A 115,343-nucleotide genomic window follows, 5' to 3' on the forward strand; every position below is an offset into this window, starting at 1 on the left:
GGTTGGGACAGCAAGGCCGTGGCCCCCAATCGCCGCAAGGCGTCCGGCTCCGAGGCCAGCAGCGCGTCTTGCGATACGTCCTCCACCACCCGGGGCAGGCGCGGCTCACCAGGCGCGGGCGCCTGGGCCAGCAGCTGCTGCGCGCAGATGGCGGCCGCCTCCGCGTCCACGCCGTGCGTGGTGAGCGTGCTCAAGTCGCCCGTCCCGCCCCACCAGCACAGGAAGGCACCCGAGGCCCCCAGCGTGGCGGACGCCTGGCAAAGCAATTCCTCCAGCACCGCCACCACCGGCGGTGCTGCGGACAGCCGCTCCAGGGCCCGCGACATGCGGTCCACCGCGGCTCCCACGGTTTTTCCGGGCACATTCATGCCCCACTCCCCCCGGCACGGACGCCTGGCTCCCTGCCTCGAAGCCTCATTCTCCCATGCCGGACGAAGCGTGGATACCGCACAGCGCGTTGCCCTGAAGTACGGGGTTCCCCGTGGGTGCCTTAGTGCTCGTAGACGCGGAAGAAGGCGAAGAAGATTTCCAGCACGATGAGCAGGACGATGACGGCCTCCAACGTGTGGGAGCGGTCGATGTCCACGTCACCCTTGAGCAGGCCATACGTCTGGGCCAGCAACTGCTGCTTGCGGGTGACGGCGGCCTGCCACGGCGGGATGCGCATGCGGCGCACGGCGCTCTCGTAGACCTTGGCCAGGTAGAAGTCGCCGATGATTTTGAGACTGTTGTCCACGCGCTCGATGAACTCGTTGAGGTCCACCAGCGTGGAGAGCGTCTGCCGAGCCAGGGTGCGGTAGGGACTGCGGAACAACGTGGCCCAGCCATGCCGCGCGGCCTGCACCTTCTCGTGGATGCGGGTGATGTGCGCGTCCAACCGCTCATCGTAGTAGCGGAACTCCAACAACTGCGCGTTGGCGATTTCCAGCAGGTCGGGGATGTCTCGCGAGCCGGACGGCTCGTAGACGAAGGCGCTGTTCCAGTCGATGACGACCAGGTCGTGGATGGTGTAGCTGAAGCGCGACTGGAGCACGGATTCGCTCTCACGCGGAGACAGCGGCACCGTGCCGCTTTCGCCCAGGAGCAGCCGGGCCAGGTCCGCGCGCGTCACCAGCTCCTCCGCGGTGGGATTGCCACGGATGTGCTCGGCGAAGATGACGGTGTAGCTCTCGTTCTGCTCCCACAAATGGGGCGCCTGCGCGGCGGGAGCGATGGTGCGGCGCACACCTTCCACCAACTCCAACGCCAGGGCCTCCAGCGACTGACTGTCATAGAGCTCGTCCGCCATGCGCGTGAGCGCTTCCAACGAGGTGCCCGGAACGACAGGCACCTGCAGGATGATGGACACGGCGCCATGGTCGAACAGGCGCGCGGTGACATCCACCGTGACGGGACCGTCCCGCAGTGCCAGGGGCCGGCGGCCCAGCTCATAGGCCAGCGGCGGGTTGGGCAGCTGGATGTACTGACTGTTCTCCCGTGACAGCTTGAGCCGGCGCGAGTCCTCCGTGAGCACCCGGCGCGCGCGCTCCAGGTCCAGCTCCTCCGCGATGTCGAAGGTGCGGTAGCAGAGGACGTACGCCTTGTCGAAGAGCAGCGGTTCGGCAGCGTCCATGGTGCGTGAAGCCTAACCCGCGCCCATGACAATCCGTGGCCGGCCACCCTGGCATGCCAGACAGTCGTCATTCCCTCCGCGGAGCCGTACCGGAATGGACGGCCCCGGGAGGTGCTGGACTGTCTTCAGTCGAGCGAACGTTCAGGGCCGGTGGCGCGGCGGAGGCGGCGTCAGCTCCGTGCGCACGTCCCACAGCTCCGGGAAGAAGCGCAGGTCCAACGCCTTGCGCAGGAAGCCCACGCCCGACGAGCCGCCCGTGCCCTGCTTGAAGCCGATGATGCGCATCACCGTCATCATGTGGCGGTAGCGCCAGAGCTGGAAACGCTCCTCGGTGTCCACCAGCTTCTCGCACATCTCATACGCATCCCAGTGCGCCTCGGCGTCCTGGTAGATGCGCCGGAACACCTCCACCACCTCCGGGCTCTTCTCGTAGGGCTTGCGCCAGTCACGCTGCACGTGGCTCTGCGGCACCGGATGTCCCATGCGCGACAGGTGGCGCAGGAACTCGTCATACAAACTGGGGGATTCGAACAGCCGCTCCAACTCGCCGTGGATGGCGGGGACGTGGCGGAAGGGCATCAACGCCTGCGGGTCCTTGTTGCCCAGCAGGAACTCCAGCGCACGGTACTGGAAGCTCTGGAAGCCAGAGGAGCTGCCCAGCGTGTCGCGGAACTCCAGGTACTCGTTCGGCGTGAGCGTCTCCAACACGCTCCACTGCTCGAAGAGCATCCGTTGGATGTGCGCCACGCGCGCGAAAATCTTGAACGACGGCTCCAGCCGGTCCGCCTGCACGTAACGGATGCAGGCGCCCAGCTCGTGGATGAGCAGCTTCATCCACAGCTCGCTCGTCTGATGCTGGATGATGAACAACAGCTCGTCGTGGTGAGGCGGCTGCGAGCGCGTCACCTGGGCCGACAAGAGCCGGTCGAGCTGCAGATAATCACCGTACGTGGTCCTTCCGGCCAGGTCGGTGATGATTCCAGGCTCCAAATCGCGTTTGTTCATGGGCCCGGGCATTCATGCTCGTGCAAGCCCCCACGGGCAAGTCTCTCCCGCATGGGCGGACCCCGATTCCTCTCCCGGCAACAGAGCGGAACGACGGGGGCGCGGTCACTCTCTGCCCGGGCCGGGGCAGCGTGCCGCTGGCTAGCCTGCGTGCCCAGCCTGAGCGGCAGCCGCCAACGCCTTGGACGCGGCGCGTCCACGCGGCAGCTTGATGTCGTCCACGCTGTCCGGGTCGGCGTAGTCCTTCCAGTCGCTCGGGCGGCGGTTGGTCTTCTCCAGCATGCGGAGCTTCTGGTAGTGGGCCGCGCAGTAGCCCTTGGTGCGGCTGGGCTTGCCGCAGCCGATGATGGCGCACGCGCGCGAGCCGTCAGGACCCGCCGCCGCCGGCTTGCGGCCACGACGCTTGCCACCCACGGCCGCGGGAGCCGCCGTCACGGAGCTGCGAGCCGCGGGAGGACGACCCGGGCCACGACGGCCGGCCTTGGCGGCCGCGGGAATCTGGGCGCCGAACAGGGGCCCGACGACCTCGGCCAGCGGGGCCAGGCGCTCGGCCACGTTGCGGAGCGCGTCCAAGTCCGCCGTGCCCTCCTCCAGCCGCGCGACCACGTCACGCAGCGGCTTGAGCTGGACCTCGATTTCATTGCGGATCATGTCGCGAAACGCTTTATCCACGGACATTCGTTGAATCCTCACCTGGGGAACGACAAGGGTAATGCAGTACTAGGGGGGGCTGATGCTCGATGCTTGTGATGCTGCCCATACCCTTACCTTCCAAAAATGGTTTTGTCTAAAGGAAGAGATAAAAGTTGTGACTGAGCAACGGACCATTCGCCCCGTTGTCGCAGGTCTCACCTGTTTCCCGGCGGCGACAGAGGCCTAACCGTCCCAGTGCAGGGACTCCAGCAGGGGGGCCTCCCCCGCCACCTGGAACACCTGGGAGCGTGACAGCAGCTCGTCCCAAGTGGCCGATAAATCACGACGCAGGCCGTCTAACGACAGGGAATCCAGGGCAATCATGAGCTGGGGCAGTCGTGCATTCTCCTCTTCTTGGAAATGCGCCACCGCCAGGTCTTCCAGCGTCAACAGACGCGCCTGCCACTCGGGATGGCCCGAGGGCAGCTCTTCCAGCTCAGCCATCAGCTCACGCATGGTGAGATGGTCTTCCGTCTGCTCACGACAAGACTCGCGGCCCTCCACCCGTGCCATCACCGGGTAGAGGCAACGCTCCTCCAGTCGTGAGTGAAGCCTCAGCAATGCCAGCAGCTCCGCCGTCAGCCCCCTCAGCTCATCGGGTTCCTCACCCGATGCCAGACGCTCGAGACGCTCTTCCAGTTCCCGATGCTGGTCGATGAGGATGTCGAACGGGCTGCCCATGCCGGAACGTTCGACATGCACCTGGAAGCAGACAACCTGAGTATGCCTGCAAGCTGGCATTACTCAAACTCCTACGAACCCCCACTGTCGGGACGGCCACCGTCTCAGGGGTGCCTGGCCGCCTGGCGGCCAGGAGGAAGGCGCCGCCTGCTGGGGGCGCCACGCATCCCCATGTTTTTCCACCATGGATGCCCCGCTCGCCAGCCTGCGCCGGGCCGTATTCCGCCTCGCCGAGCAGGGCGCGGCGCTGTCGGCCCTGTACCATCGGGCGCGACTGCTGGGCTGTGAGCACCTGCCATTGAAAGGCCCGGTGCTGCTGGTGGGAAACCACGGCGTCTGGGGTTACGAGACACCTGCCTTCTTTCATCTGATCCACCAGCGCACCGGCCGCTATCCATTGGGCCTGGCGGAACGAGGGCTCTTCCGCATCCCGTTGATCCGCACGGTGTTGCCATGGCTGGGCGGCGTGGAGGGGACGCGGGAGAACGCCATGACGGCGCTGCGGGCGGGCTCACTGGTCGTCTGCTATCCCGGGGGCGCGTGGGAGACCTTCAAGCGCAGCCACGGGCGCTACCGGCTGCGCTGGGAGCAGGCGCTGGGCTTCGCGCGGCTGGCGGCCCGCGCCGGCGTGCCGGTGGTGCCCTTCGCCGGTCAGGGGGTGGATGACACCTTCCGCTGGCCCCCGGGCGAGGACCGCCTGTGTGTGCGCCTGACGAACGATGACAAATACCGGATGCCGTTGGTGATGGGCCTGGGGCCCCTGCCCTGGCCCGTGCGGCTCACCTTCCACCTGGGGACGCCTCACGCCCCACCGCCTCCGGATGCCAGTGAATCCCGCCTCCGGGCCTTCCGGGACACCGTGGCCGCCAGCGTAGGGCGGCTCCTGACGAGGCATTCCCATGCTTGAAGCCCTGTCTTCCCGTCCAGGGGGACACCCCCACGGCCCGCCGCTCGTCCCGGATGTGGACGACATCCAGCAGGGCTATGCCCACCTGCCCTGTGAACAACATCCCGTGCGAGGCACACCGGTACGCCTGTTCACCTTTCCAGACGGCAACACGGACGAATCACGCACCGTGGTGTGTCTTCCGGGGCTGGGAGCCAGTGGCCGTTCCTTCGCGCCCATGGAGCCGCTGGCGGACGCGCTGAGGCTGCTGCTCTGGACGCCGCCCCTGCGCACCCCCGCCACCCACACCCCGCTCTTGTGGAACCTGGCGGTGCTGGACCACGCGGAGTCCCTGCTGCCGGGGCGCTTCGCCCTGCTGGGGTCGTCCTACGGCAGCCTGCTGTCCATGGCCTATGCCCTGGCCCACCCGGAGCGGGTGAAGGCCCTGCTGCTGGTGTCACCGGTGGCCAGCGTGCACCGCATCCACCGGCTGGCCCTGACGCTGTCCACCCTGGTGCGCGCACCCCGGCCCCTGGCGTACCTGCTGGCCCCCACCGTGGCCCGGGTCCTGGGAGGCCGCCGGTTGCCGCCGGAGGGCCGGGCCGAAATCGTGCGCGAGGCCCGGCGGCTGTCCCCGGTGGAGCTGCTGCGCCGGCTGCGGGACATCCTGGCCACGGACCTGATGCCCCGGCTCCATGAGCTCCAGGTGCCCACACTCATCATCCAGGGCGGCCGGGACCTGCTGGTGCCGCCCCGCGCCGCCCGTGACGTGGCCCGGCACATCCCCGGAGCCCGGCTGGCGCTCATCCGGGGCGCCAGCCACCTGCCCTACATGAGCCACCCCGAGGCCTTCAACACGCTGGCCGGAGACTTCCTCCGGCAGCACCTGGACTGAGCCGCCACCCACACCATGACCACCGACGCCACCCACCTGTCCCGTTCCGCCCTGCTGTTCCTGGCCCGCCGCCCAGGCCTGGAGGACGCAGCCATGCGCCTGCGCCCCTTCCGGCGGCTGGCCTCGCGCTTCATCGCCGGAGAGACGCTGGAGGAGGCCGTGGACGCCGTGAAGACGCTGTCCGCGCGCGGGCTCATGGCGTCGTTCGACCACCTCAACGAGGCCGTCCAGACGCCCGAGGAGACTCGGGAGGAGGTGCGCCAGTACCAGCGGCTGCTGGCCCGCATCGACACGGTGGGCGTGCGGGCCAACGTGTCGATGAAGCTCACCCAGTGCGGGCTGCTGTTCGATGAAGCCCTGGCCCTGGAGAACGCGCGCACGGTGGTGGCCGAGGCCGCGGCCCGCGACTCCTTCGTGCGCATCGACATGGAGGACAGCTCGGTGACACAGGTGACGCTGGACATCGTGCGTCAGCTCCGCGCGGAGTTCGGCGAACCCCATGTCGGCGCCGTGTTGCAAAGCGCCTTGCGGCGCACGGAGCAGGACGCGAAGGCGCTGTGCGCACAGCGCATCCGCACCCGCCTATGCAAGGGTGCCTATCTGGAGAAGCCCGACGTGGCCTTCCCAGACAAGCGGGACGTGGATGCCAGCTTCGTTCGCACCATGCGGGTGCTGCTGGACAGCGGCGTGTATCACGGCATCGCCACGCACGATGAACGGATGATTGAAGCGACACTGGACCACGCGGCGAAGCGCGGACTGCCGCGCGGCGCCTTCGAGTTCCAGATGCTCTACGGCATCCGCGGGGACTTGCAGGAACGACTCGTGAGGGAGGGTCACCCGGTGCGCATCTACGTGCCGTACGGACGGCACTGGTACCCGTACTTCATGCGCCGGCTGGCCGAGCGCCCCGCCAATCTGGCCTTCCTGCTGCGCAACCTGGTACGTGGGTAGGAAGCAGTACGCGCCTCCCCGCATGGCATGCGGGGCCAGCGCGGGGCCCGCATGCGGGTGAAACATGCGGATGAAACACCAGACCGCGCGCGCCTTCGGAGGCCGCGCGCGTCAGGACCAACGCCAATCGAGAATGGACCGGCCCGTATGCACAGTCATGTCCGGGCAACCCCATACCGGTGCCGGTTCGGCGCCGCGGCATTTCCTGCTCATGCCCCATGTCTTGTCGCATGGCGTCGCTGCGTCACGAGCGGGCGACTGCCCTCTCCTCCGCCATCCGCGGGGCCCGTGGACGGCCCGCCGCTTCGGGTGCCCTGGAGGGACACGCCGCGGGAGGCGTCCCTAGCTTTCCCGCATGGCGCTGCCCATCGAAGCCCATGCCCTCATTGGAGACACGCACAGCGCCGCGCTGGTGGCGAATGACGGCACCATCGACTGGCTGTGCTGGCCACGCTTCGACTCGGACGCGTGCTTCGCGGCGCTGCTGGGTGAGCGGCGGCATGGCTTCTGGCGCATCGCCCCCACCCTGCCCGTGCGGCGCGTACACCGCCGCTACGTGCGCGACACGCTGGTGCTGGAGACGGAGTTCCACACCGACGCCGGCACCGTGCGCCTGTGCGACTTCATGCCGCTGCGCGAGGACACGCCGCAGTTGATTCGCATCGTGGAAGCCCGCACCGGACAGGTGCCTCTCCACCTGGAGTTCGCCCCTTGCTTCGGCTACGGAGACCGCACGCCCTGGGCTCGCGTGATTCCGGGAGGCGTCAGCACCAAGGCCGGCCCGGACGCGCTCTACCTGGCGACTGAGCTGTCGCTGCGTTTGGAGCACAGCCACGTGCTCGCGGACTTCACCGTGCCGGAAGGGCAGCGCCTGGCCTTCGTCCTGTCCTGGCATCCCTCGCACCTGCCTCCGCCACGTCAGCCGCCGGACCCGTTCCTCACGCGCGAGGACACGGAGCGGTGGTGGCGCGCCTGGGCGTTCCGCTGCATCCATGAGAGCCCCTGGCGCGCGCAGGTGTTGCGCTCGCTCATCACCCTCAAGGCGCTCACCTACTCCCCCACCGGCGGCGTGGTCGCCGCGCCCACCACGTCCCTGCCGGAGCGGATGGGCGGCGTGCGCAACTGGGACTACCGCTTCTGCTGGCTGCGCGATGCCACGCTGACGCTGCTGACCCTGCTGGACGCCGGCTACACCCAGGAAGCCCAGGCCTGGCGGGACTGGCTGCTGCGCGCGGTGGCCGGAGAACCCGACGAGCTCCAAATCCTCTACGGCGTGGCCGGCGAGCGCCGCGTCACCGAGTTGGAGCTGCCGTGGCTGCCGGGCTTCGAGGGCTCGCGCCCGGTGCGCATCGGCAACGCCGCCGTGGGCCAGCTCCAGTTGGACGTCTTCGGCGAGATTGCCGACTGCCTCTACCACGCGCTCCGCCACGGCGTCTGTTCGGACGCCGAGGCCTGGGACGTGAGCGTGCACCTGCTGCGCTTCGTGGAGCGCAACTGGGACCAGCCCGACGAGGGCATCTGGGAGGTGCGCGGCGGGCGCCAGCAATTCACCCATTCCAAGGTCATGGCCTGGGTGGCCATGGACCGGATGGTGAGGACGGCGAACCTGCGCGGCATGCGCGGCGCGCAGGTGGAGCACTGGAAGGCGCTGAGGGCGCAGATGCACGCGGACATCTGCGCGCGGGGCTACGACGCGCGCCGCAACACCTTCACCCAGGCCTTTGGTAGCCAGGCCCTGGACGCCAGCTTGCTGTTGATTCCCATGGTGGGCTTCCTCCCGCCGGACGACGTCCGCGTGCGCGGCACCGTGGAGGCCATCCGCCGCGAGCTGTGCCACGACGGACTGGTGCGCCGCTACCACACGCACGAGACGCGGGACGGCCTTCCCCCGGGCGAAGGCGTCTTCCTGGCGTGCAGCTTCTGGCTGGCAGACGCGCTGGCGCTGATGGGCCGCAAGGGCGAGGCGCGCGAGCTGTTCGAGCACCTGCTGGGCATGTGCAACGACGTGGGCCTGCTGTCCGAGGAATACGACCCGGTGGCCCACAGGATGGTGGGCAACTTCCCGCAGGCCTTCAGCCACCTCGCGCTGGTGGGCACCGCGCTGAACCTGTCGCGCGAGGGCGGCCCTGGTCAGCAGCGCAGCCACTGACGGCAACGGAGGCCCGGCGCGTCGCCTGGAAATGAAGCGGGCCCCGGCACGCGGTGGGAGCAGCGTCCCACCTCGTCCGAGGCCCCTGATGCACCACACGCACGTCCACGTCCTCGAGGGACGCGGCGGGGCGGAGACTAGAAGTAGCCGCCGATGGTGGAGGCGACGCTGAAGTTCACCTCCACGTCATTGCCCAGACCGAAGGCCAGGCGCGGGCCACCGCCCACGAAGAAGTGCGGCGTCACGTGGAAGAGGAAGGGCGCGTAGCCTTCCAGGATGACGGTCACGTCAGCGGGGAGCGCCGAGTTAGCGAAGGGCAGGATGTCGTCGCCGATGTACAGCGACACCTGTCCCTTGGGCCACACGGAGATGCGGTCGGAGAGCGGGATGTTGTAACCGACGCGGGCATTCAGGCCGAAGGCGGCAATCGTGTCACCGCTGCCGAAGAGCGCGCGGACCTGGAGGCCGCTACCAACGGACAGGTTCTTCTTGAGGAAGTAGTCCGCGCCGGGCTCCAGGAAGATGTAACCGATGCCGCTGCCCTGCGTGGAGTAACCCAGGCTCGCGGAGGCATCCGTGCTGATGACGAACTGCCCCTCCGAACCGAAGCTCCCCGACGACTCCTGAGCGCCGGCGCTCACCGACACCATGACGCCCGCCACTGCGGCCAGGTTCTTCCAGTTGTTTGCCTTCATGAGACGTCCCTCCGTTGCGTAGGCCCGGTGCACATGTCCGGGCGCTCGGCGCCCACTTCTAGCCAATGGGCGCGGAGGAACATCATTTATTTCGTCATGGTTGTGAACAGTCGCGTCGATGTCATGCGTGGATCAGCCGCGTGACAGAGGGGCCACCACGATTCGTCCAGCAGGTGTGTACGGGCCAGCAATTGCAGCGGCCCATTCTCGCGAGTCGAGAAACCGCGCCCGCGACACGCAGCCCGTCACGAGTCCCAGGACAGCGTGTACTCGCTGTCCAGCAGGGACGTCTGTCCGCCGCGCACCTGGATGTCCTGGGCGCCCACGGCCAGCAGCGCGCCTTCGAGCATGCCCTCGTTGTAGGCCACGGGGGTGAAGATGCGGCGCATGTGGATGCGGCCCGAGCGCGGGCCCGTCCATGCCACCTGCAGCTCTCCGAAGTTGATGGCCATGCGGTAGGCCTCGGGGAGCATCTCCACGAGGCGCTTGGGCTCGCCGCCCACCTGCTGCCGGACCTCGGCGCCGAACATGGAGTTGATGAAGGCAAGCGTGCCCTGGACACCGAGCTGCCGCATGGCCTCCTCGACGCCGCCGAGCTGCGGTGCCAGCAGCCGGGCCGCGGAGAAGAACACGCGCATGAAGGGCGGGACGGGGTAGAGCTCGGTGGTGTCCAGTTCGGCGGGGTAGTCACCGCCTTGCTGGATGCGAGCCACCGCCTGCTCACCGCCGAGGAAACGCACGGTGTCGAGGACGGCGGCGAAGTGCATGCCGCGAATTCCCTCGGACGCTTCCACGAGCGCGAGCCGCGAGCTCAGCTCGCGCTCCACATCCTCTGACGTGTCCCACTTGCCGCGCTCCATGCTGGCCTCCCGTCGGAAAACGCGCGGGATGCTGGCACAGCTTGGCCACCCGCGCGAACTCCGGGCGGCCTCGGTGTGGGGCGTCCCACCTCTCACGTCCGGTGCGGGACGTGACTCAGGGCGCGGGCTCGACGGCCGGCGCGCCCGCTTCACGGCGCAGACGCGCCTCGAAGACGAAGGTGCCGAAGGGGAGCAGCGACGCGAAGAGGCCGCCCACCACGCGCACGAAGGACCAGCGGTAGGTGATGGCCGCCTCCAGGAGCGCGAAGAGGTAGAGGACAAAGAGCAGGCCGTGGACCCAGCCGGTGAACTTCACCGCCTGCGGCATGCCCATGGCGTACTTCAAGGGCATGGCGATGAAGAAGAGCGCGATGACGGACAGGCCCTCCGCGAGGGCCACGGCACGGAAACGTCCAAGAGGGGTCTTCAGCATGAGATTCTCCCTCACCTGTTTCCCACTCCCAGCCGCCGCGGTCCATGAGTCATGGTGACGCAGGGGGTGCTGCCTGGTTGCTTGCCCGGGCTCGAGGCCTGGCGGGTCGTCCGTCAGCGCGCGGGCAGCGCTTGGAAGGTGATGCCATCCAGGTCCAGACGGCGCACTGCCTCCATGAAGCGCTCCGTGCCGATAATCATCGTGGAGAAGTTTCCGACCCGGAACAGGTCCAGGTCCGCAGGCAACGAGGCGGCGTCGAGAATGGGCGCATCCGGCCGCGTCAGGTCGAAGCGGCCACAGGTCACGCACGGTGGCGGCTCATCGGGCGGGATGCAGTCCGGATGCAGCCTGCCGTGGGGCTCAATCTGTAGCTCCAGCAGTTCTGGCGGGTCTTTCTGCCGGAAGCGCAACTGCGTCGGGCAGGCCTGGAGGCCTTGTACGCCCTCGGAATGCAGCCGCGACAGGGCGTCGCGCTGCACGAGCAACTTCTGCCCCCATACCCAGGCAATGGGACCGAATTCGCCCATGGCACGTCCGACCAAGGGACCGAAGCCCGTACCGGGCGGCAGTTCGGCACCTGGAGGAACCAGCGGCCGGACCAGCTCACGGAGACGCGCGAATTCAGAGAAGGGCTCGGGCCTGGGACGAGCGAACTCGTTACGCTCTGGCAGTTGAGCCAGGTCGACGCACGGATACTCGTGTCCGGTATTGGCCCATGTCTCGCCACAAGTGCCGCAGCTCACGCCGGGGAGCGACAGCTTGTGCCAGGCGTTGATCTCTCCTCCGTACTTCGCCGCCGCGGCCTTGTCCTCTTGCATCCAGAAGAAACGGCTCATCCGTCCTCACACTCCCGGGCGCGAATAGTAGGGCTGAATCGGACCGCCCATGAGTTGGAAGCGATGTATGAGCTCCCCCGCGAACTTGTAGATATCCGTGGGACTGGCGCGCGGCTTTGCCGCCTTGAAGTCGCGCCAAGCCTGGTTCCACGCGCCACCGCGTCCGTCTCCACCGTGAATGCGCCGATGGACGTCACGCGGAATCGGCATGGTGAAGTCGTGGATCTTGACGCCTCGGATCTCAAACCACATCGAGAGGTCTTCGGCCTGGGGAAAGATGTGATGCTTCTCCCAGCGCCCGGGCGTGAGCTGGTGTGACGGAGGGATGAGCCGCTTGGGTGCGCCATTCCAGTTGGGGAAGACCATGACGGCCCCCCGAGGAAGGTGGCGCCCACCTCCCCAATGCCTCCGAGGCCCTCTGCCGGGCGCGGCGGCCGCAGCAGGCGGACGCGCAGGAGGAAAGCGCGCCATCGACACCGCACCGGGCATGTCCTCACAGCGGTAGAAGCCACATGCGTCCCCCAGGCACAGCAGGGTGACGCACCTGTCTTCATCGGGCGAGCGACACTCCGTTTCCGCATCAGCCCCTCCGCTTTGGAGAGGTGCATTCGAGGCGGTGGCACAACCGCCCCAGAACAAGGCAAGCGCGAGAAACCATACACACAGGAAGGGTCGCACAGCCTGTCAGTATAGCCCTAGGCGTTCCCAACCCCTTTCCTGAGCGCCTTCCTCAGAGAGACTCCCCCTCACCCCCGCCACGACGGCAGCGCCACGCCGTAGCGCGCCAGGTCCTCGGGTGTATTCACGTTCGCCAGGGACCGGAGTGACGGCTCCACCGCGCGCAGCACATCCTCGGACAACAGCCGCGTGCGCACGCCGGACAACAGCTCCCGCATCGACGGGTCCATAGCCAGTGCAGTCCCCCAGGCCGGTGCCAGCTCCGACCGGTACGCGGCGAGCAACGGCTCCAGCCTGCCCCCCACCTCGAAGCACACCGCGTCCACGCCGTCGTCCCGCGCGCCCAGCAACACCCGCAGGACCTCCGTCGTGATGAACGGCATGTCGCACGCCACCGCCACCACCCACGGCGTGCGCGCGGACACCAGCGCCGCGTGGACACCGCCGGGCGCTCCCTTGCCTGGCACCACGTCCGCCACCGTGCGCAGCCCGAAGCGGGCGTAGGGCCCGGGCACGTTCGCCACCAGCAAGACGTCCTCGAAGCACGGGGCCAGCGCCAGGAGCCGCTCCAGCACCGCGCGCCCCTCCACTTCCAACAGCCCCTTGGGCACGCCAGACAGGCGCCGGCCCTGCCCTCCCGCGAGGATGGCCAGCGTCACCTCCGGAAACTCCGTGTGGCTTCGCTCCATGCTCGTGCCCCGTTCGCGCGCCAGCCGCGGCCACCTTATCTGTCCGCCCACGCACGCCCCCAGAGGAAGAAAGCAGACGAAGTGTCCCTTGCCCCCGTGGACACAGCGCGCGCTCCACGTCATAGGCTGCGGCGCTTCCATGCCCCTCACGCCCCTCGACTCCGCCCGGCAGGCCGCGCTCGACGCCATCGCCCCGGCGGCGCCTGAGCGCGTGCCGCTCCTCGATGCCCAGGGTCGGTTCCTCGCCGCCCCTGTCACGGCTTCCCGCTCGCTGCCTGGCTGTGACAACTCCGCCATGGACGGCTGGGCCGTGCGCGCCGAGGAGACCCAGGGCGCATCCCGCGACCGGCCCGCGCGCCTGTGCGTCACCAGCACGCTCTTCGCCGGCGCCCTCCCCTCCACGCCCCTCCGGCCCGGAGAGGCCGCGCGCGTCTTCACCGGCGCGCCCCTGCCCCCCGGCGCCGACGCCGTCGTCCGACAGGAGGCCGCTCGCGCCGCCGAGGATGGCGCCTGCGTGGACGTCTTCATCACCGTGCCTCCCGGCAACGACATCCGCCGCACCGGAGAGGAAGTCCTCACCGGCACACCCCTCTTCGACGCGGGCCAGCGCGTGGGCGCCGCCGTGCTCGGCGTGCTCGCGTCCATGGGTGCCACGGACGTCTGGGTGCGCCCCATGCCGCGCGTCGCCGTGCTCGCCACCGGCGATGAGCTCGTCCCTCCTGGCACTCCGGCCCTGCCCCACCAGGTGTACGAGAGCAACCTCGTCCTCGTGGCCGCGCTCGCCCGCGAGGCCGGCGCGGATGTCCGCCAGCTCGCCCGCGCCCGCGATGACGAGCGCGCCCTGCGCGATGCGCTCACCCGCCTGGCCCCGCAGGTGGATGTCCTCATCACCACCGGAGGCGCCTCCGTGGGTGACAAGGACCTGGTGAAACGCGTGCTCGCCGCGCTCGGCGCCCGCTTCTTCGTGGACGGCGTCGCGCTCAAGCCCGGCAAGCCCGTGGCCGTGGCCCGGCTGGGTGACACCTCCGTCGTCGTGCTGCCCGGCAATCCCGGCGCGGCCACCGTGGCGTTCGACCAGTTCGCCCGCCCGCTCCTCCTCAAGCACCAGGGCGTGCTGGAGACGCGCCGCCGCGTCCGTGCCCACCTCTCCGAAGCACGCCACAAGCAAGCGGGCCTCACCTACCTCATCACCACCACCCTGGAAGCCCGGGACGGCCTCGCGCCGCGCGCCGTGCTCCGCCCGCAGGGCGCCGGGCAGATCCTGCAGAACGTCCACGGCGAAGGATGGGCCCTCCTCCCACCCGGCCGCGCGGACTTCGCAGAAGACGACCCCGTCGACGTCGAGCTCTTCGACCGGCCCACCTTCACACCCTTGGGGGCACTGGCATGAGCCGCGTTCCCGCGCTCAGCGTGGTGGGCTGGTCCGGCGCCGGCAAGACGACGCTCATCACCCGGCTCGTCCCCGAGCTCGCCACGCGAGGCCTGTGCGTGGCCGTGGTGAAGCACTCCTCCGACGCCCATCCACTGCACCGGCCCGGCAGCGACACCGCCCGCTACCAGGATGCAGGCGCCGTGCTCACTGGCTTCGCCACGCCCGCGGGCGTCCAGCTCACGACGGCCGCCGCCCCCTCGGACGCACTGCCAGCGCTGCTCGAGCGCTACACGGGCGCCGTCGACCTGGTGCTCGTCGAAGGCTGGAAGGACGGCCCCCTCCCCAAGCTGGAGGTGTGGCGGGAGGGCCTGGGCCCACCGCTGGCGCCCTCGCGCCCGGAAGTCCTCGCGGTGCTCACCTCCGAGCCCGCACTCCCCTCGGACTTCCCACCCGGCCTGCGCGTGCTGCCCCCCGACGACGTGCGCGCCGTGGCGGACCTCCTCCAGGCCCACCTGCGCCCGAGCCGCCCCGCGCCCCTGCCCCCCGTGGATGCCCGTGGCGTCACGCGCCGCTCCGTCCAGCGGTGGAACGGCGCCACGCTGCTCCCGGCCCAGGAGGACGACATCGCGGTGGAGGAGCCTCTGGAGATTCGCGTCAGCGGAGACTCGGTGGCCACCACCATGCGCACGCCAGGACATGACCGCGAGCTGGCCACCGGCTTCCTCTTCGCCGAGGGCATCCTCCAGAGCGTGGACGACCTGGGCGGGCTGGCGCACTGCGGACGGCCGGGCGAGGAGGGCTTCGGCAACGTCATCGAAGTCACCCCCGCCCCCGGCGCCTTCCTCGACGTGGAGCGCGTGAGCACCGCCCGCAGGGGCACCCTCACCACTTCCGCCTGTGGCGTGTGCGGCCGGCGCAGCGTGGATGACCTGCTCACCGTGTGCCCGCCCCTGCCGCCCGGCCCGGTGCTCCACCCCGACGCCGTGGCCCGCGCCACCGAGCGCCTGCGCGACGTGCAGCGCAACTTCGCCCGCACCGGAGGCGTCCACGCCGCCGCCGTGCTCGACGCCGACGGCCACCTCTTGGCCGCACATGAGGATGTGGGCCGCCACAACGCCGTGGACAAGGTGGTCGGCACCCTGGTGCTGGCCGGCCTCGTGCGGGGAACAGGGGCCTCCCGCCTCCCGCTGACGCGTCAGCCCGCGGTGCTCGCCGTCAGTGGACGCGTCAGCTTTGAGATCATCCAGAAGGCCGCCATGGCCCGGATCCCCATCGTCGCGGGCGTCTCCGCCGCCAGCTCCCTCGCAGTGGACCTGGCCCTGCGTTCTGGAATGACGCTGGCGACGTTCGTCCGGAACGGGCGCTTCAACGTCTACACCGGGCCCGAACGCCTGTTGCAGGTGTAACCTCTTGAAACTCCTGTCGCCCTTCCAGGGACCACCCGGCGACTGGCATCATCCGTGCCTTCGCGTCAGAGCGGCATCGTAAATGCAAAGAAACCGTGACGAAGGAAACGCGGGCAACCGCGGTGAACCACAATGTGTTGGTGATGCTCGGTGAGCTCGAACCTGGGTAGGGCGGTCGCAAGATTTCACACGCTGTCACGTCTTACTGACGCGGCAGGGGTTGCAACGCGCCGCGATATCGGGCAAAACTGGTTTCCTTCCGACTTAAACTTTTCTAGCCTCAACGGCGACCTCTGCTTCAACTGCACGAAAGTGAGCAGAGGGGGGTGGACACGATGAGCGGCGCAACGGCAAGTGCGGCGGTGGTCGGTGCTCCTGGGTCGGCCAACGCTCAGGGACAAGCAATTGAAGAGGTGCAGGGGCCGCCCAAGCTGGCCCCGGGGTTCGCGGCGAAGCTGAACCTCACGGTGGACCTCGTGCTGCTGTCGTCGGTGCTGGTGGGCTCGGCGTGGCTGAGCGGACAGCTGTCGGCGGAGTCCGGTTGGAAGGTGTCGGGGCTGGTGCTCGCGGCGTGGGTGGTGTGGATTGTGACGGGCACCGCGCTGTGCCTGTACGACTCGCGCTTCGCCGAGCGCAGCAAGCTGGACCACGTGGCGCTGGTGTCGGTGACGACGCTGGCGGTGGTGACGGTGCTGACGCTGGGCAGCGTGGCGTTGCCCACGGTGGTGACGTCGCCGGTGGTGGGCCCGCTGCTGTTCATCTTCTGGCCGGTGACGCTGCTCCTGCGCCTGTTCGTCTTCCGCCCGGTGGCCTCGCAGGAGCGCCCCATGGACGCGGTGCTCATCGTGGGCACGGGCGCCATGGGCCGCTACACCGGTGAGGACCTGGCCAACCGTGGCCGCCGGCAGATTCTGGGCTACGTGCGCTTCCACGACGACAACGGCTCGATGGGAGAGCTGCCCGGCCCGGTCATGGGTTCGGTGGACGACCTGGAGCGCATCCTCCGCAACACCGCGGTGGATGAGGTGTACATCGCCGGCAACACGCTGAAGCAGGGCGAGTCCATGCAGGCGGCCATCAAGCTGGCCGAGCGCTTCGGCGTGCCCTTCGCGCTGCCCGCGCACAGCTTCCGCCTGGACCGCGCCCGCCCGGTGGAGCGCCGCGCGGTGGCGGATGGCTTCCTGCACTTCGCGGCGGTGAGCCCCAAGCCGCACCAGATGGCGATGAAGCGCCTGTTCGACATCTGCGTGTCCGCGGCGGCGCTGTGGGCGCTCCTGCCGCTCCTGGGCATGGTGGCGCTGGCGGTGAAGTTCACCTCCAAGGGCCCCATCTTCTTCAAGCAGCTGCGCGTGGGGCAGAACGGCAAGCCCTTCTACATGCTGAAGTTCCGCTCCATGGTGGTGAACGCCGAGGAGCTGAAGGAGAAGCTGGCCGCGCACAACGAGCAGACGGGCCCCGTCTTCAAGATGAAGCACGACCCGCGCATCACCGGCATCGGCCGCTTCATCCGCAAGTTCTCCATCGACGAGCTGCCCCAGTTCATCAATGTGCTGCGCGGGGAGATGAGCATCGTCGGGCCGCGCCCGCCGGTGCCCAGCGAGGTGGCCAAGTACGAGACGTGGCAGCGCCGCCGCCTGTCGGTGCGTCCAGGACTCACCTGCATCTGGCAGGTGTCAGGACGGAACCAGATCTCCTTCGAGGAGTGGATGTACCTGGACATGCAGTACATCGACCACTGGAGCCTGACGAGCGACCTGCGCCTGCTGCTCCAGACGGTGCCGGTGGTGCTCACGGGCCGCGGCGCCAGCTAGCAAGCCTTCAGGCAACCCAACCTTTGCGGGGGCGGCATTGACGTGCCGCCCCCGCTCGTTTTCTATGCACCCGGGCAGTCCTGGCCGGCGCCGGGTCCGCACGCTCCCACCGTGAACAGTCCCAGCCATTCCATTTCGCAGGACGCGGGCGAGCGCGAGCGCTCGCATGAGGCGATGGGCGCGGTTCGCAACGGGCTCCAACTCGGTGGCTCGCTGCTGGCCACGTATGCCATCGCCATGGGCGTGCGCTTCCTGCTGCCGGCCCACCTGGGACCGGAGAGCTTCGGGCGCTTCAACTACGCCGACAGCTTCTCCGCCGTCTTCTTCATCGCCACCCACCTGGGCCTGGAGATGTACATCCGCAAGGAGGTGTCGCGCCGGCCCGAGCACGCCAGCGACTTCTTCGGCAGCACGCTGCTGCTGCGGCTGGGCCTCACCGCGGTGCTGATGGGCGCCATGGCGCTGGTGATGGCCCACTTCGATGAGCCGCCCGAGGTGCGCCAGCTCGTCTACGTCTTCGCGCTGGCCCAGTCGCTCATCATCATCAACGCCTCCGTGGCCGCGCTGCTGCACGCCAAGGGCAAGGTGGCGGGGCTGTCCGTCTCCAACATCGTCACCAAGCTGGTGTGGGGCGGAGGCCTGCTGGCCGTCGCCGTGGCGGGCCTGCCGCTGCCGTGGCTGGCGGTGCCGCTGGTGGCGTCCGAAGCGGTGAAGCTGGGCGTGGGCTGGTACCTGGCCCGCGAGCACATGGGCCTCACCTTCAAGGTGGACGTGCCCGCCACGCTGAAGGTGCTCAAGGCCAGCCTGCCCTTCTTCATCACCGGCGCGGCGCTGGCGGCCAACGGGCGCCTGGACGTGATGATTCTGGGCATGGTCTCCAGCCACGAAGAGGTGGGCTGGTACGGCGCGGCGTGGAACATCGCGGGCCTCACCTTCTTCCTCAACCCGGTGTTCGGCTGGGTGCTGATGCCGCTGGCGTCCCGCGCGGCCGAGCGCTCCGAGGCGGAGCTGACGAACCTGACGCGCCGCTCGCTGGAGGGCACGCTGGCCGTCACCGTGCCCATGATGATGCTCATCGTCCTGGGCGCCCCGCTGTGGGTGGGGCTGATGGGCGGCGCGTTCTCCGAATCCGCCATGCCGCTGCGGCTGATGTCGCCGCTGTTCGTGCTGGCCTTCGTGACGATGAACGCGGGCCTGTGGCTGACCATGACGAACCGCGAGTGGTGGGTGACCATCACCAGCGTCATTGGCAGCGTGGTGCTGATTCCCATCCTCAATCTGCTGCTGATTCCGCTGATGCTTGCGGCGCTGGGCAACGGCGGCGGCGCGGCGGGCACGGCGCTGTCCATGCTGCTCATGGAAATCTGCGTCACCATCAGCCTGCTGGGGCGCATGGGCAAGGCGGCCTTCGACGCGCGCCTGGTGTCCATGATGGCCAAGACGGCCGTCATCTGCGCGGTCATCGTCGCGCTGGACCAGACGCTGCTGGCCTTCTTGAACCCGTGGGTGCGCATCACCGTGGAAGCCGTGCTGTACATCGTCGCGGTGCTGGCCACCGGCGCGGTGCGCCCCGGCGAGGTGCTCCAGGTGGTGCGCATCGCCCGCCGCCGTGGAAACCCCGCGCCCGAAGCCGCGCCCACCCCCTGAGGAGAGTTCCGCCGCTCATGCCGTCCACGCACCGCCAGCTGCCTTTCGCCCCGCGCCGTCCCTGGCGCTCGTTCGCCTGCGCCGCGCTGCTGCTGCTGGCGCCCGCCTGCCGGGGCCTGGGCAAGTACACCTGGGTGGATGACTACCAGGAGAAGCCGCCCCCGGTGGACTCGGCGTATCGCATCGCCGCGGGCGACTTGCTCAACATCCGCGTGTGGAACCAGGAGTCGCTCACCACGCAGGCCCGCGTGCGCGAGGACGGCCGCATCAGCCTGCTCTTCCTGGACGATGTGGAGGCCGCGGGCCACACTCCGGCCTTGCTGTCGCAGCAAATCCAGACGCGGCTGAAGGACTACATCAACCACCCCGTCGTCACCGTCGCGCTGGAGATGGCGCGCCCCATCAAGGTGACCATGGTGGGCGAGGTCAACCGCATCGGTCCGCTGGAAATCGACCCGGGCGCCAGCCTGCTGCAGGCCCTGGCCGGCGCGGGCGGCTTCACCGAGTACGCCCACAAGGACCGCATCTTCGTCATGCGCCAGGAAGAGGGCGCCGCGCCCGAGCGCATCCGCTTCCGCTACGACGACCTCATCCACGCCGAGGGACGCGCGCCCACCTTCCGCCTGCGCCCCGGTGACGTGGTGGTGGTGGAATAACCCGTGCTGGGGACGGTCCTCACCGTCGCGATGCTGGAGGTGTCCTCCGCCTCCGTCAGCTACGCCACGGCCGCGCGCGTCGACTCGCGCCTGCGCTCCAACGAGGACCCCGCCCCCGAGGCCCCCAGCGTCGCGGGCGACACCGACGTCACCCCGCTGCTGGGCCTGGAGATTCGCGACGGCAACACCGCGCTCCAGGTGGAGTACGCCCCGCGCATCAGCCTGCGCGAAGTCACCGCCCGCGCGCGCACTGAAATCCAGCACATGGGCCGCCTGGCCGGCCTGTGGCGCCCCGAGCGCGGCCTGTCCCTGCGCCTGTCGGAGGAGCTGGTGCTGGGCAGCGTCAACCTCCTCACCACGGACCTGGGCTCCCTGCCCGGCGGCACACCGGGCACGGACCCGGACGGGCCGCTGCGGCCTCCTGGAGGCGGCGGGCCCCTGCAGCCCCTGCCCCAGGCGGACACCGTCTACTTCCTCTCCTCCGCGACGACGCTGACGGCGGACACCGGCTGGCTGGGGCGGCGGTGGAACCTCACCGGCTCCGGCGGCTTCTCCATCAGCGGCGGCCTGGACGGGCCCGCCCGCGAAGCGGTGCCCATGCAGTATGGCCCGCGCGCGGACGTGTCCCTCAGCCATGCGCTGTCACCCCTGAGCGCCATCACCACCTCCGTGGCGTTCAACTCCGCGCGCTTCTCCACCGGGGCGAACAACACCATCGTCACGCTGCGGGAGGCCTGGGGTCACCGGGTGGACAGGCGCACCTCCCTGGAGGCCGGAGCGGGCGTGAGCGTGGTGCACTCCATCCCCGTGCCCCCCGGCGAAGGCGAGCCCGAGCCCGGCCCGCTGGACGCGCCCCGGACGGAGCTGCTCCCCAACCTGAATGTCGGGGTGAGTCACCGGATTCCCTCGCGCACGGCGGACTTCAACGGCCGGGCGGACCTGCGAATCGTCCCCTTCACGGACCGGCTCACGGCGCGCGTCTACCCCCGAGCGGACCTGACGCTGACGGGGACCTGGGCCCTGGGGCCCCGCGTGCGGGTGTCCGCCATTGGCGGCGGCGCCGCGGCCGTGGGCGGAAGTAGTGGGGACAGCATCCTTTCCGGAGGCTTCACTGGTTCCTGGATTCTCACACGGTGGGTGTCCGTGGATACCGACCTTCGCGGGACGTGGAGCCGCTCGCCCGAACTGCCGGCGGCCCGGTTGACGTGGGCGGCAACGCTGGGCCTGTCCGTGCGACAAACTGGTATTCTCTGAGGGCTGGCGCCATGGCGAAGCTCATCTTGATGTCCGTCCTCATCCTCACCATCGCCCTGCCAGCCAAGGCGGCGAGGGATCCGCATCCGATGCGGGGGCTGAAGAAGGCCATCCTCTGGTTCGTCCTCTTCAACGCGGCATACACGTATGGCGTCCTCGTCTGGGTGCCACGGCTCGGGTTCGGCTGAGCGAGTTTCAGAAAGGTTGATGACGGATGGAGTCCGACCTGCACACGGTCCTCTTGGTGGAGGACGCCCCCTTCTTCCGCAAGATGCTGGGCGACTACCTGCGGGACATGGGGTTCAAGGAGGTCGTGGAGCTGCCCAGTGGCCGCGCCGCGCTCAAGCACCTGGAGACGGCCGCGCGTCCCGACCTCGTGTGTCTGGACCTGACGCTGCCGGACATCTCCGGCTATGACCTCTGCGAGCACATCCGCCGCTCGGCGACAATGGCGGACGTGCCGGTGCTGGTGGTGAGCGCCCGGGACTTGCCGGAGGACAAGGCGCACGCCGAGGAGGCCGGCGCCAACGGCTACCTGGGCAAGCCCTTCACCCAGGAGGAGTTCACCCGGCGGGTGCAGTCGCTCCTCAAGAGCACTGGGGCCAGGAGGACGCCGTGACGGTCCCCGCGCCCGGGTCTCCCGGGCCGCGCCCCCAGGTGGTGCCGCCGCGGCCCGCGTTCACTCCGGAGCGCCCGGAGACGAACGCGCCCGCGGACCTCATCGACTGGGGCTTCGTCATCGACGCGGTCTTCTATTTGAAGAACGCGGTGTTGCGGCACTGGTTCCTCGCCCTGGTGGTGATGGGCACGGTGTCCGCCCTGGCGATGGGCGTCAGCAAAATCATGCCACGCAAGTACCGCGTGGAGACGCGGATGCTGACGCAGCGCAACTTCATCATCTCCTCGCTGGCCAACCCCGGGCGCTCCATCCCCGTGGACGCGGACCAGCCCACGCGCGCCGCGTGGGAGATGGTGATGAAGCACGACAACCTCCGGTCCATCGTCGCGCAGGCGAAGCTGGTGGAGTACTGGGAGCTGCAGCGCTCGCCCTTGAGCCGGCTGAAGGAGAAGGTGCTGCGCAAGCCGCCCAAGCCCATGTCGGACGAGGACAAGCGCGACGCGCTCACCGCCATGCTCGAGCAGGCGATGATTGTCGGCGTGGAGGGCGGCACGGGCACCGTCTCCATCGGCGTGGAGTGGAGCGACCCGCAGCTGGCGCTCAACATCGTGCAGGAGGCGCAGCAGAACTTCCTCGACATGCGCCAGGCGGCGGAGATGGGCGCGGTGCAGGAGGCCATCACCATCCTGGAGAAGCAGGTGGTGGACGAGGCCGAGGGCATCCAGCAGGCCATTGGCCAGCTCAACGCGGCGGTGAAGCGCGTGGAGGCGCGGCGGAAGAAGGAAGAGGAGAAGAAGGGCCGCCGGGGAGGCCCCACGGCCGCGGCCAACGCCGCGCTGGGCATCAACACCGACCACCTGCTGGCGCAGATGCGCTTCATGATTCAGACGAAGCGCCGGGCCATTGGGGACGTGGAGGACTTCCGCTCGCGGCGGCTGACGGAGCTGCGCAACCAGCTGTCCGAGCAGCGCGTCATCTATTCGCCGCAGCACCCCATCATCACCGACCTGGAGCAGCGCATCTCCGCGCTCCAGGAGGACTCGCCGCAGTTGATTGCGCTGCGCTCGGAGATGACGGAGCTCATCAACGAGTACGTGCGCAACGGCGGTGACCCGGGTGAGCTGGAGTCCGGGCTGGCGACGGCGGCCCTGGGCGGCGCGACGTTCGGCGGGCCGGCCACGTCGGATGACCCGGAGGTGTCGGTGGCGGCGGACCGGGTGCGCATGCTGGTGATGCGGCACCAGGAGAAGATGCGGCGGCTGGACCAGGCGCGCACGGAGCTGGAGATTTCCCGCGCGTCCATGAAGCACCGCTTCAGCGTGCTGTCGCCGCCCACCTTCCCGGAGCGGCCGTCCAAGCCGAAGGTGCAGCTCATCGTCGCCGCGGGCGTGGTGGGCGGCATCGGCATGGGCATCTTCGCGGCGCTGGCGCTGGACATCATCCGCCGGCGCATTCTGGAGAAGTGGCAGGTCGAGCGGATTCTGAAGCTACCCGTGCTGGCGGAGCTGGAGCGGCGCTGAACAGCGCGCTCGGGGGTGCATGTCGTGACATCGTGGACGTGGCTGGATGTGGCGCTGTGCTTGGCGCAGCTTCCCGTGGCGGTGGCGTGTGGCTATCTGCTGACCCTGACGCTGCTCTCCTATCGGCCCCAGCCGCCGGCGACGCTCATCGGGCCGCGGAAGTTCGACATCATCATCCCCGCGCACAACGAGGAGCTGGGCATCGCCCGGACGGTGACGAACCTGTCCGCGGTGGACTACCCGGCGCACCTGCGGCGCATCATCGTGGTGGCGGACAACTGTTCCGACGCGACGGCGCAGAAGGCGCGCGAGGCCGGCGCCTTCGTCCTGGAGCGGCAGGACACGACGAAGCGGGGCAAGGGCTACGCGCTGGCCCACGCCTTCGAGTTCAGCCAGCAGGACGGCTTCGCCGAAGCGGTGGTGGTGGTGGACGCGGACACGGTGGTGTCGCCCAACCTGCTGACCGCCTTCGCGAAGCGCATCGAGGGCGTCGAGGGCAAGGAGGTCGATGGCGTGAAGGGCGGGCTCGAAGTCGCGCACGCCATGCAGGCGCACTACGGGGTGATGAATCCCACGGCGTCCTGGCGCACGCGGCTGATGACCATTGCCCTGGGCATGTTCCACAAGGTGCGCTCGCAGGGCCGCGAGGCCCTGGGCGTGTCGTGCGGCCTGCGCGGCAACGGCATGTGCTTCACGCACCACGCGCTGTCCAAGGTGCCGCATGACGCCTTCAGCGTGGTGGAGGACCTGGAGTACGGCATCCGCCTGGCCCAGAACGGCTTCCGCGTGCACTACGTCTGGGAGGCGGAGGTGCTGGGGGAGATGGTGTCCGGGGAGAAGCAGAGCCGCTCACAGCGCCAGCGCTGGGAGGGTGGCCGCGCGCAGATGCGCAAGCTGCACGGATGGCCGCTGCTGAAGGACGGCCTCCGGAAGAGGGACGGCACGCTGTTGGACATCGCCATGGACGTGCTGGTTCCGCCGCTGAGCCAGTTGGTGCTGGCGGCGGTGGGTTGCGCGGTGATGGCCGGGGCGTTCGCCTGGTGGTCCCACAACCCGATGCCGTGGGCGCTGGGCGTGGCGGGCTTCAGCGTGGCAAGCCTGGGAGCGTATGTCCTGCGCGGCTGGTGGGTGTCTGGCGTGGGCGTTCGCGGTCTGCTGGACCTGGCCTGGGCGCCTGTCTACGTGGTGTGGAAGGTGTGGCTCATGCTGCGCGGCCCCGGCGCGGAGAAGCGCGGCGAGTGGGTGCGGACCTCGCGTGAGGGTGAGAACCGGTAACGCGAGCGATGTGCACGGAACTCAAGTTCGACTTGAGTTTCGTGCAGGGATGCACGGCGGGTTGCACGAAACTCAAGTTGGACTTTGGTTTCGTGCATGGGAACGGCGCGGCGCGGGCAGCCAGAGCGGGCTCATTCTCACGTCAGACCTGGTGGGCATTCAGAGTGCGGCCCAACGCCCCTAGGACGCCGTGCCATCAACTGCGCTACGTAGCAATTAAGGGGCGGCGCCACCCCTGCCGACTACCTATGCAGGGTGATAGACGCATGAAGCGGGACCGTGTTTTTCCGGCCCAACATGCGAAAACGGAACACCCAAACCGCCCTGATGTGCATCTCCGCCAACCTCGTGCTGGGTTGCTCCAGCAGCGCCACCGGCACCACCAGCCGCCGCGATGCGTACGCGCTAGCGACCTGCTCTGACACCGTGTCGTGCTGCATCCAGCGCAACCCTGGCGTCCCCGAAGCGTGCGGCCTCACGGCGAGCGAAGCCGCCATGTACATGGCAGGCGTCAAGACGGCCATGGATGAGGCCACCAAGGAAGAAGAGGCCCCCGTCATCTGGGATGACGCCCACAACGGGGACCTTCCCGAATGGCGGCGCGAGTGCATTCGGTTCTACGGCGACTGCAAGACGGAGCCTGGGTGGACAGGCCCTTGCTACGAGTGCCTGCGCCGCTGCGAGGCCCAAGAAGAGTGGCCCGTGTCGATGTGCAAGCCCGGAAGAAAGACGCGGAGGAAGTAATGGACGACAGCCCCGACTGGGACCCGGTGCGCGCCCTCGCACATGGTGTGTTGAATCAAGGCATCCCGCTGGAGCTGACGGATGACGTGCGGAGCTTGCTCAGGCGCACCGCGCGAGAGGTTGCCATCAGCGACGCAGACACCGCGCTACAGACCGAAGCGGGCGCAACAGAACTTCTGCGAGAAGCCATGCGCCGAATCAAGGATGGCTCCTGGCGCCTGATGCGTGCGCTTCACCGCATGTATCAGCACAAGCGCGCGGGTGACTTCGACAGCGCCCGCCAAGAAATGAGAGAGGTGCTCGCCGAAGAAGTGGTGCCCTTCTACCGCGACGTTGCAGCCGGGCAGCTCGAAGACCTCGACGACGAACCGTAACGACGACGGGAGCGAGACTGACGCCGCCCCCCGTCGTGCTCAGGAGCCACCGTCACCAACACGGGGCGGCGCCACCCTGCCGCACGCCGCGGCAGGCCGCGCCGAGTCCCGCGCCATCGTCAAGGCCGCGCACAACGTCAGCGATGGGAGGACGGGCGCAGTTGCGCAGGCTGTCTTGCATGAGACTCGAGTTGGACTTTAGTTTCGTGTGTAGGAACGGCGCGGCGCGGGCAGCCGATGCGGCTTGGGAGGAGGCAACGCGGATGGGCGTGCGCACCAAGGGACGACGCAAGCTCTACCGGGAAGGCCGCCTCTTCATCTGGTGGGTGGACGCAGCGGATGGACCGGAAAAAGTCCTGCACGTCATCGCGGACGGCAAGCGGTTCCACGTCCAGTATCCGCTGGAGCAACCCGCCGAGGAGGGCTTCCTGGCCGTCCTCGGCCGGGAGTTTCCAGGACTCCCAGACGCAGGCGGTTGCTGGATTCGAGTGCGAGTCCCCGCCTGGGACTCCACCGCCGTGGGCCCCGGCCTCGTTCGCCGCCTCATCGATTGGGCGTTGACGCCGGACAAGCCGCTCCTTCGGGTGGATTGGCGCGGCAAGCCCAATGAAGGCGGCGATGCCCCTTCCCATTGACCTGCCAGACATCATCCAGCGCCCTCTTCATCGAACGCGGCTATGACCTCGGCATCGTGATGCGTGGATGGAGCTCGGACCTGCTCGCGGGCGATGCCTTCACGCGAGGTGTCGAGCGTTGCCAACAGCTCTCGACGTCCACCGGCGTCTTCCGGCCTGCTCCTCCAACGGCTCGGGTTCAACACGGAGGCCACGGAAATTCTCGACGTGGCGACGGCCTGGTCAGCCCACCCGGACCCGTTCTAGCCCCGGCATCCTGGCGCGCGATTGATGCTGGAACCGTGATGAAGAGGCGAGGCGCCCATGACGTTCGTCACGAGCGTTCTCTGGAAGATGGCCACCTCTTGTTCCTCCGAGGTGGCCCACGATGCATTCCGTCGCTCGCAGTGTGCTGTGCGTCTTCCTGCTGTTGTTCGCCCTTCCCTCCCTGGCTCAAGCCGATGCCGGCACGAATCCGAACACCAGCACCCTCATCGGCACGGTGCGCAACGCGCATCAGCGCCGTCCCATCGCCGATGTCGCCGTGACCGCGAGTTCCCCCAACCTGCAGGGGGAATTGAGAGTCTCGACCGATGCACAAGGGAGCTACCGCATCCCGCAGCTCCCGCCGGGCGACTACACGCTCACGTTCGAGAAGGAAGGGTTCAAGCCCTACACACGCTCGGCCATCCAACTGCGCCTCAACCGGACCCGCCAGGTCGACGTGGAACTCCTCTCCGCATCCCAGGAGGAGCCGGTACGTATCATCGGCGCTCCACCGACTATCGACGTGGGCTCCACGACCATGGGAGTGAACGTGGACCAGGAGTTCATCAAGCGCATCGCCGTCGCCCGTCCGGGTGGCAAGGGCGGCGCTTCCCGCTCCTACGAGCCCCCCGACGCGATGAGAAACCCCCACAGTGTGTCCCTCAACGGCCCGTCGGTCTCCACCCTGCCCTCGCAGCCCCTGGGCCGTCCGGGGCTCCCGAAGCCTCCGAGCGCGCCTCGACGGGTCATCAGCGCCGTCGAACCCTCTGAGCCCACCAAGCCCCCTGCGCCCGCAGTGACGCCAGCGCCGGTCTCCCCCTTCCACATGTACTTTCAGGGGTACGGCGTCAATCCCACCGTCACCACGGAGGAGGAGCGCTTCTCCACCTTCTCCGTCGACACGGATTCCGCGTCGTACACGCTGACGCGGGCCTACCTGGAGCGCGGCAGCCTTCCCAATGAGCAGGCCGTCCGCGTGGAGGAGTTCGTCAACACCTTCGACTACGGCTACGCGCACCAGGGCAGCGCGCCCTTCAGCGTCCAGGTGGAAGGCTTCCCGTCCCCCGTACGCAAGGGCTACCACGTGGTCCACGTCGGTGTGAAAGCCTGGGAGGTCCCCCGCGTGGAGCGCAAGCCGAGCCACCTGGTCTTCGTCATCGATGTGTCCGGCTCCATGAACCTGGAGAGCAGGCTGGGCCTGGTGAAGCGGTCACTGCACCTGCTCGTGAACGAACTGGATGAGCGCGACCAGGTCTCCATCGTCGTGTACGGCTCCACCGCGCGCCTGGTGCTGGAGCCCACCAGCGCCGTGCATCCGCACATCATCCGCGCCGCCATCGACAGCCTGTACCCCGAGGGCTCCACCAACGCGCAGGCCGGCCTTGAGATGGGCTATTCGCTCGCGGCCTCGCACCTCGTGGAAGGCGGCATCAACCGCGTCATCCTGTGCTCGGACGGCGTGGCCAACACCGGGCTCACCGACGCCGACAGCATCTGGCAGCGCATCCGTGCTCGCGCGGCGAAGGGCATCACCCTGTCCACCGTTGGCTTCGGCATGGGCAACTACAACGACGTGCTGATGGAGCGCCTGTCCCAGGTGGGCGAGGGCCACTACGCCTACGTGGATCGGATTGAAGAGGCGCACCGCATCTTCGTGCGCGACCTCACCGGCACGCTCCAGGTGGTGGCCAAGGACGTGAAGCTCCAGATGGAGTTCAACCCGGAGGCCGTGTCCCACTACCGGCTGCTCGGCTACGAGAACCGCATGCTCACCAAGGAGCAGTTCGCCGATGACCGCGTGGACGCGGGCGAAATCGGCGCGGGCCACGCCGTCACCGCACTCTACGAAGTGAAGCTGACCGAGCCCTCCGCGTCCTTCGGCACGCTGCGCATCCGCTACAAGGCGCCGGAGGGTGGAGACTCGCAGCTCATCGAGAAGCCGCTGCCGTCGAGCGTCATCCGTCCCGCCTATGGCCGCGCCACGCCGCCCACACGCCTGTCCTACGTGGCCGCCGCCTTCGCCGAGAAGCTGCGTGGCTCCTACTGGGTGCGCCCGCTGTCCTACGACGCCCTGTTCTCCCTCTGGGAGGAGATTGGCCAGCCGCTGAAGGGGCGCGAGGACGTCATGGGGCTGGGCACCCTCATCCAGAAGGCCCGCACCCTGGACCGCCGCGCGGACCGCTTCGAGGCCTTCGCCCCGGTGAGCACCATGGACTTCGACCGCGTCCCCACCCTGCCCTGAGTCCTACGCTCGCGCCTGGTGCGGTCCCCCCAGGGCGCTGGCTCGCGGGGAGCTGGCCTCGCGATCATGTAGAAACAGTTCCATGACGACCTGGATGAGCGGAGTCTGCGAAACGAACGGCATCCACATCCACTACCTCCGGACCGGAGGTGCCAAACCTCCCGTCGTTCTGCTCCATGGACTGATGGGGAACGGCGCCTGCTGGACCCCTTTGGCGCGCGTGCTCGAAGGTGAGTTCGACGTCGTCATGCCCGATGCCAGAGGGCACGGCGGTTCGAGCACGCCGCACCACGGCTACCGGTACGGCGACCACGCGAGCGACGTCGTGGGCCTCATCCGCGGCCTGGAGTTCTCTCGTCCGGTCCTGCTTGGCCACTCGATGGGTGGAATGACCGCCGCGGTGGTGGCCAGTCGAGGGATGGGGGGCATCCGCGGCCTCATCCTGGTCGACCCGACGTTCTTGAGTCCCGAGCGCCAACGCGAGGTGCACGACAGCGACGTCGCCGACCAACACCGCCGGGCCCTCGGCTTGAACAAGTCTGACCTCGTTGCACATGCCCGAGCCCGCAACCCGCATCGCTCGCCCGAAATCATCGACCTTCTCGCCGAGGCGAGACTGAAAACCCGCATGGGCGCCTTCGACGTTCTCACGCCGCCCAATCCCGAGTATCGCGACGTGGTGAGCGCGATTGACGTCCCGACCCTCCTCGTCATTGGGGACCGCAGCCCCGTCGTCACGCTCGAGATGGCAATGGAGCTGCGGAGCCTCAACCCACGCGTGCGAATCGAACAGGTACAGGACGCCGCCCACGGCCTTCCGTTCGAACAACCCGAGCGCCTGGGAGCCGTGGTCGCATCGTTCTTGCGCGAGCTGACCTAGTTGCTGCAACCCGCGCTCGAGTCTCCCCACCGCGCCGTCGGGGCCGCCGTCACCAAGCACCATGGACTTCGACCGCGTCCCCACCCTGCCCTGAGTCCCGCGCCCGCGCCTGGAGTGATGCCCCGCCATGCCGGGGCACTCCCGTCAGGGCGCCGTGTCCAACCCCGCCGCGAAGAGCACCGAGGCCTCCGCGACCTTCACCGTCTCCTGCTGCTTCAGGTGAAGCACCCGCATGTCCTTGAGCGAGCGGAACGCGTCCAGCAACTCCAGGATGTTGCCGCGGCCCTCGCGGTAGGCGTCCTCGGCCATCCGGCGCACCGTGGGCAGGCGCTCCACCACGTCGTGCTCCAGACGCGCCAGCGCGCCCTTGCGTCCCTCCAGGACCGCGTGTGCCCGGGACAGCTCCGCGCGGGCCTCGGCCAGCTCCGCTTCCAGTGCGCGCGCCTCGGCCTGAATCTCCGCGGACGCCCGAGCGATGGAGCCCTGGTTCCGGTCGAAGAGGGGCAGCGGCAGGCCCACACCTACCATGGCGATGGTGCTCTTCTCGTTCCGCGTGAGCATGACACCCGCCGCCACCGCCGGCACCGGCAGCCGGTCCCGGCGGGCCACGTCCAGGCCACCGCGCGCCACCGCCTGCCGTGCCCGCGCCGCCACGAGCGACGGCCGACGCTGCTGGGCGGACTCCCACAGAAGCGGCAGGTCGGGCAGGGACTCGGTGGTGCGCAACGAGCCCTGCGCCCTCGGGTGCCACCCTTCGATGCCGAGCAGCGCGGCCAACCGGCCGGAGGCGTCGTCCACGCTGGCACGCGCGTTCAGCACCTCCACTTCCAGGGCTCGGCTCTCCACCTCGATGCGCTCCACGTCGTACCGGCTGGAGTCACCCGCCGCGGCGCGCCCCTTCACCACCTTCTCCACGCGGCCCAGGTCCACCGCCGTCTCCTCCAGCACGCGCAGCTCTTCCTGGTTCGTCAGCAGCGCCGCGAAGGCCTCGCGCACGGCCAGCGCTCGCTCCGCCAGAGAGGCGTTCACCCGCGCCTGCTCAGCGGACACATTGCGCTCCGCCAGCTCGCGACGCACGCCGCGCTGCCCGAAGATAAGCAGGGGCTGCTCCAGTGACAGCTCGTGCACCACCGACGAGCCGGTATTCACGCCCGCAGCCAGGAGTTGCGTGCCGTAGCTGAACGACGGATTGGGCAGGATGCCCGCCTCCACCCGGTCCGCTGCCACCACGTCGATGCGCGAGCGCTCCGCCGCGGCCCAGGGGCTGCGCTCATCCAGCAGCGACAGCGCCTGCGCCAGGGTGATGCGCTCTGGAGGCGCCGCCTCGGACCGCTTCAGCTCCTCCAAAGACCGGGCCGACTGGGTCTCGGACCGCGTCTGCGCCAATGCGAGAAGCTCCGGCGGATGCGCCTGCGTGACTCGGTCTGGCAGCGAGACTTCAGGCCGCATCGACTCCTGCGAGGCATGCTCCGGCGGAGGCATATTGGACCGATGCCGCGCATGCGTGAGCCGGTCCGGCGGTGTGGCGACAGAGTGCATCGACTCTGGCGCGAGACGCTCCACAGAAAGCGTCCCGGCCTGCGCCGCCCCGGCACTCCCGGCCGCCAACGTGCCCAGGACGCCCCATACGATGAACCGCTTCATTCCGTGACCTCCGCCTCGCCCTGAACGCCTTCCGTCACCAACGACAGACATGACACTCCCTCGGGGCTGAAACCCCGCTTGGCGCCGCACGGCTCCGTCTCCGGCAGCGCCCAGTGGGCACGCACCGGCATGAAGCGCTTCAAGCCGCCATTCGCTGAACGCAAACCACTCCGCAGGACGGGCCCACAACCGGTGTCCCGCCGATGCGCCTCGATGCTCCAGCGGTGCCGGGCCTTGCGGCCCGCCATTCCGCGCCTTGCTCCGCCACCACCGGACACACCGCCGGGAGGTCTTCTCCGGACTCTCGTTCCGATGAAGCGCCTCATACCGTCACCTCGCCCTGACGCCAGCAGCCCCGAGAGGGACCTCCGGCCCGCGGAACACCCCCGCGCCCGTCAGGCGCTCCCGCCACGCGCGGGACTCGCAGCCCGCCGAAATGGCGCATGCGGCTGCATCCGCAAGACGACCCAGTCACTCGCGTCCCCATGAAGCGCCTCATGCCGCCACCCCCGCGGTGCCCTGCTCCGGGCCGTGCCCCTTCGGACCGATGTGCTCCACACCAGCGTCCAGGTCCTCATCGTCCTCGTCGTCCCCCGAACCCGTGGACGCGGCATGCTTCCCCACGATGACGGAGTAGAAGGCCGGCAGCGCGAACAGCGACACCAGCACCGCCGTCACCAACCCGCCGATGATGACCACCGCGAAGGGCCGCTGCGTCTCGCTGCCCGCTCCGCTGGAGAGTGCCGCCGGCATCAACCCCAGCATCGCCAGCAGCGCCGTCATCAGCACCGCGCGGAAGCGACTGGACGCGCCCGCCGGCAGCGCTGCCTCCAGGGACTCGCCCGCCTTCCGCCGGTCATCCACCGCGCTCACCACCAGCAGCGAGGCCAGACACACCTGCCCCAGCAGCGTGATGAAGCCCACGGCCGCGCTCACCGACAACGGGATGCCCGTGACGGCCAGCGCCAGCACGCCGCCACACATCGCGAAGGGCGCCCCCGCCAGCACCGCGCTCGCGCTCCGCATGGAGCCCAGCGCCGCGTAGAGCAACGCGAACACCACCAGGAAGGAGATGGGCACGATGACCGCCAGCCGGCCCAGCGCGCGCTCCTGGTTCTCGAACTCGCCGCCCCACTTGAGGAACGTGCCCTCCGGCACCGTCACCTCTCTCTCCACGGTGGCCATGGCCTCCTGGATGGTGGAGCCCATGTCGCGCCCCTCCACGTTGAACTTCAGCGCCAGGGTGCGGCTGTTCGCCTCGCGGTTGATGCTCGCGCGGCCCAGCGCCTTCTCCAGCCGCGCCACCTCGCGCAGCGGGACGTGTCCGCCACTGGCGGTGGGCACCAGGATGCCGCCGATGCGCGCCTCGTCGTCACGCTCCGTACCCGGCAGGATGACGCGCACCGGGACGGGCCGCTCCTGCTCCCACAGCTCCGTCACCACCCGGCCGCCCAGGGCCGTCTCCACCAGGTCCTGCGCGGTGGACACGTCGATGCCGGCGCGCGCCAGCGCGGGACGGTCCAGCACCACCTGGAGCTGCGGCACGCTCGAGTCGCGGTAGAGCCCCAGGTCCACCACGCCCTCCACCTTCTGGAGCGACGCGACGGCCTGCTCCAGCGTGCCGCGCATGGCCGCCAGGTCCGTGCCGAAAATCTTCAGCACCACCTTGCCGCGCACGCCGCTGATGGCCTCCTCCACGCTGTCCTTGATGGGCTGCGAGAAGTTGAAGCTGACGCCCGGAATCTCCAGCAGCGAGGCGCGCATCTCCCGCACCAGCCGCTCCTTGTCCCAGCCCTTGCGCCACGTCTCCTCGGGCGTGAAGCGGACGAACGTCTTGCCCATGTTGACGGCCTCGTTGTCCGTGCCGTCCTCCGGGCGGCCCTGCTCGACGAGCACCTCCTTCACCTCGGGGAAGTCCAGCAGCCTGCGCCGCACCTCCAGGAGAATGTCCGCGCCCTTGCCCAGGGAGATGCTGGCCGGCATCTCCACGAAGATGTTGATGTCGCCCTCGTCCAGCTCCGGGAGGAACTCACTGCCCACCCGCGAGCCCACCACACCGGTGACGAGCACCAGCGCCGCCATGCTCGCGAACACCAGCGTCTTGCGCGGCATCAGCCACGTCACCGCGCGGCCGTAGCCTTCCCGCAGGGTGGTGAGCAGCTTCGGCTCCTTCACCTCCGCGTCCTGCGGCCGCAGCAACAGCGCGCACAGGGCGGGCACCACCGTCAGCGCGAAGACGAGCGCGCCCACCAGCGCGAAGCTGTACGTCAGCGACAGCGGCCGGAAGATGCGGCCCTCCACGCGCTCCAGCGTGAAGACGGGAATGAGCGCGGCGATGATGATGGCCATCGCGAAGAACGTCGGCCGCGCCACATCCAGCGCCGAGCGCAGGATGAGCCCCAGCATCTCCTTGCGCCGCCGGGGCCGCTGCACGCCCGCTTCGTGCAACACGTTCTCCACCAGCACCACCGCGCCATCCACCAGGATGCCGAAGTCGATGGCGCCCATGGAGATGAGGTTGGCGGGCAGGCCCACCATCTTCAGGCCGATGAAGGCCGTCAGCAGCGCCAGGGGGATGACGGACGCGACGATGAGCGAGCAGCGCAGGCTGCGCAGGAACAGCCACGCCACCGCCACCACCAGCAACGCGCCGTGCAGCAGGTTGTGATGCACCGTGGACAGCGTGTGTCCCACCAGCACGTTCCGGTCATAGAAGGCCTCGATGCGCATGCCCTTGGGCAGCACCCGCGAGTTCAGCTCCTCCACCTTCGCGTGCACGCCCTCCAGCACCGTGCTGGGGTTCTCCCCTCGGCGCAGCAGGACGACGCCCTCGGTGACGTCCATGTCCAGGTTGTGGCTCACCGACCCACGGCGCGGCGTGTGCGACGCCACCACCCGCGCCACGTCGCCCACCGTCACCGGCGTGCCGTCCTCGCTCTTGAGGACGATGCTCTGCACGTCCCGCGCGCCGCGCAGATAGCCGACCCCGCGGATGAGCAACTCCTGGTCGCCCTGGCGCAGGAAGCCGCCACCCACGTTGCGGTTGGAGCGCGACAGCGCCTCGGTGACGTCCGCCAGCGTGAGCTCGTGCGCGAGCAGCCGCGACGGGTCCACCTGGACGTGGAACTCCTTGAGGAAGCCGCCCAGGCTGAGCACGTCCGCCACGCCGGGCACCTGACGCAGGTGCCGCGCGATGTTCCACTCCATCTCCGAGCGCGTCTCGGTCAGGGTGTGCCGGTCGCTCAGCACGCGGAACTGGTAGATTTTGCCCAGCGGCGTGGCCTCGGGCGCCAGCCGCACGTCCGCGCCGTCCGGCATGTCCGCGTTGGACATGCGCTCCCCGACGATGGTGCGCGCCTTGAACGGGTCCACGCCGTCATCGAAGGTGAGGAAGAGGAGCGACAGGCCAAAGAGGCTCTCGCTGCGCATCTGCACCATGCCCGGCGTGCCGTTGAGCACGCGCTCCAGGGGCACCGTCACCTGCCGCTCGATTTCCTCGGGCGCCAGCCCGGGCATCTGCGCGATGACATTCACCTGGAGGTTGGTGACATCCGGAAACGCCTCCACGGGCGTCTCCAGGTAGGCCTTCACACCGAAGAGGCCGATGCCCAGCGTCAGCAGCAGGACGGGCAGGCGGCTCCGGACACAGAACGCGATGAGTGCTCGCAACATGGGTGGGAGTCCTCGCCGTGCCTAGAGAAGCTGGTCGGCCGCGCCATCCAGCAGCAGCGCGCCCCGGGTGACGACCGGGTCCCCCGGTGACAGGCCCGCGATGACCTGCACCCGCCCCTCCACCGGCTGGGCGACGACGACGGGGCGCCGCACATAGGTGCCCACCTCCTGCTGCACGTACACCACCGACTCCTTGCCGTTGCGCAGCAGCACCGCCTCCACCGGCAGCGTCAGGCTGGCGTCCGGCGAGTCGATGCGCACGCGCCCGAACATGCCGGGCCGCAGCCCCTTCTCCTGCGTCTCCAGGGTGATGCGCACCGGCGCCGTCCGCGAGCCGCCCGCAACCACCGCGCCCACCGAGTCCACCTTCCCCTCCAGCGGCGCGTGCACCGACGGCATCGTCACCCGCACCCGCGCGCCCTCACGCACCAGCGGCAGGTCGCGCTCGAACACGTCCGCCATCACCCACAGCGCCGAAGGGTCCCCCACCTCCACCAGCACGTCTCCGCCCGGCTGCACGGCGATGCCCTCCGCCACGCTCCGGCTCAGCACCGTGCCCGCCATGGGCGCGCGCAGCACCACGGTGGTGCCGCTGCCGGTGCCCACGAAGCCCACGGATGCCTGGGCCCGCGCCAGCTCCGCCTGTGCCTCCGCCAGCCGCGTCTCCGCGGACAGGCGCTCACGCTCGGTCGTCACGCCCTGCTCGAACATGCGGGCCTCGCGCTCGAAGGCGGACTGGGCCTCGCGCAGCGCCGCCGTCGCGGTGGCCACCGCCGTGCGCGACGCCGCGGCTTCCGGGCAGTCCAGCGTCACCAGCGCGTCGCCCGGCTTCACCGTGTCGCCGGTGCGCACGTGGACGCTCATCACCCGCCCCGCCAGCGGCGCCACCAGCCGCGACAGCGCCCCGTCCCGGAAGGCCACGCGCGCGGGGGCCTGAAGCGCCGCGCTGCTGGCGTCCGCCTTCACCGGGGTGACGGTGACGAAGGCCCGCGAGGCCTCGGCGAGCTGCACCACCCCTTCCTTCAGGGGGGCGGGCGCGGCGCGCTCGGCGGGAGCGGATGAGGTGGCCGCGCCCGAGCAGGCGGCGGAGAAGGCCCAGAGGCCAAGGAGCAGGGTCCTGTTCATGCCCCAGCCCCTGGGCAAGTCCCGGTCCACCGCGAAGAATCTTCAACCCATGGGAATCATTGAGGATGACGACGCCCAGCGAGCAGGCGTGACTGGTGCTTATTGAACCACCTGTGCACTTTCGCCACAGTGCCCGGCGTGCGCATCTCCACGAAACTGGGCCTGGGCCTGACGCTGACGAGCGCCATCATCCTGGGTTCCTACGGCTACAGCTTGCTTCGGAAGGAGGAGCACGACCTGCGGACGGCCACCGAGCAGGCGACGCGGCTGCTGGCCACGGCGCTCCAGGTGGCCATGGAGAACGCGCTGCGGGACGGGCAGTCGGCGGACGTGAACGAAATCCTCGAGTCGTTGGACCACAGAGACCCGACCGTGGACGTCTTCGTCTTCGACGCCCAGGCCGTGCCGGTGGTGCGCTCACCTGGTAGCTCGAAGACGCTGCACCTGGTGGAGGATGCCTCCCGGCGAGTGCTGAAGACACGCCATTCCCTCACCCACTTCGCGGGCCCCAAGAAGCTGTCGCACCTGCTCATCGTCCTGCCCCTGCACAGCGACGACAGCACCGCCGTGGTGGGGGCGCTCGCCGTGGTGAAGCCGCTGGACGGGCTGCGGCAGGACCTGGAGTCCACCAGCCGCTCCACCGTGCTGTCGGTGCTGACGCTCATCACTGGCATCTCCCTGGTGGGCTGGCTGCTGCTGATGCTCTACCTCCAGCGTCCCCTGGAGCGCGTGGTGGGGGCGATGCGCGCGGTGCGCGGCGGCGACTTCACGGCCACCGTGACGCCCGGCGGTAACGACGAGGTGGGCGAGGTCGTCCACGCCTTCAACGGCATGGTGAAGGAGCTGGGCGAGGCGCGGCAGCGGCTGTCGGCCGAGGCCGAGTCACGGTTGGCACTGGAGGCGGGCCTGCGGCGCGTGGACAAGCTGGCCGCCGTGGGACAGCTGTCCGCGGGGCTGGCGCACGAAATCGGCTCCCCCCTGCTCATCCTCAACGGACGGGCCCAGGCCCTGGCCGCGCGCGCCGAGCTGCCCGACGACGTGCGGCGCAACGCGCGCATCCTGGTGGAGCAGTCGGAGCGCATCGAGCGCATCGTCCGCCAGCTCCTGGACCTGGCCCGCCGCAAGCCGTCGAGGCTGGAGTCCCTGGACGCGCTCGCCTCCGTGCGCGCGGTGGTGGAGCTGCTGGAGTTCGACGCGCGCAAGCGCGACGTCCGGCTGACGTTCCATGCCGAGGAGCCGCTCCCGCGCGTACTGGCGGATGGAGATGGCCTGCAGCAGGTGGCGCTCAACCTGCTCACCAACGCGCTGCGCGCCACGCCCCGAGGCGGCGAGGTGCGGGTGACGCTGGCGCCGTCCACCTTCCAGCCCGCCCCCGGCCTGCGCGAGCGCCACGGCGTGCGCCTGTCCGTGGAGGACACCGGCGTGGGCATGGATGACGCGGCGCTGGAGCGCGTCTTCGAGCCCTTCTTCTCCACCTGGAGCACCCACGGCGGCACGGGCCTGGGCCTCCCAGTGGTGAAGGCCATTGTCGCGGAGCACGGCGGCGCCGTGACGGTGACGTCACGCCCGGGCCAGGGCACTCACTTCATCGTGCACATTCCTTCCGAGAAGGAAGAAGGAACGGGGGCGGTATGAGCACTCCCAGAAAGCGCCTGCTCATCCTGGATGATGACGCGGGGGTGGTGGACTTCCTCTGCGAGTCCCTGGACGCGCGGGGATACGAGACGGTGGGGCGCACCTCGCCCGAGGAGGCGCTGGCCCTCTTCGAGCGCGAGTCCTTCGACCTGGTCATCACCGACGTGGAGATGCCCCGCCTGCGCGGCACGGAGGTGCTGGAGGCGCTGCTGACGCGCAAGCCGGGCCAGTTGGTGGTGCTCATCACCGCCTTCGGCAGCGTGGAGCTGGCCGTGGCGGCGGTGAAGGCCGGCGCCTGCGACTTCGTCACCAAGCCCTTCAACATCGACGCGCTCGTCCTCACGCTGGAGCGCGCCTTCCGCGAGCGGCAGCTGCGCCGCGAAATCGTGCGCCTGCGCGCGGCCGTCCCCGGCGACACGCCCGGCGGGCTGGTGGCTCGCAGCCCCGCCATGCAGAAGGCGCTGGAGGTGTCCCGCCGCGCGGCGCGCAGCGACGCCACCGTGCTCCTCACCGGCGAGACAGGCACCGGAAAGAGCGCCCTGGCGCGCTTCATCCACGAATCCAGCAGCCGGCGCACCCAGCCCTTCCTCCAGCTCAACTGCGCGGCCCTGCCCTCGGGGCTGGCGGAGAGCGAGCTGTTCGGCGCCAGGCGCGGCGCCTACACCGACGCGCGCGAGGACCGGGCCGGCGTCTTCGTGTCGGTCGGCGGCGGGACGCTCTTCCTGGATGAAGTGGGCGAGCTGTCGCTGGAGGTGCAGGCCAAGCTGCTCCAGGCCCTGGAGACGGGACGCGTGCGGCCCCTGGGCTCGAGCACGGAGACACCCGTGCGCGCCCGCGTGCTGGCCGCCACCAACCAGTCGCTGGAGGTGCTGCTGCGCGAAGGCCGCTTCCGCGCGGACCTCTACTACCGCCTCAACGTCATCCGCATCGAGGTGCCCCCGCTGCGCGAGCGGCGCGAGGACATCCTGCCCCTGGTGGACTTCTTCCTCGGGCGCCTGGGCGAGCAGCAGCAGCGCGAGGTGCTGGGCGTGTCCGCCAACGCGATGAAGCGGCTGATGGCCCACGCGTGGCCCGGCAACGTGCGCGAGCTGGCCAACCTGCTGGAGCGCGCGGTGGCCCTGGCGGACCACGACACGCTGGTGCCGGAGGACTTCGACCTGCCGGGCAGTGGCGACAGCGGCCTGACGTCGCTGCTCAGCCGTGCCTCGGGAGAGGACGCGCCCCTGGAAGAGGTGGAGCGCGCCTATGTGCGCCGGGTGGTGGAGGCGCAGGGCGGCAACAAGGCCGCCGCCGCGCGCATCCTGGGCATCAACCGGCGCACGCTGTACCGCAAGCTGGACCTGGACGAGTGAGGCCGCGCCTCAGTCCGCCAGCGGCATGCCCCAGTCCGGCTGGCCGCGCTCGCCCTTCACCCAGCGGTACACCTCCAGCACCTGCTCCGCCTTCGCCTTCCAGGTGAAGTACTTGAAGATGCGCTCCCGGGCGCGCTCGCCCATGGGGCGGATGACGGAAGGGTCCGCCGCCAGCTTCGTCAGCACCTCGCGCACGCGCTGCACGATTTCCTCCGGCGTCCCCATCTGGATGGCGAAGCCGGTGGCCGGGCTCACGATTTCCCCCGGGCCGCCGTAGTCCATGACGATGGGCACCAGCCCCAGCGCCATGGCCTCGCACACCACCGCGCCGCCGAACTCGCGCACGCTGGGGAAGCCGAAGATGTGGTTCTTCGCCAGCCGGCCCTGGAGCTCCTGGTGCTTCACCCAGCCGGCGAAGGTGACGCCGGACTCGATGCCCTCGCGCGCCGCCTGGGCCCGGAGGTTGGCCATCTCCTGGCCATCACCGATGTACTCCAGCACCACCTTACCCTCGCGGATGAGCGGCGCGGCGGCCTCCATCAGCATGGCCATGCCCTTGTACGGCACGAAGCGGCCCACGAAGGCCACGCGCAGGGGCAGCTCCACCGGGCCCTCCGACTTCTCCGTGCCGAAGCGCCGGGTGTCGATGGCGTTCTCCGGCACGTACACCGTCTTGCCCTGCCACTGCCCCGACACCTGCCCCCGCGTGGCGCGCGAGCCGGTGATGATGGCGGACGCGTTCTCCCGCGTGGACTTGTAGAAGGGCATCAGCTTGTAGACGTCACGGATGTAGCTCAGCCACTCCTTCTCCCGCCGCCGCGCGCCGCCAAAGCCCTTGGGCCAGGGCAGGCCACCGTTGAGCGGCCCCATGACGAAGGGCACGCCCGCCTTCTTGCACCGCGCCGCCAGCGTGCTGGGCGTGGTGGGGCTGATGGGCGTGTAGCGGTGCACCAGGTCGAACTCACCCGCCTCGATGCGCGGGCCAAAGCGGCGCCAGAGCACCTCCTCGAAGTAGTAGTAGGGCAGCGCGCTCAGCGCGGTGGCCGTCGTCCAGCCCACCCCCGTCTTCCCCCGCAGCACCTCGCCCACCTTGTCGAGCGGCTTCTCCACCGGCGTGGAGTCCAGCGCGGTGAACTGCGAGCCCTCCTGCACGCCCTGCTTGAGGATGTTCTCCCGGTTGCGGACGTGGGTGACCAGGTGCACGTCCGCCACCTCGGCCAGAGCGCGGTAGAGCGACCAGCCTTCGAGAGGGACACTCACCCAGTCGGGGTTGCACAGCTCGGCAATCAGGAGGACGCGTGGGCGGGGAGCAGGCATACGTGCCACTCCATCTATCCCAACCCGCTCTCCGGATGTAGCCTCCTCCGGGTCTCGATGTACGCACCCGACCGGCCGCCCTACCTGCGCTACGGCGCACTGCTTGCCTTCCTGGTGCTGGCCACCGTGGGCGGCGCCGTCATCCACCCCGTGGTCGCATTGGCCCCCGTGCTGTGCCTGGGGGTGGTGTGGGTCATCCTGAAGGTGCCGGTGAAGTACCCGGTGCTGGTGGTGACCTGGCTCGTCCTGGCGGTGGACTACGTGCCAGAGCGGCCCCAGTCCGGTCTGTGGCCCTCACCGCTCCACCCGCTGGGCGAACTGATGTTCGCGCAGCTCAGCTACATCACCAAAATCGGGGCGCTGCGCTTCCCGCTGGTGGACGTGCTCATCGTCGGGTTGATGGGGCTGGCGATGTACCGGCGGGTGACGAAGTCCACCATCGACCCGGAACCGCTGCCCATGCCCCGGCCGCTCATCGCCGTGGTGGCGCTGTCCCTGGTCGCCATCCTCTGGATGGAGGTGCGCGGCATCGCCCGGGGCGGAGACATCAAGAACTCGCTGTGGCAATGGCACCAGGCCGCGATGATGCCCTTCATCGTGGCGATGTATCACTACGCCATGCGGGGCCCGGAGGACTGGCCCGCCTTCGCGAAGACCATCATCCTGGCGGGCCTCACCAAGTCCGCGGTGAGCACCTACTTCGCCATGGTGGTGGTGCACGAGCTGGGCGTGGAGGTGGAGTACACCACGTCCCACTCCGACTCGATGACGTTCGTCTTCGCCCTGCTGGTGGCGACGCTGCGCTTCGTCGAGAAGCCCAAGTCCGCGCACATGCTGCGCGGTCTGGCCATCATCGCCTTCATTGGCATTGGCATGATTTTCAACGACCGGCGCCTGGCCTATGTCAGCTTCGCCGGCTGCCTGCTGGCGGCCTTCCTCATCAACCCGTGGACGCCGCTGAAGCGGTTCCTGGTGCGGACGCTGCCGTTCTTCGCGCCCTTCGTCGTCGTGTACATCGCGGCGGGGTGGAACTCCGGCTCGTCCGTCTTCGCGCCAGTGCAGACCATCCGCTCGCTGATTGACGGCCAGGGCGGCGAAGGCAACCTGGACTACCGCGACATCGAGAACCTGGACATGATCGCGACGTGGGCCCAGTTCCCCATCCTGGGCACCGGCTACGGGCACGAGTTCCTGGAGCCCATCCCACTGCCGGACATCGCCTTCGTCTTCCCCCAGTACCGCTTCCACCCGCACAACTCACTGCTGGGGTTGTTCGCGTTCGGGGGGATGCTGGGCTACACGGGCGTGTGGATGTACCTGGCCGTCACCATCTATCTGGTGGTGCGCTCGTATCACCGCACCGACGTATCGGAGTACCGCGCCGCCGCGCTCATCATCGTGGGGCTGGTGGCCACGTACATCAATCAGGTGTTCGGGGACATGGGCATCATCTCGTACATCTGCACGTTCCAGATATCGCTGGCCGTGGCCATGACGGGGAAGCTCGCCGTGCACACCGGCGCATGGCCCATGCCTCACAGCCGGCTGCTGGGCCCCGCGCCCGCGGCGCCCGTGCCACCACCGGGCGCCATCACCTATCCCAACGAGGACGCCCCGCCTCCCGCCGCGAGCCAGCGCTGAGCCCGGCGGCTACAGCAGGGTGCCCCGGAGGATGAGCTCCGCCGTGGTGAAGTAGATGACCAGCCCGCTGACGTCCACCAGCGTGGCCACGAAGGGCGCGGACGCGCTCGCGGGGTCGAAGCCGAGCCGCCGCAGCAGGAACGGCAGCATCGACCCCGCCAGGGTCCCCCACGTCACCACGCCCAGCACCGCCAGCCCCACCGTGAGGGCCACCCGGAAAGCGTGCTCGCCGTAGAGGTGGAACAGCACCTGCCAGAGCAGGATGCGCGCCACGCCCACCGAGCCCAGCACCAGCCCCAATGACAGGCCGGACAGCAGCTCCCGCCGCAGCACGCGGCCCACGTCCCGCAGGCGCACCTGCGCCAGCGCCAGCGCGCGGATGACCAGCGTGGAGGCCTGACTGCCGGCGTTGCCTCCCGCGGAGATGATGAGCGGAACGAAGAGGCTGAGCACCACCGCGCGGGCAATCTCGTCCTGGTAGCGTGTCATTGCGGTGGCGGTGAGCATCTCCGACAGGAAGAGCACCAGCAGCCAGCCCGCGCGCTTCTTCAGCATGGCGGGCAGGCCCACCTCCAGGTACGGTGCCCCCAGGGCCTCCGTGCCACCCACCTTCTGGATGTCCTCGGTGGCCTCCGCCTGCACCACGCTGACGATGTCATCCACGGTGACGATGCCCTTCATCCGCCCCTGGTCGTCCACCACGGGGATGGCCCCCAGGCCGTACCGGGCGAAGAGGCGCCCCACCTCCTCCTGGTCCGTGTCCTCCCGCACGCGAACCAGGTCCGTGCGCATCACCTCCCGCACCGCCTTGTCCGGCGTGGCCTGGAAGAGCTGGCGCAAGGAGACCACGCCCTCCAGGCGCTGCGCCGCGTCCAGGACATAGGCGTAGTAGACGGTCTCCACCTGCTCGCGAGCCTGCCGGCGCAGGTAGCTGAGGGCCTCGTCGATGCGCAGCTCCGGCCGCACGCGGACGAAGCGCGGGTTCATCAGCCCACCCGCGGCGTCCTCGCCATACGCCAGCAGCGCCCGCACCTCGCGCAGGGACGGCGCGTCGAGCAGGGCCAGCCAGGCCTCCCGCGCCTCGGGAGGCAGCCGCCGCACGACGTCCGCCGCGTCGTCCGGCGCCAGCACCCGCAGCCACGTGCCCCGCTCCCCGGGCGAGAGCGCCTCGAGCAACCCCAGTTGCGAGGGAGGCTCCAGGGTGGCGAAGAAGTCCCGCGCGCGCTCGGGCGGCAGCAGGTGGAAGCCCTCCACCCGCTCTCGCGCAGACAGCGCCGGCCACGCGTCACGCAGCTCGTCTTCGTGGACCGGCTCGGCCTCGGGCTCCATCCGCCTCCCCCTCTTCCGCCAGCCAAGGCAGGCGGCCCGACGGCGTCATGGCGCGGGCTTGTCCGGCCCCACCGGCAACACGACGTGGAAGGTGCTGCCCGCGCCCTTGCTGCCAGGGGACTCCGCCCAGATGCGCCCGCCGTGGCGTTCGACGATGCCCCGCGCAATCGACAGGCCCAGACCCAGCCCGCCGTAGGAAATCCCGTGCGCGCGGATGAAGCGCTCGAAGATGTCCTCCAGCTTCTCGCCGGGAATGCCCAACCCGTGGTCCACCACCTCCACGTGCACGCGTCCCGCCTCTTCGCGGGCGGCGAGCCGGATGCGCCCGCCCTCCGGTGAGTAGCGCAGCGCGTTCGACACCAGGTTGGTGAACACCTGGTCCAGCCGCTCGCGGTCTCCCGGCACCACCAGTCCCTCGGGGGCGTCCAGCTCGATGTGCTGGCCTTCGGGCAGCGGCTCGAAGTGCTCGGCCACGTCGCGCAGCAGCGCGCCCACGTCCAGCGACTTCGGCTCCAGGGGCAGCTCGCCCCGCTGGATGCGCCCCACGTCGAGCAGGTTCTCCACCAGCTTCGCCATGCGATTCACGCTGCGGTGGATGCCGTGCAGCGCCTTGTCCACGCCCGGCGCCAGCGTGTCGCCCGCCTTCACCGAGGCCAGATGCGCATACCCCCGCGCGGCCTGCAGCGGCGTGCGCAGCTCGTGCGCCGCCATGGTGAGAAACATGTCCTTCGCTTCACTGGCCGCCCGCAGCGTCTCCACCGCCCGGCGCGCGTCGTCGATGTCCGTCGCCGTGGAGACCCAGCCGGCGAGCTGCCCCTGCTCGTCGCGCTCTGGAATCGTGCGCGTCAGGAACCAGCGGTACTCGCCATCCGCCCGCCGCAGCCGGCATTCCTGCTCCAGCGAGTGGCCCTTGCACTGGGCTTCCTGCCAGGCGTGCCGAAGGCTGGGAACGTCCTCCGGGTGCAGGCAGTACAGCGTGTCCTTCCACTTCCGCCCCTGCTCCGGCGACAGCCCCGCGTAGTCCAGCCAGCCCCGGTTGGCGTAGCCGATGGTGCCGTCCAGCAGCAGCTCCCAGACGAACTGGGGCATGGTGTCCACCAGCCGGCGGAAGCGCAGCTCGCCCTGCTGCTCCAGCATCCGGCGCTCGCGCGCCCACAACGCGGATTCGTGCCGCTGGAGCCGCTGCTGCTGGAGGTACAGCCCGACGAAGGCCTCCACCTTCCAGCGCAGCACATCCGGATGGAAGGGCTTCACCACGTAGTCCGCCGCGCCCACCGCGTAGCCCTGCACCAGGTGGGCCTCGTCGCGGCCGTGCGCGGTGAGGAAGATGATGGGCGTGTAGCGGGTGCGCTGGCGCTGGCGGATGAGGCGGGCCGTCTCGAAGCCGTCCACGCCGGGCATCTGCACGTCCAGCAGGATGACGGCGAACTCCTCCCGAAGCAGCCATCGCAGGGCCTCGGGACCTGAAGACGCCCTCACCAACCGTTGGCCCAGCGGCTCCAGGACGGCCTCCAACGCGAGCAGGTTGGCCGCGTTGTCGTCCACCAGCAGGACACTCGTGGCGAGCGGCTCCAGCCGGGTGGGCGCATGGAACGTGGGTTGCTCGGGCATTTTCACCCGCGATGACTCCCTTCGTGCCTGCCCCCTGGCGGTCATGCGCCGTGGGGGGATATGGCAACGGGTCCAACCCGCCGTGCCCGCGGGTCTCTGCCAGGCGGGCGAACCCAGCGCCCCCCGGTCAGGACGGCCCCATCATGGTGCCGTCCCAGGACTCCGACCAGTCCGCTGAAAGCCCGCACCGGGCCAGTGACGGCCCGGCAACACCTTCCAGCGCGGCGGGACCTCCTACCGTGTGGCCTGCTACACCACCGCCCGCTGGAGCATCTGCGCGAGCATGTCCGCGCTGCGCTCGCTGCTGAACGTCGTCTCCACCTTGCGGCGGCCCGCCTCACCCAGCCGGTGTGCCTCCTGGGGGTCGCGCGCCACGGTTTCCAGCCTGTCCGCCAGGGTGTGGGGCTGCTGCGGGGGCACGAGGATTCCGTCCACACCGTCATCCACCAACTCCGGCACCCCACCCGCGCCCGTCACCACCACGGGCACGCGCATGGCCATGGCCTCCATGATGGCCACGCCCAGCGGCTCCTGGAGGCTGGCCAGCGAGAAGATGTGCGCGCGCTCGATTTCACCGCGCACCGTGTCCTCGCTCACCGCGCCCAGCAACGTCACCGCGTCGCCCAGGCCCGTCTCCTGGATTTTGGCCTCCAGCACCTTGCGGTACGTGGTGCCGCCGGCCTCGTCCTCGCCCGCGATGGACAGCCGCGCGTCCAGCCCCTTCGCGCGCAACATCCCCACCGCGTCGATGAGGTCCGCGTGGCCCTTGCAGGGGTTGAGGCGGCCGCAGGAGAAGATGCGCAGCGGGCCTTCACCCGTCCACGCCGAGTAGGGCACGGAGCGGTTGAACTTGCGCAGCTCCACGCCCATGGGCGCCAGCTCGATGCGCGACGGCAGCGCGCCGGCCAGTTCGTCATTCACTTCCTTGAGCAGCTTCTTCGTAATCACGAAGGCGAACCGCGCGTGCCGCCACTTCTCGCGCTGGTTGGGGCCGTAGTCGTCCAGCGGCCCGTGCAGCGTCAGGCTGTAGGGCAACCCCGACAGGAGGTTCGCGAAGAGCGCCACGTGCGCGGCGTTGGCGCATGAATGGACGTGGACGTGCGTCCAGCCCCGCTCCCGCGCCAGCGACGCCAGCCGGCCACCCATGACGGCGAAGGCCAACAGCCGCGCGCGGCCCTTCGCGTCCAGCCCTTCCGCTCGGGCGATGGAGGCCAGGCACCGGGCCCAGCCCGTGGGCATGGCGCGGGCCACCTCCGCGGCGGCCTTGGCGACCCCCAGCGGCCCCGCAGGCGCCAGGTACTCCGTGCGCGACATGGCCTCGCGCGCCCAGCTGTGCGAGATGATGCGCGCGGGAGGCGGACGCGTGGACACCAGCTCCGGCGTCACGCCCTTCCCCTGCAGCGCCTGCAGCTCGCGCCAGAAGAAGATGTGAGTCTGTCCGGGGAACTCGGGAATCAAATAGCCAATCTTCTGCACAGTGGATGGCATAACACGCCTGCCTGCCCCTGCCACGGCGTGGGTAGGGGCGTACCCAGCCCGTCACACGCCCTTCACGCTCGCGGTGGGGAGGGCTTCGCGAGCCCCGCCGAGCCGCCTGGGGAGCGCGCGACGGAACGCCCGGTCCGGGAGGCGCTGACCGTCGCGCGTCACAGGCGCGCTCCGCGGCGGCCAGGCGGGCCGCCGCGCCCCGGACTGCCCGGAGAGGCCGTTGGGCCGACGCCACGCGTTGCGCTATACCGAGCCCCTCCCCATGGCAGCCGATTCCAGCGCACCTCCCGCCGACGCCACCTCGACCGACAGCGCCATTCCGTCCCCGGCGCTGCAACGGCTGTGGTTCGCCCTGGAGCGCCACGCGTGGAGCTTCCTCACGGTGGTGCCGGCCCACCCGGGGGCTCCGGCGCTGGAGGCCGCCACGGCCGTGCTGGAGGCGGGCGCGCCCTACGCCTATACGCAGAAAATCCACCTGGAAGACGCCACCAGCCTGTCGCCCACGGCCGCCGCGCAGAAGGTGCAGGAGCTGCGCGAGCGTGTGTCCCGGGGCGAGCGTGTCGTCGCCGTCATCGACTCGCTGATGACCCGTCCGGCCAGCCTGCCCCTGGCGCTGGCCGCCGACGGCTGCCTCCTCTGCGTCACCCTGGGCGAGACGGACTTCGGCGCCGCCAGCAAGACACTGGAGTTCGTGGGCCGCGAGCGCTTCCTCGGCAGCGTCACCTTTCCCCGGCTGACGAAGAAGCAGCGCCGGGCGTCTTCCCAGAAGAAGAAGGCATGAGCTCCACCTCCGCGCCCCGGCTCAGCGTCGTCATCGCCACGTACAACCGGCTGCCTCTCATCACCCGGCTGCTGTGGCAACTGGCGGGGCAGACGCTGCCGCCCGAGCAGTTCGAAGTCGTCGTGGTGGACGACGGCTCCAAGGAGCCCACCCGCGAGCCGCTGCAGGCCCTGGCCCTGCCCTACACCCTGCGCGTGGAGGTGCAGCAGAACGCGGGCGCCGCCGCCGCCCGGCACCGGGGCGTCATGGCCGCCCGGGGCGAAGTGGTGCTCGTCACGGATGACGACATGCAGGTGGCCCCGGACTTCCTGGAGCGGCACCTGGCCCACCACCCGGAGGGCTCGCGCACCGTGGTGCTGGGCCGCATCCGGCCGGACCCATCCATTGGCGACATGCCGCTGTTCGAGCGCTGGTACGCGTACCTCAACAACCGCATGGCCGAGGAGCTCTCCACGCCCGGCGCCCGCGCCCGCGGCGTCCACCTGTTCACCGGCAACGTGTCCTTCCCTCGCGCGGACTACGTGGGCGTGGGCGGCTTCGACAAGTCATTGGGACAGTCGGAGGACGTGGAGCTGGGCGTGCGGCTGGAGAAGGCCGGCTGCGCCTTCGTCTTCGCGCGTGACGCGTACGTGCTGCACGGCAGTGACCACGTGTCCTTCGAGCGCTGGCTGAAGCGCGCGCACCGCTACGGCATGTTCGACACGCAGGTGGCCCGGAAGCACCCGGACGTGCGTGACGTCAATCCGTGGCGGCTGCTCTTCCAGACCAATCCGCTCACCCGCCCGCTGCTGGCCGCCACCCTGGTGGCGCCGGACGCGTCACGCGTGCTGACGCGCGCGGTGATGCACGCCGCCAACGCCGCGGACAAGCTGGGCCTGGAGAAGGCCGCCTTCGCCGGCACCTCCGTGGTGTACGGGATGGAGTATCTGCGCGGCGCGCGCGGCGAGGCCGGCGGCTGGACGGGCATTGCCCGCGAGGTCGCTCGCTACCTGCAGGGCCGGGGGGAGTAGTCACACACCATGCTGAAGGCCAGGGAATCGATGATTGGCTCGCTCGTCACGGATGCGCTGGAGCTGGCGAAGGCCGCCAATGGCAGCTCGGACGCGAAGTCCATTGCCAAGGTGGTGCTGACCAGTGATTCGTACCGCATCACCGCGCTCAACCGCGCCCGCGAGGCCGCGCTGGCCTACCGCATCCCCCTGGTCAACCACGTGCTGCGCGTGGCGCAGACGGCGGTGATGGGGATTGAGATTGGCAAGGACGTCACGCTCGGCAAGGGCGTGTACTTCGTGCACAGCCTGGGCGTCGTCATCGGCGGCGACGCGCGCATTGGCGACCGCGTGCGATTCTACGGGAACAACACCGTGGGCACCGCGAAGGACAACGGCTATCCCGTCATCGAGGATGACGTCTGGATTGGCGCGGGGGCCCGCATCCTGGGACCGGTGCGCATCGGCGCGCGCTCGCGCATCGGCGCCAACGCGGTGGTGCTCCAGGACGTGCCGCCGGACAGCGTGGCCGTGGGGATTCCCGCCCGCATCTTCCCGCGCAAGGACACGGACGAAGTCGCGCTCTAGCGTGGTGGGGCGGGCGCCGCCCATGGAGGATGAAGTGATGCGTTCGCGGACGAAGGCTGGCGCCGCTGTACTGGCGGGTGCGCTGCTGGCCGGTGGCACCGTGACGGTGGCGCGGGCCGTCGGTGCGGAAGCGCCGGGAGCGAGCAGCGCGGCCACGGCAGCGCCGGGCACGAGCAACGCGGCGGATACAAGCGGCGCCGCGGCGACGACGTCAGGCACCAGCACGGAAAAGACCGTGCCGGTGATGCTGTACGACGGAGGCCTGGCCTCCAATTGGAAGGACCTCGGCTGGGCGCAGCGCGAGCTCCCCAAGGGCGCTCCGGCGCGCATGCGCCTGTTCAACTACGCTGGGTGGATTCTCTACCGGCCGAAGTTGGAGGGCACCTTCGGCGCGCTGTCGTTCCGGTTCAGCGCTCCGGAGTCCTTCGGCGAGTTCCTGGAGGTCCGCCTGGACGCCCCGGGCGCCGCCAGCTTCCCGCGCGTCCCCATCATCCCCGAGCTCCAGGTCCGCAAGGACGGCGAGTGGTCGGAAATCGTCATCCCCATGGAGCAGCTCAACCCGCGCGGCCAGCCGTTCGACCGCGTGGTGCTGCGCGCGTCCAAGAGCGTGGGCCGTGAATGGGTGCTGTTCGACAAGGTGGCGCTGGTGCCGCTGCCGCCCGAATTGGCCGCCGCGCTGGCCGCGGGGGGCGGACGCACGGGCCAGGGCAGTGGCCGCGAGGCGCCCATGACCATCGACTGCACCGCGCCGAGCCACCGCATCAGCCCGCTCATCTACGGCATCGCCTTCGACGGGTTGACGGAGAAGCGCGACAAGCACCAGTACGAGGTGGGCGCCACCACGCGCCGCTGGGGCGGCAACCCCACGTCCCGCTACAACTGGAAGCTGGGCGGCGCGTGGAACACCGCGAACGACTGGTTCTACCAGAACGTCGACATTGGCCTGAGCTACGACGACTTCCTGGAGTCCAACCGAAAGCACGGCATGACGTCCGCGCTGACGGTGCCCATCCTGGGCTGGGTGGCCAAGGACACGAAGTCGGTGGGCTTCCCCGTGTCGCGCTTCGGCCCGCAGCAGCAGGAGGACAACGGCTCGGGCAACGGGCTCGCCCGGGATGGCACGCCGCTGAAGCCCAGCTCGCCGTCCCTCACCAGCATGGAGGCCCCTCCGGAGTTCGTCGCCGAGTGGATCCGCGCCATCCGCAAGAAGGACCAGGAGCGGGGCCAGCGCAGCGTCCAGACGTACATCCTGGACAACGAGCCCATGCTCTGGAACTCCACGCACCGCGACGTGCACCCGGAGCCGCTGTCGTATGACGGGCTGCTGGAGCGCACGATTGCCTACGGCACGGTGGTGCGGAGGGAAGACCCGGAGGGCCTCATCGCGGGCCCGGCCGAGTGGGGCTGGACGAACTACCTGTGGTCCGCGGCGGACTTCACGCCGGGGAAGATGCCGCACGCCGACCGGCGCGCGCACGGCAACATGCCGCTGCTGCCCTGGTACCTGCGGCAGCTTCGCGAGCACGAGAAGAAGACGGGCGTGCGGCTGCTCGACATCGTGGACCTGCACTTCTATCCACAGACGAACGTCGGTGTCGGACTGGAAGGCAACACGGACCCCGCCACCAACGCGCGCCGCATCCGCTCCACGCGCGGGCTGTGGGACCCCACGTACAAGGACGAGTCCTGGATTGGCGAGCCCGTGCGCCTCATTCCGCGCATGAAGGAATGGATCGCCGACAACTACCCGGGCCTGCGCATCTCCATTGGTGAGTACAACTTCGGCGCCTTCCGGCACATGAGCGGCGGACTGGCCCAGGCCGAGACGCTGGGCCGCTTCGCGCAGGAGAACATCTACTCCGCCTACTTCTGGCAGTACCCCACCGAGGGCTCGCCGGTGTTCTGGGCGTTCCGCGCGTTCCGGAACTTCGACGGCAAGGGCAGCCACTTCCAGGACTGGTGGGTGCCCGCGAAGGCCGCCGAGGGCACCAGCGTGTTCGCCTCGCGCGACGAGGCGGGCGGCAAGCTGGTGGCGGTGGTGCTCAACTTCGACCCGGACCAGGCCGCTCAGGCGCAGATTCAACTCAAGGGCTGCGGGACACTCGACAGCGTGCGCGTGCTGGGCTACTCGGGCGCACCTGGGGGGTTCACCGAGCAGACTCCCGGTGCGAAGGCCGCGGGCTCCCTGACACAGCGGCTGCCGCCCTATTCCATGACCGTGCTCGACCTGACGGTGAAGAAGCCATGAGCTCCGCCGCGACGCCCGTCCCCCCACAGACCCCGTTCACCACTGGCCGAGCGCGCCTGAACATCGGCCAGCTCGCCATCGACCAGCTCACCTTCGAGGAGGCGGTGACGGAGATTGGCCGGCTGGTGGACTCGCGCCAGGGCGGCTACGTGTTCACCGCCAACGTGGACCACGTGGTGCTGGCCGAGGACAACACGCAGTTCCGCGAGGCGTACTCACGCGCCACGATTTCGGTGGTGGATGGCATGCCCATCGTCTGGGCCTCGCGCGCCATGGACGTGCCGCTGCCCGAGCGCATCGCCGGTTCGGACCTCATCCTCCCGCTGATGAAGCTGGGGGCGGAGCGCAAATGGCGCGTGTTCCTGCTGGGCGCGGGCCCCGGCGTGGCGGAGAAGGTGGGCCGCATCGTCGGCGAGCAGTACGGCGTGGAGGTGGTGGGCTGGGATTCGCCCATGGTGCGTGTGGACGGCGGCGACGCGCAGAACGACCCGATTGTCGCGAAGATTCGCGAGAAGGACCCGCACCTGCTGCTGGTGGCGCTGGGCAGCCCGAAGCAGGAGGTGTGGATTTCGCAGGTGACATCCAAGCTGGGCCCCACGGTGGCCATTGGCATTGGCGCGGGGCTGGACTTCATCGCCGGCACGGCGAAGCGCGCGCCTGTGTGGATTTCGCGGGCGGGCTTCGAATGGCTGTACCGCCTGGTGAACGAGCCCAAGCGCCTGTGGCGGCGGTACATCCTGAATGACTCCCGCTTCGCCACGATTCTGCTGCGCGAGTTCTGGCAGCGGACGGGCGCGAAGAAGCCGGAGTAGCCGCCCGCGTCACACGGGGGTGAACTTCATCCCCGTGGCCCCGGATTGCTCGAGGGCGACCTTGAGGTCCTCGGAGACGATGAGGGCAATGGGCCAGCCCCAGGTACGGAACACCTTGGCGCCGCCGACCTTCGTGGGGTCGATGCGCAGACCCGCGACGGAGCGATACTGGCCTAGCTTCTCTGGCCTTTCGTCCTCGGGCTTCCAGTACAGCACCTCTCGGGTTGCATGGTCGTCGATGCAGCGAATGAGCTGGGTGGCGACGAGGATGAGGTACTGGTCCGGTTGTCCCTGAAGGTCCACGGAGATGAGCTGCACGTCTCCTGGGGCCAGCTCCGCGAAGAGCGAGGCCACCTTGACGTGCACCACGGGCGTCACGCCAATGCCCGCTGTGCAGAAGTCCAGCCGCTTTCCAGGCGCCTCAACGGGAACGGTCAGACGAACGCTTGGGCTGTGGATGGGGCGACCGGCGGCGTACGCCCACGGGTCGTCTACCTCGTGCCCTTGCGCGTCCAAGGGGTCACCCAGGTCCCAATTTCCCGCTTGCCTGTCCTCGGTCAGCTTGAAGTAGCGGCTCGGCATGGCGAACGTTCTGCCTCATTTACCCCAGGTCAGGAGCCTGTTGATTTCAGTTCCTCGCGTTACAGCTTCTCTCGCCAGGCGCTGGAGCTCCGTCGTCAGGGCATGGCGGCACGCAGCCACCTGCCGGCAGCCCGCGGTCGCGGCCTGAAGCCGCTCGAATACCAGTTCATGGTACTCCTGTGGATGAGGCCCCTTGTGTCCCTGGACCTGGATGATGTTCTCGGGGTCCTTCAGTTCCATGCCGGCTCGCTTGAAGAGTCTCCTGAACTCCGGCGTCCACGGACCGCCTCGTGCAGCGGAGACCTCGTTCTTGTTCGTGGCGATGTGATGCTTCTGCGTGCGGCTCGCGCCGTCCGCGCCACCGGCCGTCATGGCCACGGCATGCGGCGCCAGCGCGACGGTGAAGCCATCGGCCGTCATCGCAACTGACTCCACGCTCCCGAGCGCCGCGTACCGGTAGCCCGCCTGCACCTCGACGTTCAGCGCCGCCTGTGAGGAGCCCGGCAGCCTGGGTGCTTTCGCCGCCAGTCCCGCCGTGTTCCCGATGGCCGCCGTGGCCAGCATGACGAAGATGCGCGCGGCGTTCTCTCCAAGCACCTCACCGTAAGCCTCACCCGCCTCGCTGAGCTGCGCGAAGGTCGTGGCCCGGTCCACCTGGCGCACCAGCAAAATCCACCCATCCAGCAAGCGCCACACCGTGTCTACACCGAGGTACGCAATCGCGGTCGCCGTCACGAGAGCGGCAACACCCTTGCTCACCGGCTCCGGCAAGGCCCACAGCAGCAGGTACATGCTGACGGACGCTGTCACCGTCGCCATCACGGCCTGAGGATCCGCCATGTCCCGCAGTGCCTCGGCCGTCTCGTCCCAGACCGAGTCCATGGCGATGGCCATCGCCAGCGTGTACTTCCCATCGCTGGCCAGCAGAGGGCCTTCATCCAGCAGTCGAAGGCAGTCACCCGGCTGCCGCTTCCGCGCGCACCATTGGCCGTAGTCGCGCGTCAGCGCCTCGTCCGCATAGGCCATCAACAGGCGCGGACCGTCTGGGCGTTCCTCCACGGGAATCAACCGCTGGCCTCGACGCTCGTACGCGTAGACCCCACTCCTGTCCGGTACACCGAAGCGCCGCCGCGCATCGCGCAGTGGATGCAGGGAGGGCCTCACATCCCGGGCCAATGACACCACGGTGTCCTCGAACGCATCGTCGTCCAGTTCCACGGAACTGGCGCCTTCCGCATCACGCGGTGCGTGCACGATGGGCGCAGCCTCTCCCGTGTCCAGACGCACCACACGCACCGTCGAGCACGCGGGCCCGATGAGTAGCAGCAAGACCATCCCAGGCAGCCGCATGGGCACCCCCGTGGCCTCGAGTCCATGCGAGGCGCCCCGTCAAACTAGCTCCCGGGCGTGACACAGCTCTGGCGAGTCACCTTTGACAACCCCACGGGATTCCACTGGGGCACGAACCAGGCCTACGTCCTCCTCCACCACGAGGACCTCGCCGCGAACCGACTGGAGCGCGCGGTGGTGACCTGGGCGAATGCCTGAGTGAATCTGGAAGCACGCTCACACGTCGGGCGAGTTCGACCTGCCAGCCAGGTTCTCCCGCTTACCCCGCCGAGCATGCGATACCTGACACCCATGTCCTCTTGGAACCGAGTGGCGGGAGCGCCGCCCTCGGCGCTGCTGCGGCACGCCTTGACCTCGCTGAAGCAACACTACGCCTGGGAGTACCGCGCCCTGGGCGAGTCCGAGGCCCTCCGGAGACTTCAAGAGGGACTCTCCACCGCGCACCGGCAGGGACTGGGAGAGACGCCGCAGGCCGTGCTGTTCGCGCTCGGCCAGGTGCTCGCGGATGCAGCCACGCCCGGCTACGACGCGACCTCCTGGGCCACCACGTGCCGGCGCTCCGCCCCCGGCCACGGCGTCGCCATGGGCCCCTGGAAGGGCGCGCTGACCATCCGCGACGCCCAGATGCAGGCCTTCGAAAATCCCGCGAAGCCCAGCGTCCAGGAGCGGCAGCTCGCGCACCTGCGACGCGTCTTCCCCGAACGGATGAGCACCCTCAGCCCCGCCGCCGCGCTCGCGCTCGTCGAGGCGGGTGCAGCCACCGCGCAGCGCCACGGCATCCAGGACCCGAAGAGCATCACCCTCCTCACCGACCTCGTCGTGGTGAAGGGCCCTGGCTTCGAGGACACCGCCGCCATGGCCTGGAGCGGCGCCATCCTGCGCTCGGCGTCGATTCCCTCCGAGGAGAAGGCCGGGATGATTCTCCGCATGCTGAAGCAGCAAGGCAGCGAGGTCCCCAATGCCACCAACCGCTGACTGGACCGACCGCGCGACCCAGGACGTCGCCAACGTGCCCCCGGATGCGGGCGCCCCCGTCATGCGCTGCCCCACCACCGCGGCCACCGTCGTGGTCCAGGTGTGGTGTCCTGAGAACGCACAGCTCATCGGCGACACGACCGTCCAGCTCAACGGCCCCACCGGACAGCAGGGCGCCACCGCCGTGGACTCGGGGGCCGTCACGTTCCGCCCGCTGCAAGCTGGCGCCTATTCGCTCCAGCTCACCCTCACGGGCGCGAACGCCAGGAACTTCCGCATCGACGCGCCTCCCGGCCCCTTCTCCCTGGCCGCGAGCGAGTCCAAGAGCATCATCGTCCCCGTCCGGTGCGTGATTCCCAAGGCCGTCGCCACCGTGAAGAGCCAGCCTCCGCTCCACGCCAAGGCCCAGGTGACATCCCGCTCGGGCGCCCCCCAGGACTCCGGCGCATCGCGAAGCCCCGCCTCCGCCACGGCCACCGTCACCTCGCGGCCTCCGAGCACCGCCAAGGCCACCTTCGCTGCGGAGCCCTCGGGCTCCGCCCAAGCCCGTGCCACATCCCAGCGCCCCAGCTCCGCCCGGGCCTCCTTTTCCCCTCAGCCCAAGCTCGACTGAGCCCATCCCGACAAGGAATTCCACATGCAATACGAGGTCTATGAGGGCGATCCGATCGACCTGGCCGGCGTCGAGACCGAGGAAGACGTCGAGTTCACCCTCCTCAACACGGATGGCAACGGCAAGGAAGAGAAGGCGACGGCCAAGAGCCACAAGCACACCTGCGGCAAGGTCCCCCCCGGGAAGGACCACTACGTCATCTCGTGGAAGTACAAGCTGCCGGCCCAGGAGGAGCTCCTCTCTGGCAAGGACACCTTCCGCGTCTGGCCCAAGCACCTGAAACTCGCCGTCCAGTTGAAGGAGGGCGCCAAGGGCTCGGTGGAGGGCTTCACCTTCTCCCTTGCGCAGGGTGAGAAGACCGAGAAGCCCACGGTGACGGGAGGCGCTTGGACCGGCCCGCTCGAAAAGAAGGCCTACCAACTCGAGGTCGTCTCCCCATGGAAGCTCGAGGAGAAGATTGCCTCCACGGAAGAGGCCGCGAGCTACACGCTCAAGGTCTCCCAGCTTCCGTGGACGGCGAAAATCATCTCGCACGCCGACGGCAGGGCCGAGGCCACCCCTTGGAAACAGTATGTGAACAGCCCCCTTCAGGACGGCACGGAGAACGGAAACATCATGCGGGTGGAGGTGGCACCGCATGACCGGACGCTCGGCTTGAAGGATCAGAAGCTCAGCGTGTGCGTCACCTTCAAGGCCACCAACAGCAAGCGGACCACGCCCCGTCCGGCGCTCATCCTCAACGGCGCGGAGCAGACCAGCACGGACCCGGGGGCTGCGCCGGGGACGGCGGACCTCGTCTACAAGGCCCAGCTCGCCCTGCCCGCGAATGGTGGCAGCTGCGTGTTCCACGTCCAGCTCGGCTACGCCGGCGGCGACAGCTGTCACATCCAGGTCGGCTTCGATGACGGCACGGGCGACGACGAACTCTGGGTCTGCAACTGGCGGCGGCTGGAGTCCGAGTTCGTCGTCCCCCACAGCGACTTGCGCCAGGGCTGGGACGAAATCGTCAACAACGACGACGTGGCCCCCAGGCCTCACGCGACCTTCAAGGCCGCCCTCAAGCGAATCCTCGACCCGCTGTTCATCGAGCTGAACTTCCCCGATGCCTTTTGCGCCGTCTACACGGCCGCCAACATCAATACCCTGCTGTCGGCGCGGGGGGGCGTGGATACCTTCATCATGCCGGGCGCGTACGTCCACCCCAGGCTCACCGCGGACAAGAACTGCACGTTCCTGCCCCCCACCGACCTGGATGCCCTCAGGGACCTCGTCCTCCACAATGCGCCGGCGGATCCTCGCCGGTTCATGCTCGTCTGGACGGACATGCTGCCCAAGACGCTGTCCGACGATGACGCGAACGTGGCCGCCGCGACGCCCGGCGAGTACGTGGCCGTGTTCGAGGCCAAGGACACCCCGGTGGAGCACTCGACAGCCAAAGGGCAGCTCACCGCCCTGCGCAACCCCGTGTGCACGAGCGCCGCGGACCTGTGGGGCGTGGAGAAGGTCTACTGGCGCATCACCGGCTTCCGCAAACAGGGCGACACCGAGTGGTTGGAGAAGGAGGTCATCTGGAAGGAGGACGAGCCAGGGCAAAGCGAACTCAACTCCCTCTGGAATTACTGGGAGGAGCCCACGGAGGTGCTTCCAACGACCGAGGCGGAAGCCTCGAAGTGGGTCGACTTCGTCTCCTCACAGAAGTTCAAGATCAAGCTGCCCAACACGGACCCCAATGACCCCGGGCAGTATCTGGACTGGAACGGCTACGAGCACCGAATCGTGGTCACCGTGGGGCTCCGTCACTTCCAGATGGGGGCGAACGCCAACGCCGTCCAGGGGAAGATAAGGATGACGCCGTGCATGGGCCTTGGCACCGCCGATGGCGTCGCGCGAACGCTGTGCCATGAGATGGGCCACAACCTGGGCCACGCTTACATCGAGAACAAAGGTGAAGCGACCGACAAGCGAGGCCGCCTCCCCAGGCATCAGATTCCAGGCATCCCGTTCGACGCCTTCATCCCCGCGGGCTTCTTCTATGCAGGCCGCGGCCACAAGGGCGCGCACTGTGCGCATGGATTGAAGGCCGCTGGAAAGAACCTGGGCGCCAGGAGCTTTGCCCCTGCCGACTTCCAGCTCGACACCAACTGCGTCCTCTTCGGCCAGGGTGACCAGACGAAGACGGTGCAGTTCAACTACTGCCCGGAGTGCACGCGCTACATCCGGGCCAGCGACGCGCTCGACATCACGACGAACTGGAAGGCCTAGTGGACATGGCACCGGGCATCTTCGAAATCGAGGGCCAGGACTACTGGACGGACCCGTTCAAGTTCAGCGCACGGGTGCTGCGCAAGTTCCTCCCCGAGGGACGCTATGGGCTGTTCCTGGACACGCCAGCGGAAGCGAACCTCGTGCGGATCGACCGCATCCCCCTGCTGGCGCTGTACGCGGCCAGGCAGCAGGAGATGCGCATCTACGACCCATGGAGCACCGGCCACCTCGTGGCCGTGCGGATGGAAGACCGGACGCTCGACATTACTCCGCTGTTCGAACCACCGGAGCAGCCGGGGCTGTTCGACCAGGACCCGCCGCCCTCCGAGCCCCCGGGCTCAGGCGCCCTGGCCGTCGTCGAGCAGACGGACGCGCTCCGCCTGGATGCCCTGCAACAGCCCGGGCACTACGTGCTGACGGCGCTGATGCTGGACCGCACGTCCAACCGCGTGCAGCTCCACATCACCCGCCCCACGCCTGGCGGATACCAGGACGAGGAGGTTGCTCGCTTTCTGGAGGCCATGCGTCAGCAGCCTCCACCGCCCGAGCCCGTGCGGTATGCCCCCGGCGAGGACGAGCGCCAGTTCAAGGCCCGACCGGACAGTCCTCCCGCGCCGGAGGCCCCGGGCATCGCCGTGCACGGTGAGCGGGTGTTCCTGTACGAGCAGGGCCGGCCCGCATGGATCCGCGGCACCTTCCAGGTGCCCGTGCTGGCCCACGAGCGGGTTCCGCCCAGGCCGGAGAAGGACGACGACGGCTACGGCGAGCCCCGCCCGGTGGCCATCGTCCCCGTCTTCCTGGTGGTGATTGGCAGTCGCACGGGCGAAGCCGAGGTGATTTCCCTCCGCGTCCCCTGCTTCCAGGACGCGCCCGTGGAAGCGGGGTCCCTGGTGACGGGGCACTTCGAATACGACCTCTTCCAGCACCCCGCCTTCACCGGGAAGGCCCAGACGAACTTCGTCTACGCCTTCTGTGGGGAAGCCATGAGCGGTCCCACGCGGATGGCCGTGGTGACGCGCGACATGCTGGAGTTGGGGGGCCGCCGCCGGCCGTAGGTCTCCACGCCCGGGCGGGTTCCTTTTCCGGAGCCCGCCCGAAAATGGTTTCGTCCATTTTCCCCGCCCCGGACGTTGGGCATTTCGTGGACCCTGCAGGCCCCTCCAGACGCGGCCCCTTGAGCGACGACACCTCGGCGGAGGCACGCCAGTGGCTTGCCCGGTTCCATGCCGGGGACGCCCGGGTCCTCAACGCCTGCTACCGGGACCACTTCGACACGGTGTACCGCTCCGCCGCTCGCGTCCTCCCGGCAGTGGACGCGGAGACCGTGGTTCACGACGTCTTCCTCCGGCTCGTGTCCGATGAGGCCGCGCGCCGCTCCTTCCAGGGTGGCTCCCTGGCGGGATGGCTGCACATTCTCTCCCACAACCTCGCTGTGGACCGGGTGCGCCGTCAGCGGCGTGAGTCGGACGCCCTGGCCCGGCTCGCCGTGGAGTCCTCAGTGTCCGAGGACCCCACCCCGCCCGAGCCCGGGCTCGACGCCAGCCTCCTGCTGGGGCGTTTCCGTCAGGAGTGCCTGCCCCCCAAGTGGGCCCCCGTCTTCGAGGCCCGCTTCGTGCGCCAGCTCAGTCAGCGCGAGGCTGCCACCGCCCTGCGCATGCGCCGCACCACCCTGGCCTACCAGGAGCTGCGCGTCCGCCAGCTCCTCAAGAAGTTCCTCCTCACCCCGGAGGCCCGATGAGCCCCTCCTGCGCCCTCCTCCCCCTCGTCGACCGTCACTTCTCCGGGCGAATCGCGCCTCTGGATGAACGGCGCATGCGCGAGCACCTCCCGGACTGCGCCCACTGCCGCGAACGCTATGAGCGCCAGCTCCTCCTCGCCCGGATGGACCCTTCCGCTCCGGATGCGCGGACACGGCTGGCCCGGGGATTGGGGCTCGGCGCGTCCGCGCTTCCACGGCCCGAGGGGCGCGCATCGGATGCGCGCGCCAACGCGCCGCACTGGTGGCACCTCGCGCTGGTTCCCGTGGCGGTGGCCTGCCTCACGATGCTCGTGGTCCGCCTGCCCTCCGCCGCCACCGACGACACGGGCTTCACCGCCCGGGGCGCGGGCAATGCGGCGGCCCAGGCGCGGCTGCTCGCCTACGCCGTGACGCCCGGTGGCCACACCACCCTGCTAGGCCCCACGCTGCGGCCCGAGCAGGAGCTGGCCTTCGCCTTCCGCAACCCCGACGCGCACCGCTTCCTCATGGTCTTCGCCCGGGACACCGCGGGCCGCGTCTACTGGTACCACCCGAGCTGGGCCGACCCGGCGAGCAACCCCTCGGCCATTCCCATCCCCGATGGGGACACCTTGCGCGAATTGCCCGAAGCCATCTCTCATCCGCTCGCGCCCGGGGCCCTCACCCTTCACGCCGTCTTCCTGGAGTCGCCGCTCACCGTGAGGCAGATGGAGTCGCTCGTGGAGCAGGGCGACCTCGACACAGTGCTCCCCGCCGGCGCGGATGTCACCTCGCTCCAACTCCAGGTCATCCCATGAGATTCGCCGTCCTGCTTTTCGCCCTGCTTCCGGTGGTGGCCACGGGGACCTCCATGACGGAGGCCATCCCGCCTCATCCGCGCACAGTGTCCTTGGAGGCCGCGACGCCGCCGCGCACCGCCTCCTTCGCGCTCATCATCGGCGTCAATCGCAGCCACGAGCCGGACCAGCCCGCGCTGCGCTTCGCGGATGACGATGCCGCGCGATACCTGGACCTGTTCCGCATGCTCGGCGCGCGCACGTACCTGCTCGCGCGCATGGACGACAACACGCGCCGACTGCACCCGCAGGCAGCCGCCGAGGCCCTGGACCCCAAGCACCCGGAGCTGGCCTCCTCCGTGAAGAAGCTGGGCGAGGACATCGCCTTGGCGCGCAGCCGTGGCGTGGAGACCGTGGCCTACGTCGTCTACGCGGGCCACGGCAACGTGCGCAACGGCGAGGGCTACGTCAGCCTGGAGGACGGTCCTCTCACCGGGCAGATGCTGTCCTCGGACGTGGTGGGGAAGCTCGGCGCCGACCGCGTCCACCTCATCGTCGACGCGTGCTACTCGTACTTCCTGGCCTACAGCCGTGGGCCTGGCGGACAGCGGCGTCCTCTGCCCGCGGGCTTCACGCGCGCAGTGGGCCTGGCGCTGGCGGACAACGTGGGCCTCCTGCTGTCCACCTCGTCCGCTCGCGAGAGCCATGAGTGGGAGGCCTTCGAGGCCGGCGTCTTCAACCACGAGGTGCGCTCCGGCCTCTTCGGCGCGGCGGATGCGGACGGTGACGGGCAAGTGAGCTACCGCGAAATCGCCGCCTTCGTGGAGCGCGCCAACGCGGCCATTCCGAACGAGCGCTTCCGCCCCCAGCTCCACGCTCGGCCGCCCAAGGGCTCCGAGCTGCTGGTGGACCTGCGCCCGGGGATGGAGCGGCGGCTCGAGGTCGACGGCACCCAGGGCGCGCACTACCTGCTGGAGGACGCCAACGGCGTGCGCCTGGCCGAGTTCCACAACGCCCCGGGCCAGTCCCTGCGCCTGCTGCGCCCGCCTCCGCGCGGCCCCGTCTTCCTGCGACGCATGGGTAACGAAGCGGAGTACCCGCTACCCACCGCGCCAGACGTCGTGCGCCTGGAGTCCCTGTCCGCCGAAGCGCCCCGCGTGGCGTCACGTGGCGCCGCGCACGCGTCCTTCCAGCACATCTTCACCCTGCCCTTCGGCAGCGACACCGTCGCGGGCTTCGAGTTCCGGGCGCCGCCACCCCTGACGCTGACGGAGGTCTCCGATACGGGGGGACGCTCCAGCCTCCGGAAGCAGCTCGGCTGGGGCGCGCTGGCGCTGGGCGTGGCCTCCGCGGGCGTGGGCATGTGGGCCACGATGGAGGCTCGCGACATCCGCGGCAGCATCTCACCCGGCCTGCCGCAGCAGGAGGCCGCCACGCGCAACCGCCGCATCCGCGCCTACAACACCGCCAGTGGCGTGCTCTACGGACTGGGCGGCGCGGCGGTGCTGAGCGGCGCGCTGCTGTTCCTGTGGCCGGACACGGACACGGTGCCACTGGCCACCCTGAGCTCGGATGGCGCGGCCCTGGGCCTTTCGGGCGCATTCTGATTCGTCCAACGCGCGGGCGCCCTTCGTTGTGAAGCTTGAAATGAAGACATCTCCTCGGCTTCCTTCCCGCGTCCTGAGCCTGTTGCTCGGCGCCCTGCTGGTCTCCGGCTGCATCAACCCCGTGAACGAGGGTGAGCGGCCCTGTCCCTGCACCGACGGCTGGACGTGCTGCCCCGACGCCAACGTGTGCGTGACGGATGCCGCCCGGTGCGAGCAACTCCGGCCGCCCAAGCCACCCGAGCCCACCGCGCCGTCCACACCGCGCCTGGTGTCCGCGATTCCCGACCCGGGCACGGTGGCGCTCACCTGGTTCGAGCCCGCGCAGAATGGCGGCAGCGCGATTACCGGCTATGACGTGGGCGTCGAGCCCTTCGAGGACGGCATCCAGGTGCAGGTGGAGGGCACCACCGCGCGCGTCACCGGACTGCGCGCCGGAGGCACCTACCGCTTCACCGTCACCGCGCGGAACGCCGTGGGCGTGAGCCCCGCGACGGGCGTGGACTCCGTGCGCCTGCCGGATGTGCCCACCGCGCCCCTGGCCCTCGCGGTGGAGCGCGGAGACCGGCAGGTGCGCGTCACCTGGAATGCGCCCGCGTCCGACGGTGGGCGCTCCGTCCTCCACTACGTGGTAACGACCTACCCGAGCGGCGCGAGCGTCGAAACGGACGGCCCCGTGCTGACGGCCACCGTGGGCGGACTGACGAACGGCGTGGCCTCCACCTTCACCGTGCACGCGGTGAACGCAGTGGGCGTGGGCCCCGCGTCCACGGAGTCCGCGTCCGCCGTCCCCGCCGCCCGGCCCGGCGCGCCCGTGTCAGTGGCCGCCACGCCCAGCGTGCGCGCGGCAACCGTCTCCTGGCAGCCGCCCGAGGACACCGGCGGCCTGACGGTCTCCGGCTACGTGGTAACGGCCGCGCCTGGTGGCGCCACGCAACAGGTGGACGGCTCGGCCAACGAAGCCACCTTCACGGGCCTCCCGAACGACACCGAGTACACCTTCACCGTGGCCGCTCTGAACGACGTGGGCCAGGGGCCCGACGGCAGCACGGCCTCCGCGCGCACGCACGCACCGCCGCGCGCGCCCGCCTCCGTCCAGGCCGAGCCGGGCGTACGCTCGCTCACCGTGACGTGGGGGCCCCCGGCGTCCGACGGACGCTCCAGCCTCACCGGCTACACCGTGGTGGCCCAACCTTCAGGTGTGAGCGTGGCGGTGAACGCGGACGCGCACAGCGCCGTGCTGGAGAACGTGCCCAGCAAGAAGGCCCAGACGGTCTCGGTGGTAGCGCACAACGCCGTGGGTGACAGCCCCGCAGCCACGGCTGGCGCGCCCGTGAAGACGCAGCCTGCCCCTGTGGAAGTCACCCAGTTCGACATTCCCTCGGCGGTCCGTGGCTGCCAGCCGGTGACCTACACGCTGCGGCAGGTGGACGGGGAGCGCGCCGACGTCCTGGTGGAATTCGATGCCACGGGCAGTGGGACGTTCACCCGCGCGACCCAGGCGGGGGACTCCTATTACGAACGCGCGTCCGGCCTGGTGGCGCTTGAGGCCTCCGCGCAGGGAACCGCGCACACCTTCCGCTGGAACCGCCCCAAGGATGTGCCGGGCGCCGCGCCGACGGCCCGGGTTCGCATCACCGCCACTGTCCCCGGTACTGCACCCGCGACGCGCACGCACGCCGTGGCACTGACCGCGCCGGAGATGCGCTGCGAGGTGGACCTGGACTCCAGCCCCGTGCAGACGATGCCCCAGAACTCTGCGGGAAAGACGTACGGCACGGCGCTCGGTGACTTCAACCAGGACGGCAAGCCGGACATCGCCGTGCTTCACGACGCCAACGCCGACGTGCGCTTGCTCCGCGGGCTGGGCAATGGCGGCCTCGAGTTCCAGAACGCCCAGCCCAACATGCTGATGAGCGGCAAGCACCTGGTCGCCGCCGACGTGGACCAAGATGGCGTGTTGGACCTCGTTTCAGCCAACGCATCCTCCAGCCCAGGCGTCTACGTCATGCGCGGTCAGGGACAGGGCTACTTCGAAGCGCGCACCTACAACCCCATCCAGAACCAAAACAACCGCGACCAAACCTACGACCTCCCCCCGCCCGTGGTGCGAGACCTGGATGGCGACGGAACGCCCGAGGTCGTGGTCTCCCTGCCCACCCGAGTCGTCGTCATGCGCCACACGGACGGAGGCAGGCTGACAGTTGCCTTCGAGGGCCCCAAGCTCCACCACCAGGCACGAGGCGCCGTGGTCGCCGGGGACTTCGACAACGACGGGCGCCTGGACCTGGTGGTCATCGGAGGTGCCATCCAGGCCTTCTACGGCCGGGGCTCGCTCACCTTCGCGTCCGAGCACATGGGTTCGCTGGAGGGCAATACCCCCTTCGCCACGGCCGCCGACTTCAACGGGGATGGCCACCTGGACATCGCGGCCCTCGTGGTGGGCCAGAGCGAGTCCGCCATCCACTTGCTGCAAGGTGACGGCAACGGCCGGTTCGCCGCTCCCCTGCGCCTGCATCAACACACCTGGCACAGCTTCGGCGCGCAGAGCCACCTCATCTCCGGTGACCTCGACGGAGACGGACGGCAGGACCTGGCCTACACGCACGCGGATGCGAACACCGTCACCCTCTTCCAGGGACGCGGCGATGGCACCTTCGAGCCTCGCACGCTGCCCGCGGGACGGTATCCCTCACGACTGGTGGCGGGAGACTTCGACGGCAGTGGCAAACCGGACCTGGCCGTGCTCTCCGGGATGGAGCAGACCGTGCGCGTGCTGAGGAATTTGGAGGCACCCACGCTCCCGGCCATGGGCGCGCTCTTCGTCACCGGCGACTTCGACGGAGATGGCCAGGACGATGTGGCGTCCCGGGTGGATGGCAGCCTCCAGGTGCACCTCACGCGCGCGGAAGGAGGGCTCGTGCTGCGTGGCCCCTTCATGCTCCCGGAGGAGGCGTGGAAGCTCCTGGCGGGCCGCTTCGACGCAGGTCCGACGGTGGACGTGCTCGCGCTCACGCGCCAGGACGTGCCCCCCTACGGACAGTCGCTCGTGCTGCTGCGAGGCAACGGAGATGGAACCTTCCGCCCGGGTGAGGTGCTGTCCCTGGGAGAGGACTTCACGGCGTTGAGCACGCACCATCTCGTCACGGGAGACGTGGATGGGGACGGCGACCTGGACGTGGTCATCGACCTGTCACGCAGGGAGGGCGAGTTTGATTCCGTCGAGTTGCGGCTGCTGCGCAACGAAGGGGATGGAACCTTCGCGCACGGCGGCGTGCTCGCCACCTACTCCTCGCGCCCCCTGCTCCTCTCACGAGACCTGAACCAGGATGGCCAGACGGACCTGGTGGTGGTGCGGAGGACGTATCCGACCTTCGAACTGCTCATGTTCGAGGGCCGCGCCAATGGCACGCTGGTCCGGCGGAGTGAGTTCACGCCGCTCATCCCATCCTGCAACCCCGCTGGCATCGTGGCCGAGGACCTGAACGGCGACGGACTCGTGGACCTGGTGGTGTCCTGCCAGAGCATGCTGGACGGCGTCCTCCCCATCATCAGCTCGGGCAACTTCAGCTTCTACAGAGGGCAACCCGCGCGCCTCGGGGCTCAAGGCGGACACCTCACCGCCAGGGACCTGGACGGGGATGGCTTCCCCGAACTGCTCATCGCATCCCCCGAGCACCACGCCGTCTGCGTCCTGCCCTCCTGGGGTTACGCGAGCTTCGGCACCGCCAGCTGCTTCGGAACGCTGAACACCCCACACGAGCTGGTGCTGTTGGACGTCGACCACGACGGCGTCCCCGAGGTGCTCACCGGGAGCGGCATCCTCGGCACCCACACCACGCTGCTGCGCATCCGCTGACGCGAAGCAACGGGCGCTGTTCCTCGGAGTGCTATCCTCACGAACTCCGAGGAACCGTGACGGAGCCCCCCTCTCCCCCGCCCGAGCAGGACGACGACTACGGCATGTCCCTGCCGGCACTGGTCGTCCTGCGCATCAGCATCGTGTTCATCGAGCTGTTCACCCGGCTCGGTGACGTCCTGGTGCTGCTACGGCGGCCCCGGCTGCTCCCGCCCTACCTGAGCCTGTGGCTGCACGAGGTGCGCGTGTCGCCCTACCGCCTGAAGCGCTCCTTCGAAACGACACGCGTGCTCCAGGCGAGCGGGCAGATTTTCAAGGAGCTGATGTACGGCGAGATGCCGGTGCACACGGGGGTGTGGCTCTTCTGGAAGGCCGGGCTGGGCCGTGGCTCGCGGCTGGTGGACCTGGGCGCGGGACGGGGCCGCACGCTGCTGGCCGCGCGCTGGCTGGGCGCGGAGGCCCAGGGCGTGGAGTTGATGCAGCACCACGTCGACCTGGCCCGAAAGTCCGTGGAGAAGGCAGGCGCGCAGCTCATCGTGGGCGACGCGACCCGCGCGGACCTCCAAGATGCCACGCACGTCTTCACCAACTGGACGGCGATGACGCCGCGGACGCGGGCCCGGCTGGTGGAGCGCTTCCGCACCTGCCGCCCCGGCACGCGCATCCTCACCGTGACCCGGCCGGTGGAGGCGCCGGGCTTCACGGTCATCTCCAAGCACCGGCTCCTCTTCACCTGGGGACCGGAGCACGTCTGGATTCAAGAGGTCCGCGACAATGTCGTTGGAGATGCAACCAATTGACGCGACTTCCTGTGACGCGGGCTCCATGTCTACGCTCCGCGCCACGACGCCGGGCCGACGGGGCTCAAGAGCCTGGGCCCGGGCGTCCAGGAGCTGAATCACATGAAGGCATGGATGACGGTGGTGTCGCTGGCGGTGGTTCCCCTCGCCGTGGGTTGCACGTCGTCGCGCGAGCTGACGCGGGCGCGCGTGGAGGCGAACACGCTGCGCAAGGACGCGGACACGCTGCGCGGGGAGAACGCGACGTTGAAGGAGCGCGTCAGCGAGCTGGAAGGGCAGCTCGCGAAGGTGCTCGAGGAGCGCGACACGCTGAAGGCCGCCGCGGAGACTCCCCCGGAGCCCGTCGTCGCGCCCGCCGCGGGCAAGAAGCGCAAGAAGTAGCGTTCGCGAGGCCACGCCGATGACCGTGACGCGCACCACGGCGGTCCATGTCCACGACGGCTGCGACGTGTACGTGGGCCGGGCCTTCCGCGCCTATGCGAAGCCGAGCCCGCTCAACCCGGTGCCCGGCCGCTTCGGCAACCCCTTCAAGCCCGGAGGCGTGCGCACTCCAGGCGCCATGCTGCGTACCTACTTCGCGCCGTGGCTGGGGACGCTTCCGGAGGCGGAGCAGGAGCGCATCCGCCAGGAAGCCCTGCGCCGAATGGGGCCGGACGAGGACGCCTTCGACGCGTTCCGCTGGTACCTCGCGCTGCGCACCCGGCATGACGCGGACTATCGCGCCGCCGTGCTGACGTTGCGTGGCAAACGTCTGGGCTGCTGGTGCAAGCCTGGTCCCTGCCACGCGGACATCCTGGCGGAGTGGGTGGACGCACCGTCGGCATAGGGAGCGCGATATAGCGCCGCCATGCCCACCCTCATCCTCAGCGCGAAGGACCTCCGCAGCCTGTACACCGTCGAGCTCGGCCTCACCGCCGTCGAGCGGGCCTTCCGTGCCCACGGCCTCGGCGAGTCGCTGATGCCGCCCAAGGTGTACCTGTCCCTGCCTTCCTACGACGGCGACTTCCGCGCCATGCCCGCGTTCCTCGACGGCGCCGCTGGCGTGAAGTGGGTCAACGCCCATCCGCGCAACCCGGAGAAGCACGGCCTGCCCACCGTCCGCGCCCTCTACATCCTCAGCGACCCGGACACCGCCTCCCCGCTGGCCATCCTCGACGGCACCCTGCTCACCGCCTGGCGCACCGGCGCCGCCGGCGGCGTGGCCTCCAGGTTCCTCGCGAAGAAGCAGCCGCGCACCCTGGGCCTCGTCGGCTGCGGCGTGCAGGCCCGCGTGCTCATCGACTCGCACCGCGCCCTCTTCGGCGACCTGGAGCTGCTGCTCGCCGACGCCTCCGAAGCCGCCGCCAAGGCGCTCCAGGCAGAGAAGGGCGGCCGCATCGTCAGCACCCAGGAAGCCTGCGCCGCCGACATCGTCTGCACCGCCACCCCCGCCCGCGTTCCCGTGGTGAAGCGCGAGTGGTTCCAGCCCGGCGCCCACATCAACGCCATGGGCGCGGACGCCCCCGGCAAGCAGGAGCTGGATGCGCGCCTGCTCACCGAAGGCCGCGTCTTCATCGACGACACCGAGCAGGCCCTTCACTCCGGCGAGGTCAACGTGCCGCTGCATGACGGCCTCCTCCGCCCCGAGCAAATCGCCGGCACCCTGGGTGAAGTCGTCTCCGGCAAGAAGCCCGGCCGCACCAGCGACACCGAACTCACCGTTTTCGACTCCACCGGCCTCGCGCTCCAGGACGTCGCCCTCGCTCGCGCCCTCTACGATGCCGCTCTGAAGCGAGGGCTCGGACAGCCCTTCGACATCGTCGGAAACGGATGACCCAGTGGGTCAGCCCTACCCCGTACATCTTGTGACTCATTCGAAACCTGCAGGACTGGACAGTTCCAATAACACAGGAGTATTCCCTAACTGCGCAGTCCGGGGGGATGCTCTCAAAGCCGCAACAGTCACCCTGGGTGAAGCGCGGAGATAGCGCTCGCCCAGCGCTGCCGTCGTGCGTCTGGAGCGCTCCTCCCGGAGGTCGCGCGGGGTGCCAATCCCGGCACCCGCCTCTCTTCGGAGACCTCTGATGGCTCACGTCCCCCGGCGTCCCTCCTGGCGCCACCTCCCCGCTGTCTTGCTGCGGCTGGTGGCGCTCGTCCCGCTCGTCGTCGCCCTGCCCTCAGCCGCGCAGACGCAGACGAACACCCAGTCCACGCAGCGCGCCATCAACTTCCTCAGCGCGGACGTGGTGCACTGGACGCAGGAGAACAACTGCGTGGCCTGCCACCGTCAGGGCGCGGTGGTGTACGGCCTGTCGAGCGCGCGCGCCAACGGCTACGACATGAACGCCGTCGTCAGCAACGGGCGCACCAACCTGGCCAACCTGGAGCTGCTGGCCCAGCGCATCCGCAATGACCAGCTCGCCAACGGCTCGTGGATTCACGAGGGCACCGCGTTCCGCTACGAGAAGACGTCCTTCTCCGTCTTCGGTCTTGCGGGCTACGACCAGAACGTCTCCACCCAGTACAGCAACGCGCTGGTGAACGCGGCCAACTGGGCGCTGACCACGCAGGAGCCCAGCGGCCGGTGGCCGAGCGACCACGCGCACTTCCCCGTGGACCACGGCAGCGTGTCCACCACCGCGCGCATCATGACGGGCATGGCCCAGGCGAAGCAGCGCGTGGACCCCGCGCGCGCCGCCGCGTACCAGGCCGCGCTGGACCGCGCCGCCGCGTACCTGCGCGCCAACCTCAACAACAACGACACCAGCGCGCCCGGCAACGGCATGCCCTACACCTTCCAGGTGGCCTGGACGGTGCTGGGCCTCAAGGCCGCGGGCCCCGGCCTCAACGACGTCAACACCGGCGCCATCAACACCCTGGCCGAGCGGCTCATCACCCGCACCTCCCCCGGCAACGCGGGCTGGGGCAACCTGCCCAACGAGGAGTCCAACGACTTCGCCACCGGCAGCGCCATCTACGCGCTGTGCCTCGCGGGCCGTGAGCCCGCCACCGACCCGCGCCTGCGCAACGCGATTGAGTGGATGAAGACGCGGCAGTCGCCGGACGGCAGCTGGCGCACCGGCTCGGCCACCTTCGACATCCCCACCACCTTCGCGGCCCTGGGCCTGTCGTGCTTCGGTGACTTCAGCGTGCGCGTCTCCGTCGTCGGCGCGGAGCGGCAGGAGCTCCTGGTGGACAACCCGTCGCCGCAGCAGGCCACGTTCACCTTCACCGTGAAGAACCACGGCTATCAGGCGGACACGTACACGCTGAGCACCCAGGGCGGCCTGCCCGGGTGGACCGCGACCGTGAGCCCCGTCACCCTCTTCCTGCCCGCGGGCGGCGAAGGCACCGTCACCGTCACCGTCAATGCGCCACCCCGGCTGCTGCCCGCGCTCACCTCCGCGGTGACGCTCATCGCTTCGTCCGGCGGCGCGCCCGGCGTCACCGGCTCCGCGCGTGTGGCGGCATACACCCCGCCCCTGCCGCCCGTGACGGGTCTGCCCACCGTCACCACCATCGTGACGCCCTCGGCCAACGCGCGCGTCACCATTGGCAACGGCACCCTGCTGTCGGCGCGCGTGACGAACGGAGGCGCCATCGTCCCGGGCCCGGCCCATGGCGTCGTCACCTTCTACGTCGCGGGCGTGCCCGTGGGCGCGGACGTGGACGCGGATGGCGACGGCATCTACGCCTTCAACTGGGTGCCCGCGGTGGACAGCTGGACCATCACCGGCGCGCAGGACTACCGCGCGGTGTACTCCGGCGTGGAGCGGCAGGCCCCGCTGGCCAACCTGCTGGGCAGCACGGCGTCGAGCACCCTCATCATCGACCCGTTCCCCCACCTGACGCCCATGGTCACCATCGGCAACCCGCCGGCCTTCACGCGGGAGACGGCCCTGGACATCTGGGGCTACGCCACGCCGCGCGCGCCGGGCGCCGTCATCACCTACGCCGCGTTCATCATCAACGGCGGCGCGCCCATCGTCCTCACGCCGGGCAACGGCGGCCTCATCTACACCTCCATCACGCTGGAGGAAGGTCCCAACATCATCCAGATGACCGCGCGTGACAGCTTCGGCGGCGTCACCACCAAGCAGGTCAACTTCACGGTGGACCGGGTGGCCCCCATCCTCACCATCCTGTCGCCCGCGGAGAACGCCGCGGTGAACACGCCGGTGGTGACGGTGCGCTCGTCCGTGCAGGACCAGACGCCCGTGCGCGTGGAGACGCAGTGGGTGAACAGCTCGCTCTTGGAGTTCGGCAACGGCACCGTGGAGCACCCGGTGAACGTCAGCTACGGCAACCAGGTCATCCTGGTGCGCGCCACCGACAGCGCCGGCAACGTCACCGAGAAGCTGCTGTACCTGTGGGTGGACACGGGCACGCCCGTGGTGAGCACCAACTTCGCGGACGGCCAGCTCTACGGCCCGCTGCCCAACGGCACCTTCCAGTACGCCATCAACGTGCAGACGGTCTCCGCCACCACGGTGCGCGTCAACGGAGGAGCGCCCTTCCACCTGCCTCGCGGCGGCGGCCAGATTCAGACGTCGGTGACGCTGGCCCCGGGCGTCAACACGCTGGGCATCTCCGTCATCAGCGAGACGGGCATGACGGCGAACCTCGTGCGCCGGGTGAACTACGACGTGCAGGCCCCCACCGCCACGCTGCTCAGCCCCACCGCGGGCAGCACCGTCAGCGGCACCATCACCGTGCGCGCGAACGTCACCGACAACTTCGGCCCGGTGACGAACGTGGGCTTCAGCCGCGACATGTCCGGCATCCGCGTGGGTACCCAGCAGTCGGACGGCACCTGGACGGCCCAGTTCGACACGCGGGAGATGGTGAACGGCGCGCACACCATCGACCTGTGGATGAACGACGGCGTGGGCAACTTCGCCGTGCAGAGCTTCAACATCGTCGTCAGCAACTGACGCGGTGAACAAGGGCCCACCCTGACGTCCTGGGTGGGCTCCGGCGACGTGGAGCGCCGCGGCCGTCACATGCGAGGCCGCGGCGGCCCGCCAGCCCCTGCGATGCACGCGGCCTGGGCGCTCCACGCGGTACGCGGCGCACCCAAGGCTCGGTGCACAGACGCCCCGCCCCCGGCATCTGCCGTCGAGCGGCGACCTGCCACCCGTCCCAGGAGGGCAAGCGCGGCGCCCACGGAGCGATGCGTGCCCGCCCCTCCCCATCGGGCCTGCGGCCGCGGACGCAAGCCGTTCCCAGGTCGGAACAAGGCGGGGCGGGGCCTCATCCCACGGCCGGGTGACGGCCAGCCCCAGGCCCCCGGCCCCTCCCGCCCGGAAGCAGGGCCTAACTTGGATCCGCGTGGGTGCCCGACACGCAGCCAACGGCCCTCCCGGCATGGACGGCGCCCACGGGTGGGGTGGATTCATCCGAGCGCTGAAGGGGAGCCTCACCGGCCCGGAGCAGCGCTTCTGGCTGCTCGTCGTCGCGGTGGGGCTCATCGCGGGGCTGGGCGCGGTGGCGCTGCTCAAGGTGCTGCGCTTCACCCAGCAGCTCTTCTGGCGCAGCACGGGCGAGGACTTCCTGGCCGGCGTCGCGGCGGCCCCCACGTGGCGCCGGGTGCTCATCCCGATTCTCGGCGGCGCGCTGGTGACGCTGCTGACGCTCATCGTCGGCCGGCCCATGCGGGGCCACGGCACCGCGGGCATCATCGAATCCATCTGGGTGAAGTCCGGCCGCCTGTCGCTGCCGCGCGCGCTGCTGCGGGGGCTGGTCTCCATCCTCGCCGTGGCGATGGGCGCGCCGCTGGGCCGCGAGGGCGCGCTGCTGTCCACCGGCGCGGCCAGTGGCTCGTCGCTGGCCCGCTGGCTGCGGCTGGGCCCCGGGCAGGCCCGCCTGCTGGTGGCCTGCGGCGCGTCCGCGGGCATGGCCTCCGCGTACAACGTCCCCATTGGCGCGGCGCTCTTCGGCCTGGAGGTGCTGCTGGGCAGCTTCGCGCTGGAGCTGTTCGGCCCCATCGTCGTCTCGTGCGTGGTGGCGACGCTCGTGTCACGCGGCCTCATCGCGGACCACCCCAGCTTCGTGATTCCCCACTACACGCTGCTGCACCCGCGCGAGCTGGTGCTGGCCATGCTGCTGGGCGTGGTGCTGGGCGTCGCGTCCGCCTTCTATGTGCGCGGCATCAACGTCATGTCGGACCTGCTGGACCGGGCCGCCGCGTGGCTGGCGCCCTTCCTGCCCCTGCTGTCCATGACGGTGGTGGGCGTGACGGCGGTGTGGCTGCCGCAGCTGCTGGGCAACGGCTATGACGCGGTGAACGCGGCGCTGCTCAGCAAGCTCTCCCTGGCCCACCTGCTGCTGCTTCCGCTGGCGAAGCTGGCCCTCACCGCCACCTGCGCGGGCGCCGGCGTTCCCGGCGGACTCTTCACCCCGTCCCTCTTCTACGGCGGACTGCTGGGCGGCGCCTTCGGCATGCTCGCCGAATGGGTGCTGCCCGGCGGCGCGCCCAGCGGCGCCTACGCGCTGCTGGGCATGGGCGCGGTGCTCGCGGGCACCACACACGCGTCGGTGTCCGCGGTGCTCCTCATCTTCGAGCTCACCGGCGACTACCCGCTGGTGCTGCCGCTGATGCTCAGCGCGGTGGTGTCCGCGGTCGTCAGCCGGCGCCTGGAGCCGGAGTCGCTGTACACATCCGTGCTCAACCGCCGCAACGTGCGCGTCCCCGCCACCGTGCCGCACTGGCTGCGCCAGGAAGGCGCCCGCGCGCTGCTCAAGCCCGTGCACCAGCGCGTGCCTCCGTCGGCGCCGCTCCAGGAGGTGCTCGCGTTCCTGCTGGAGCAGCCCCTGGGCCAGGACCTCTACGTCACCGATGAAGCGGGCCGGTACCGTGGCGCGCTGGTGCTCGACCAACTGAAGGGCCATCTGCCGGACCACACACAGCTGCACGCCACCATCGCCGCGGACCTGATGGACGTGCGCGTGCGTCCGATTACGCCCGGCCTGTCCCTGGGCGAGGTCGCCGCCCGCTTCACGGCGACCTCCCTGGAGCGGCTCCCCGTCGTGGACGGAGAGCGGCGCCTGCTGGGCACAATCTCCAAGCAGGACGTGTTGAAGCAGGGGACTTTCTGAGGAACGCGGCGTGGAAGACAGACGGATGCTGCACGGACCGGCGCGCGCATGGAGCATCGTGCTCATGGGCCTGCTGTGCATGGTGCTGAGCGTCGTCCTGCTCCACCGCCCACCGCCCGAAGGCCCGGCTGTCACCCCACCGCCCGCCCGTCCCCTCACGCCCGAGGAGCGCCGGGCCATGTACCGCGCGTGGCCCCTGTTCGAAGGCTGGCCCCTGCCACATCTGCCGCCGGAGACTCCCGTCCCAGGAGACGAAGCGCCGCCCCCAGGCGACGCGCGCCGCCCCGACGAAACACCGCGATGACGCCGTGCAATGCCTGTCGCGTGAATGCTTGTGATTCACCGCCAGCACGGCATCCAGCGAATGTCTGGCGTGTCATGTCAATCGCGCTGGAGCCGTACACGCGGCGCGTCAGCGCGATGAACATGGATTGCACATGTGTCTCGAATGCCTCGGGCGAAGTGGCCTCGGGGTGGTGCGCGACCCTCATGTAAAGGTGATGGCTGTCATGCCTCCAAGACAGGCATGCGCTCACTTCCTCGGGTGCTTTGCTTGCATGAATACCCAGAGCGGTATCCTTCGAGCGAGCCCCCCATGCCCTCACACGCCGCTTCCCCTGCCTTGCCGCGCGCCGCGCTCGCGCGCGTCACGTTCTTCCTCGTCACGCTGACGGGGCTGCTGCTCGCCGGGCCCGCACACGCGGCCACCAACGCCGAGTCCGCGCAGCGCGCCATCAACTACCTCAGCGCGGACGCGGCGAACTGGTCGGTGCGTTTCGGCTGCACGTCGTGCCACCGCCACGGCGCGGCGATGTTCGGCCTCGCGAACGCGCGCACCACCGGCTACGACCTGGACGCGCTCACGTACAACGGGCGCACCAACCGGGAGAACCTGGAGTTCATCGCCGGGCGGCTCGTCTCCGAGCAGCGCGCGGACGGCTCCTGGTTCCACGAGGGCATCTTCTATCCCAACGCGAAGACGAGCTACTCCGCCTTCGGGCTCGCGGGGTACGACGCGCACCTGGGCACCCAGTACTCGGACGCGCTGGTGCTCGCCGCGGACTGGGCGCTGACGCGGCAGGAGGCCACTGGCCGCTGGCGCGAGGACTTCCCCTTCTACCCGGTGGGCTACGGCCACGTCGGCGTCACCGCGCGGATGATGACGGCCATTGCCCAGGCCCGGCAGCGCGTGGACCCGGCCAGGGCCTCGCGGTACCAGGCCGCGCTGGACCGGGCGGCCGACTACGTGCGCGCGCACATGAATGACTGGACGGATGGCCCGGCCACCGACGGCCAGCGCTACACGCACCAGGTGGCGTGGGCCATGGTGGGACTCAAGGCCGCCGGCCCGGGCACCAACGAGGTGAACACCCAGGCCCTGGAGACCCTGGCCACGCGGCTTCTGTCCACGCGCGCGGGCGGAGGCGCGCCGGGCTGGGGCTCGCTGGAAGGCGACGTGCCGGACGAGTTCGCCACCGGCATCTCCCTGTATGCCCTGTGCCTGGCGGGCCGGAAGCCCGGCGCGGACGGGCGCATGTCGGAGGCGCTGGAGTGGCTCAAGGCACGGCAGGCGGTGAACGGGAGCTGGGGCGCGGATACGCGCTATCCGGACATCCCCACCACCTTCGCCTCGCTGGGGCTGGCGTGCTTCGGCGACTACAGCGTGGGCGTCACCGTGAGCGGCGGGACGCGCCGGCCCTTCGAGCATGATTTGCCACGCATGCAGTCCGTCACCTACCCCGTCACGGTGCGCAACCATGGCTACCGGACGGACAGCTACCGGCTGAACACCCAGGGCGGCCTCACCGGTTGGACGGCGACGCTGAGCCGCACCACGCTGGAGCTGGCACCGGACACCGAGGCCACCCTCACGCTCACCATCACCGCGCCGGAGGGGCTGGAGCCGTCGCTCTCCTCGGACGTCATGGTGGTGGCGGCCTCCCAGGAAGCGGAGGGAGTGAAGGGCTCGGTGCGCGTCACCACCTACACCAACCCGCCGCCGCCCACCGACGGCGTGCCCACCACCACCACGCTGCTTTCGCCCATGGACGGACAGCTCACGGTGGCGCTGAACAACACCCTGTCCGCGCGCGTGGTGGATGACCGCGGCTGGGAGGCGCGAGGCCCGGGCATGGGCGTGGTGACGTTCTCCGTGGCGGGCGTCACGGTGGGCGCGGACAACGACGCGGACGGGGACGGCGTCTACGCCTTCGTGTGGCGGCCGCGCGCCTCCACCTGGAGCGAGCTGGGCGTGCAGGACCTGCGCGCGGTGTACTCGGGCGTGTCGCTGGCGCCCGCGCGGGAGAACCGGCTGGGCAGCTCCGCGTCGTTCGCGGTGGAGGTGCACCCGTCCCCCTTCCCCGCGCCGTCGGTGACGCTGTGCGGACTGCCGGACTTCACGGACGCGCTGACGCTGGAGGTGTGCGGCTTCGTCACGCCGCTGGCGGCGGGCGCGGAAATCGACTCGGCCACCTTCCTCATCCAGGGCGTCAGCCACCCGGTGGCCCCCGAGCCCAGCGGCGGCTACGTGGACACGGTGCTGCCGCTGGTGGACGGGCCCAACGTCATCCGGCTGGTGGCCACCGACTCGTTCGGCGGCATCGCCAGCGAGGAAGCCGTGGTCATGGTGGACAACACCGCGCCGGAGCTCACCTTCCTCTCACCGGCCAACGGCGCGGCCATGAGTTCCTACAGCGTGGACGTGCGGATGGTGGTGCGTGACTGGTCGCCGGTGCGCGTGGAGACCAACTGGGTGCAGGTGACGGACGTGCCCGCGGGCGGCGGGGACGTGACGCACCGGGTGGACCTGTGGCCGGGGGAGAACCTCATCCTGGTGCGCGCCACGGATTCGGTGGGCCACGTCACGGAGCGGATGCTGACGGTGTGGGTGGACGCGGAGGCGCCGTGGGTGTCCACGGGTCTGCCGGACGGGTGGCTCGTCGGGCCGCAGCCGGGGAACGCGATGCCCTACGACATCGGCGTGTACTCCGCGTCCGCGACCACGGTGACGCTGTCCACGGGGCGGACGTATACGCTGCCCCGGGGTGGCGGCGGCGTGCAGGCGACGCTGGACCTGGTGCCCGGGGACAACGCGTTCACCATCGACGTGACGAGCGAGACGGGCATGCGCACCACGCTGTCGCGCACGGTGCGCTACGACGACGCCGCGCCGGTGGCCTCACTGCTGCTGCCGGTGCCGGGGCAGACGTACAGCGGAGTGATTCACATCACCGCGCGGGTGACGGACGCAGTGAGCGGCGCGCGGTGGGTGGCCTTCACCCGGGATGGCTCGGGCATCCGGACCGCCACGCTCCAGCCGGACGGCACCTGGACGGCGGAGCTGGACACGCGCGAGCTGGTGGACGGCGAGCACACCGTGGAGGTGTGGATGGATGACCCGGCGGGGAACTTCGCCATCCAGACGTTCCCCTTCGCCACGCGGAACCCGCCGTAGCCTACTTCTTCTTGTGCTGCATCGCCGAGGCGACCAGGTTCATCAGCTTCAACTGCACCGCCGTCAGCTTGCGCAGGTTGCGCATCAGCCGCCGCATCTCCGGTGTGTCCTCCTCGCGATTCTTCGCGGCGGCCTTCTCCTTCACCGGCGGCGGGGCGGTGAAGCCCTCGCCCAGGCCCAGCAGCTCGTGGGGCGGCACGTTCAGCACCATGCACAGCCGGCGCAGGTTCTGGACGCTGGGCAGCATGTGGCCGCGCTCCAACCGCCCGTACACCTCCGACGCCATGCCAATGCGCTCGGCGACATCCGCCTGCGTCAGCCCCATCCGCACCCGGGCGGCCCTCGACGCGGCCCCCAGCATGCTCGCCAGTTCTGTGTCCATGCGTGTGTCAGTCCACGGAAGAAGGGCCGGCCCAGCTAACCCTCAAGGTCGGGTACTTTCACCATACCTTCCGCGTTTTTTCAAAGCGCTCGCGTGCCTCAGCGAGCGGGGGTGCTCTCCGCCGCATCCAGCAGCAGCCGGCGACGCTCCGCGGCGGTGAACAGCGACGCCAGCGGCAGTCCCAGAAAGAAGGCGTGCACCACAATCTGGGGGAACTGCGGCACGTCCAGGAACCACGGATACGAGCCACGCCCGATGAACTGGAAGTTCACCAGCCACACGAAGATGCCGTAGAGCATCCCCACCGCGGCCTGGAACTCCCAGCGGCTGCGCCCGTCTGGCGGCAGGAACGCATCCAGCACGGAGTAGAAGAGCCCCACCACCGCGGAAATCACCAGGTGGACGCCCATGCCCAGCAGCAGGGCCGTGCTGTCGGAGACCGCGGCCGTGAAGGCCGACGGCCCCAGGAGCACCCCCGCGGACATGCGCACCGGACGCATCGGGTTGTCCCCCGACGCCACCGCCAGCACCACCTCCGCCAATGCCAGCACCACGCCCGCCGCCATGCCAAAGAGCAGGCCGTTGGTGGCGGACCAGGGAGTGTACCTCCGCCGAGCCATCCTTCCTCCTTGCCAGGGCCCGCCGCATGCTCGGCCCTGCGTTCAACCTGGGCACGCCCGGCACAGGCGGGCAGCCACGACGCGGCGGGGGTCCGCGACGCCGCCTCCCCGGCCGGCCACCGGGCCGGCCTCGCATTTCCAAGCCGCGCCCCGCTCCCGGGACATTCGCGTCACGCACCGCCGGATGGGACCCGGCCAGGCGGCCCCCGGAAGGCCGTCAAACAGTGACTCCCGGGACTTCGAGCCTGTCCTTTCTTCTGCCTCGGCTGTCGCCAGCCTGTAACTCCTGCAGCACGGGTCACCCGGCACCTGCCCCAGCTTGTTGAAAATCCAAGCGACGGGGGTGGGCACGCCGTTGGCATACGAAGCATCCCGGAAAGGACGAAGGACACCGGGATATGCCGCAGCTCCGCCAACGACAGGGCCCTCACCGCGTGCATTACGCGCCGCAAGCGTGGCGGGAGGTGGGCCGCATGACGGCGGAGACGTTCCATGCCCTGCAGCAGGTGCTGGAGCGCCTGGGCGACCCGGCCCTGCGCGAGCCCCAAGCAGGCAATGGCCTGGTCGCGCGGCATGTCGTGCCGCAGCACGGGCTGGAGCTGGAGTACGCGTGGGACGAACGCTCACGCACGCTCACCCTGCTCGGCCTCGCTCGCGTCCCCAGTGAGCCATGAGCGGATCCGCTCGTGGCCGGGGAAAGTGTTTGAGCTTCAACCTTCATGGCGGATTTCTCGGTTGGGCCCAGGACGTGGATCCACACCCGGCGTAGAGACAAGGCGTTGGGGGCGCACGGGCAACGTGCGGTCCTTTACGAGCCGCTCGGGCGCCGGTGAGGCGGGGGCTTACCTCCGCGCCGGACGCCTCCCTACCTTGGACGGGTGATGTTCCAAATGGCCGAGGAACGGAGTCACCCGCGAGAGGAAGGCGGGGCCCATCCACCCTGGAAGTCCCGTGCCTGGACCGAGCTGGAGACGGCGCGCGCGCGCGTGCTGGCGATGCTCGGCGGGCTGCCCGAGGACGAGCTGCGCCGTCAGCATTCGCCGCTCATGTCGCCGCTCATCTGGGACGTGGCGCACGTGGCCAACTATGAGGAGCAGTGGCTGCTCCGGGCGCTGGGGGCGCCGGCTATCACCGAGCCGGCGTTCGACGCCATCTATGACGCCTTCCGGCACCCGCGCTCCACGCGCGCCGAGCTGCCGCTGCTGCCGCCCGAGGCCGCCTTCGCCTACGCGCGGCGCGTGCGTGAGGCGGTGCGCGAGCACCTGCACCGGCTGCCCGAGGACAGCACCGCGCCGCTGCTGGTGGGCGGCTACGTCTTCGGCATGGTGGCGCAGCACGAACAGCAGCACGCGGAGACGCTGGCCGCCACGCTGCAACTGATGACGTCGCCGGAGTACCACGTGCCCTCGGCGCGCCCGCGGCCCCGGCCCGGCGCCGTGCCTCAGGCAGAGGTCTTCATCCCCGGCGGCGAGGTGCGGCTGGGCAGCACGTCGCCGTGGGCCTACGACAACGAGCGGCCCGCGTTCTCCCAGTACGTCGCTCCGTTCCTGATGGACGCGCACCCCGTCACCAACGGCGACTACCTCGTCTTCGTGGAGGCGGGTGGCTACGAGGACCCGCGCTGGTGGGACCCCAAGGGCTGGGAGGCCGTCCAGGCAGCGGGGCTGAAGTCCCCGGGCTTCTGGCTTCCCCAGGGCAACCACACCTGGCTGCGGCGGCGCTTTGGCCAGGTGGAGCCGCTGCCCAAGGACGAACCGGTGCAGCACGTGTGCTGGTACGAGGCGGACGCCTACGCGCGCTGGGCCGGCAAGCGGCTGCCCACCGAGGCCGAGTGGGAGAAGGCCGCGCGCGGCAGTGACGGCCGCCCCCGCGAGTACCCCTGGGGCGACACGCCGCCCACCCGGGCCCACGCCAACCTGGACGGAGGCACGTGGGGCCCGGCGCCCGTGGGCAGCCATCCGCGAGGCGTCAGCCAGGACGGCGTCTGGGGACTGCTGGGCGACGTGTGGGAATGGACCGCGAGCGACTTCCGCCCGTACGCGGGCTTCAGCGCCTTCCCGTACCCCGAGTACTCCGAGGTGTTCTTCGGCGAGTCCTACAAGGTTCTCCGAGGAGGCGCGTGGGCCAGCGCACCGGTCGCGGTGCGCAACGGCTTTCGCAATTGGGACTTCCCCAACCGCCGGCAGATTTTCGCCGGCTTCCGCTGTGCACGGAACGCGAGGTGAGGTGAGGCGATGCGGGTGACGACGGTACCGACGGTGGCGACTCCGGGTGAAGACGCGCAGCACACGCCGGGAGTCCAGGTGGACGTTTACGTGAAGCCGGGCGACGCGAAGCGCGCCCTGCGGGAAGAAGCGCTCCAGGGACTGTGCGGCACGCCCAAGGAGCTATCTCCCAAGTGGCTCTACGACGAGCGCGGCAGCCAGCTCTTCGACGACATCACCCGGCTGCCGGAGTACTACCCGACGCGGCGCGAGCGGGAAATCCTGCTGGCCCATGCCGGTGACATCGCCCGCTTGAGCGGCGCGGACACGCTCATCGAGCTGGGCAGCGGCACCAGCGAGAAGACGCGCCTGCTCCTGGACGCGCTGGAGGAGGCGGGCCGGCTGGCGCGCTTCGTCCCCTTCGACGTGAGCGAGGCCTTCCTGCGGCGCGCGGCGTCGGGCCTGGCGCGCGAGTACCCGGGCATCACCGTGCACGCCGTGGTGGGCGACTTCGAGCGCCACCTGGGCCAGCTCCCCAACGGCGGCCGGCGGCTCGTGGCCTTTCTGGGCGGCACCATCGGCAACCTGAAGCCGGCGCAGCGCGCGCTCTTCCTGAGGCAGCTCTCCGCCGGGCTGCAGCCGGGAGACGGGCTGCTCCTGGGCACCGACCTCATCAAGGACCGCGAGCGGCTGTACGCCGCCTACAACGACAGCGCGGGCGTGACGGCCGCGTTCAACCGCAACGTGCTCAAGGTGCTCAACCGCGAACTGGGCGGGGACTTCGACCCGGACGCCTTCGAGCACTTCGCGCCCTTCGACGAGAAGAACGCCTGGATTGAGATGCGCCTGGTGTCCCGGCGCGCGCAGACGGTGTGGCTGTCCACGCTGCGCAAGCAGGTGGACTTCACCGAAGGGGAGGTGCTGCGCACGGAGGTGAGCTGCAAGTTCCACCAGCAGCAGGTGGCATCCGAGCTGTCGGCCGCGGGACTCACGCTGGCCGAGTGGTGGACGGACGCCGCGGGCGACTTCGCCCTCTCCCTGGCCTTCAAGCGCTGAGGCCAGGTGCTGCTTTCAGGGGCGCGGGGCGGGGACTCACCCCGCCTTCGCGCCCTTCGCCGTACTTCAGCGGCGCGGGTTGCGGCGCGACGAGCCGCCACGCACGGGAATGGGCACCGGCACCGGCTGCGCGGACGGCCGCGTCCAGGCGGCCCATAGCGCCCCCAGCCCGGCGACCACGAGGCCGCCCACGGCGATCAGCTGCTCTCCGACGGGTGCGATGTCCACGGTGGCGAGCTGGAGGGGGAGCATTCCGGAGAACGACATGCGGGGACTCCTTGCGAGGGCACTGCGTGGAGGTCCTGGATGGGTCCGAGGCGAGCACCCAACGCAGTCCGGGAGGGTGAGGTTAAAGATTCGTGACGGCCAGGGGAAGTCCCTGAGCGTCAATGTCGGCGTGGCGTGCACGGAAGTGCACCCTGAAATGCATAACGTTGGGACACCCGAGCCGCGCCGGATGTTCACGAGGCGGTAACGGATGCCCGCTCGCCTGCATCAACTCCGCCAGGAGGTGACACTCCCACCTGCCTCGACGTGTGATTGCCTTGGACGCGCGGTGCTGCTCGCTACGGCAGCGAGCCCTGGACCTGGATTTCGCGGCAGGCCTCGGTGGCACGCAGCACATCCTCGGCGGACGCGCCCGGCAGGCTGGCACAGAGGAACAAGTCGTTGCCCACGCGCCGCGCGCCGAAGAAGCCAGGGGCTTCCGGGCCCACGCCCCCATCCGCCAGCTTGGGCGCCAGGGTGATGCGCAGCAGCGAGTAGCGCTCCGTCTCTTCTTCCTGGTCCAGCGAGAGCTCGAAGTCCTTCAGCTCCTCGCGGACGCGGTCGGCCAGGGTGTCCACGGAGGGCAGCTGCTCGCCGTCCCCGCGCCGCAGGTCCACCCGCAACACGGGCCGGCCGGGCGGGCCCGCCTGGAAGCTCTCATCCGGCGCCACCAGCGCGGACCAGCCGTCCGGCAGCGGCACCTTCACACCGGAGCGGATGGAGGACGGACGGCCGTCATCCTCTCCGGTGCCGGAAGCAGCATCCTCCTGGCCACAGCCCTTGCAGCCGCCCAGGAGGGTGAACGCCAGCAGTGAAGCTGGCGCCATGTGCTTCCAGGAACGCACGCCTACTTCTTCTCGCCACCCGGAGGCGGAGGCGGACGGGCGCCAGCGGTGCCCAGGTTCTCCATCTTCAGCGAGCCCTCGAAGATGACCCCGCGGTCCATGGACAGCGACGGCGTCTCGAGGTTGCCCTTCACGCGGCCGGGCGTCTTGAGCTCGATGATCTGCGTCGCCTTCACGTTGCCTTCGACCTGGCCGTTGATGATGACGGTGCCAGCCTGGATTTCGGCCTGGACCTTGGCGCCATCCCCAATGACGAGCACGTCCTTGGTGATGATCTGCCCCTGGAACTTGCCGTCGATACGGACCTGCCCTTCGAAGGTCAGCTTCCCTTCGAACTCGCTCCCCTTGCCCAGGAGCGTGTGGACCTCACCAGAACGCTGCGACACGGATTCCTCCTCCCGCCTGAACAGAGGCTTGCTGGATGCTTCGTCTTTTTTCCCGCCAAGGAGCGCCACGTCCTACTCCTTCCTGAGAAGCTTCAAGAGCCGGTCGAGGTCATCGTACGAGAAGAAGTCCACCTCGATGGTGCCCTTTCCGGGGCTTCGTTCGGTGAGCCGGACCTTGGTACCCAGTCGCCGCTGAAGCTCCTCCACCAGTGACTTCACCTGCGGGCTCTGCTTCGGTGCCGCCTTGCCCGCGTCCTTCTTCCCGCTGGTGCGACTCTGCTGGACCAGCCGCTCCGTGTCACGCACGGAGAGCTTCTTGTCCGCGACTTGCTTGGCCAGGTTCTGCAGTTCGGGCAGCCGGGGCACGCCGAGCAGCGCGCGCGCATGGCCCATGCTGAGCGAGCCGTCCGCCACCATGCCCTTGACGTCCGCGGGCAGCGCCAGCAGGCGCAGTGCGTTGGCCACCGTGGAGCGCTCCTTGCCCACGCGCGCGCTGACCTGCTCTTGCGTGAGCTTGAACTCCTCCACCAGGCGCTTGTAGCCCTCCGCCTCTTCGATGGGGTTCAGGTCCGCGCGCTGGAGGTTCTCCACCAGCGCCAGCTCGAAGGCCTGGACCTCCGTCACGTCACGGACGATGGCGGGCACTTCCTTGAGGCCGGCGGCCTGGGACGCGCGCCAGCGGCGCTCGCCCGCGATGATGCGGTAGCCGTCACCGTCCTTGCGGACGAGGATGGGCTGGAGCACCCCCTGCGCCTTGATGGAGTCGGAGAGCTCCTTGAGCTTCTCCTCGTCGAAGTAGGTGCGCGGCTGGTCCTTGTCGCGGTGGATGGACTCGATGGGGAGCTTGAGGACGCCGGCCTTCGGGGCCTGCTCGCCCTTGCCGGAAGAGGTGGCGCCCGCCTGGGGGATGAGGGCGGACAGCCCGCGCCCCAGGGCCCGCTTCTGCATGTCTGCTTTCACCACGTCGTGACTCCAGCCAGGGCGCGGCTCAAGCCACGCGCCTGCGAGGGCTCTTGGGGGTGTCCCGCTTCATCAGCTCGCGGCCCAGCGCGAGGTAGCTCTCACAACCCTTCGACTTGATGTCGTACAGGATGATGGGCTTTCCGAAGGAGGGGCACTCGGACAGGCGCACGTTGCGCGGCACGATGACCTCGAACACCTGCTTCTTGAAGTACCCGCGCACCTCTTCGACGACCTGGTGGGCGATGTTGGCCCGCGAGTCGAACATGGTGAGGAGGATGCCCTCCATCTTCAGGTCCGGGTTGAGGCCCTGCTTCACCAGGTCGATGGTGTGGGTCAGCTGGGAGAGCCCCTCGAGCGCGTAGTACTCGCACTGGAGCGGGATGAGGACGGAGTCCGCGGCGGCCAGCGCGTTGAGCGTCAGCAGGCCGAGCGACGGCGGACAGTCGATGATGATGTAGTCGTATTCGGGGGCCAGCGGGCGCAGGGCATCGCGGAGGCGGAACTCGCGGTTGTCCTGGTTGACCAGCTCGACCTCGGCGCCGGTGAGGTCCGGCGTGGCGGGCACCACCTGGAGGTAGCGCAGCTCCGTGGGGTGGAGCAGCTCCTTGATGGGCCGGTCATTGAGCAGCGCTTCGTAGATGGTGCCGGTGATGTTGTCCTGCTTGATGCCCAGACCACTGCCCGCGTTGCCCTGCGGGTCCATGTCCACCAGCAGCGTGCGGCGCTCCGCGGAGGCCAGGCTCGCGGCGAGGTTGATGGCGGTGGTGGTCTTCCCGACGCCGCCCTTCTGGTTGGAGATGCAGATGATACGACCCACGGTGGCCCATCCTCTCTCTCCCCGGCCGTTGGCCAGGGCCCCGCGCGTGATGCAGTGCACGGTTGCGCGCTGATCCACGCTGCTAGCACGCGGTTTGGTATCGGATCAAATTCACGGCGAGCCTTGCTTCCCTGCTCTCTTCACGGGGGGTTGCGCGGACCTGGAGTCCGGTGGCGGGTGCCCGGAAGAGGCCTGGAGGCTGGCCGGGGGTGCCTCCTTATATAAGGAGGCGGTGCACCGGGGTGCCAGTCGAACGGGGCCACGGAGGGCCGGTGTCAGCCCCCTATATAATGATGCGGCCGTGGCGCTGGTCCGTGGGGGCCCTCACGGGGCGGCACCTGTTCCGCCCGGCCGTGGCCACGGCGCCCCCAGGCTGGAGACGGCGCGTTTCTCGTGGAACCCCACGGCTGCGCAGCGAGCGAGCAGGCGGGAAGGAAGCCCTCGTGGAATAGAACGCGGCGGATCCGTTTGCGGGGTTCGCGGACCTTTGAACCAGTTTTCAGGGGGTCGGCGGCGATGAACTTCCGAGCGGAGCCCATGAACGTGCGTCGCGTTCGTGCGCGAGGCTGGGCTTCTGGGTTCCCTGAACGTGGATGCAGCCGCGCGTTTCGGGCCACGGGCATCCGTGGGTTCTGTCCTCACGCGGTGACGTTGTCGTGGGCAGCGGGTGCGTTTCGCACGATGCCCGCGTGAGGCCGCGGTCGGGGTTGCCGGTTGGCGCGCGAAAGACACGCGCTGATTGCTTCAGCGCATCACACGCTATCGGTGGTGGGCCGTCCTCGGGCACGACGCGGTGCCATTGGCAGTGTTGGGCCCAATGGTTCCGCATCCGACCGGCTTTGCTCTGCACATCTTCGTGGCGCAACCGATGCACCGCCTCATTCGGGGCAGTGCAGCAAACTCGCGCACGCGACTGGAAGCGCCCCATGCCGCGCAGTTGAGCCATGCCGTCACCCCATGAAGCAACGCGCGTTGAAGCGGCCCAGGCCTTGCCGAGTGCAACCTGCGAGCGTCAATGAGCCACCGGCTCGAGTGACGCTGACACGTGTCCTCCATGTTCCGCGTGGAACGGGCGACGGAGTCCTGCGCGCGGCGATGGTGCGTTCACATGGGCCTCAACGTCAGCCATCCGCAAGAGCCTCGCCGCCGGCGGACCACATGGCCACGCACATCGGTTCTCCCTTGCCGAGGATTCCCACCGCGAGGCCCTACCCTCTTGGAATCGCGCGCGGCGCGTCTGACCCGGTCACGTGGTTCGAAGCGAACTCCAGGCGAGGACCCATCCCCCTCGCTTCGGCCAACGACCGCAGGCAGCACATCGACGAGGTCAGTCCACTTACCGGCCCAGCTCAGCGGACTCACCACTCGGGACGGACAGCGGTCGCGCGAAGCATGCCGCGACGAACGGCGATGCGGATGGCGACTCACACCAGCACGAGGTTTTCCCCGCGGGGATGTTCATCAGGGCCACGCATCCGATGACGGCAGGCGAGGAACTCCATCGGACTTCGCCAACCACGGCGAGTTCGTTTCGAGCCCTCCAAGTGTGCCGGAGGCGGGCCGCTTGACATGGGTACGCAGCGCCAGACGTCGCATCGATGAGGTTCTGCGTCCGGTGGCATCACCGGAAGCTCCACGCCCACTGAGGGCCACACGAATCGCGAGGCGGCATGCCGTCACATCGATGCCTCAACCGAGGTGCCATGACTTCCCATCAGGAACAGGGACCGGATAGCGCACCGTTGAGCGGGCTCAGGTGGGGTAGGCCGCAGCTTCTCCGCGGTCACATTGAGCCCGGTTCTGCCTTGAGCCAGAGCTTCATGGCGACATGCGACCGTGCCGATGACGTGGCCCGAACTGCTGCTCGTCCACGCCGACTACTCCGCATGGGGCTCGCACCTCGCTGAGCCGGGGGCGCCCGCCAACCTGCAGACGTACCGATGCAGCAGCACGAGGGCAGTCCGTACTCGCCATTTGCTCCACACGGAACTCGCGCCTCGGTGAGCAGGAACTCAGGAAGGAGTGTCGACGTACCGGTGTCGCAGTCTGAGTTGCCGCCTGTCCCTGCCATCTGCGCCACACGGACCTTGCATCTCGGTGAGCACGAACTCCGGACGGCATGCGATGCGGCCGGGCTGACGTCGCGGTCTGCATCGGCTCCAGTCCTCGCGGGCCGCATCACGCGCCATTCACGCCTCGGCGAGCATGGGCTTCGGACAGCATGTGGCCGGGCTGACGTCACGGTGCGAATTGCCGCCGGGCCTCACCGGCTGCGCCGCACGGAACTCGTGTCTTGGTGTTCATTCGTTCCGAGCGACCTGCGGCCCTACGGACGCCGCAGGCTGAGTTGCCGCCATGCCTCGCCGACTGCGTCCCGCGCCTTCACGCTTCGGTGAGCATGGATTCCGGACGGCAAGCACCTGCGCTGCCCCCGCGACTCCGCGTCGACTGCTCCCCGCCGAACGCGCGTCACATGACCATGGTTTCAGAACGCCACGCGGCCATGCCGACGCCGCGGTCCATCCACCCCACCACTACTTCTCACCGCCTGCTCCATCCGCGCGAGCCTCGTGCCTCGTTACGCATGAGTTCGGACGACATGCAGGTGTGCCGATGCGACGGTCCGAACCACTGCCCATCCCCGCAGCTAGCTCCATCCCCTCGCACTCGCACCTCATTGCGAATGCGTTCCAGATGGTACGCGGCCGTGCCGATGCGGCAGTTCAAGCCACTGTCCATCGTCGCCGCTCGTTCCGTACGGACTCGCACCTGGTGACCATCACGTCAGGACAGCGTGCGGCTGTGCCGATGCGGCAGTTCGAGCTGTCTCCCGTAAGCCCCCAAGCTCCACTGGGTCTCGCACCGCATCCACGCGGACACCCGGCGACATGCGGTCGTCCCGATACGGCAGTCCGCGTCGCCGTCAGTCCTCGCCCCATTTTCCACACCGCCATCGCGGCGCATCCGCGCGGGAACGAGGCGGCACCTGGTCGAGTCGAATGCGGCAGTGCAGCTACCGCCTGTCTGAACCAACCGCGCCAAGTGAACTCGCAGCTCGTCCGCGCATGAGGCGACCTGCGCTCGTGCCGACGCGACCATCCGAGCCACCGTCAGTCCGCACCACCTGCTCCACTTGGACTCGCCACTCACCCGGGCATGAAATGGCCTGCGTTCGTACCGACGCGGCAGTCTCAGCCATTTCCAGTCCGCACCACCTGCTTCACTTGGGCTCGCAGCGCACCCGTGTACAGGAAGACATCCGCTTGCGCCGATGCGGCCATCCGCGCCATCGCCGTCCTCACTGCCTGCTCCACCTGAAGCTCACCGCCCCTCGCGCGAACCAAGCGGCCTTCGCGGGGACGCAGCAACGCGGCGGCAGCACCACTCCGACGTTCAACGCGCTCCACGGGGAACGCCCCGCGTTGAGCACAGATGTCGAAGAGCGCGTGGCCACTTCAGCGCGGAGCGCCGGGATGGAGCCCGCACAACGCACGACCGACGCTGCTCAGGAATCTCCATCAGCATGTGCACCGAGCGGCCTGGGTGTTTGGCTCCGCACCGCACACGGACGCTCCACATGGAGCGCGTGCATCGAGCCAACGACACTGGCCGGCAAGTGGCGCACCCATCCTGTGCATCCATGCATCGCGAAGCTCTTCAGGCGTTCCACGTGGAACAGGCGCTGGGTGGCGGATGGGCAAAGGCCCTCTTGTGACCACCTTTCCGTGACACACGACGGTGCGCTCACCGCACCATGAGAAGTGAGCGCCTCACGGTCCTGGATGCGGAGCCGTCAGCGGACTCTTCTGCGCGGTGCTCGCGCCCGCCACCAACCCGTTCGGCGTTCCACGTGGAACAGGCACTGAGCAACCCGCCCATGAGCAGTCGCGCCGACCCACTTCGCTGAAGTGCACGCGTCAGCGCGCGCATCCTCTTCGCCAAGCGCCAGGAACTCACACCAAGCGGAACGCATGCGCGAATCGATGCGGTGCGCAGGCGCCCACCACCACCATCGCCGACCCCGCGAAGTGCGCATGCCGAACGGCGGCTCCAACCACCGCGAAGAAGCACCTGATGCGCCGCTTCTTCGTTCCACGTGGAACACGCGTTCGCGAACTCGCTGGGACGCCACCACGGCGGACCTTGTTGAAGAGGTGCGCAGGCCGTTCCATCTAGAAGGTGAAGCAAGGCGATGGCCGCTGCTCATCGGCGCGGGCCAGTTCCAGGGATGGTGGGTCACCGAGTTCCACGTGGAACAAGCCACCAGACCCGCCTCATGCCCAAGCTCCTCCATGGCGCAGAGTTCGAGCCCACGCCGTGTTCACGTTCCACGTGGAACAAGCAGCGTGCGTCTCACATGTGCACGGCGGCCAACGCATCCATGAACTGGAAGCCCAAGAAGCCGCGAACCACGCGGCTCCAGCCGCTTCGATGAAGCCTCGTCCACGTTCCACGTGGAACACGCGATGAGGCGCGGTCATGAGCAGGGCTACGCCCAACCGCCGTGTTGGCGTGCCCATGCGGCCACCCGCGTTCCACGTGGAACGGTTCGAAGCAGGGCACGCGAGCACGCTCAACCATCATGCCGGGCACGCCCATGTCGTCCGCGTGTTCCACGTGGAACCGAGCACGCACTTGAGCAAGCCAAACGCGCCCAACACGCCAACCTGCCCATCGCTCCGGCGTTCCACGTGGAACACGCCGTGAGCTGAACACGCGAGGAAGCAGGCGCTCGCGCACCATCAGGTGCGGCGCTCCATGTTCCACGTGGAACGGGTAGCGAGCGCCGCGCGTGTTCACGCCGCCTCGCGCATTTCGGCCGCTCACCCATGGCCTCCGTGTTCCACGTGGAACGAGCAACGGGCTCCGCGCCGGGACCTCCAGCGTTCGCTCATCCCAACGATGTGCCCAAGTCGATGAGTCCAGGCCGTCTCGCTGTTCCACGTGGAACGGTCAGGCATATGAACTGCGCATGCAGCAGACCGCTCTGCTTTCTCGCACCTCCCGCACCACGTGAACGGCGATGGGCATCGCGCGTGTGCGAGCCACACCCGTTCAGCGCGGCCACGCACCAACGCCTCTTCCTGCTCCGCATGGAACCGCGGAGGCCCTCGCGCATGAACGAGCCCCACTCGTTCAGCACGGCCCTGCGCGTGTGCCGTCTCCCTGTTCCACGTGGAACCACAGAAGGCATGAGGCATGTGCAAGCCGCACCCGCTTCGCGCAAGCGCGCACCAACGCCTCTTCCTGCTCCGCATGGAACCGCGGCTGCCATACCGCATGAACGAGCCCACTCGTTCAGCGCCACCACGCGGTTTTGCCCTCCCTTGTTCCACGTGGAACCGCGAGAGGCATCGCGCATGAGCGAGCCGCACACGCTCAGCGGGACCACGCATCACGCGCCTTCCTGTTCGACGTGGCACCACGACAGGCATCGCGCATGAGCGAGTCACACCCGTTCAGCGCGGCCACCCGCGCGTCCCTTCTTCCTGCTCCATGTGGAGCGGTGAGGGCACGCGCATGAGCCGACCGCGTTCGTCCAACGCGGCCATGCACTCGCTCCTTCCTTCTTCACGGAGCACGATGGAGTGACGAGCAGCGCGTTGCATGCGTTCGACATGGCTCGTCGCACTCCCCTCCTCCACGTTCCACGTGGAACAGCAAAGGGCCCGCGCATGAGCAGGTCGCATCCGTCCGACGCGACCATGAGTTCGCGCCTTCTTGCTCAACGGGGAACGACGGTGGCACCGCGCATGAGCAAGCCACTCCGGTCACCACGACGGCCCGCGCTTCCACCTTCCTGTTCCACGTGGAACTGCCCGACCAAGGTGGATGAGCGCTCATCGAAGCCGCGTGCTCGCAGCTCCCGCGCTCCGCGTGATGCGGAAACCCAGGTGAGCACGCGAACAGATGACGACCGCCTTCTGAGGTGATGCGCTCCATGTTCCACGCGGAACGAGCGCCAGGTCGAAGACGAGGTCAGCCGATGCCGTTCACCGCGAAGACGTGCGCACGCGGGGGACGCTGGCTGAGCCCGCGAACAACTGACGCCCGTCACCACGCTCCGTCCCCCTGGACCACGCGATGTCCCGGGCATGCGCACTGGCGCCGCCAGTTCTCCGTGATGACGTGTCCATGAGATGCCCACGCTCAACGCGGATGGCGCCTGCGCAACACCCGCGACCCGCCGCGCTCCTCCACCACGACGCATGAGCATGCCGAGCGTCCCGTTCCACGTGGAACGGGCCCTGGGCCAGTCGCGTGAGCGAACGGCATCCACCCGTCACAAGCCGTGCTCGCATCCACATCGCTCCGGTCATCGCCTCCGCGGGCCATCCAGTCCGGCGCGCCGGTCGGGCGCCGCGCGTAACCGCCGCGAAGCCATGCTCGAAGCCCACTCCCATCAACGTGAGGTTTGTCCGGAACAGGCACGCGCCCCTGATGTCGATGCGACCGCTTGCGCATCGCGACTCACGGAGCGCTTCCATGTCGAGACCAGTGCCACCACGGTCCGCTTGAAGCACGAGCCCGATGAACGCGCGCCGGATGAGCGCCCTCGCGAGAAGTGGCGCGGCCATCACGCATCGCCGTTCACATGTGCTTGAGCGAAAGGTGCTGCTCGCTCGCGGAGCCATGGCGAGATGCGCAAGTGGTGCCGTAACGGATGCTCCCCTCCCCTGCTCCACGTGGAACGAGGCCCATCGGTTCAGCCGATGAAGAACCACTGTCCCCGGCTGCCTTCGCTACGTCCCCAATGGGTTGTCGCGCGCACCACGCCAACACCTGGGTCCAAGCCAGGCACTCGTGTCACGAGCACCATCACGGCCTGAACTGGGACCGTGCCGCGCGTCGCGAGCATGAATCCGCGAACTCGGTCACCGCTGCTGCCCGCGAGCAGCGCAGTCAGCCACCCACACGCAGCCGGACTTGAAGGACCACAAGAAGGCGAGCCACGGCACCCACCGAACCCACTGGTGGCGTGCGGGCTCATGACCACCATGAAGCCCTAAGCAGCACCGCGCACGAAGTAGCCGAACGCGAAGCTCCATCCCGGGTGTCCTCGTGACCTCAATCCAGCCTTCAACTGAGCGCAGCCGGGGAGACTTCGCGCCCCAACGAGACGGCATCGCCGAGACGGACATGCGATGCACCTTCATCCATCCGAAGCCTCGAAGCCTCACGGAGACAGACCGCTCCGCACAGGACGGACGCGTAGCCCCGTGTGCACGAAACCGCGGCGAGGATGCACGTCGTCGTCACCCCATCCCGACTTGCATCAAGTTCCCCACGAGGCACCGTGTCGCGACGTTCGCTCGCGCCCGATGCGCAGACTGTCCCAATGCCAGGAGCACGGATGCAGCGTTCAGGATGACGGCATGCCCGCTGGCAGCATCAAGGACGTGAGCCTCTTCCGTGCGATGAAGTCGACCCGCTCGTCGCATGCACGCCGACCAGGCGCTGGCCCGGCTGTCCGGTCAGCGTGGCCTTCAGCTCGGCCTCTCTTCACGGACATCGCCTTCGAACAAGCTCGCCCTAGGAGGCAGCGCACTGCAGACCCATGTTGAGAACGCAGCCTCGCGCGCGCATCCACCACCGCTCGCGGAGCAGTGACTCACGTCGGACTGCGAAGCGCCGTTACGGAAATCAGATGCGGGCGGCTCTCAGCCCGCAGCCAGGCAAGCAGCTCCACTGGCACACGGACTCCGTGCATCCGACGGCACGAGCGTTGTCCTGCCTGCTCAAGAGAAGTGAGCCGACCGAGCCCACGCAGCGCTCCATCAACAGCCCGCGCCTCGACATGCACCTCGATGAACAGTGACGCGGCCGTGGTGGTGCATCAACCAACCGCCCGTCGCCCTTCATGCAGCGACCAACGTGCAGCGCAGACTTCCAACGATGCGCTCAAGTCGCTGCGAGCAAGGTCATGCACCGAGCGTGGCGCTTCACCATCCAACCGCTCGCCCCCTGCACCGAGCGATCGACTTGCAGCTTCGATTGCCGGCCTTGCTTCCGAGCCACTGTGAACAAGGACGTGCACCAGGCAGGGCCGCGTCCCCTCCCCTGCTAGCGCCGCTGGAGTCATCCGCATCAAGTCGGGCAGTCAGTCGTGGGGAATCCGCGTCGGCTCAGCTGCCGTCGCGAGTTGCTGGACACATCAGCAGGCACGCTCGTGGAGGTGCACGGAGTCGCGCTTGTTACGACACGGCGCCTGCTCGCTGCTTGGACCTGCCCGTGGAGGCGACTGTCGCGATACAGCAACGCTCGCCGCCACCACGGACGCACGAATGATGCGCCCGCGTCGTTGTGAGCAAGCGCGCGCTGCCCCATTCGTCATCGGCGGTTCAACGCCAACGCGGGGCGCGAGGTGCGCGCATCCAGTTCGACACGCCCACCACGCGCCCGCGGAAACAGTTCAGGAACGCGGAGCAACAGGCTCCACGAAGTACGTCTGTTTGGGCCGTGGGTCCGCCTCGTAGGCATCAGCGAATGCGTGAGCACCCTGCTCACTCTGAAGCCGAGCCACCTCCGCGCGATTGCCGTGCTCATCCTGACGGATGACGGCCCAGTCCTTTCGCGCGGGTTCCCCAGGGGCCGGCGTGCCGCGGAACTCGACGTAATACGACTGCTTGTGCGCACGCTCTTCGAGGATGCGCGCGAAGCACGCCACATGCGCGCGCTCGGGCGACAGCGCGACGTCGTAGCGATTGCCCGTCTCATCCATGCGCGTGACTGCCCAGCCTTCACGCGGGAGCGGGAGCCCCGCGTCCGCTCTCCATTCCACGACCTCGTCCTTCAACCCCAGGTGGGCCATGGCGTGGTCGACTTCCAAGGGCTCGATGAAGACATGGAACCGGTCGGCCTCTCGCAGCGAGACGACCACCAACTCGAGCCCACACTCGCTGCGCCAACCCCAGTGCGCCTCCAGGAAGCGACCCTCATCGCGAGTCACCACGAGATGTGGCGGGCCCCACTGGCGCTCGAAGCTGGAGCGCGAGGCCTTCAACGTGACGGCGTGAGCATGACGCTCGAACAACCAGACGCGAGGACGGTCCGTCGGAAGCGGCTTCATGCGTGGCACCTCCGCCGTGAAACCTAACGAGGCCACCGGCTCGCGCCACCCTTCCCTCCCGGTGGGATGCGCGCCGCTGAAGTCACTCAGCAGCGCCGTGCATCCTCGGGAGGAAACACCGCCGTGTCACGCTGCCCGGAATCACCCACGGGCCGGCGCGCACGGCGGCACTCCCCTCCCCTACTCCTTGGCGAACACCGCCACCTGGCGCTCGGCGCCGGAGAACGGCAGCCGGTACGCCCGCGCGGACACGACGCGCAGTTGCCGCTCCGCCGCGCGCGCCGCCAGCTCCGCGTCCGTCTGCGCCTTGCCGAGCATCGCCACCACGCGCCCGCCCGGCTCGACGTACGCGGGCGCCAGCGCGAGCCAATCCGGCAGGTCCATGAAGGCGCGCGCAATCAGCACCTCGGCGCGCGGAATCCCTTCCGTCTCCGGCTGGCCTTCCGCACGCGCGTGCAGACCGCGCACTCCTTGCAAACCCAGGCTCGCCGCCGCGGCCTTGATGAACGCGACCTTCTTGCCCACCGTGTCCACCAGCGTGACGCCCAGCGCCGGCAGCGCGAGCTTCAATGGCAGACCCGGGAAGCCCGCGCCCGCACCCAAGTCGAGCAACGTCGCCGCGCCCGTCACCTCCGGCAACACCGCGAGCGAATCCAGGAAGTGCTTCTCCAGCACCTCCTCCGGCGCCGTAATCGCCGTGAGGTTCACCTTCGCGTTCCACTTGAGCAGCTCGCTCATCAACCGCTGGAGCCGCGGCCCCAGGTCCGCCGCCACCGTCACTCCCAGCGCCCGGCACCCCGCCGCGAGCTGATCCTCGAACCGCGCGTTATCCACAAGCCCTCCGCGTCAAACCTACCTGCAACCCACTGGAATCATTCAGGAGACTGCAAGGCCTAAAGTTTCCCACACGTTGTCCACAGCCCCTTATTTGATCAGTCCTCGGGCTGCGAGCAGACTGTGGGCGCCCCTGCTCCGCGCTTGAGCGCCACCAGCAGCAGCGACACCGCGGCGGGCGTCAGCCCCGGAATCCGGCGAGCCTGCCCCACCGTCCCCGGACGATGCGCGGTCAGCTTCTCCACCGCCTCCGAACTCAGCCCCCGCACCTCATGGAAACGGTAGCCCTCCGGAATCCGCCACCGGTCCGTGGACTCGGCCTCGCGCGCCGCGGCCCTCGCGGCCTGGGCCACATAGCCCTCGTACTTCACCTCGACCTCCACCTCCTCGGCGACGTCGGGTGACAGCACCGGCCAGTCCTCGCGGCCTTCGCCCAACTGCGCGTATGTCACCTCCGGCCGCCGCAGCCGCGCCGCCAGCCCGGTGCGCTTCAGCCGCGCCACCTCCTCCGTCACCGCGCGGCCTCGCGCCTCCGCTCGCTCCAGGGCCTCGCGCGGCAGCAGCCCCACCCGGTGCCCGTGACGGGCCAGCCGCAGGTCCGCGTTGCCCTCGCGCAGCTTCAGCCGGTGCTCGGAGCGGCTGGTGAACATGCGGAACGGCTCCTCCACGCCCTTGGTCACCAGGTCATCCACCAGCACCGCGCCGTGGGCCTCGTCGCGGCCCGGCAGGAGCGGCGGCTCGCCCTTCATCTGGAGCGCCGCGTTGATGCCGGCCCACAGGCCCTGGAAGGCGGCCTCCTCGTAGCCCGAGGTGCCGTTGAGCTGCCCCGCGAAGTACAGGCCGACAATGGCCTTCGTCTCCAGCGTGGCCTTGAGCTGTGTGGGCGGCGCGTAGTCGTACTCCACCGCGTAGCCGAAGCGGACCACCTCCACCTGCTCCAGGCCCGGAATGGTGCGCAGGAAGGTGAGCTGCACGTCCGCCGGCAGGCTCGTGGACAGGCCCGCCGGGTACACCAGCGGCGACGTGGGCCCCTCCGGCTCCAGGAACACCTGGTGCTTCTCGCGCGAGGCGAAGCGCACCACCTTGTCCTCCAGTGACGGGCAGTAGCGCGGCCCCCGGCCGACGATGTCCCCCTGGAACAGCGGCGAACGGTGCAGGTTGTCGCGCAGCACCGCGTGCGTGCGCGGCGTCGTCGCCGTGAGCGCGCACGTCACCGAGGGCTGACGGGGAAACGGCATCCCGCCCTCCCCTTCCACCTGGGTGCGCCAGGAGAAAGGCCGCACGCGGGTGTCCCCCGGCTGCGGCTCCAGCGCGTCCCAGTCGATGCTCGCGCGCGCCAGCCGCGCCGGCGTGCCCGTCTTGAAGCGGCCCAGGGTGAAGCCCAGCGCGCGCAGCGACTCCGACAGCCCGCGCGCCGCGTCGTCACCCAGACGGCCGCCGACTTCCTTCTGCTCGCCCACGTGCATCAGCGCCTGGAGGAAGGTGCCCGTGGTGAGCAGCACCGCGGAGGCGGACACCTGCGTGCCGTCCCCCAGCACCACGCCTTCCACCCGGCCTCCGCCAGCCACCAGCGCTGCGACTTCGCCCTCGCGCACCGTGAGGTTCGGCTGAGAGAAGAGCACCGCCTGCATGCCGGCCGCGTAGGCATCCCGGTCACACAGCAGGCGCGAGGCCTGCACCGCGGGCCCCTTGGAGGCGTTCAGCGTCTTGAAGTGCGTGCCCACCTTGTCGGCCGCGCGCCCCATCTCTCCGCCGAGCGCATCCAGCTCTCGCACCAGATGGCCCTTGGCCGTGCCACCCACCGCCGGGTTGCAGCTCAACACCGCCGAGCGCTCGCGCTTCAGCGTCAGGCCCAACGTGGCCAATCCCATCCGCGCGCAGGCGAGCGCCGCCTCACTGCCCGCATGGCCCAGCCCCACCACGATGACGTCGTACCGGAGTCCCATGTCTCACGAAGGTCGCGGGCGACACGGGCAGGCTGACCTGCCCCGCCGCCGTTTCGCGCCTTCGTATGGCGCCCAACCCGGGCCCTTGGCAAGCAAAGGCCCCCGAGAGAGGCAGGGCACCCGATGGAGCGAGCGCCCTGCCCTGCCCTCGTTCGAGAATTTACGGAAGCGCGCGAGGCAGGCAGTGGGAGGGGATGAGGCGCTGTCTGCCTCGCGCGCACCGGCCACCTGGCGGAAGGTCGGGCCCGGCTTTCGAGCCGGACCGCGCCCCCCGTCCCGGGCGGCAAAAAACCAAATCGTCGCGTGGTGAGAAAGGAATGGCGCCGCCCGCCCCCCCGGGTTGACGGCACCTCCCCGCTCAACGGACCCGAAGGCCCGCCCCACGCTGGCGCGGCCCCCGACCCCCATGGCCAGGGCACCGCGCTTCTCCCCCGCGCGCGGCGTCACCTCTCCGCCGCGCGCGGGGGAATCGGGTGTCGCGTACACGGATGGGTGGACTCGCTCCGTGCGGTGAGGGCGCAGTGGCGAAATCAAGCTCGGGCCGCCAGGGCCCGACACCTTCGTGTGCGCGACGGGAAAAGGAATAACCCGGGGGTCTGACATGCCGATGGCGGCCTACGAGGCTGCTCGCCGGTGGTGTGTACAGCCATGGCGTTCCCTTCCAGCAATCGTGCTTCTGGGCGCGCGGCACATTCACGGTGCGGAGCCGGGGAGCCGGTTATTCGCCGGGGCTCGGCCATCGGCCCAGGGAGTCCATGACCACGCCTTCGACCAAGTCCACTGAGAAGGGCACACTCGGCCTCGAGCTGCTGCTGGGAACGCTGACCGCGTTCGCACCGCTCTCCATCGACATGTATCTGCCGGCGCTGCCGCGCATCGCGGAGGACCTGCAATCCACCGCGCCCGCCATCCAGCTCACGCTCGCGTCGTGCTTCGCGGGACTGGCGCTGGGCCAGCTCTTCACGGGCCCGCTCATCGACCGCTTCGGGCGCACGCGTCCGCTCTACGCGGGCCTGGCGCTGTACATCCTGGGCTCGCTCGGCTGCGCGCTGGCACCGTCGGCTTCCATGCTGGTGGCCATGCGCTTCGTGCAGGCGCTCGGTGGCTCGGTGGCATTGGTCGTTCCACGCGCCGTGGTGCGCGACTTGTGGTCCGGCGCCAACGCCGCGCGGACGATGTCGCGGCTGATGCTGGTCATGGGCGTGGCGCCCATCCTCGCGCCGCTGCTGGGCGGACTGGTGCTCCAGTATTCGGGATGGCGGGCCATCTTCGTGGTGCTGGCGGCGGTAGGCGCTGTGGCGCTGGCCTGCGTGCTGAAGTCGCTGCCGGAGACGGCGCCCCCGCACGTGGGTTCGCAGTCGATGCTCTCCCGGATGGGCGCATTGATGAAGGACCCGGACTTCGTGGGCCCCGCACTGGCCGGAGGCTTCGCGCAGGCGGGCATGTTCGCGTACATCGCGGGCTCGCCATTCGTGTTCATCTCGCTGTATGGCATTCCGGAGGAGCACTTCGGCTGGTTCTTCGGCGTCAATGCGATGGGGTTGATTGCGGTGGCGCAGCTCAACCGCAAGCTGGTGACACACCTGCCGCTGCACCGGCTGCTGCGTCTGGCATTGAGCCTGTGCGTCGTCACGGCGGTGGCCGTGCTGGCGGTGGCGTGGACCGGCTTCATGGGCCTGTGGGGCATCGCCGTCACGCTGTTCTTCTTCGTGTCGGCCATGGGCCTGGTGGGACCCAACGCGGCTGCGATTGCACTGGAGCGGCATGCCGCGCGCGCGGGCATGGCGTCGGCCGCGCTGGGCGCGCTCCAGTTCACCGCGGCGGCCGGCGCATCGTGGGCCGTGAGCACGTTCAACAATGGCACCGCGATGCCCATGGCCGGTGTCATGGCCGCCATGGCACTGCTTGCGTGGCTCGCCGCGTTCTTCGGGCTCCGGGCACGCACGCGCCAGCAGGGGGCAGGGGAGGGTGCCCAAACGCACGGGCCACGAATCGTGTCATCGTCCTCCGCGCCATGACTTCCACCTCGCGCACCGTCCAGGGACCCACGGGCCAGCTCGCAGTCACCGACACTGGCAGTGGTGGCCTCCCCGTCGTCTTCGTCCACAGCAACGCCTCCCGTCGTGAGCAATGGGCCGCACAGCAAGCACACCTGAAACAGCGCTCCGTGTCGTTCGACCTGCGTGGCATGGGCGACTCGGAGCTCGACGCCCAGGGCCGCTACGGCGCCGAGGACATGGCCAATGACATCCACGCGGTGGCCACGGCCCTGGACCTGGAGCGCTTCGTCCTGGTGGGCCACAGCTTCGGCGGCTACGTCGCGGCGGAGTACGCCCGTGGCTGGCCCGAACGGCTCGCCGGGCTCGTCATCGTGGATGCCGCGGGGACGATGCCACCGCTTCCGCCCGAACAGCTCCAAGGCTTCCACGAAGGCACACGTCCCGAGTCCTACCGCGCCTTCATGGACGCATGGTTCACGCCCATCCTCCAGAACGCGAAGCCACACACGCACGAGTCGGTGATGCGCTGGCTGCATGCCACGCCGCGCGAGGTGGTGGTCGGCGCGCTGGAGAGCATGCTCACGTTCAATTCGGACCGTGTGCTGGAACGCTACAAGGGCCCCCTCCACACGCTCGTCGTGGATGCCTTCATCCAGCCCAATGCCTACCACCTCCTGTACCCGGGCACGCCGCACACCGTGTTCTCAGGTGTCAGCCATTGGCTGATGATGGATGCACCGGAGCGCTTCAACGCCGCGCTGGATGCATTCCTCGCCACACTGGCGCCGCGTTGAAGGAAAGGGGAGGGCGCGTCACATGCTTCGCACCGCGTCCTGGACTTCGCGCATGGCCATACATGCGAAACGTGACGCGTCAGGAAATTCCCAGCACCCGATCCTCGACGGAGCGGTGTAGCCCGCTGCGTCAGGAAAGCAGGCACGGCCATTGCTGGGTTTCACATGCAGGAGGCTGCAATGAGACGACTCCGCCGCACCTGCTTCGCGCTGGGGATTTCATTCGTCGTCACCGGATGCACCACCACGCTGTACAAACCCAATCAAATCAGCGCGCCGCTCCTGAGAGAGGAGGGTGAGCTGAAGGGAACACTCGGCAACAACAACCTCCAGGTGGCCTGGTCCCCACGCGAGGGCGTGGGCTTGCTGGCCCAGGGTTATTACGAGCGGTACGCGGAAGGGGAGCGCCGCGCGAACGGCGCGCTCGGTGAAGTGGGCGGCGGCCTCTACGGCACCTTCCTGGGAAACGCCGTGTGGGAGGCCTACGGCGGTCTGGGCTACGGCCAATCCACCGCGAGCGACCGGCTGGAAGCGAATGGCGCCATGCCCCGCGACGTCGGCTTCACGGCCCGCGCAGTGCGTGCCTTCATCCAACCGAACCTGGGCTACGTCACGCCCTACTTCGAGCTCGCGGGCTCGGTGCGCCTGTCCGCGGTGAAGTACGTCTCGCTCGACGCGAACGGCTACACCGACGCGGAGCGCTCCCGCGAGTTCCTCGTGGCCGACGACGTGACGCGCCCCGTGTGGCTTTTCGCCGAGCCCGCCGTGACGGTGAAGGGCGGCTACAAGTGGGTGAAGGTCTACGCCCAGCGCGCGTGGGCGCTCAAGCTGGGTGGCAAGCCGCTTCCCCATGAGCGGGACAGCACGGTGGTGGGCCTCAGCGTGGACGTGGCCAGCTGGTACCACGATTTCCAATGGGGCTCCCGGTAACCAAAAGCCCCGCGGCGCCACAGGGGCACCGCGGGGCTTGATTCCCTCACAGGGGTGACGGACTACGGCGTCACGGCGCGGCCGGGACCTTCGCGGGAGGCGCGGCCTTCTTCTGCGCGGTGGCGAAGTCTCCCGCGCGCACCTGCGTCACCTTCGTCCAGTCCAGGTGACGCTCCATGGCCTTGCGCACGTCCTCCGGCTTGAGCTGGGTCAGCTTCTGCTCCAGCGCCGCATCGAAGGCCAGCGTGCGGCCCAGGAACAGGTAGCTGGCGAGCTGCCGCGCGAGGCTGCCGTCCTGCGCCCGCGCCGACTGCCGGTACTCCAGGATGCCCGTGCGCGCCTTCTGCAGCTCCTCCGCCGAGTAGCCCTTCTGCACCGCGCGAGTCACCTCTTCACGCATGGCCGTCTCCAGCCGGGCCGCGTTCTCCGGGGCGTAGATGGCGTACGTGAAGAAGGTGCCCACTTCGTCGACGTCGCTCGCGTCCAGGCTGCTGGCCACGCCGTAGGAGAGGCCGTCCTGCTGACGGATGCGCGTGGCCAGCCGCGAGTTGAGGAAGCCGCCGCCCAGCACGAAGTTGCCCAGCACCAGCGCCGGCCAATCCTTGTCGTCCTTGCGAAGCTTCAGCGACTGGCCCGCCATGTAGTACGCGTTGGCCTTGTCCGGCGTCTCCAGCGCGACGGACGCGGACTCACCGCCGCCGAACACCTGCTGCACGCGCTGGTACGGCGCGGGGCTCTTCCAGTCGCCCAGGAGGGTGCCGGCGAGCGCCACGATGTCCTTGGACTCGAAGTCACCCACCACGGCCAGCTCGCCATTCGACGCGCCGTAGAAGGCCTTGTGGAAGGCACGCGCCTGCTCCAGCGTGGTGTCCTTCACCCCGGCGATGCGCTCGTCCAGCGTGGCCACGTAGTAGGGGTGGCCCTTCGGGTAGTGGCCCGACAGCGAACGCCAGAAGGCGATGTTGCCCAGCGTCTGTGGCTCACTGCGCTCGGACTCCAGCGACGCCAGCCGCTCCTGCTTCAGCATGGCGAACTCCTTCTCGTCGAAGGAGGGCTCGCGCAGCACCTCGGCCACCAGCTTGAGGACTTCCGGCAGGCTGTCCCGCGGGCACTCGATGGAGGCGGAGACACCGGTGCTGCTGCCATCCACGCCCACGCGCGCCTTCAGCTTGTCGAACGCGTCCTGGAGCTGCTGCCGCGTGCGCTTCTTCGTGCCGCGCATCAGCATGCGTCCGGCGTACTGCGCCGCGTCCGACTTGCCGCGCAGCGCCTCCTCGGTGCCCCAGCGCAGGGTGAGGGACACGTTCACCATGTTGCCGCGCGTCTTCTTCGGCAGCACCGCGTACTTCACGCCCCCCGGCAGCTCACCGCGCTGCACGCGCGACTCGATGTTGGCCGGTGACGGGTCGAACGCCTCGCCCTGCGCCACGGCGTCACGGCCCTTGAAGCCCTCCATCATCGTCGCCACGTCCACCGGCGCCGGCAGCTCCGCCCGGTCCGGCTTCGGGGTGGGGATGAAGGTGCCCAGCGTCCGGTTGGAGGACTTGAGGTAGGCGGCCGCCACGCGCGTCACGTCCTCGGTCGTCACGGCCTCGATGCGGTCGCGGTGCAGGAAGAGCAGGCGCCAGTCACCGGTGGCCTCCCACTCCGACAGGTTGATGGCGACGCGCTCGGAGTTGTTGATGGTGAGGTCGATGTACTTGGACAACGTGGCCTTGGCCCGGTTGACCTCTTCCTCGGTGAACGGCGTGCGGGACGCGTCCTCCACCGTCTTCAGCAGCGCCTCGCGGGCCGCGGCCACCGGCTGGTCGTCACGCATCTCCGCGCTGAAGACGATGATGCCCGGGTCGCGAAGCTGGAGGTTCGACGCGCTCACACGCGAGGCCTTCTTCGTCTCCACCATCGACTTGTAGAGGCGCCCGGAGGGGTTGTTGCCCATGACCAGCGTCAGCACGTCGATGGCCGCGAAGTCGGGGTGCGCGCCTTCGGGCACGTGGTACAGGCTGGTGAGCAGCGCGGTGTCGCCCACGCGACGCAGCTGCACCTCGCGCTCGCCGTCCTGCGTGGGCTCCGCGGTGTACGTGGCGGGCAGGGGAAGGCCAGGCTTCTTCAGCTTGCCGAAGGTGTCCTGAATCATCGACAGGGCCTTGGCCTCGTCGAAGCGGCCCGCCACCACCAGCATGGCGTTATCCGGCCGGTAGTACTTCCGGTAGAAGGCCTGGAGCCGGTCGATGGGGACGTTCTCCAAGTCGGAGCGCGCGCCGATGGTGGACTTGCCGTAGCTGTGCCAGATGTACGCGGCGCTCATCACGCGCTCGAAGAGGATGCCGCGCGGGTCGTTCTCACCGGATTCGAACTCGTTGCGGACGACGGTCATCTCGCTGTCGAGGTCCTTCTTCGCGATGAAGCTGTTGACCATGCGGTCGGCTTCGAAGGACAGGGCCCAGCGGAGGTTGGCGTCGGAGGCCGGCAGCGTCTCGTAGTAGTTGGTGCGGTCCAGCCAGGTGGTGCCGTTGGGCCGGGCGCCGCGCTCGGTGAGCGCCTGGGGCACGTTGCGCGTGGTGGGCGTGCCCTTGAACATCAGGTGCTCCAGCAGATGGGCCATGCCCGTCTCGCCGTAGCCTTCGTGCTTGCTGCCCACGAAGTACGTCACGTTGACCGTCACCGTGGGCTTGGTGGGGTCGGGGAAGAGGAGCACCTTCAGCCCGTTGGGCAGGCGGTACTCGGAGATGCCTTCCACGCTCGTCACGGGGGCGAGCGCGCGGCCCTTCGCCTTGTTCTGCGTGACAGCGGACTGGGTGGCGGGGGCCTTGTTGGCGGCGGCGGGAGTCTGGGCCCACACTGGAGTGCCGGCCACCATCATCAGGGCCGCCACCAGGGAGAGCGGGGTACGACGCTTCATGCGGTCCTCGCGGGTCGTCTGGGAGTGCACCGGCTTCTAACCCGAGATGTCCCCCGGGCCATCCCGAACGGTGGCACTCCGAGCAACCCGGCGTCGCGGACGTACCGTCACGCAGGGAAAGCACGGGGACGCGCAAGCATCGTCGCCCGCGCGCGTTAGTAGTAAGCACCCCTTGCCAGGGCCGTACCCTGTCTCTCCCGGGCATCAGGAGTCCCTTCGGATGAAACGATTCTTCATCGGCGCGCTGGCCTTCGTGGGCGCGCTGTCTGTCCTCTTCGTGGTGGGCCTCGTGGGCCTGATGCTGCTCGCGTCCGCGAGCAAGCCCGGGGTGCCCTCCAACCTCGTGCTCGAGCTGGACCTGGAAGACCCGCTGTCGGAGCACGGGGGAGGGGACTCGCTGGTGGGGGCCTTTGGCGAGGAACCCACCACGGTGCGTGACGTGGTGGAGGCGCTGGAGAAGGCCGGAGACGACGCGCGCGTGAAGTCCCTGCTGGTGCGCATCGGCCATCCGGGGACGCCGGCCGCCACGCAGGAGCTGCGCGACGCGGTGAAGGCCTTCCGCGCCAAGGGCAAGAAGGCGGTGGCGTACTCCGACACCTTCGGCGAGCTGGGCAACAGCACGCTGGGCTACTACCTGGCGTCCGCCTTCGACGAAATCTACATCCAGCCGTCGGGCGACGTGAACATCAACGGGCTCGCCTTCGAGCTGCCCTTCGCGCGCGAGGCCTTCGCCAAGCTGGGCGTGACGCCTCACTACTTCGCCCGCTACGAGTACAAGAACGCCATCAACTCCTACACGGAGCAGGACTACACCGCGCCGCACCGCGAGGCCACCGAGGGCTTCACGAACAGCCTCTTCGGCCAGATTGTGCGCGGCATCGCCGCGGACCGCGGGCTGACGGAGGACGTCGTGCGCGGCCTCATCGACAAGGCGCCGCTGATGGCGCAGGAGGCGGTGGAGGCGAAGCTGGTGACGGGCCTGCGCTACCGGGACGAGGTACTCGGCGGGCTGAAGGAGCAGGCCGGCGAGGGCGCGCGCTTCCTCTACGTGAAGAAGTACCTGGAGCGCGCCGGCAGGCCGAACGTGTCCGGGAACACCATTGCCCTGGTGTACGGCGTGGGCGAGGTGATGCGCGGGAAGAACCAGTCCAACCCGCTGTCGGGTGGACAGTCCATGGGCGCGGAGAGCGTCGCCGCGGCGCTGCGCAAGGCCACCGAGGACTCGCGCGTGAAGGCCATTGTCTTCCGCGTGGACAGCCCGGGCGGCAGCTACGTGGCCAGCGACACCGTGCGCCGCGAGGTGCAGCGCGCGAAGGAGGCGGGCAAGCCCGTCATCGTCACCATGGGCAGCTACGCCGCCAGCGGTGGCTACTTCGTCGCCATGGAGGCGGACCGCATCGTCGCGCATCCGGGCACGCTCACCGGCAGCATCGGCGTGTACGCGGGCAAGTTCGTCACGGCGGGCTTCTGGGAGAAGCTGGGTGTGAACTTCGACAGCGTGGCCGTGGGGAAGAACGCGGAGATGTTCGGCTCGGACGCGGACTACACGCCGGAGCAGCAGGCCCGCATGGACGCGTCGCTGGACCGCATCTACGCGGACTTCACGACGCGCGCGGCGGCCAGCCGGAAGCTCCCGTTGGAGAAGCTGCAGTCGCTGGCCAAGGGCCGCGTGTGGACGGGCGAGGACGCCCTGGAGCACGGGCTGGTGGATGCGCTGGGCGGCTATCCGAAGGCGCTCGAGCTGGCGAAGGAGGCCGCGAAGCTGCCGGCCGATGCCCGCGTCAACGTGGAGGTGTACCCGCGCAAGAAGCCCGCGTCCGCGGTCCTCTCCGAGCTGCTGGGCCAGACGGGCGACAACAGCGAGGACGACGCCGCCTCCATCAGCGTCCTGTCCCCCTGGACCACCCTGGTGGCGGGCGTGCGCAAGGTGTACGCCGTGGGTGCGCGGATGGGTCTCTTCGAGGGCACGCGCGGCGAGCTCTACGCCCCTCTCCCCGAGGCAAGCTGGTAGCGCGTCCTCCCAGGACGCGGACGCGTGGCACCGGGACGCTTCGGTGCCACGCCGCGCTGCTCGCGGCGTCCCTCCGGGGACGACTCAGACTGACGCCGGCGGTTGCGGCACGTCCGGCAGCTGGGTGAGCGGGCGGCCGAACATGGAGTGGTAGCGCAGCTCCCGGGAGACACAGCGCTGCCTCCGCGTGTCGAAGACGAGGCACCGGTCCACCGGCCCCGCGTAGACGTGCAGTGAGACGGCGGGGCCTCTCGCCGCGGTGACGCGGTGGATGGGGGCCTCCGGGCAACGGAAGTCGACGAAGCCCGCGCCCACGGGGCCCACCATGACGGGAGGCCCCAGCCGGGCCGGCCCCGGTCCCAGGCCCCCGTCTTCCAGGGTGTAGTTCTCCAACACGAAGCCCCCGGACTGGACGCTGAACCAGCACTCCTGCCCGTCATGGTCGTGGATGGGGGAGAAGGTGCCCGCGTCCCAGCAGTTCAGCAGCACCTCCAACCTGGCATCCCGGTAGATGAGGTTGCGCGTGTAGCGCCCTCGCCGGAAGTGCAGGTAGGGCTGGAGGCTGGCCGGCTCCAGCACCAGGCCCGCCAGGCCTTCTCCCACGCCCTCCAGGCCCGGCATCCCGCCCGCCTTCTCCCGAAGAAGCTCCACCCATTCGCCCAGGCACATGGCGTTCATGGGAGTGAAGCTAGGCAACGCTCCGACACGGTGCTTTCCGGCTTGTCGGGCGGAGGACGGCTCGACGCGTCGCAGCGCACGTGAGGACAGGTCGACCATCGAGTAGCAGACGCCCGCGCCCGGCGAGGGGGATGGGGCTCGGTCCCCACCTTGCAGGTGGCGCGGCGACGGAAGCGTCTGTCGCCTGCCGGGAAGCTCCCAGGCGAATGGAAGCGTAGAAGACATTGTGACTTTCCTGGACTCGGGCTGCCCCACGGGGCTGGCGGCCAGGGCGGAAGGCGTGAGGGGGACGAGATGAAGAAGCGACTGGGTGACATCCTGCTGGAGCGGGGTGTGGTGGACGCGTTGCAGCTCCACTCGGCGCTGGCGTACCAGCGCAAGTGGGGCGTGCCGTTGGGGCAGGTGGTGGTGGACCAGCGCTTCAGCACCGCGCAGCAGGTGTTGGAGGCCCTGGCCTTCCAGGCGGGGATGCAGACGGTGGACCTGGACGTCCAGCCGCCGGACGCGAGCCTGACCTGGCTGATTCCGGAGCGCGTAGCGGAGGCGCACCGGGTGGTGCCGCTGAAGCTGGAAGGGCAGGGGGGCCGGGACTCGGTGCTGGTGGTAGCCATCGCCGCACCCGCCAGTCTGGCGTCCCTGGACGCGGTGAAGAGCGTGTCCGGCAAGCCGCGCGTGGTGGCGAAGCTGGCGTCGGATGTGGCCATCCGCAGGGCCATTGGGCGGCTCTACCGAGGGGAGACGGGTGACGCGGCGCCCCGGCGGGCCGGTATGGAGAGCTTCTCGCTGCCGGAGGCGGACGAGAGCATGCCCATGGTGCTCGGCGGCAGCATGGCGGAGCTGACGAACATGGAGGCTCCTGGCGGTGAGGATGGGCTGCCGCTGCTGGGCTCGCTGGAGGAGGTTGTCGTCCAGGCGCAGGCGGTGCCCGCGGAGATGAGGCGGCTGGTGCAGGCCATCCGCACCATGCCCGAGCCGCTGGCCGCTGTCGCGCAACCGCTGCCCCTGGAGGCAGGGCGCTCCGAACAAGCCGCGACGCCCGCCACGACGGAGGGCTTGCACCTGGCGCATGTCTCGCGGCCTGGGTCCACGAAGGCGCCGTTCTCCGCGCGCGCCATGCAGCTCACGGTCGGAACGCGGAACCACGTCCCCACGGCGTTGCCCGTGCTCACGGCCGCGCAGCCGGTGCCCATGGCTCAGGTCCTGGTGTACGGCTGGGGTGAGGAGGCCACCACCGGGCTGGTGCGAGTGATGTCCGAGGCGGGCCTGCGGGCTCGAGTCACAAGCACGGAGGAGCTACTCGCGGCGAACGCGGCCCAGGTCGTGGTAGCGCCGCTGCCGTCGATGGAGGCGCTGCCGCGTCAGGTCCACGCGCAGGTACTGGTCGCGGGCAAGATGCCGGAACAGGACCTGCCTCGCGCCCAGGCGGTGGGGGCCCGCGGCTTCCTCGCCGCTCCGGTGGATCCGGATCTCCTCCTGCGCGCGGTGCGGCGGCTGGCGCGCCCCGCTGGTGACGCGGACCTCAAGCGCGCCAGCTGAGGGACAGGAAGAACCACCACGGCAGCAAGTCGAAGCGGGGCGCCGAGGTGGCGGCGCTCTTCTACTCGCTCATCGAGACGGCACGCCTGCGCGGCGAAGAGCCGGGCCACGACATCCAGCGTGCTGCGCTGGCTGCCATTCAGAACCCGGAAGCCGTCACGCTCCCCCAGAGCCAGGACAGACATTCGCGCCCGCCAGACTCCCCTGCCAGGTCAGGCCTGCACCGGCACGGGACACGGCGAACAGATGCCTCGTTTCAACCGCTTCGCCCCAGCTCCGCGACGGTGAACGACGGCTCGGACGACATCCGCAGGCACTGAGTGAACAAGTCATCGCGCCGCACCACCTTCATCCAGCCGCTTGACAGGTAAGCATCTCCTTACGCATTATCAGTACACGATGATGCACACCGAGCCAGGGGTGTTCGGAGCGATCAGCCATCCGGCGCGGCGCCGCATGCTCGACCTGCTGGTCGACGGCGACCGCCCGGTGAATTCAATCGCCGAGAACTTCGAGATGAGCCGCCCGGCGGTGTCACAGCACCTGCGCGTGCTGCTCGATGCGGGCCTCGTCACCGAGCAACGGCACGGCAGGGAACGGCGGTACCGCCTCGTGCCGGAGCGACTGGAGCCGGTACGCGACTGGATTGCTCACTACGAGCGGTTCTGGGACGACAACTTCGCCCGCCTGCGGCGGCACCTTGAGAAAGGCGACAAGCAGCAATGACGACAAAGACAATCCGACGGGAGCTGAAGTTCACCCAGTCGCCCGCCGTCGTGTGGCGCGCGCTCGCGACCAGCGAGGCGCTCGCTGACTGGATGTACCCGAACGACTTCGAGCCGCGCGTCGGGCATCGCTTCACCTTCCGCGTGCCTCCGGACCCTCGGGCCCAATTCGATGGACTCGTCGTGCAATGCGAGGTGCTCCGGTGCGCGCCTCCGTCCGAGCTCGAGTTCACGTGGGTCGTTGGCGAAGGCTGGCTGGATACCCGCGTCAGCTACCGCCTCGAAGCCGATGGCGATGGGACGCGCGTGCTCTTCGAGCACTCCGGCTTCAAGGAGGACCAGGCGTTCCACGGCGCCGAGTACGGCTGGAAGATGATGCACGGAAAGCTCGCCAAGACACTCGAGAAGGCGTCGAACAACCCGGCCCTCAAGGCCTGAACACCGAGCCCCCACCCATGAACATCGTCTTCTGGATTCTTCAGGCCGTCCTCGCGCTGCTGTTTCTCGCGGGCGGGTCGTACAAGGCGTTCTCGTTCCAGCAGCTCTCGAGCCAGTTCAGCGAGGTCCCCCTCGGGGCCTGGCGGGCGCTCGGCTTCCTTGAGATGGCCGGTGGCGTGCTGCTCATCATCCCGGCGGCGTTCAAGTGGATGCCCAGCCTCACCGCGCACGCGGCCGCGGTGCTCACGTTCGAGACGTTCGCGCTCGCCGTGCTGTACGCGCGTCATTCAACGAAGATGACGCCCGAGAACCCGATGCTCTGGTCGCTCGTGATGGGTGTGCTGATCGCCTTCGTGGCGTACGGCCGCTACATCCTCAATCCGGTGGTGGCAGCCGCCGCGTGACGCAATGACGGACGATGCCCGCGACATCGCCCGTGAACCCAGCGCGGGCGCCAACGCGCATCACGGAACAGCCGCCAGCAGAGAGGGCTTCTCGGAGCCCTCGGGCAGCCACAACGAGCCCAGCTCCAGCGTCGAGGACGGGAAGGGGTCGGCACGCACCAGCGAGTCATCCTCGTAGCTTCCCGTCAGCAGCCAGCCCCGCTTGACGCGCTGGTACACCTCCAGCGTGCGCGCGGCGGGGTCCACCAGCCACACGTGAGACACGCCCGCTCGAGCGTAGAGCGGCAGCTTGCGCGCGCGGTCCAACGCGGCGGTGGAGGGCGTCAGCACCTCGCAGACCCAGTCTGGCACCAGCGTGAGGAAGGGGACGTCCGGCTCGAAGGGGACGTCCACGCGCTCGCGGCGCCAGCCGGCCATGTCCGGAACGAGCATGTCGTGACCGAGGTGCAGCTCGGGCGCGCGCAGGAAGCACCAGCGGCCACTGCCGCCACGACGCTTGTCGAGCTGCTCCCCCAGCTCCACGCCCAGCATGAAGGCCGCGCGCGTCTGCGCGGCAGTGGGACGAGGCGAGGCGACCAGCTCCTCGTCCAGAATCTCCCCCACCCAGCCCGAGGGCAGGGCCGAGAGCATCGAATGGTTCGCCAGGGGGATGATGCCTTCAATCACAGCGCCTCCGAGAATCACCGGTTGAGGCGGGCATTCTAGGGGGCCGTCTGACACGTCCTCCGCTCGACGGAAGGCGTCATTTCCCGATGCAGAAACGCTGGAAGATTGCGTCCAGCAGGGCCTCCGAAACCACGGTACCGGACACTTCGCCGAGCGCCTCCAGCGCGAGTCCCACTTCACCAGAGACGACTTCCAGGGTGGACACGCGCGAGGCACTCACCGCGCGGCCCAGCGCCTCGGACGCGCGACGCAGGGCATCGGCGTGACGCTCGGAGACGAGCGCCACCGCGGAGGGCGTGCCACCGCCCCACAGTCGCCCGAGCATGTCGGAACGAAGCGCGTCCACACCTTCACCGGTGAGGCCACTCACGCGCTGGCGCGGTGAGCTTGGCGCTTCCGTCACGTCGCACTTGCCGTCCACCACCAGCACGGGCGTGCCACCCGCGTCACGCGTCCACGCGTCGGCGTCCGCTTGCGTGACACCCGGCGGCAGCACGAGCACGGCCAGGTCCACGCCGGAGAGCAGCTCACGCGTGCGGGCAATGCCCAGCGCCTCGACGCGCCCCGGCGTCTCCCGCAGTCCCGCCGTGTCGAAGAGCGTCACCGCCAGCCCGTCCCATTCGACACGGGCCTCTAGCGCATCGCGCGTGGTGCCCGGCTCGTCATCCACCAGCGCGCGGGACTCGCCCACCAGCCGGTTGAACAGCGTGGACTTGCCCGCGTTGACGGGACCGAACAGCGCCACACGCGCGCCCCGGCGCACCAACCGGCCCCGCCCGGCCTCGGACAACAGCGTCTCCGCCTGAGCGCGCAGCGCGGTGACGCGCTCACCCACGTCCTCATCCGCGCCCTCTGCTTCATCGGGGAAGCTGAGCACGCCCTCCATGTCCGCATGCAGCGCGCGCAGCGGATCCTCCAGCGCCTGCACACGCGAGGCGAGCACACCGGAGAGTCCCGCGGCAGCAGCACGCACCGCGGCCTCCGAGTCCGCCGCCACCAGGTCCGCCACCGCCTCCGCGCGCGTGAGGTCCAACCGCCCGTTGAGGAACGCGCGACGCGTGAACTCACCCGGCGCGGCGTGGCGCACACGCGCGTCCTCCAGCGCCCGAGCCAGCAGCAACCGCAAGAGCCGCGGACTGCCGTGCGCCTGCAGCTCCACCACGTCCTCGCCCGTGAAGGACTGAGGCCCACGGAAGTAGAGGAAGAGGCCCTCATCGAGCGAGCGGCCCTCCGCGTCCACGAAGGACGCGAGGTACGCATGGCGCGGCGTGGGCTGCGCGGGCACACCCGGGGCCAGCAGCCGGCCCACATCCAGGGCCTCGGGGCCCGACAGCCGGAGGATGCCCACGGCGCCCGCGGCAGGTGCGGTGGCCAGGGCGGCGATGGTCATGGAAGAAGACGTCATACGCGGCCGGTGGAGCGCATCCACCCTGAACAGCGCGGGCCCCGCTGATTCAGCGGGCGCCCATGGGAGGCGTGGAGCCGCGGGCGGCCTTCTCCACGGCCTCACGGTTCTCCTCGATGTACCGCTCCACCGCCTCGTCCTCGAGCTCCAAATCTCGCAGGACGCCCGGGTAGACGAAACGGAACGCGGGGGACTCCTCGTCCCCGCGAAGGCGGAAGCTCATCTTGAGCACCGCCGCGCCGTACAGCTTGTCCTTGAGAGCTTTCGCCTTGCCCATCCCTCGTCTCGCTTCGGGAGCCTCGGCGCGCGCGGCGCGCCCAGCGGCTCACGCGTCGAAGTCGTCCTCATCGTCCGGCAGCATGCTCCGCTTGGGAAGCGGGGCGGGCTTGTCCGGAGTGAACACCACGCGGCGGTTTCGGCCCTCGCCTTCCGCCGCCACCTTCACGCCACCCACTCCTTCTACTGACGTGAGGACGCGCGCGCGGTCTTCAAGCTTCATGGCGGCAATCGCGTAGAAGCGGCCCAGGCTGCCCGACTTCTCCGCGAGCTGTCTGACGGCCGCCATCAGCGCGGCATCCTCTTCCACCGCCACCGAGCGCTCATCCCCCTCGCCCTTGCTGGCGGGAGCAGCCTTGGCGGCGGACGCCTGCGCACCTCGCTGGCCTCCCTTCGCCGGAGCAGGCGCTGGCGCCTGGGCCGCCGCGGCACGGGGCGCGGCGGGGGAGGGGGCGGGCGCGGCCGGAGCCGCGGCTTGAGCCGCCGCGGCCTGGGGCTCACGGCGCTGCCGGGGCTCCGGATGCACACCCGCACCCAGCATCACCCAGCGCCGGTCAGCGCCAGGGCGATGCAGCATCTTGTTCAACAGGAACTGGAGCGAGTCCACCACCTGACTGCGCCGTCCCACCTCCACGCCAGGAGGCGGTGCGGGCTCGAAGTGGAGCGCCACCGACAGGCTGCCGTCGGCGGCGTCCTTCATGTCCAGCCGCGCCGGGAAGCCCATCAGCCCGAGGATGTCGCCGAGGAGCTTCTCCACACGGCCCCGGAACTCTCCGGACGAATCGCCGGAGGCCGGGGTGGACGGCGTCTGCTGGGGAACCTGCTCGCTCACTTGCGCCTGCCTCCCGCACCGGCCACCGCCGGCGTCCCACCGCCCGTCTGGGGCTTGTTCCGGTCCAGCCACTTCCGCAGGCCGTACTGCTGGGCGATGGAGAGGATGTTGTTCGTGAAGATGTAGAGCGAAAGGCCGGCCGGGTACTGGAGCAGCGTCAGCGTGAAGATGATGGGCAGGAACCAGGTCATGATCTTCGCCTGGGCCGCATCCATCATCTGCGGCTGCATCTTCTGGGTGATGACCATGGACACGCCCAGCGCCAGCGGCAACAGGTACGTGGGGTCCTTGTAGGTCAGGTCACGCCAGATGGGACCGACGAAGGGCTCGCCGTAGATGTCGAAGCTGTTGCGCAGCGCGGTGAACAGGGCAATCCACACCGGCATCTGGATGAGGAGGGGGAGACACCCGCCCAGCGGGTTCACCTTGGCCTCCTGGTACAGCTTCATGATTTCGAGGTTCTGCTGCTCGCGGTTGTCCGCGTGCTTCTTGCGGATCTCCTCCATGCGCGGCTGGAGCTTCTTCACCTCTTCCATGCTGACCATGGAGCGGTAGGTGAGGGGCAGCAGGAAGAGCTTCACCACCACCGTGAGCAGGATGATGGCCACGCCCCAGTTGCCGGTGAGGCCGTAGAAGAACTTCATGACGGTCAGCAGGACCTTGCAGATGACGGCCCAGATGCCGAAGTCCACCGTCTCCGCCAGCGGCGGGTGGAAGGCGGCCTCGCCCAGGCCGGTGGACGCGCGCAGCGAGGCGCCGGGCACCAGGGACAGGATGTCCGGGTCCTTGGGGCCGAAGTAGCCGCCGAAGCGCAGCGTCACCGTCTCGCCCGGGGCCGCCGTAATCGGGAAGGACGCCGTCACCTTGCGCAGGGTGGGCGTGGCCTCGAAGGAGCACGAGCCGGCGCGCGGCCCTTCCAGCGGGTAGAGCGCGGACAGGAAGTACTGCTGGTCGATGCCGAAGAACTGCACCGGGCCGCGGGCGTCCTCGGCGTCCGGAGCGTCATCACCCGGGCTCATCTTCTGGAGCTTGTCACCCACCCAACAGGCGGAACGGCTCAGGTTGCCCACGCCGCCGAAGAAGGACGGTGCGTGCTCGAAGTTGGGGTCGATGGCGCGGTTGTGGTGCACCTGCAGTTCGCCGCTCTGCGGCTGGCCGGAGGTGTTGCGCACCTGGAGGGTGTAGCTCAGCTCGAACCCGTCCTGGGGCCACTTGAGCGTCTTCACGACCTCCCACGGACCGCGGCGGCCAGTGAAGGTGACGCCGTCCGCGTTGCCGGGGGCGCCTTCATCCAGGGCGTAGTTCAGGTCCGCGGGCAACGGGCTGGCGCCGGTGATGGACACGGCCAGCGGCAGCGGTTGGCCCGGGGTGGGGCGCGCCAGGTCCATCTGCGGCGCGGGAGGAATCTCCTTGCCGAACAGCTTCTGGAAGCCCTGGGCGACGCTGAGCTCCTGCTGCTCCCGCATCTTCGCGCCCTTGAGCACGGCGGCGGTGAGGCCGGCGCCCTCGGAGGAGAAGGCGTAGGTGGCCTCGTCGCGCTGCAGCTCCACCTTGCGCGCCGGAGGCGGCGGGGCCTCCGCGGTGGCGCCCGTCCCGGTACCGCCTTCGGGAGGCTGGACGGCCGGGGGGGTGCCGGCATCGGCGGGCGCCGTGGCCACCACGCCTGCGTCGGGAATTCCCGAGTCGGGCGGAGGCGGAGTGGGCGCGAAGAAGAAGGTGTAGACGGCAGTGGCCGCGAACGAGAGGGCCAGGGCCGCCAACAGTCGCTTCTGCGAATCGTTCGACTGGGGCGAGAGCGGATCGTTCATAGACTCCCCCCTCCACGGGGGAGAGGGCGGCAATGGGTGGAACCCCTCGTCACGGCACCGGGTCGATACCGCCGGGGTGGAAGGGCTGGCAGCGCACGAGCCGCCAGAGAGTGAGCCACGACCCCTTGAGGCCGCCGTGCTTCTCCAGCGCCTCCATGGCGTACGTGGAGCACGAGGGATGGAACCGGCACACCCGAGGGAGCAGCGGTCCAAGGAACTTCCGGTAGAAGCGGATGGGCAGCGAGATGACGAAGGCCAGCGGGCTCATCTGGGCGGCTCCTTCGGCTTCGTCTCCGCGCGGGGCAGCCGCTGCAGCTTACGGGTGACACCGTCAAAGGCACGCGACAGCGCCGGAAAGGAAGCATCCTTCGCGGAGGAGCGTGCCACCAGGACGACGTCCAGGCCTGACGGCCATTGCATGCGGCGCTTACGAAAAAGCTCCCGCAAGACGCGCCTCAAGCGCGCTCGGACGACGGCGTTGCCCACTTTGCTCGACACGGTCAGGCCAACACGCGAGTACGGCCGGCCATTGCGCTTCACGAGGGCCAGGAGGCAGTCCGAAGGGACTTTCTGCCCGCCTTCCTGGACCTCGAGGAACTCGCGCCGTTGAAGCAGGCGCAGGGCCTTGGGGAAGCGCTGGTCTGCCGGGCGGGACTGGCCCGGCGTCGCACCCTCGGCCCTCACACGCAGACTCGCTTACTTCTTGGGAGCGGACACGACGAGCCGCTTGCGACCCTTCGCACGACGGCGCTTGAGGACATCCCGGCCGCCCTTGGTGGCGTTCCGCTTGCGGAACCCGTGGGCGCGATTGCGGCGGACCTTCGACGGCTGGTACGTGCGCTTGGACACGGCTCTTACTCCTTGGTGATGACGGCGGCGCCTCCTACCGCTCCGGCGCGACCTGAACTAGGGAAAGGGGCGGGTCCGTACCCCCATTTCCAGGGTAAGTCAACGTTGGATCACCCTGGCTCACCCTGGAAGCCCCGCCCGGAGGCCCGATCGGACCGCCTGAGGTAGGGCCATGAAGGTCTAGGTGATGCTGACGGTGCCGACCACCGCCCAACGCACGGCGGCGGGAGTCTAACCGCGAACAGCGTGGGCGTCTGTTTCCCTGGCGCTTCTTTCCAGCGAGGGCCTGCCAGCCCGGGCGCCCAACGGGCTCAGACTCGCAACAACTGAGAGCGCTGGGGGCCGCGGATACCCATCCAGAGACACCATCATTTTTTGCGAAGGACCTTTTGAAGGCCCGTTCTTTCGCAAACTCCAGACAAAGGTGTCCACATGTCGTTGCTCACGCGGCCTCAGGTCGTCGTGCTCGGACTTGTCATGTCCTCCGCGCCCGCCCTGGCCCAATTGATTCCCCCCATCATCACGGTGCCGAGCCCCATCCTCCTCTGTAATGCCTACGTCCCCACGCTCGCGGACTGCCAGAACCCCGTCACCTTCTGCGCGAACCTGGCCCGGAACGCGGCGAAG

The 115,343-nt window shown here is 69.3% G+C and carries 97 protein-coding genes and 1 pseudogene (2 of these 98 cut by a window edge); 57 read left to right on the forward strand and 41 right to left on the reverse strand.

Going from position 1 to position 115,343, the window contains the following annotated elements:
• From BHS09_RS37985 to BHS09_RS38005, 5 genes are all read right to left on the reverse strand, one after another.
• Positions 1-368, reverse strand: the start of a protein-coding gene (locus BHS09_RS37985; protein WP_140800517.1) for a sensor histidine kinase. Its footprint begins 2,491 nt before the window's first position; only the first 368 of its 2,859 coding nucleotides appear in the window; the start codon lies at positions 366-368; its stop codon lies beyond the left edge, outside the window.
• Between the two features lie 122 nt (positions 369-490).
• Positions 491-1,612: a hypothetical protein gene (locus BHS09_RS37990; RefSeq protein WP_140796191.1), complete on the reverse strand. Its 1,122-nt coding sequence runs from the start codon at positions 1,610-1,612 to the stop codon at positions 491-493.
• 141 nt (positions 1,613-1,753) lie between these two features.
• The gene (locus BHS09_RS37995) at positions 1,754-2,629 is read right to left on the reverse strand and encodes a tryptophan 2,3-dioxygenase (protein ID WP_140796192.1); all 876 of its coding nucleotides are present in this window, start codon (positions 2,627-2,629) and stop codon (positions 1,754-1,756) included.
• A 129-nt stretch (positions 2,630-2,758) separates the two neighbouring features.
• Positions 2,759-3,295, reverse strand: a complete 537-nt coding sequence (locus tag BHS09_RS38000; protein WP_140796193.1) for a cell wall protein — start codon at positions 3,293-3,295, stop codon at positions 2,759-2,761.
• 198 nt (positions 3,296-3,493) lie between these two features.
• Complete coding sequence (locus tag BHS09_RS38005) at positions 3,494-4,051, reverse strand: hemerythrin domain-containing protein (protein WP_140796194.1); 558 nt, start codon at positions 4,049-4,051, stop codon at positions 3,494-3,496.
• A 124-nt stretch (positions 4,052-4,175) separates the two neighbouring features.
• Between BHS09_RS38005 and BHS09_RS38010 the strand changes: the two genes are divergently transcribed.
• From BHS09_RS38010 to BHS09_RS38025, 4 genes are all read left to right on the forward strand, one after another.
• Positions 4,176-4,898: a lysophospholipid acyltransferase family protein gene (locus BHS09_RS38010; RefSeq protein ID WP_140796195.1), complete on the forward strand. Its 723-nt coding sequence runs from the start codon at positions 4,176-4,178 to the stop codon at positions 4,896-4,898.
• Positions 4,891-5,772 (forward strand): alpha/beta fold hydrolase, encoded by an 882-nt coding sequence (locus tag BHS09_RS38015; protein ID WP_140796196.1) that lies wholly within the window; start codon positions 4,891-4,893, stop codon positions 5,770-5,772. The genes BHS09_RS38010 and BHS09_RS38015 overlap by 8 nt, the downstream gene beginning before the upstream one ends.
• Positions 5,773-5,787: 15 nt before the next feature.
• Positions 5,788-6,726, forward strand: coding sequence for a proline dehydrogenase family protein (locus BHS09_RS38020; protein WP_140800518.1), 939 nt, complete (start codon positions 5,788-5,790; stop codon positions 6,724-6,726).
• Positions 6,727-7,081: 355 nt separating this feature from the next.
• On the forward strand, positions 7,082-8,875 hold the full coding sequence (locus BHS09_RS38025) for a glycoside hydrolase family 15 protein (protein WP_140800519.1): 1,794 nt from the start codon (positions 7,082-7,084) through the stop codon (positions 8,873-8,875).
• Between the two features lie 137 nt (positions 8,876-9,012).
• On the opposite strand, the gene BHS09_RS38030 is transcribed toward BHS09_RS38025, so the two are convergent.
• The 6 genes from BHS09_RS38030 to mobA form a co-directional block, all read right to left on the reverse strand.
• Positions 9,013-9,570 (reverse strand): hypothetical protein, encoded by a 558-nt coding sequence (locus BHS09_RS38030; RefSeq protein WP_174259021.1) that lies wholly within the window; start codon positions 9,568-9,570, stop codon positions 9,013-9,015.
• Positions 9,571-9,815: 245 nt separating this feature from the next.
• Positions 9,816-10,430 (reverse strand): DUF2378 family protein, encoded by a 615-nt coding sequence (locus tag BHS09_RS38035; protein ID WP_237077868.1) that lies wholly within the window; start codon positions 10,428-10,430, stop codon positions 9,816-9,818.
• Between the two features lie 115 nt (positions 10,431-10,545).
• On the reverse strand, positions 10,546-10,863 hold the full coding sequence (locus BHS09_RS38040; RefSeq protein WP_140796201.1) for a DUF3817 domain-containing protein: 318 nt from the start codon (positions 10,861-10,863) through the stop codon (positions 10,546-10,548).
• A 113-nt stretch (positions 10,864-10,976) separates the two neighbouring features.
• Positions 10,977-11,699, reverse strand: coding sequence for a SitI6 family double-CXXCG motif immunity protein (gene sitI6 / locus BHS09_RS38045; protein WP_140796202.1), 723 nt, complete (start codon positions 11,697-11,699; stop codon positions 10,977-10,979).
• A 6-nt stretch (positions 11,700-11,705) separates the two neighbouring features.
• Positions 11,706-12,377 carry a SitA6 family polymorphic toxin lipoprotein gene (gene sitA6 / locus BHS09_RS38050; RefSeq protein ID WP_140796203.1) on the reverse strand — a complete coding sequence of 224 codons (672 nt, stop codon included), beginning with the start codon at positions 12,375-12,377 and terminating at the stop codon, positions 11,706-11,708.
• A gap of 68 nt (positions 12,378-12,445) precedes the next feature.
• Positions 12,446-13,066, reverse strand: a complete 621-nt coding sequence (mobA, locus tag BHS09_RS38055) for a molybdenum cofactor guanylyltransferase (RefSeq protein WP_140796204.1) — start codon at positions 13,064-13,066, stop codon at positions 12,446-12,448.
• Between the two features lie 139 nt (positions 13,067-13,205).
• Here mobA and BHS09_RS38060 point away from each other — a divergent pair, with 139 nt between their 5' ends.
• The 16 genes and pseudogenes from BHS09_RS38060 (at position 13,206) to BHS09_RS38125 (ending at position 29,747) form a co-directional block, all read left to right on the forward strand.
• Positions 13,206-14,456: a molybdopterin molybdotransferase MoeA gene (locus BHS09_RS38060; RefSeq protein WP_140800520.1), complete on the forward strand. Its 1,251-nt coding sequence runs from the start codon at positions 13,206-13,208 to the stop codon at positions 14,454-14,456.
• Positions 14,453-14,821 (forward strand): annotated as a pseudogene (mobB, locus tag BHS09_RS40410) (molybdopterin-guanine dinucleotide biosynthesis protein B); the annotation flags it as partial. The gene BHS09_RS38060 and the pseudogene mobB, both read left to right, overlap by 4 nt.
• 153 nt (positions 14,822-14,974) lie before the next feature.
• Positions 14,975-15,844 (forward strand): formate dehydrogenase accessory sulfurtransferase FdhD, encoded by an 870-nt coding sequence (fdhD, locus tag BHS09_RS40415; protein ID WP_418764044.1) that lies wholly within the window; start codon positions 14,975-14,977, stop codon positions 15,842-15,844.
• 326 nt (positions 15,845-16,170) lie between these two features.
• On the forward strand, positions 16,171-17,655 hold the full coding sequence (gene epsZ / locus BHS09_RS38070) for an exopolysaccharide biosynthesis polyisoprenyl-phosphate hexose-1-phosphate transferase EpsZ (protein WP_140800522.1): 1,485 nt from the start codon (positions 16,171-16,173) through the stop codon (positions 17,653-17,655).
• Positions 17,656-17,766: 111 nt separating this feature from the next.
• Positions 17,767-19,302, forward strand: coding sequence for an exopolysaccharide biosynthesis flippase (gene wzx, locus BHS09_RS38075; protein ID WP_140796208.1), 1,536 nt, complete (start codon positions 17,767-17,769; stop codon positions 19,300-19,302).
• Positions 19,303-19,319: 17 nt separating this feature from the next.
• Positions 19,320-19,958 carry an exopolysaccharide export protein EpsY gene (epsY, locus tag BHS09_RS38080; RefSeq protein WP_174259022.1) on the forward strand — a complete coding sequence of 213 codons (639 nt, stop codon included), beginning with the start codon at positions 19,320-19,322 and terminating at the stop codon, positions 19,956-19,958.
• Between the two features lie 3 nt (positions 19,959-19,961).
• Positions 19,962-21,212, forward strand: coding sequence for an exopolysaccharide export protein EpsX (gene epsX / locus BHS09_RS38085; RefSeq protein ID WP_140800523.1), 1,251 nt, complete (start codon positions 19,962-19,964; stop codon positions 21,210-21,212).
• Positions 21,213-21,223: 11 nt separating this feature from the next.
• Positions 21,224-21,400: a hypothetical protein gene (locus BHS09_RS38980; protein ID WP_011557330.1), complete on the forward strand. Its 177-nt coding sequence runs from the start codon at positions 21,224-21,226 to the stop codon at positions 21,398-21,400.
• Positions 21,401-21,426: 26 nt separating this feature from the next.
• Positions 21,427-21,831, forward strand: a complete 405-nt coding sequence (gene epsW / locus BHS09_RS38090; RefSeq protein WP_140796210.1) for an exopolysaccharide biosynthesis response regulator EpsW — start codon at positions 21,427-21,429, stop codon at positions 21,829-21,831.
• Entirely contained in the window at positions 21,828-23,351 is a 1,524-nt protein-coding gene (gene epsV, locus BHS09_RS38095; RefSeq protein WP_140800524.1) for a PCP family exopolysaccharide biosynthesis protein EpsV, read from the forward strand. Before epsW ends, epsV begins: the two co-directional genes overlap by 4 nt.
• 15 nt (positions 23,352-23,366) lie before the next feature.
• Positions 23,367-24,626: an exopolysaccharide biosynthesis GT2 family glycosyltransferase EpsU gene (gene epsU, locus BHS09_RS38100; RefSeq protein WP_140800525.1), complete on the forward strand. Its 1,260-nt coding sequence runs from the start codon at positions 23,367-23,369 to the stop codon at positions 24,624-24,626.
• A 297-nt stretch (positions 24,627-24,923) separates the two neighbouring features.
• The gene (locus tag BHS09_RS38105) at positions 24,924-25,370 is read left to right on the forward strand and encodes a hypothetical protein (protein ID WP_237080082.1); all 447 of its coding nucleotides are present in this window, start codon (positions 24,924-24,926) and stop codon (positions 25,368-25,370) included.
• Positions 25,370-25,744: a DUSAM domain-containing protein gene (locus BHS09_RS38110; RefSeq protein ID WP_090491203.1), complete on the forward strand. Its 375-nt coding sequence runs from the start codon at positions 25,370-25,372 to the stop codon at positions 25,742-25,744. The genes BHS09_RS38105 and BHS09_RS38110 overlap by 1 nt, the downstream gene beginning before the upstream one ends.
• Positions 25,745-26,007: 263 nt before the next feature.
• The gene (locus BHS09_RS38115; RefSeq protein WP_237080083.1) at positions 26,008-26,379 is read left to right on the forward strand and encodes a hypothetical protein; all 372 of its coding nucleotides are present in this window, start codon (positions 26,008-26,010) and stop codon (positions 26,377-26,379) included.
• A 367-nt stretch (positions 26,380-26,746) separates the two neighbouring features.
• Positions 26,747-28,867 carry a YfbK domain-containing protein gene (locus BHS09_RS38120; RefSeq protein WP_140800526.1) on the forward strand — a complete coding sequence of 707 codons (2,121 nt, stop codon included), beginning with the start codon at positions 26,747-26,749 and terminating at the stop codon, positions 28,865-28,867.
• An 82-nt stretch (positions 28,868-28,949) separates the two neighbouring features.
• Positions 28,950-29,747 carry an alpha/beta fold hydrolase gene (locus tag BHS09_RS38125; protein ID WP_140796215.1) on the forward strand — a complete coding sequence of 266 codons (798 nt, stop codon included), beginning with the start codon at positions 28,950-28,952 and terminating at the stop codon, positions 29,745-29,747.
• 144 nt (positions 29,748-29,891) lie between these two features.
• Here the strand turns inward: BHS09_RS38125 and BHS09_RS38130 are convergent, their stop codons facing one another.
• The 4 genes from BHS09_RS38130 to BHS09_RS38145 all read right to left on the reverse strand — a co-directional run bounded on the left by BHS09_RS38130 (position 29,892) and on the right by BHS09_RS38145 (position 36,188).
• Positions 29,892-31,391: a TolC family protein gene (locus tag BHS09_RS38130; protein WP_237080084.1), complete on the reverse strand. Its 1,500-nt coding sequence runs from the start codon at positions 31,389-31,391 to the stop codon at positions 29,892-29,894.
• On the reverse strand, positions 31,388-31,639 hold the full coding sequence (locus BHS09_RS38135) for a hypothetical protein (protein WP_140800527.1): 252 nt from the start codon (positions 31,637-31,639) through the stop codon (positions 31,388-31,390). The genes BHS09_RS38130 and BHS09_RS38135 overlap by 4 nt, the downstream gene beginning before the upstream one ends.
• A 247-nt stretch (positions 31,640-31,886) precedes the next feature.
• Positions 31,887-35,063, reverse strand: a complete 3,177-nt coding sequence (locus BHS09_RS38140; RefSeq protein WP_140800528.1) for an efflux RND transporter permease subunit — start codon at positions 35,061-35,063, stop codon at positions 31,887-31,889.
• A 21-nt stretch (positions 35,064-35,084) separates the two neighbouring features.
• Positions 35,085-36,188 (reverse strand): efflux RND transporter periplasmic adaptor subunit, encoded by a 1,104-nt coding sequence (locus BHS09_RS38145; RefSeq protein WP_140800529.1) that lies wholly within the window; start codon positions 36,186-36,188, stop codon positions 35,085-35,087.
• Between the two features lie 138 nt (positions 36,189-36,326).
• Between BHS09_RS38145 and BHS09_RS38150 the strand changes: the two genes are divergently transcribed.
• Positions 36,327-37,823 carry a sensor histidine kinase gene (locus BHS09_RS38150; protein ID WP_237080085.1) on the forward strand — a complete coding sequence of 499 codons (1,497 nt, stop codon included), beginning with the start codon at positions 36,327-36,329 and terminating at the stop codon, positions 37,821-37,823.
• Entirely contained in the window at positions 37,820-39,175 is a 1,356-nt protein-coding gene (locus BHS09_RS38155; RefSeq protein WP_140800530.1) for a sigma-54-dependent transcriptional regulator, read from the forward strand. Before BHS09_RS38150 ends, BHS09_RS38155 begins: the two co-directional genes overlap by 4 nt.
• A 9-nt stretch (positions 39,176-39,184) precedes the next feature.
• Here BHS09_RS38155 and epsH read toward each other — a convergent pair whose 3' ends face one another.
• Positions 39,185-40,492, reverse strand: a complete 1,308-nt coding sequence (gene epsH, locus BHS09_RS38160; RefSeq protein ID WP_140800531.1) for an exopolysaccharide biosynthesis glycosyltransferase EpsH — start codon at positions 40,490-40,492, stop codon at positions 39,185-39,187.
• A gap of 57 nt (positions 40,493-40,549) precedes the next feature.
• On the opposite strand from epsH, the gene wzy reads away from it, so the two are divergent.
• On the forward strand, positions 40,550-42,133 hold the full coding sequence (gene wzy, locus BHS09_RS38165) for an exopolysaccharide repeat unit polymerase (RefSeq protein ID WP_174259023.1): 1,584 nt from the start codon (positions 40,550-40,552) through the stop codon (positions 42,131-42,133).
• Positions 42,134-42,142: 9 nt separating this feature from the next.
• Here wzy and mgtE read toward each other — a convergent pair whose 3' ends face one another.
• The 3 genes from mgtE to epsE all read right to left on the reverse strand — a co-directional run bounded on the left by mgtE (position 42,143) and on the right by epsE (position 46,561).
• A complete protein-coding gene (gene mgtE / locus BHS09_RS38170) occupies positions 42,143-43,462 on the reverse strand; it encodes a magnesium transporter (RefSeq protein ID WP_140796221.1) in 1,320 nt (439 codons plus the stop codon).
• A gap of 45 nt (positions 43,463-43,507) precedes the next feature.
• Positions 43,508-45,073 carry a response regulator EpsF gene (epsF, locus tag BHS09_RS38175; RefSeq protein WP_140800532.1) on the reverse strand — a complete coding sequence of 522 codons (1,566 nt, stop codon included), beginning with the start codon at positions 45,071-45,073 and terminating at the stop codon, positions 43,508-43,510.
• A 249-nt stretch (positions 45,074-45,322) separates the two neighbouring features.
• Positions 45,323-46,561, reverse strand: coding sequence for an exopolysaccharide biosynthesis GT4 family glycosyltransferase EpsE (gene epsE / locus BHS09_RS38180; protein WP_140796223.1), 1,239 nt, complete (start codon positions 46,559-46,561; stop codon positions 45,323-45,325).
• A 262-nt stretch (positions 46,562-46,823) separates the two neighbouring features.
• Between epsE and BHS09_RS38185 the strand changes: the two genes are divergently transcribed.
• The 5 genes from BHS09_RS38185 to epsA are packed head-to-tail and all read left to right on the forward strand — an operon-like array spanning position 46,824 to position 51,979.
• Entirely contained in the window at positions 46,824-47,342 is a 519-nt protein-coding gene (locus tag BHS09_RS38185) for a hypothetical protein (RefSeq protein ID WP_237080086.1), read from the forward strand.
• The gene (gene epsD / locus BHS09_RS38190) at positions 47,339-48,352 is read left to right on the forward strand and encodes an exopolysaccharide biosynthesis glycosyltransferase EpsD (protein WP_140796225.1); all 1,014 of its coding nucleotides are present in this window, start codon (positions 47,339-47,341) and stop codon (positions 48,350-48,352) included. The genes BHS09_RS38185 and epsD overlap by 4 nt, the downstream gene beginning before the upstream one ends.
• 9 nt (positions 48,353-48,361) lie before the next feature.
• Entirely contained in the window at positions 48,362-48,919 is a 558-nt protein-coding gene (epsC, locus tag BHS09_RS38195) for a serine O-acetyltransferase EpsC (protein WP_140796226.1), read from the forward strand.
• A gap of 37 nt (positions 48,920-48,956) precedes the next feature.
• Positions 48,957-51,167: a GH44 family glycoside hydrolase EpsB gene (gene epsB / locus BHS09_RS38200; RefSeq protein ID WP_140800534.1), complete on the forward strand. Its 2,211-nt coding sequence runs from the start codon at positions 48,957-48,959 to the stop codon at positions 51,165-51,167.
• Positions 51,164-51,979, forward strand: coding sequence for an exopolysaccharide biosynthesis glycosyltransferase EpsA (gene epsA, locus BHS09_RS38205; RefSeq protein ID WP_140800535.1), 816 nt, complete (start codon positions 51,164-51,166; stop codon positions 51,977-51,979). Before epsB ends, epsA begins: the two co-directional genes overlap by 4 nt.
• 9 nt (positions 51,980-51,988) lie before the next feature.
• On the opposite strand, the gene BHS09_RS38210 is transcribed toward epsA, so the two are convergent.
• Both BHS09_RS38210 and BHS09_RS38215 read right to left on the reverse strand, forming a co-directional pair.
• Positions 51,989-52,561 carry an imm11 family protein gene (locus BHS09_RS38210; RefSeq protein WP_140796229.1) on the reverse strand — a complete coding sequence of 191 codons (573 nt, stop codon included), beginning with the start codon at positions 52,559-52,561 and terminating at the stop codon, positions 51,989-51,991.
• Positions 52,562-52,576: 15 nt separating this feature from the next.
• Positions 52,577-53,911, reverse strand: coding sequence for an AHH domain-containing protein (locus tag BHS09_RS38215; RefSeq protein ID WP_140800536.1), 1,335 nt, complete (start codon positions 53,909-53,911; stop codon positions 52,577-52,579).
• A 57-nt stretch (positions 53,912-53,968) separates the two neighbouring features.
• Here BHS09_RS38215 and BHS09_RS38715 point away from each other — a divergent pair, with 57 nt between their 5' ends.
• From BHS09_RS38715 to BHS09_RS38295, 17 genes are all read left to right on the forward strand, one after another.
• Positions 53,969-54,109, forward strand: coding sequence for a hypothetical protein (locus BHS09_RS38715; protein ID WP_161605197.1), 141 nt, complete (start codon positions 53,969-53,971; stop codon positions 54,107-54,109).
• 93 nt (positions 54,110-54,202) lie between these two features.
• Positions 54,203-54,886 (forward strand): hypothetical protein, encoded by a 684-nt coding sequence (locus BHS09_RS38220; protein WP_140800537.1) that lies wholly within the window; start codon positions 54,203-54,205, stop codon positions 54,884-54,886.
• Positions 54,870-55,499 (forward strand): hypothetical protein, encoded by a 630-nt coding sequence (locus tag BHS09_RS38225; RefSeq protein ID WP_140800538.1) that lies wholly within the window; start codon positions 54,870-54,872, stop codon positions 55,497-55,499. Before BHS09_RS38220 ends, BHS09_RS38225 begins: the two co-directional genes overlap by 17 nt.
• Positions 55,500-55,523: 24 nt before the next feature.
• Positions 55,524-57,761 carry a hypothetical protein gene (locus BHS09_RS38230; protein WP_140800539.1) on the forward strand — a complete coding sequence of 746 codons (2,238 nt, stop codon included), beginning with the start codon at positions 55,524-55,526 and terminating at the stop codon, positions 57,759-57,761.
• A gap of 5 nt (positions 57,762-57,766) precedes the next feature.
• Positions 57,767-58,819 (forward strand): hypothetical protein, encoded by a 1,053-nt coding sequence (locus BHS09_RS38235; RefSeq protein ID WP_140796235.1) that lies wholly within the window; start codon positions 57,767-57,769, stop codon positions 58,817-58,819.
• A 119-nt stretch (positions 58,820-58,938) separates the two neighbouring features.
• The gene (locus tag BHS09_RS38240) at positions 58,939-59,502 is read left to right on the forward strand and encodes an RNA polymerase sigma factor (RefSeq protein ID WP_140800540.1); all 564 of its coding nucleotides are present in this window, start codon (positions 58,939-58,941) and stop codon (positions 59,500-59,502) included.
• Between the two features lie 74 nt (positions 59,503-59,576).
• On the forward strand, positions 59,577-60,299 hold the full coding sequence (locus BHS09_RS38245; RefSeq protein WP_237080087.1) for a hypothetical protein: 723 nt from the start codon (positions 59,577-59,579) through the stop codon (positions 60,297-60,299).
• Positions 60,296-61,885 (forward strand): caspase family protein, encoded by a 1,590-nt coding sequence (locus tag BHS09_RS38250; protein WP_140796238.1) that lies wholly within the window; start codon positions 60,296-60,298, stop codon positions 61,883-61,885. The genes BHS09_RS38245 and BHS09_RS38250 overlap by 4 nt, the downstream gene beginning before the upstream one ends.
• Before the next feature lie 40 nt (positions 61,886-61,925).
• On the forward strand, positions 61,926-65,741 hold the full coding sequence (locus tag BHS09_RS38255; protein ID WP_140800542.1) for an FG-GAP-like repeat-containing protein: 3,816 nt from the start codon (positions 61,926-61,928) through the stop codon (positions 65,739-65,741).
• Between the two features lie 104 nt (positions 65,742-65,845).
• A complete protein-coding gene (locus BHS09_RS38260; RefSeq protein WP_140800865.1) occupies positions 65,846-66,541 on the forward strand; it encodes a class I SAM-dependent methyltransferase in 696 nt (231 codons plus the stop codon).
• A gap of 102 nt (positions 66,542-66,643) precedes the next feature.
• The gene (locus tag BHS09_RS38265) at positions 66,644-66,922 is read left to right on the forward strand and encodes a hypothetical protein (RefSeq protein WP_140796240.1); all 279 of its coding nucleotides are present in this window, start codon (positions 66,644-66,646) and stop codon (positions 66,920-66,922) included.
• A 19-nt stretch (positions 66,923-66,941) separates the two neighbouring features.
• Positions 66,942-67,367 (forward strand): DUF4326 domain-containing protein, encoded by a 426-nt coding sequence (locus BHS09_RS38270; protein WP_140800543.1) that lies wholly within the window; start codon positions 66,942-66,944, stop codon positions 67,365-67,367.
• 21 nt (positions 67,368-67,388) lie between these two features.
• The gene (locus tag BHS09_RS38275) at positions 67,389-68,354 is read left to right on the forward strand and encodes an ornithine cyclodeaminase family protein (RefSeq protein ID WP_140800544.1); all 966 of its coding nucleotides are present in this window, start codon (positions 67,389-67,391) and stop codon (positions 68,352-68,354) included.
• Positions 68,355-68,604: 250 nt separating this feature from the next.
• Positions 68,605-71,454, forward strand: a complete 2,850-nt coding sequence (locus tag BHS09_RS38280; protein ID WP_237080089.1) for an Ig-like domain-containing protein — start codon at positions 68,605-68,607, stop codon at positions 71,452-71,454.
• Between the two features lie 397 nt (positions 71,455-71,851).
• Positions 71,852-73,618 (forward strand): chloride channel protein, encoded by a 1,767-nt coding sequence (locus tag BHS09_RS38285; RefSeq protein ID WP_140800546.1) that lies wholly within the window; start codon positions 71,852-71,854, stop codon positions 73,616-73,618.
• A gap of 25 nt (positions 73,619-73,643) precedes the next feature.
• A complete protein-coding gene (locus BHS09_RS38290; RefSeq protein ID WP_140796245.1) occupies positions 73,644-73,922 on the forward strand; it encodes a hypothetical protein in 279 nt (92 codons plus the stop codon).
• A gap of 291 nt (positions 73,923-74,213) precedes the next feature.
• Positions 74,214-77,072, forward strand: a complete 2,859-nt coding sequence (locus BHS09_RS38295) for an Ig-like domain-containing protein (RefSeq protein WP_140800547.1) — start codon at positions 74,214-74,216, stop codon at positions 77,070-77,072.
• Position 77,073: 1 nt separating this feature from the next.
• Here the strand turns inward: BHS09_RS38295 and BHS09_RS38300 are convergent, their stop codons facing one another.
• Together BHS09_RS38300 and BHS09_RS38305 are read right to left on the reverse strand one after the other, a co-directional pair.
• The gene (locus tag BHS09_RS38300) at positions 77,074-77,454 is read right to left on the reverse strand and encodes a helix-turn-helix domain-containing protein (protein WP_140796247.1); all 381 of its coding nucleotides are present in this window, start codon (positions 77,452-77,454) and stop codon (positions 77,074-77,076) included.
• Between the two features lie 98 nt (positions 77,455-77,552).
• Positions 77,553-78,074 carry a hypothetical protein gene (locus tag BHS09_RS38305; RefSeq protein ID WP_140796248.1) on the reverse strand — a complete coding sequence of 174 codons (522 nt, stop codon included), beginning with the start codon at positions 78,072-78,074 and terminating at the stop codon, positions 77,553-77,555.
• Positions 78,075-78,547: 473 nt separating this feature from the next.
• Here BHS09_RS38305 and BHS09_RS38310 point away from each other — a divergent pair, with 473 nt between their 5' ends.
• The 3 genes from BHS09_RS38310 (at position 78,548) to egtD (ending at position 81,334) form a co-directional block, all read left to right on the forward strand.
• A complete protein-coding gene (locus BHS09_RS38310; protein WP_140796249.1) occupies positions 78,548-78,748 on the forward strand; it encodes a hypothetical protein in 201 nt (66 codons plus the stop codon).
• 207 nt (positions 78,749-78,955) lie between these two features.
• Entirely contained in the window at positions 78,956-80,299 is a 1,344-nt protein-coding gene (gene egtB, locus BHS09_RS38315; protein WP_174260627.1) for an ergothioneine biosynthesis protein EgtB, read from the forward strand.
• A gap of 9 nt (positions 80,300-80,308) precedes the next feature.
• A complete protein-coding gene (gene egtD, locus BHS09_RS38320) occupies positions 80,309-81,334 on the forward strand; it encodes an L-histidine N(alpha)-methyltransferase (protein ID WP_140800549.1) in 1,026 nt (341 codons plus the stop codon).
• Positions 81,335-81,400: 66 nt separating this feature from the next.
• Here egtD and BHS09_RS38325 read toward each other — a convergent pair whose 3' ends face one another.
• From BHS09_RS38325 to mnmG, 8 genes are all read right to left on the reverse strand, one after another.
• Positions 81,401-81,601: a hypothetical protein gene (locus BHS09_RS38325; RefSeq protein ID WP_140796252.1), complete on the reverse strand. Its 201-nt coding sequence runs from the start codon at positions 81,599-81,601 to the stop codon at positions 81,401-81,403.
• Positions 81,602-81,900: 299 nt separating this feature from the next.
• Positions 81,901-82,446 (reverse strand): hypothetical protein, encoded by a 546-nt coding sequence (locus BHS09_RS38330; RefSeq protein WP_140800550.1) that lies wholly within the window; start codon positions 82,444-82,446, stop codon positions 81,901-81,903.
• 2 nt (positions 82,447-82,448) lie between these two features.
• On the reverse strand, positions 82,449-82,901 hold the full coding sequence (bacM, locus tag BHS09_RS38335) for a bactofilin BacM (RefSeq protein WP_140796254.1): 453 nt from the start codon (positions 82,899-82,901) through the stop codon (positions 82,449-82,451).
• 3 nt (positions 82,902-82,904) lie between these two features.
• Positions 82,905-83,795 (reverse strand): ParB/RepB/Spo0J family partition protein, encoded by an 891-nt coding sequence (locus BHS09_RS38340; protein WP_140796255.1) that lies wholly within the window; start codon positions 83,793-83,795, stop codon positions 82,905-82,907.
• Positions 83,796-83,820: 25 nt separating this feature from the next.
• Positions 83,821-84,612, reverse strand: a complete 792-nt coding sequence (locus BHS09_RS38345; protein ID WP_140796256.1) for a ParA family protein — start codon at positions 84,610-84,612, stop codon at positions 83,821-83,823.
• 8,413 nt (positions 84,613-93,025) lie between these two features.
• The gene (locus BHS09_RS38355) at positions 93,026-93,682 is read right to left on the reverse strand and encodes a hypothetical protein (protein ID WP_237080090.1); all 657 of its coding nucleotides are present in this window, start codon (positions 93,680-93,682) and stop codon (positions 93,026-93,028) included.
• A 180-nt stretch (positions 93,683-93,862) separates the two neighbouring features.
• Positions 93,863-94,516 carry a 16S rRNA (guanine(527)-N(7))-methyltransferase RsmG gene (gene rsmG, locus BHS09_RS38360; protein ID WP_140800552.1) on the reverse strand — a complete coding sequence of 218 codons (654 nt, stop codon included), beginning with the start codon at positions 94,514-94,516 and terminating at the stop codon, positions 93,863-93,865.
• Between the two features lie 98 nt (positions 94,517-94,614).
• Positions 94,615-96,462, reverse strand: a complete 1,848-nt coding sequence (gene mnmG / locus BHS09_RS38365) for a tRNA uridine-5-carboxymethylaminomethyl(34) synthesis enzyme MnmG (RefSeq protein WP_140800553.1) — start codon at positions 96,460-96,462, stop codon at positions 94,615-94,617.
• A 755-nt stretch (positions 96,463-97,217) separates the two neighbouring features.
• Here mnmG and BHS09_RS38370 point away from each other — a divergent pair.
• From BHS09_RS38370 to BHS09_RS38380, 3 genes are all read left to right on the forward strand, one after another.
• Positions 97,218-98,480: a multidrug effflux MFS transporter gene (locus BHS09_RS38370; protein WP_140800554.1), complete on the forward strand. Its 1,263-nt coding sequence runs from the start codon at positions 97,218-97,220 to the stop codon at positions 98,478-98,480.
• Entirely contained in the window at positions 98,477-99,256 is a 780-nt protein-coding gene (locus BHS09_RS38375; RefSeq protein WP_140800555.1) for an alpha/beta fold hydrolase, read from the forward strand. The genes BHS09_RS38370 and BHS09_RS38375 overlap by 4 nt, the downstream gene beginning before the upstream one ends.
• A 180-nt stretch (positions 99,257-99,436) precedes the next feature.
• Positions 99,437-100,186: a hypothetical protein gene (locus BHS09_RS38380; RefSeq protein WP_140800556.1), complete on the forward strand. Its 750-nt coding sequence runs from the start codon at positions 99,437-99,439 to the stop codon at positions 100,184-100,186.
• A 70-nt stretch (positions 100,187-100,256) separates the two neighbouring features.
• Here BHS09_RS38380 and BHS09_RS38385 read toward each other — a convergent pair whose 3' ends face one another.
• A complete protein-coding gene (locus tag BHS09_RS38385; protein WP_237077881.1) occupies positions 100,257-103,088 on the reverse strand; it encodes a M16 family metallopeptidase in 2,832 nt (943 codons plus the stop codon).
• A gap of 220 nt (positions 103,089-103,308) precedes the next feature.
• On the opposite strand from BHS09_RS38385, the gene sppA reads away from it, so the two are divergent.
• The gene (gene sppA, locus BHS09_RS38390) at positions 103,309-105,099 is read left to right on the forward strand and encodes a signal peptide peptidase SppA (protein WP_237077882.1); all 1,791 of its coding nucleotides are present in this window, start codon (positions 103,309-103,311) and stop codon (positions 105,097-105,099) included.
• 84 nt (positions 105,100-105,183) lie between these two features.
• Here sppA and BHS09_RS38395 read toward each other — a convergent pair whose 3' ends face one another.
• A complete protein-coding gene (locus tag BHS09_RS38395; protein ID WP_140800558.1) occupies positions 105,184-105,777 on the reverse strand; it encodes a cysteine dioxygenase in 594 nt (197 codons plus the stop codon).
• A gap of 294 nt (positions 105,778-106,071) precedes the next feature.
• Here BHS09_RS38395 and BHS09_RS38400 point away from each other — a divergent pair, with 294 nt between their 5' ends.
• From BHS09_RS38400 to BHS09_RS38415, 4 genes are all read left to right on the forward strand, one after another.
• Complete coding sequence (locus BHS09_RS38400) at positions 106,072-107,313, forward strand: GspE/PulE/PilB domain-containing protein (protein WP_140800559.1); 1,242 nt, start codon at positions 106,072-106,074, stop codon at positions 107,311-107,313.
• A 399-nt stretch (positions 107,314-107,712) separates the two neighbouring features.
• Entirely contained in the window at positions 107,713-108,039 is a 327-nt protein-coding gene (locus tag BHS09_RS38405) for an ArsR/SmtB family transcription factor (protein WP_011557403.1), read from the forward strand.
• Positions 108,036-108,476, forward strand: coding sequence for an SRPBCC family protein (locus BHS09_RS38410; protein WP_140800560.1), 441 nt, complete (start codon positions 108,036-108,038; stop codon positions 108,474-108,476). Before BHS09_RS38405 ends, BHS09_RS38410 begins: the two co-directional genes overlap by 4 nt.
• Before the next feature lie 17 nt (positions 108,477-108,493).
• Positions 108,494-108,880 carry a DoxX family protein gene (locus BHS09_RS38415; RefSeq protein ID WP_140800561.1) on the forward strand — a complete coding sequence of 129 codons (387 nt, stop codon included), beginning with the start codon at positions 108,494-108,496 and terminating at the stop codon, positions 108,878-108,880.
• Between the two features lie 60 nt (positions 108,881-108,940).
• On the opposite strand, the gene BHS09_RS38420 is transcribed toward BHS09_RS38415, so the two are convergent.
• The 8 genes from BHS09_RS38420 to rpmH all read right to left on the reverse strand — a co-directional run bounded on the left by BHS09_RS38420 (position 108,941) and on the right by rpmH (position 114,716).
• Positions 108,941-109,546: a Uma2 family endonuclease gene (locus BHS09_RS38420; protein WP_174259025.1), complete on the reverse strand. Its 606-nt coding sequence runs from the start codon at positions 109,544-109,546 to the stop codon at positions 108,941-108,943.
• A 76-nt stretch (positions 109,547-109,622) separates the two neighbouring features.
• Positions 109,623-110,951 carry a tRNA uridine-5-carboxymethylaminomethyl(34) synthesis GTPase MnmE gene (gene mnmE / locus BHS09_RS38425; protein ID WP_140800562.1) on the reverse strand — a complete coding sequence of 443 codons (1,329 nt, stop codon included), beginning with the start codon at positions 110,949-110,951 and terminating at the stop codon, positions 109,623-109,625.
• A 49-nt stretch (positions 110,952-111,000) separates the two neighbouring features.
• Positions 111,001-111,228 carry a hypothetical protein gene (locus tag BHS09_RS38430; protein ID WP_140796270.1) on the reverse strand — a complete coding sequence of 76 codons (228 nt, stop codon included), beginning with the start codon at positions 111,226-111,228 and terminating at the stop codon, positions 111,001-111,003.
• Positions 111,229-111,276: 48 nt separating this feature from the next.
• Positions 111,277-112,059 (reverse strand): KH domain-containing protein, encoded by a 783-nt coding sequence (locus BHS09_RS38435; protein WP_140796271.1) that lies wholly within the window; start codon positions 112,057-112,059, stop codon positions 111,277-111,279.
• A complete protein-coding gene (gene yidC, locus BHS09_RS38440; RefSeq protein ID WP_140800563.1) occupies positions 112,056-113,867 on the reverse strand; it encodes a membrane protein insertase YidC in 1,812 nt (603 codons plus the stop codon). The genes BHS09_RS38435 and yidC overlap by 4 nt, the downstream gene beginning before the upstream one ends.
• A 49-nt stretch (positions 113,868-113,916) precedes the next feature.
• Positions 113,917-114,135: a membrane protein insertion efficiency factor YidD gene (gene yidD, locus BHS09_RS38445; RefSeq protein WP_140796273.1), complete on the reverse strand. Its 219-nt coding sequence runs from the start codon at positions 114,133-114,135 to the stop codon at positions 113,917-113,919.
• Complete coding sequence (gene rnpA, locus BHS09_RS38450) at positions 114,132-114,551, reverse strand: ribonuclease P protein component (protein WP_140796274.1); 420 nt, start codon at positions 114,549-114,551, stop codon at positions 114,132-114,134. The genes yidD and rnpA overlap by 4 nt, the downstream gene beginning before the upstream one ends.
• Before the next feature lie 12 nt (positions 114,552-114,563).
• Positions 114,564-114,716 carry a 50S ribosomal protein L34 gene (rpmH, locus tag BHS09_RS38455; protein ID WP_002637840.1) on the reverse strand — a complete coding sequence of 51 codons (153 nt, stop codon included), beginning with the start codon at positions 114,714-114,716 and terminating at the stop codon, positions 114,564-114,566.
• Between the two features lie 432 nt (positions 114,717-115,148).
• On the opposite strand from rpmH, the gene BHS09_RS38460 reads away from it, so the two are divergent.
• Positions 115,149-115,343: the start of a hypothetical protein gene (locus BHS09_RS38460; RefSeq protein WP_140800564.1), read on the forward strand. It continues 2,232 nt past the right edge of the window; only the first 195 of its 2,427 coding nucleotides appear in the window; its start codon is at positions 115,149-115,151; its stop codon lies beyond the right edge, outside the window.

Origin of the sequence: Myxococcus xanthus (assembly GCF_006402735.1) — a bacterium.
Lineage (GTDB): Bacteria > Myxococcota > Myxococcia > Myxococcales > Myxococcaceae > Myxococcus > Myxococcus xanthus_A.

What these genes read in the sequence shown, in the direction of transcription:
- epsY (WP_174259022.1), top strand. Translation starts at nt 19,320, where the DNA reads ATGCCGTCCACGCACCGCCAGCTGCCTTTCGCCCCGCGCCGTCCCTGG.
- BHS09_RS38255 (WP_140800542.1), top strand. Translation starts at nt 61,926, where the DNA reads ATGAAGACATCTCCTCGGCTTCCTTCCCGCGTCCTGAGCCTGTTGCTC.
- sitI6 (WP_140796202.1), bottom strand. Translation starts at nt 11,699, where the DNA reads ATGAGCCGTTTCTTCTGGATGCAAGAGGACAAGGCCGCGGCGGCGAAG.
- BHS09_RS38060 (WP_140800520.1), top strand. Translation starts at nt 13,206, where the DNA reads ATGCCCCTCACGCCCCTCGACTCCGCCCGGCAGGCCGCGCTCGACGCC.
- BHS09_RS38235 (WP_140796235.1), top strand. Translation starts at nt 57,767, where the DNA reads ATGGCACCGGGCATCTTCGAAATCGAGGGCCAGGACTACTGGACGGAC.
- BHS09_RS38260 (WP_140800865.1), top strand. Translation starts at nt 65,846, where the DNA reads ATGTCCCTGCCGGCACTGGTCGTCCTGCGCATCAGCATCGTGTTCATC.
- BHS09_RS37995 (WP_140796192.1), bottom strand. Translation starts at nt 2,629, where the DNA reads ATGCCCGGGCCCATGAACAAACGCGATTTGGAGCCTGGAATCATCACC.
- yidC (WP_140800563.1), bottom strand. Translation starts at nt 113,867, where the DNA reads ATGAACGATCCGCTCTCGCCCCAGTCGAACGATTCGCAGAAGCGACTG.
- mnmE (WP_140800562.1), bottom strand. Translation starts at nt 110,951, where the DNA reads ATGACGTCTTCTTCCATGACCATCGCCGCCCTGGCCACCGCACCTGCC.
- BHS09_RS38145 (WP_140800529.1), bottom strand. Translation starts at nt 36,188, where the DNA reads ATGAACAGGACCCTGCTCCTTGGCCTCTGGGCCTTCTCCGCCGCCTGC.
- BHS09_RS38115 (WP_237080083.1), top strand. Translation starts at nt 26,008, where the DNA reads ATGGGCGTGCGCACCAAGGGACGACGCAAGCTCTACCGGGAAGGCCGC.
- BHS09_RS38370 (WP_140800554.1), top strand. Translation starts at nt 97,218, where the DNA reads ATGACCACGCCTTCGACCAAGTCCACTGAGAAGGGCACACTCGGCCTC.
- sppA (WP_237077882.1), top strand. Translation starts at nt 103,309, where the DNA reads ATGAAACGATTCTTCATCGGCGCGCTGGCCTTCGTGGGCGCGCTGTCT.
- BHS09_RS38040 (WP_140796201.1), bottom strand. Translation starts at nt 10,863, where the DNA reads ATGCTGAAGACCCCTCTTGGACGTTTCCGTGCCGTGGCCCTCGCGGAG.
- BHS09_RS38020 (WP_140800518.1), top strand. Translation starts at nt 5,788, where the DNA reads ATGACCACCGACGCCACCCACCTGTCCCGTTCCGCCCTGCTGTTCCTG.
- BHS09_RS38210 (WP_140796229.1), bottom strand. Translation starts at nt 52,561, where the DNA reads ATGCCGAGCCGCTACTTCAAGCTGACCGAGGACAGGCAAGCGGGAAAT.
- BHS09_RS38130 (WP_237080084.1), bottom strand. Translation starts at nt 31,391, where the DNA reads ATGAAGCGGTTCATCGTATGGGGCGTCCTGGGCACGTTGGCGGCCGGG.
- BHS09_RS38185 (WP_237080086.1), top strand. Translation starts at nt 46,824, where the DNA reads ATGGCAGCCGATTCCAGCGCACCTCCCGCCGACGCCACCTCGACCGAC.
- BHS09_RS38025 (WP_140800519.1), top strand. Translation starts at nt 7,082, where the DNA reads ATGGCGCTGCCCATCGAAGCCCATGCCCTCATTGGAGACACGCACAGC.
- BHS09_RS38155 (WP_140800530.1), top strand. Translation starts at nt 37,820, where the DNA reads ATGAGCACTCCCAGAAAGCGCCTGCTCATCCTGGATGATGACGCGGGG.
- BHS09_RS38395 (WP_140800558.1), bottom strand. Translation starts at nt 105,777, where the DNA reads ATGAACGCCATGTGCCTGGGCGAATGGGTGGAGCTTCTTCGGGAGAAG.
- epsW (WP_140796210.1), top strand. Translation starts at nt 21,427, where the DNA reads ATGGAGTCCGACCTGCACACGGTCCTCTTGGTGGAGGACGCCCCCTTC.
- epsD (WP_140796225.1), top strand. Translation starts at nt 47,339, where the DNA reads ATGAGCTCCACCTCCGCGCCCCGGCTCAGCGTCGTCATCGCCACGTAC.
- egtB (WP_174260627.1), top strand. Translation starts at nt 78,956, where the DNA reads ATGTTCCAAATGGCCGAGGAACGGAGTCACCCGCGAGAGGAAGGCGGG.
- BHS09_RS38125 (WP_140796215.1), top strand. Translation starts at nt 28,950, where the DNA reads ATGACGACCTGGATGAGCGGAGTCTGCGAAACGAACGGCATCCACATC.
- BHS09_RS38410 (WP_140800560.1), top strand. Translation starts at nt 108,036, where the DNA reads ATGACGACAAAGACAATCCGACGGGAGCTGAAGTTCACCCAGTCGCCC.
- BHS09_RS38105 (WP_237080082.1), top strand. Translation starts at nt 24,924, where the DNA reads ATGCGAAAACGGAACACCCAAACCGCCCTGATGTGCATCTCCGCCAAC.
- epsE (WP_140796223.1), bottom strand. Translation starts at nt 46,561, where the DNA reads ATGCCATCCACTGTGCAGAAGATTGGCTATTTGATTCCCGAGTTCCCC.
- BHS09_RS38230 (WP_140800539.1), top strand. Translation starts at nt 55,524, where the DNA reads ATGCAATACGAGGTCTATGAGGGCGATCCGATCGACCTGGCCGGCGTC.
- BHS09_RS38355 (WP_237080090.1), bottom strand. Translation starts at nt 93,682, where the DNA reads ATGAAGCCGCTTCCGACGGACCGTCCTCGCGTCTGGTTGTTCGAGCGT.
- BHS09_RS38400 (WP_140800559.1), top strand. Translation starts at nt 106,072, where the DNA reads ATGAAGAAGCGACTGGGTGACATCCTGCTGGAGCGGGGTGTGGTGGAC.
- BHS09_RS38430 (WP_140796270.1), bottom strand. Translation starts at nt 111,228, where the DNA reads ATGGGCAAGGCGAAAGCTCTCAAGGACAAGCTGTACGGCGCGGCGGTG.
- BHS09_RS38005 (WP_140796194.1), bottom strand. Translation starts at nt 4,051, where the DNA reads ATGCCAGCTTGCAGGCATACTCAGGTTGTCTGCTTCCAGGTGCATGTC.
- BHS09_RS38140 (WP_140800528.1), bottom strand. Translation starts at nt 35,063, where the DNA reads ATGTTGCGAGCACTCATCGCGTTCTGTGTCCGGAGCCGCCTGCCCGTC.
- BHS09_RS38280 (WP_237080089.1), top strand. Translation starts at nt 68,605, where the DNA reads ATGGCTCACGTCCCCCGGCGTCCCTCCTGGCGCCACCTCCCCGCTGTC.
- BHS09_RS38300 (WP_140796247.1), bottom strand. Translation starts at nt 77,454, where the DNA reads ATGGACACAGAACTGGCGAGCATGCTGGGGGCCGCGTCGAGGGCCGCC.
- BHS09_RS38250 (WP_140796238.1), top strand. Translation starts at nt 60,296, where the DNA reads ATGAGATTCGCCGTCCTGCTTTTCGCCCTGCTTCCGGTGGTGGCCACG.
- mgtE (WP_140796221.1), bottom strand. Translation starts at nt 43,462, where the DNA reads ATGGAGCCCGAGGCCGAGCCGGTCCACGAAGACGAGCTGCGTGACGCG.
- BHS09_RS38110 (WP_090491203.1), top strand. Translation starts at nt 25,370, where the DNA reads ATGGACGACAGCCCCGACTGGGACCCGGTGCGCGCCCTCGCACATGGT.
- BHS09_RS37990 (WP_140796191.1), bottom strand. Translation starts at nt 1,612, where the DNA reads ATGGACGCTGCCGAACCGCTGCTCTTCGACAAGGCGTACGTCCTCTGC.
- egtD (WP_140800549.1), top strand. Translation starts at nt 80,309, where the DNA reads ATGCGGGTGACGACGGTACCGACGGTGGCGACTCCGGGTGAAGACGCG.
- BHS09_RS38015 (WP_140796196.1), top strand. Translation starts at nt 4,891, where the DNA reads ATGCTTGAAGCCCTGTCTTCCCGTCCAGGGGGACACCCCCACGGCCCG.
- BHS09_RS38265 (WP_140796240.1), top strand. Translation starts at nt 66,644, where the DNA reads ATGAAGGCATGGATGACGGTGGTGTCGCTGGCGGTGGTTCCCCTCGCC.
- BHS09_RS38220 (WP_140800537.1), top strand. Translation starts at nt 54,203, where the DNA reads ATGTCCTCTTGGAACCGAGTGGCGGGAGCGCCGCCCTCGGCGCTGCTG.
- BHS09_RS38305 (WP_140796248.1), bottom strand. Translation starts at nt 78,074, where the DNA reads ATGGCTCGGCGGAGGTACACTCCCTGGTCCGCCACCAACGGCCTGCTC.
- BHS09_RS38225 (WP_140800538.1), top strand. Translation starts at nt 54,870, where the DNA reads ATGCCACCAACCGCTGACTGGACCGACCGCGCGACCCAGGACGTCGCC.
- BHS09_RS38290 (WP_140796245.1), top strand. Translation starts at nt 73,644, where the DNA reads ATGCTGCACGGACCGGCGCGCGCATGGAGCATCGTGCTCATGGGCCTG.
- BHS09_RS38035 (WP_237077868.1), bottom strand. Translation starts at nt 10,430, where the DNA reads ATGGAGCGCGGCAAGTGGGACACGTCAGAGGATGTGGAGCGCGAGCTG.
- BHS09_RS38215 (WP_140800536.1), bottom strand. Translation starts at nt 53,911, where the DNA reads ATGCGGCTGCCTGGGATGGTCTTGCTGCTACTCATCGGGCCCGCGTGC.
- BHS09_RS38385 (WP_237077881.1), bottom strand. Translation starts at nt 103,088, where the DNA reads ATGAAGCGTCGTACCCCGCTCTCCCTGGTGGCGGCCCTGATGATGGTG.
- BHS09_RS38325 (WP_140796252.1), bottom strand. Translation starts at nt 81,601, where the DNA reads ATGTCGTTCTCCGGAATGCTCCCCCTCCAGCTCGCCACCGTGGACATC.
- BHS09_RS38010 (WP_140796195.1), top strand. Translation starts at nt 4,176, where the DNA reads ATGGATGCCCCGCTCGCCAGCCTGCGCCGGGCCGTATTCCGCCTCGCC.
- epsB (WP_140800534.1), top strand. Translation starts at nt 48,957, where the DNA reads ATGCGTTCGCGGACGAAGGCTGGCGCCGCTGTACTGGCGGGTGCGCTG.
- BHS09_RS38380 (WP_140800556.1), top strand. Translation starts at nt 99,437, where the DNA reads ATGAGACGACTCCGCCGCACCTGCTTCGCGCTGGGGATTTCATTCGTC.
- BHS09_RS38980 (WP_011557330.1), top strand. Translation starts at nt 21,224, where the DNA reads ATGGCGAAGCTCATCTTGATGTCCGTCCTCATCCTCACCATCGCCCTG.
- wzy (WP_174259023.1), top strand. Translation starts at nt 40,550, where the DNA reads ATGTACGCACCCGACCGGCCGCCCTACCTGCGCTACGGCGCACTGCTT.
- BHS09_RS38030 (WP_174259021.1), bottom strand. Translation starts at nt 9,570, where the DNA reads ATGAAGGCAAACAACTGGAAGAACCTGGCCGCAGTGGCGGGCGTCATG.
- mobA (WP_140796204.1), bottom strand. Translation starts at nt 13,066, where the DNA reads ATGGAGCGAAGCCACACGGAGTTTCCGGAGGTGACGCTGGCCATCCTC.
- BHS09_RS38405 (WP_011557403.1), top strand. Translation starts at nt 107,713, where the DNA reads ATGATGCACACCGAGCCAGGGGTGTTCGGAGCGATCAGCCATCCGGCG.
- BHS09_RS38415 (WP_140800561.1), top strand. Translation starts at nt 108,494, where the DNA reads ATGAACATCGTCTTCTGGATTCTTCAGGCCGTCCTCGCGCTGCTGTTT.
- BHS09_RS38120 (WP_140800526.1), top strand. Translation starts at nt 26,747, where the DNA reads ATGCATTCCGTCGCTCGCAGTGTGCTGTGCGTCTTCCTGCTGTTGTTC.
- BHS09_RS38270 (WP_140800543.1), top strand. Translation starts at nt 66,942, where the DNA reads ATGACCGTGACGCGCACCACGGCGGTCCATGTCCACGACGGCTGCGAC.
- BHS09_RS38375 (WP_140800555.1), top strand. Translation starts at nt 98,477, where the DNA reads ATGACTTCCACCTCGCGCACCGTCCAGGGACCCACGGGCCAGCTCGCA.
- epsH (WP_140800531.1), bottom strand. Translation starts at nt 40,492, where the DNA reads ATGCCTGCTCCCCGCCCACGCGTCCTCCTGATTGCCGAGCTGTGCAAC.
- epsA (WP_140800535.1), top strand. Translation starts at nt 51,164, where the DNA reads ATGAGCTCCGCCGCGACGCCCGTCCCCCCACAGACCCCGTTCACCACT.
- BHS09_RS38135 (WP_140800527.1), bottom strand. Translation starts at nt 31,639, where the DNA reads ATGGCGGGCCGCAAGGCCCGGCACCGCTGGAGCATCGAGGCGCATCGG.
- BHS09_RS38245 (WP_237080087.1), top strand. Translation starts at nt 59,577, where the DNA reads ATGCGCGAGCACCTCCCGGACTGCGCCCACTGCCGCGAACGCTATGAG.
- epsF (WP_140800532.1), bottom strand. Translation starts at nt 45,073, where the DNA reads ATGCCCGAGCAACCCACGTTCCATGCGCCCACCCGGCTGGAGCCGCTC.
- BHS09_RS38000 (WP_140796193.1), bottom strand. Translation starts at nt 3,295, where the DNA reads ATGTCCGTGGATAAAGCGTTTCGCGACATGATCCGCAATGAAATCGAG.
- BHS09_RS38310 (WP_140796249.1), top strand. Translation starts at nt 78,548, where the DNA reads ATGACGGCGGAGACGTTCCATGCCCTGCAGCAGGTGCTGGAGCGCCTG.
- BHS09_RS38295 (WP_140800547.1), top strand. Translation starts at nt 74,214, where the DNA reads ATGCCCTCACACGCCGCTTCCCCTGCCTTGCCGCGCGCCGCGCTCGCG.
- BHS09_RS38275 (WP_140800544.1), top strand. Translation starts at nt 67,389, where the DNA reads ATGCCCACCCTCATCCTCAGCGCGAAGGACCTCCGCAGCCTGTACACC.
- yidD (WP_140796273.1), bottom strand. Translation starts at nt 114,135, where the DNA reads ATGAGCCCGCTGGCCTTCGTCATCTCGCTGCCCATCCGCTTCTACCGG.
- mnmG (WP_140800553.1), bottom strand. Translation starts at nt 96,462, where the DNA reads ATGGGACTCCGGTACGACGTCATCGTGGTGGGGCTGGGCCATGCGGGC.
- epsC (WP_140796226.1), top strand. Translation starts at nt 48,362, where the DNA reads ATGCTGAAGGCCAGGGAATCGATGATTGGCTCGCTCGTCACGGATGCG.